Genomic DNA, 115,343 nt, shown 5'->3' on the forward strand with positions numbered 1-115,343 from the left:
AATGGATAACCTGATTGCTGAAAAGAAAGCCGTACCGATGATTGTTGTGATGGATCGTGGCTATGCATTGCCTCCCGGCGCGCCTACAGTCAGATTTGATAATCCTCAAACGAATGCTTTCCTTGCCGGTGCGGCCGCTCCAGCTCCAAATGCTGCTCAGAGACAAACTCCTCGTCCGGCTATGAATATGCAGCGCATGTTGGGCATGTTCCCCGAATTACTCGTCAAAGAGATTGTTCCGATGATTGATGCTTCGTTCCGCACCAAACCGACACGTGAAAACCGGGCTATGGCAGGGCTTTCTATGGGTGCTATGCACACATATATGGCTGTATTGAGCAATCAGGATAAGTTTGCCAGCCTAGGTGCTTTCAGTGGTGGCAGCGCAGGTCCGGTTGATCAGATTGATACGTTGTATGATGGTGTCTTTGCCAATCCCGAGAAATTCAATAAGCAGTTCAAACTGTATTTCATGAGTACCGGTTCGGAAGAAAACCCAGAAAGGGTAAAAGCTTTTGCCGACGCCATGAAAGCGAAGAATCTTAAGAACGTAGTTTATTACGAATCACCGGGAACTGCCCATGAATGGCTTACCTGGCGTCGTTCACTCCGTGAATTTGTACCGCTTCTTTTTAAATAATTTACTCCTAAAAATATCATGAAAAATAAATTAGCAAATGCTATTCTTATAGCTTTAATTGGCTTTCCGGTGATTGCTGCAGCGCAAGAGTCTTTCCCTGAAGGCAGTGTACCCAATGAACACAACATTGCCGGGGCGGAGTATCCGCGTATCGGTGCCGACAACCGTGTGCACTTTCGTATCCATGCTCCAAACGCCACTAAAGTGGAAATCAGTTTCCGTGGTGAGATGACCAAAGAAGCCGATGGTTGGTGGTCGCTCGTGTCTAAAGGACCCGAAGTGGTGGGGTTCCACTACTATCAAATCATAGTTGATGGAGTGAGTTCTGCCGACCCTAATGGTAAACCGTTCTTCGGAATGGGTAAATGGGTGAGTGGCATCGAAATACCTGAAAAGGGTGTCGATTACTACTCCATAAAGAATGTGCCTCATGGATTGGTTAGCCAGAGTCAGTATTACTCTGATATCCGTAAGGAATGGCGCAGATGTATCGTTTATACCCCTGCAGAATATGACAAGAGTCCTACCAAGAAGTATCCGGTACTCTACCTGCAACACGGTATGGGTGAGAACGAAACAAGCTGGGCAAATCAGGGTAAGATGAATTTTATTATGGATAACCTGATTGCTGAAGGCAAGGCCAAACCTATGATTGTGGTAATGGACAATGGTAATATCGAGTCACTCAGCCTCAAACCGGGTGAATCGCGTCAAGATGCCATGAAACGTTTTGGCGGTCAGTTTCCCGATATTTTAGTAAAAGAGATCATTCCTCATATTGAGAAGAATTTCCGTACACTGACCGAACGTGAAAATAGGGCTATGGCAGGTCTGTCGTGGGGTGGATTGCTAACATTTAATACGACGCTCAACAACCTCGACAAGTTCGCCTACATCGGTGGATTCAGTGGAGCGGGCAGTATTGACCTTCAGAATCTGGATACTGTTTATGGTGGTGTATTCAAAGATCGCAAGGCATTCAATGATAAGGTGCATGCCTTTTTCCTCGGCATTGGTTCCGAAGAACGTCCTGAAAGAACCAAAGGGTTGAGTGACGGACTAAACGCAGCGGGCATTAAAACTATCTATTACGAATCTCCGGGTACCGCCCACGAGTTCCTCACTTGGCGTCGTTGCCTCAAAGAGTTTGTTCCTCTGTTATTTGTTAAAAAGTAAAATATACGAATTTGTTTTTGTATAGAGTGCCTGTTTGCACAAAACAAACCGTTCGCTTACATATCTAAAAATAATAAATTTATGAGTATTTTCCATCACAAAAAATGGTTGATTTTAGGTCTATCCCTGCTTACCGGTATATATGCCGAAGCACAGCAGACCGGTGCGGTAACTAATCGCGCTCCAAATCCTACGCCGGGAATGATGCCTGGCCCGAGACAACCACAACCAATACAAACACCCACTTATTTGGCCGATTATTTCGTCCCGACTACCAAAGATGTTTCTGTACCAGACGAGAAGGGTTTTATCCGGCGCTGGATGTTACTGGAACCCATTAGTAAACCCAACCGCTCCAATGCAGTATTTACCGACAGCTACTTGAATCAGGCATTTGATACGCTGTATTTCAAGAACCAGTTCACGGTCTTTCCTAAAGACGGTGAGAAGGTTAAAGTAGGGAAACAGAAGCTGACTTGGCATGCACTGGACAGCAAGCTATACAACGTGAAGCTTTATCGTTTCGCAGCTGCTTTGAAAAAGCCGGTGTATGGCGTACTGTTTTGGGCGGTTACTATCATTGATTGTCCCGAAGACATAGAGAATGTTCGTCTGTCGGCGGGCTCCAACTCTGCCTCTAAGTGGTGGCTGAACGGCGAAGAAGTTCTTCTTCTTTCGGGCGACCGCCGCATGGTAGTCGACGACTGCCTATCACGTCGTCTGACCCTCAAGAAAGGCCGGAATATTCTGCGCGGAGTCGTTATCAATGGCCCGGGCATGAGTGATTTTTGCGTCCGTTTCTTGAATGAGAACGGAACACCTGTTAAGAACATGACAATCAGTAACCAATGACCATGAAAACAAGAGCTATACTACTGGGCGCAACAGCCCTGATGTCTGTATTGATATCCCAAAGAACGTTTGCACAAATCGGTACTCCTTATATTCACGATCCCTCTACCATTATGGAGTGTGAGGGGAAATATTATACTTTCGGTACTGGCGGAGGCGGATTGATTTCCGAAGACGGCTGGACTTGGAACGGTGGCGCAGAACGCCCCGGTGGAGGAGCAGCGCCGGATGCAGTGAAAATTGGCGATCGCTATCTGATCGCTTACAGTGCTACCGGTGGTGGATTAGGCGGCGGACATGCTGGTCGGGTGCTGACTATGTGGAACAATACGTTAGATCCCAAATCTCCCGATTTCAAGTTTACCGAACCGATCGAAGTGGCCCATTCACTTGATGATGAAGATTGCGATGCGATTGATGCCGGACTATTGCTCGACCCAACGGACGGACGGCTCTGGTTGTCCTACGGCACCTATTTCGGATTCATTCGCATTGTGGAACTTGATCCAAAGACCGGCAAGCGCGTAGAGGGCAATAAGGAAATCAACGTTGCCATCGACTGCGAAGCTACCACTTTGATGTATCGCGACGGCTGGTATTACCTGCTGGGCACACACGGCACTTGCTGTGATGGACCGAATTCTACTTATAATATTGTAGTCGGACGCTCGCGCAGTGTGACGGGTCCTTACATCGACAATGTGGGTAGAGACATGTTGGAAGGCGGTGGCAAGCTGGTGATTGCTGCTGGCGAACGCAAAACAGGCCCGGGGCACTTCGGACGCTTCGTGGTAGCCGATGGCGTGGAAAAAATGTCTTATCATTACGAGGCCGATTTTGATCAGGGTGGTCGTAGCGTGTTAGCCATACGTCCGCTCCTGTGGAAAAACGGATGGCCCGTGGCAGGAGAAGCATTCAAGGAAGGAACTTACGAGATTGAATCCGAACGCAGAGGTTATGCTCTCGAACTAGCTGTCGACTTTGTACGCATGCAAGGCAGTATGCATCGCTTCTGGGAGAAAGATGCTCAGCCTATGAAACCACTGAAATCACAAACGTTGGAAGATGTAATCGGTACGTGGCCGAAAGGGGATATCAACGTACGTATCGGTGACTACATGTTCCGTCCTCATCAGAAGTGGACCATTACCCCAGTGCCCGAAGCCGGTGGATACTTGGGCGGCCCTTATTACAAGATTGTGATTGAAGGTACTAATCGTGCATTAGCTGCCACTGCAGACGCAGAAGTGGTGGCAGTTCCTCAATTTACCGGGGCACCTGAACAGTTGTGGAGAATTGATCAACTGACGGACGGTACGTATCGTATTATGCCTAAAAAAGTGCCGGGAACTGACAAGGAGCTTGTCCTGGTATCAGCAGGCGATAGTACTCCTACGCTGGGTCTGTTCGATATGAATAGTGATAACTCTAAATGGAATTTCCATGACCGCTAAATATTTGTTATTAACCTTTACAATGCTGTCTATCGGCATTGTAAAGGCACAGAACCCTATTATTAAGGGACAGTTTACAGCCGATCCTACGGCGAGAGTCTTCAATGGAAAGATGTACCTCTATCCATCGCATGACATTCCGGCGCCTGCCGACAAACCCAATCTTCGTAAAGACTGGTTTTGCATGGCGGATTATCACGTGTTCTCGTCCGAGAACCTGACCAACTGGACAGACCATGGCGTTATCCTTACGCAGGAAAAGGTGCCCTGGCTGAATGCTGAGGCGTATGCTATGTGGGCACCCGACTGTGCATACAAGGATGGCATGTACTACTTTTACTATCCTGCAATAGTCAAACCCGATTCCATTACCAAACGATTCGGGATGATGGTAGGTGTAGCCGTATCCGATCGCCCCGATGGGGGATTTGTACCCATGACCGAACCCATCAAAGGTATCTATGGCATTGATCCTTGCACGTTAATCGACGATGACGGACAAGCTTATATTTATTGGTCGGGACGTGGCATGCAGGGTGCACGGCTTAAGCCAAACATGCTTCAACTCGACTCTGAGCCGGTGGCATTAGGGAATTTTCCCGATGGGATGAAAGAAGGACCTTTTGTCTTCAAACGTAATGGCAAGTATTATTTCACATTCCCGTGGGTACCCAAAGAGGGCGAAACAGAGAATCTGTCGTACGCTATGGGTGACAGTCCATTGGGACCATTCGAGTATAAAGGGTTGATTATGGATCAGTCACCTACCAAATGCTGGACAAACCATCATTCCATTGTAGAATACAAAGGTGAATGGTATCTGTTTTATCATCACAATGATTACTCGCCACAATTCGATAAAAATCGTTCCGTTCGTATTGATAAGATCTGCTTCAATGAAGACGGAACCATTCAAAAAGTGACACCGACATTGCGCGGGGTAGGCATTACGAATGCAACCGATGAAATTCAGCTTGATCGTTACTCGGAATTAAGTAAAATGGGTGCCGCTGTCAACTACGTAGATACGACCGATTATTTTGCCGGTTGGAAGACTGTCTTGAATGCAAGGAACGCATACGTGCAATATAACGATGTTGACTTTGGAACGACCGGACTAACATCGGTCTCGGCACAAGTCCTCAATGGAAAAGGCAAACTACTGGTGAAAGTGGATGATAAGATCATTGCCCGGATAGCTGTCAAAGAAGCCGGACTAATCACGGTTCCGGTTAAAGATATTCCGCAAGGCGTACACAATTTGTCAGTTGTATCAGCTGATAAAGGGAAGGTTGAGGTCGACTGGATACAGTTTAAATAATAGGAATAATGGTATTTGCTTTTATTTACTATAAAATAGAAAAGGGTTTATGAAAAAGCAATGGATCTCGTTGTTGTTGGTCTCTGTACTTGGGAGCATCCCGATGCAGGCTGCAGAGCCGGTAATCAAGAGCATAGGAGACTCAAAATATGTCATCGAAACCGGAAATCTTTCGATGATCATTGATGCCGCCGGAGGAGCTAAGATTCGTTCCTTTAAATACAAGGACGCTGAAGTTATTTCACAGTCACCCATGCGGGAAACATTTGGGAGCACCTTCTGGACAAGTCCTCAGAATGAATGGAACTGGCCACCGGTAGCCGAATACGACAAGTTGCCTTATACGGTTGAACAGACCCCTCAATCACTCATCATGACTGGTCAGGTTTCTCCGAAATACAAATATCGTATTCGTAAAGAATTTAAGGCCGATGCAGGAGATAATGCCATTGCAATAACCTATTTTATTATCAACGAGTCGGACGAAACCCGTCGCGTGGCCCCGTGGGAAATCACCCGTGTCCCCAATGAAGGAATAGTCTTCTTTGATGCTTCTTCGGGTACCATCACTCCTGCTGATCTCATACCCTTTACACAAGAATATGGTGTTTCATGGTATCATACGGATGCGCGGAACGGTAACCGTAAAATCAATGCCGATGGTAAGGGCTGGCTTGCATACACCAACAATAACTTGTTGCTTGTTAAGAGGTTCCCCGATCTGGAAAGCTCTCAGCCGGCACCCGCCGAGGCCGAAATACAGCTTTATGTGAATAGCGGTAAAACCTACCTGGAGCTCGAAAGCCAAGGCGCTTATACGGAATTGAAGCCGGGAGAATCACTTTCTTATACGGTGCGTTGGTATCTCATGCCCGTGAACAGTGAATCTATCACTTCTCAACAGTTGATTTCTAAAGCAAGGGCTCTTTTCAATTAGTCATCGTCTTAATCAATATAGGTATGACAATAGGTAGAAGATTGGGTGTTGCTTCAAGCGTGATAGGAGTAGCTTTATGTCTGCTTCTATCCGCTTGTTCAAACAAATCCGCAAGATCTGACTGGACACAATTGGTGCTGAATGACTCTAGTTACTTTGAGGCACCCGGATTGAATGTAATGGTGTTTAGTCACTCTTACGATGGCCTGTTTGATGACTCAAAAATGGCAGGTATCGAGATCGTGCATCACGGTTTGTGCATGGCCAGGAATGGTGATGTACGTCTAAACCCTGCACCCGGACAATGGGATTTGCATTCTATACTGATTGAAAAAAAGGTGGAACGGAAGAATAACCTCATTATTGCACAACTGAAATATGATAACCCACATTTTATTTATCAGATCCAGGCGCGACTGGGTGATGGGGGAATTTATGTCAGTGTGTGGACGGATCAACCAATCCCGGATGAGTTGAAAGGAATCGCAAGCTTAGACATTGAATTTGCCCCCATGCTCTACGTGGGGCATACTTATATCATGGATGGTAAGGTGCGGGAGATACCTTATTCTCCGCACGGCGAGATGATTATCCGGAAAACGGATGCTTCAAAGCCGCTCCCCATTGCCACAGGGAAGAAATTTGATATCAATCCCGATGATGCGGAAAGGCACATCACGGTGAGTAGTGCAGAACAAAACTTACTATTTTACGACGGTTGGAGCAAAGCTCAGAACGGATGGCTCGTATTGCGCAGCCTGCTTCCGGCGGGCAAGTCGGGGAAGATCCTGGAGTGGTTCATCTCGGGCGAAACAAAAAAGTCCTGAAGTATGAACCTCAGGACTTTGATGCGGTGCGTACGGGACTCGAACCCGTGACCCCATGCGTGACAGGCATGTATTCTAACCAACTGAACTAACGCACCATTATTTTTTATTCGTAATCTCTCTCGATTGCGGTTGCAAAGGTAGCTGTTTTTTTGAAACCTGCAATAGCTTGGCAAACTTTTTTTTAATGAAAAAACAGCTTTTTGACCTTCTCTCCTCAGTATGAGGATATTCCGTATTTGAAAAAAAAGAGTCTTGCTTTTCTATGTGTGAAGAACCCGCTTGTGAGAGTTTAGTGTTTTTGAGTGCAACAATCTTTCTATATGTTACTTTTTTATCTTTTGCAATAAACTTATTGTGTTTATTATTTATATATTGGCAATAATTCGTTATTTTTGCTGCCTCAATTTGATGATTAGTGACAGACAAAAATAAGAAAGTGAATATGACAACAGCAAAACTGTTATTGCATTGCCCTGATAAACCGGGCATTCTGGCGGAGGTAACAGACTTTATTACGGTAAACAAAGGGAATATCATTTATCTGGATCAGTACGTTGACCATGTGGAAAATATCTTTTTCATGCGTATTGAGTGGGAATTGCAAGAATTCCTTGTCCCGCAGGAGAAAATCGAAGATTATTTTGAAACGCTTTATGCACAAAAATACGGAATGAGTTTCCGCCTCTATTTCTCCGATGTAAAACCCCGTATGGCCATCTTTGTTTCAAAAATGTCGCATTGTCTGTTTGATATGCTGGCTCGTTATACTGCCGGCGAATGGAATGTGGAGATTCCTCTTATCATAAGCAATCATCCCGACCTGCAACACGTGGCCGAACGTTTCGGTATTCCTTTCTACCTGTTTCCTATCACCAAAGAAACCAAGGAGGAACAGGAACAAAAAGAGATGGAGTTGCTCAAAAAGTACAAAGTTGATTTTATTGTGCTGGCCAGATACATGCAGGTTATTTCCGAAAACATGATTAATGCATATCCCAATAAGATCATTAACATTCATCACTCTTTCTTGCCCGCTTTCGTAGGTGCCAAACCCTACCATGCAGCATTCGAAAGAGGAGTGAAGATTATTGGTGCAACCAGTCATTATGTCACTACGGAATTAGATGCCGGACCCATCATTGAACAAGATGTGGTGCGCATAACACACAAAGATGCGATTGAAGACCTGGTGAACAAAGGGAAAGACCTCGAAAAGATAGTACTTTCACGGGCGGTGCAAAAACACATTGAACGAAAAGTACTCGCATATAAGAATAAAACGGTTATTTTCAGTTAAGAGATAACCCGAATACATTGAAATAGAATGAACGTTGCAATAGTAAAATACAATGCGGGCAATATCCGTTCGGTAGATTATGCCATGAAGCGTCTGGGTGTGGAGGCTGTGATTACGGCCGACAAAGAGGTGCTTATGGCTGCCGATAAGGTTATATTTCCGGGAGTGGGAGAGGCTGAGACTACCATGAATCACCTCCGTGCCACCGGGCTCGATGAACTGATCAAGAACCTTAGGCAGCCTGTGCTGGGCATTTGCTTAGGCATGCAGCTCATGTGCCGGTACTCCGAAGAGGGCGATACAAACTGCTTGAACATCTTCGATACGGAAGTGAAACGTTTTGTTCCCGCGCGTCACGAAGATAAGGTTCCTCACATGGGATGGAATACGATTGGTGAAGTGAACAGTCGTTTGTTCAACGGGTTTACGGAGGAAGAGTTTGTTTACTTTGTACATAGCTTTTATGTACCGGTCAACGAATGTACAGCTGCGCAGACTCATTACATCCTTCCTTTCAGTGCGGCTCTTCACAAAGATAATTTTTATGCTACACAGTTTCACCCCGAAAAAAGTGGAACGGTTGGCGAACGAATTTTAAAAAACTTTCTGGATATATGATCGAACTGGTTCCTGCTATTGATATCATTGATGGAAAATGTGTGCGACTGTCGCAAGGTGATTACGACAGCAAGAAAATATACAATGAGAATCCGGTAGAGGTTGCCAAAGAGCTTGAAGCCAATGGCATCCGCCGCTTACACGTGGTCGACCTCGACGGGGCGGCCTCGCATCATGTGGTGAACTACCGCACACTGGAACAAATTGCCACACGTACTTCGCTGATCATTGATTTTGGCGGAGGGGTGAAAAGCGATGAGGACTTGATACTGGCTTTCGAAAATGGGGCTCAGATGGTTACCGGCGGAAGCATTGCCGTGAAGAATCCTGATCTGTTCACCCGTTGGCTCAATCAATACGGTAGCGAGAAAATCATTCTCGGAGCCGATGTGAAAGATAATAAGGTAGCCGTTAACGGATGGAAAGATGAAACGGAAACGGAATTAATGCCTTTCTTGCAAGAGTATGTGCACAAGGGCATTCAAAAAGTTATTTGTACGGATATCAGTTGTGACGGCATGTTGCAGGGACCTTCTTTGGAACTCTACCAAGAGATTCTGTCGCAGCAACCGGATTTGTTCCTCATTGCCAGCGGCGGGGTGAGCAGCATGGATGACATTCGTGCACTGCATGATGCCGGAGTACCTTCGGTTATCTTCGGGAAGGCTCTCTACGAAGGGCGCATCACCTTGAAGGAACTGTATGATTTTATGTAGACCCGGGCAAGGAACCCGCGTGTTTGAATGTGAAGTATAAGTCAATAAATAGTAAAGAGCGTGTTAGCAAAAAGAATAATTCCCTGTCTGGATATAAAAGACGGACAAACAGTGAAAGGCACCAACTTTGTCAATCTGCGTCAGGCGGGCGATCCCGTGGAACTGGGGCGTGCTTACAGTGAGCAGGGAGCCGATGAGCTGGTGTTTCTGGATATTACAGCCAGTCACGAAGGACGCAAAACGTTTACCGATTTGGTGAAAAGGGTGGCGGCCAACATCAGCATTCCGTTTACAGTGGGCGGCGGCATCAACGAATTGGGTGATGTGGAACGTCTGCTGAGCGCCGGAGCCGATAAGGTTTCCATCAACTCGTCTGCCATCAGGAATCCCAACCTGATTGATGAAATAGCCAAGAACTTCGGCTCGCAGGTATGCGTGGTGGCTGTGGATGCTAAGCTGGGCGACAACGGCCTGTGGAAATGTTTCCTCAATGGCGGACGCATCGAGACGGAGAAGGAATTGATGGCGTGGACGCTCGAAGCGCAAGAGAGGGGAGCCGGCGAAATTCTTTTCACCAGCATGAATCACGACGGGGTGAAAACCGGATACGCCAATGAGGCGTTGGCACAATTGGGCAACGGCCTGTCTATCCCTGTCATTGCATCGGGTGGTGCCGGTACGCCGGAGCATTTTCGGGATGCTTTTACGTTGGGAAAAGCCGATGCGGCTCTGGCTGCCAGCGTTTTTCACTTTGGTGAGATTAAAATTTCCGAATTAAAATCGTATCTTTGCGCACAAGGTATTACAATGAGAATTTAATAGGGTTTGAATATGAATATAGATTTCAATAAAATGAACGGTCTGGTACCGGCTATCATACAAGATAATATTACCCGCAAGGTGCTTATGCTGGGCTTTATGAATAAAGAGGCTTACGAAAAAACCATTGAAACAGGCAAGGTTACTTTCTTCAGCCGCACCAAAAACCGTTTGTGGACCAAAGGAGAAGAAAGTGGTAATTTTCTTCACGTTGTATCTGTAAAAGAAGATTGCGATCAGGATACGTTGCTCATTCTGGTCACTCCTGTTGGACCGGTATGCCATTTGGGTACGGACACCTGCTGGGGCGAGACCAATGAAAAAGAACCCGTTCTGTTCCTCAAAGATTTGCAGGATTTCATCGTGAAGCGATACGAAGAGATGCCCGAGAAATCCTATACCACCAGTCTGTTCCAGTCGGGTGTGAACCGCATGGCTCAGAAGGTAGGCGAGGAAGCTGTCGAAATGGTGATTGAAGCCACCAACGGCACGGACGAAAGAATGATTTATGAAGGCTCCGATTTACTGTATCACCTCATTGTTTTGCTTACCTCCAAAGGGTATCGCATTGAAGATTTGGCACGTGAATTAATGGAAAGGCATTCAGCATCATGGACGAAGCACTAATCACATACTCTCATGTAGAAGTACACCAGCAGGAGCTTTGCGTATTGAGCGAGGTGAATCTGGAACTAAATAAGGGCGATTTTGTTTATCTTATTGGTAAGGTAGGATCCGGGAAGACAAGCTTGCTCAAAACCTTTTATGCCGAACTGGGTATCGCCGAAGGCGAAGCCGTTGTATTGGGCAATGACATGCGCACCATCAAGCGCAAGCACATTCCTCAGTTAAGGCGTAAACTGGGTATTGTTTTTCAGGATTTCCAACTGTTAACAGATCGTTCGGTGTATGACAACCTCGAGTTTGTTCTCCGGGCAACCGGCTGGAAAAACAAACAGGAAATCAAAGACCGTATCGAGGAGGTTCTTCAGCAGGTGGGCATGAGCAACAAAGGCTACAAACTGCCTAATGAACTGTCGGGTGGTGAGCAACAGCGCATCGTTATCGCGCGGGCTGTACTTAACTCGCCCCAAATCATATTGGCAGACGAACCCACGGGGAATCTCGATGTGGAAACCGGAAAAGCCATTGTGGAATTGCTGCACAGCATCAGCAGGCAAGGGTCTTCGGTGGTGATGACCACACACAATTTACACTTGCTCAAAGAATATCCCGGAAAGGTGTACCGGTGTAAAGACCATCACCTGACCGATGTAACCGATGAATATGTAGTTAAAGAAAACATAGAGAATTAATTCATTCATAACATTTTAATACAGTAACGAAAATGAAAGTTTTAAAGTTTGGAGGAACTTCTGTAGGCTCTGCACAAAGAATGAAAGAAGTAGCCAAATTAATTACCGATGGTGAAAAAAAGATTGTTGTTCTTTCGGCTATGTCGGGCACAACAAACACATTGGTAGAGATTTCCGACTATCTGTACAAGAAGAATCCGGAAGGTGCTAATGAAATTATCAACAAGCTGGAGATTAAATATAAACAGCACATTGATGAATTGTATGCTACCGCCGAATATAAACAGAAAGGTATGGAGGTTGTCAAATCTCATTTTGACTACATTCGTTCCTATACCAAAGATCTTTTCACACTGTTTGAAGAGAAAGTAGTGCTGGCTCAGGGCGAGCTCATCTCTACGGCTATGGTGAACTTCTACTTGCAGGAATGCGGAGTGAAATCGGTGTTGCTTCCGGCTTTGGAATTCATGCGTACTGATAAAAATGCGGAACCCGATCCGGTTTACATCAAAGACAAACTGGCTGCTCAGCTGGAGCTGTATCCGGATGCTGAAATATACATCACACAAGGTTTCATCTGTCGCAATGCGTACGGTGAAATTGATAACCTTCAAAGAGGAGGTAGCGACTATACAGCCTCACTGATCGGAGCTGCGGTAGATGCTTCTGAAATCCAGATTTGGACTGACATTGACGGAATGCACAATAACGATCCGCGTATCGTTGACAAAACAGCACCCGTGCGTCAGTTGCACTTCGAAGAGGCAGCCGAGCTGGCTTATTTCGGTGCCAAGATTCTGCATCCTACCTGTGTGCAGCCGGCCAAGTATGCTAACATACCCGTGCGTTTGCTCAACACAATGGATCCCGAGGCTCCCGGAACCATGATCTCTAACGATACCGAAAAAGGTAAGATCAAGGCCGTGGCTGCTAAAGAGAATATCACCGCCATCAAAATCAAGTCAAGCCGCATGTTGCTGGCTCACGGTTTCCTGCGTAAGGTTTTCGAGATTTTCGAGAGCTACCAGACTTCCATCGACATGGTGTGTACTTCGGAGGTAGGTGTTTCTGTTTCCATTGACAACACCAAGCACCTGAACGAGATTCTCGATGACCTGAAGAAATACGGTACGGTTACTGTTGACAAGAACATGTGCATCATCTGCGTGGTGGGCGATTTGGAATGGGAAAACGTTGGTTTCGAAGCCAAAGCGCTCGATGCGATGCGAAACATTCCCGTGCGAATGATTTCGTTTGGCGGTAGCAACTACAACATTTCTTTCCTGGTTCGCGAAGAGGACAAGAAACTTGCTTTGCAGTCGCTCAGCAATGTATTGTTCAATAACGTTGATTAAGAAATACATCATACAATATGAGCGCTTTCAGGTAATACTTTAAGCGCTCTTTTTCTCTTCCACTTAATGAGTCAAATTTATGAAAGGTATATTCCCCATTGAAAAATTCAGAGAATTGCAAACACCTTTTTATTATTATGATACCAAGGTGCTTCGCGATACGCTGGCATGTATAAATAAGGAGTCACAACGTTACCCTAACTTCCACGTTCACTATGCGGTAAAGGCCAACGCCAATCCCAAAGTGCTCACTATCATTCGTGAAAGTGGCATGGGAGCCGATTGTGTGAGCGGCGGAGAAGTTCGTGCGGCAATCAAAGCCGGATTCCCTGCCGATAAAGTCGTGTTTGCCGGAGTGGGCAAGTCCGACTGGGAAATCAATCAGGCACTTGATTATGGAATCTTCTGCTTTAACGTGGAGTCTGTTCCCGAGCTGGAGGTTATCAACGAACTGGCTGCTGCCAAGGGCAAGGTGGCTCATGTGGCTTTCCGTATCAACCCCAACGTGGGTGCACATACGCACGCCAACATCACCACCGGACTAGCTGAAAACAAGTTCGGCATCAGCATGCAGGATATGGATCACGTCATCGACCTGGCACTCGAATTAAAGAATGTCAAGTTCATCGGTCTGCATTTCCACATCGGCTCGCAAATACTCGACATGAGCGACTTCGTGGCTCTCTGCAACCGCATTAACGAATTGCAGGAACGTTTGTATGCCCGCCGCATCATCGTGGAGCACATCAACGTGGGTGGCGGACTCGGCATTGATTATTCTCACCCCAATCGTCAGCCGATACCCGATTTTCGCCATTACTTCGAGACGTATGCTGAGCACCTCAAACTGCGTCCTTCACAAACGCTGCACTTCGAACTAGGACGTGCCGTAGTGGGACAGTGCGGCAGTCTCATCACCCGGGCACTTTATGTGAAGCAGGGTACCAACAAGAAATTTGCCATTCTCGATGCGGGAATGACCGATCTCATTCGTCCGGCACTCTACCAGGCCTTTCACAAGATAGAGAACATCACTTCCGATGAAGCGGTTGAGGCTTACGATGTAGTAGGACCCATCTGCGAATCGTCCGACGTGTTTGGCAAAGCCATTGATCTCAACCAAGTGAAACGAGGCGATTTGCTGGCACTTCGTTCCGCAGGAGCTTACGGAGAAATCATGGCTTCGGGCTACAATTGCCGCGAACTGCCCAAAGGTTATACTTCGGATGAACTGATTTGATGCTAAAAAACATCCCTGTTCATCGAACAATCCGCAGGCGGGCTTGTTGTTTTTAGTAAATCGTTAAACTAAGAAACAATAATTATGATCACGAAAAAATTACAAGACGCTATTAACGGACAGATTGCAGCCGAAATGTGGTCGGCTAATCTTTATCTCTCCATGTCATTCTACTTTGAAAAAGAAGGATTCAGCGGTTTCGCTTCATGGATGAAAAAACAGTCGCAGGAAGAAACAGCACATGCTTGTGCCATGGCCGATTACCTGATTAAAAGAGGTGGTGAAGCCAAAATAAATAAAATAGATGTGGTTCCTCAGGGTTGGGGCACTCCGCTCGAAGTATTCGAGGCAGCTTACAAGCACGAATGTCACATCTCTAAACTGATCGATGAATTGGTTAGCGTGGCTTCCTCGGAAAGAGACAATGCCACACAAGACTTCTTGTGGGGATTTGTTCGCGAGCAGGTTGAAGAAGAGGCTACCGCTCAGGGTATTGTCGATAAGCTCAAGAAAGCCGGTGATGCGGGTATCTTCTTTATCGATTCACAACTCGGACATCGATAATTTCAATCAAAAAACATAAAAAGAGCCGGTGAAGTTGCTACATTCACCGGCTCTTTTTTATTTCTCTTCCTTTCCTTCCATCTTGCCCAGATGCAACTCCAGGGCATGGGTGGATATTTGTATCTCACGCAGTGACACAGCCAGTGATCCTATCAGCAACATCAGGGCCAGTCCGAATACATAGGCCGAAAAAGTATACAGGTCAATGTAGATGAGGAACATACTTACCACACACATGAAAAGGCTCGCTATGCCCAGTTCCTGCATCGTACGCGTTAAGTACAACCTTTTGCGCAGGTTGGCAATTTGTGCCGCCGCAACAGCCGACGGGTTTTCTTCGTACTTGTCTTTCAGGATACGCACCAGCTGAGCGTATGACAAGAAACGGTTTGTATAGGCCAGCAAAATCAATGAGATGGCCGAAAACAAAAGGGCGGGAGTGGTCAGCGTAAATTCTTCCATATTACATCGCGTTTATAGTTTTAAGATAAAAGGTTATTTCAAAACATCCAGTTCTTTTCCTACTTTGATGAACGCCTCAATGCATTGGTCCAGGTGCGCTTTCTCGTGTCCGGCCGATAGTTGTACGCGGATGCGGGCTTCATCTTTGGGCACCACCGGATAATAAAATCCCGTCACGTAAATACCCTCTTCGAGCATGCGTGCGGCATAGGTCTGTGACAGTTTGGCGTCGTAAAGCATAACAGCACAGATGGCACTTTGAGTAGGCTTGATGTCGAAACCGGCAGCCAGCATCTTGTCGCGGAAATACGTCACGTTCTCCACCAGCTTGCTGTGCAGCTCGTTACTCTCTTTCAACATGCGAAACACCTCGATGCTGGCACCCACAACGGCGGGAGCCACTGAATTGGAGAACAAGTACGGACGGCTGCGCTGACGCAACAAATCGATAATCTCTTTTCGTCCGGTGGTGAAGCCTCCCATGGCTCCTCCGAAAGCCTTACCCAGCGTGCCGGTGTAGATGTCCACCCTTCCGTAGGTTTGGTACAATTCGCTCACGCCATGCCCCGTAGGTCCTACCACACCTGCCGAATGCGATTCGTCCACCATGACCAGCGCGTCATATTTCTCTGCCAGGTCACAAATCTGGTCCAGCGGAGCCACGTTTCCGTCCATCGAGAAAACCCCGTCGGTCACAATGACGCGGAACCGTTGTGCCTGCGCCACTTGCAGGCATTTCTCCAGCTCCTCCATGTCGGCATTGGCATAGCGGTAACGTTGCGCCTTGCACAAACGCACGCCGTCAATGATAGAAGCGTGGTTCAGCGAATCGGATATGATGGCGTCTTTTTCCGAAAATAAAGGCTCGAATACACCTCCGTTGGCGTCGAAACAGGCAGCATACAGAATGGTATCTTCGGTCCGGAAATAGTCGGATATGGCTGCTTCCAGCTCTTTGTGTGCATCTTGTGTACCACAAATGAAACGAACGGACGACATGCCGTAACCTCGTTTGTTCATCATTTTTCCGGCAGCCTCTATCAGTCTCGGGTGGTTAGATAACCCCAGGTAATTGTTGGCGCAAAAGTTCAGCACCTCTTTCCCTTTTACCGTAATAGCGGCTTGTTGTGCACTCTCTATGAGTCGTTCTTCCTTATAAAGTCCGGCTTCCTTGATTTCGGCAAGCGTCTGGCCGAGATATTCTTTCATTTTACCGTACATAGCAATTTGTTTTTGGTTTTCATGCAAAGGACACTATTTTTATTGGAATAAACAATATCTGTTTGTGCTTTAAGTGAAAAAAAAGTGTTTACTTTGTGCGCCGTTTAGCTTATAAAGGTTATAGTATAAAGAAATGAGAAATATCTTAGTTATTGGTGCTACCGGACAAATTGGTTCGGAGCTGACTATGGAATTACGAAAACGTTATGGCAATTTGCATGTGGTGGCCGGATACATTCCCGGGGCTGCTCCCGATGGAGACTTGAAAGAGTCGGGACCTGCGGAGATAGTCGATGTAACCGAAGTGCACACCATCGAATCAGTAGTAAAAAAGTACACAATAGACACTATCTACAACTTGGCTGCCTTGTTGTCGGTAGTAGCCGAATCGAAACCCGCACTGGCCTGGAAAATAGGGATAGACGGTTTGTGGAATGTGCTCGAAGTAGCACGTGCCTATCGTTGTGCTGTCTTTACGCCAAGTTCCATCGGCTCTTTCGGACCCGAAACACCGCATGTCATGACTCCGCAGGACACCATCCAGCGGCCGCGTACCATGTACGGTGTCACCAAGGTTACCACGGAGCTCCTGAGTGATTACTATTTTAACAAATACGGAGTCGATACGCGTTCGGTGCGTTTTCCGGGCATCATCTCCAGTGTCACTCCTCCCGGAGGCGGCACAACGGATTATGCGGTCGACATCTATTATTCGGCCGTGAAGGGCAGTCGTTTTGTGTGTCCCATCAGTGAAGGAACCTACATGGACATGATGTACATGCCCGATGCACTTCATGCAGCCATCTCGCTGATGGAGGCGGATCCGTCTAAGCTGGTGCACCGCAATTCGTTCAACATTGCTTCCATGAGCTTTGCTCCTGAAAACATATATGCAGCCATCTGCAAGCACATCCCCGATTTTCGCATGGTGTATGAGGTCGATCCGCTCAAGCAGTCCATTGCCGACAGCTGGCCCGATGCGATGGATGACTCCTGCGCACGCAAGGAGTGGAACTGGCAACCCGTGTACAACCTTGAGAGTATGACGGAGGACATGTTGCGCAACTTACAAAACAAACTATTGAAACAGTAACCGTCAGGTTCAGAGAAAATGAAGAAAATAATAGCAGGAGTCATGCTCCTTGCACTGTTCGTTTCGTGTAAAGATAAAAAGTCAAAGATCGACCCGTTTGCACCTATTACCAATCTGGTCGATTCGGCTTTACACCGTAAAGATACGGTAGCTGTCCCCGTGGAAACCGGACCGGTACGCACGGAGGCCGACGAGTCGTTCAACGACTTCATTTATGCCTATGCGTCCGATGATCAGTTTCAGCATCAGCGGACGGTATTTCCTTTGCCTTACTACAACGGTGAGGTACCCTCGAAGATTGAAGAGCGCTTTTGGAAACACGATGATTTGTTTACCAGGCAGCCCTATTATACGTTGCTTTTCGATAAGGAAGAAGACATGGAAATCTTAGGTGATACGTCGCTCAAGTCGGTTCAGGTGGAATGGATCTATATGAAGACCCTAATGGTTAAGAAGTACTACTTTCAACGCAAAAAAGGGTGCTGGATGCTTGAAGCCATCAACCTGCGCCCCATCAATAAGAGCGAAGACGAACATTTTGTTGAGTTCTTCGAGCGTTTTGCTACCGATAGTCTTTTCCAGTGCGAACGCATTCGTCAGCCGCTGGTATTCGTTACCAACGATCCCGACGATGATTTCTCTATTCTCGAAACCACGCTGGAACTCAACCAATGGTTTGCTTTCAAACCGGCGCTTCCGACTGACCGTTTGTCGAATATCAACTACGGACAAAGCAACCGCGATAACTCGGCTACGAAGATACTGGCGCTCAAGGGAATCGGTAACGGATTCTCCAACGTGCTCTATTTTCAGCGCAAGGGCGGACAGTGGGAGTTGTATAAATTTGAAGATACAGGTATATAATTATAAAGTATAGCACATGATAAACCGATACGAAAATTATCCGTTGCTGGCACACAACACGTTTGGCATGGAGGTGAGCACGGCTCGCTTCATCGAGTATGATACCACAGAAGATTTGCAAACCTTACTCACGTCGGGCGAGCTGGCGGAACCGTGGTTACACATCGGCGGAGGAAGCAACTTGCTTTTCCTGAGTAACTACCCGGGTACCCTCTTGCACTCGCTCATTCGTTTTGTGGAGGTCATTCACGAAGACGAAGCACAGGTGTGCGTACGCGTGGGTGCCGGTATGGTATGGGATGATTTTGTGGCTTATTGTGTGGAGCGCAACTGGTACGGTGCCGAGAACCTTTCACTCATTCCGGGTGAGGTAGGGGCTGCTGCCGTACAAAATATCGGGGCTTACGGGGTCGAGGTGAAGGATTTAATCCAGTCGGTCGAGGTCATGGATGCTTCGGGCAAAGAACTGCTCTATCCCGTTACCGAATGCCGTTATGCTTACCGCCATAGTTTGTTCAAAGAGCCTCGCATGAATCACCTCATTGTGACTTCCGTTACGTTTGTGCTGAGCAAAATACCGGCTTATAACCTTAGCTACGGCTCCATTCAGGAGGAACTCAACAAACGCGGTGAAGCACTTAGCCTGTCGGGTGTGCGCAACACCATCATTGACATCCGTTGCAGTAAACTGCCCGATCCTGCCGTGATGGGCAATGCCGGCAGTTTCTTCATGAATCCGGTGGTTGATCGTGCTCATTTCGAAAAGCTCAAAGAAGCTTATCCGGATATGCCGCATTACGAAGTCGACGCGCAGCGGGTGAAAATCCCTGCTGGGTGGATGATTGATCGCTGCGGCTGGAAAGGCAAATCGGTTGGCGCTGCCGGTGTGCATGAAAAACAAGCGCTGGTATTGGTTAACAAGGGAGGAGCCACGGGAACCGAAATAGCTCATCTGGCAGCCGAAATACAAGAGTCTGTCGCTGCCCGTTTCGGTATTCGCATTACTCCCGAAGTAAAATTTGTGTAGTATGTCTTTGGTTCGAGTATTAGGCAGCGGAACTTCCACCGGTGTACCCGAAGTGGGGTGCACCTGCGAAGTATGTTGTTCTGCCGACCCGCACGACCGCCGCTTGCGCGCCTCCGTGCTGGTGGAAACAGGTGAAACCCGCCTGCTGATCGACTGCGGTCCCGACTTCCGCGAACAAGTTATCCACTTGCCTTTCCGGCAGATCGACGGGGTATTGATTACCCATGAACATTACGATCATGTAGCGGGAATTGACGACTTGCGTCCTTTCTGCCGCTTTGGTGAAATCATGCTCTATGCCGAGAAGCACACGGCTCACGGACTGCGCACGCGCATGCCTTATTGCTTTGCCGAACACAAATATCCCGGTGTTCCCGAAATCGCTCTTCGTGAAATAGAGGCCGGACAAGCTTTCTCGGTAGGCCCTACGGAAATACTTCCGTTGCGCGTCATGCACGGCAAACTGCCCATCTTGGGCTACCGCATCGGCTCCATGGCTTACATCACAGACATGCTCACCATGCCCGAGGAGTCGTACGAGCAACTCCACGGTCTCAAACTACTCTTTGTCAATGCGCTCCGCATCAAGCCGCACCACACGCACCAAACACTGGAACAAGCGTTGCAGGCAGCCCAACGCATCGGAGCGGAGGAAACGTATTTCATTCACATGAGCCATCATTTCGGGTTGCACGAACCCATGAGCCAACAATTGCCGCCACATGTGCACCTGGCGTATGACGGACAAGAAATTCTTTTCTGATTTTGGCAGTCTTTCTTTAATAATTCCAAAAAAATGTATATGTTTGTGGTGACTGTATTATATTCAGTTTACCATGAAACCTCGTTTACTAATCAGAATAGCCGTTACGGCCTCCATAGTGCTGCTTTGTACAGGGTTTGCCTTGTACTCCTACTTCCGCCTCACTGCTATTGAAAAGGGTGGGGAGGTTGATCTGTATACGCTGGTGCCGGCCGATGCCACAGCCGTTTTCGAGACGGATGACATGACGGGCTTCATCGAAGGACTCAATGGCATGAGCAGTACCCGCAACGGTGTGCAACCCGGCGTGTCTCCTCTGTTCGCACTGGTGCGTGCCAACTATGCCTCGCTCGACGGTGAAACGGCTCACGGACTTAGTGAGGAGATGAACAAGGTCATCATTAGCTTTCACGGGGGCGAAAACAGAGGCGAGCAAGTACTCTATTGTCTGCTGAGTCAGGCCGACCGCAACCTGGTCAACCGCTTCGTGGGTAAGTATGTGTCGGGTCAGTACCCGCCGAAGACGACTTCCTACCGCGGGCATAAAATAAGGATTTATCCGCTTACCGACGGCAACTTTCTGGCCGTCTACCTCACCAGCCGCTTCTTGGTTATCAGCTACCAGAAACACCTCATCGAATCGGTCATCGACACCGAAATATCGGGGCACAACCTGCTCGATGAAAAGGGCTTTCGGGGGGTATACAACGGGAAGAGCAGCAATCGTCCGGCTAAACTTTACGTGCGCATGCTGCCCACTTCCATGGGGAATCTGGCCGACAGCCGCCGTCCTTCTGCCTTGCTGAGCGGATGGGTGGGGCTCGATTTTGCTTTCAATAGCGAGTCGCTCTTCTTGTCGGGCAATACTGCGGTGGCGGATACGGCTTTCACCTTCCTGCACGCCCTGCGCTCACAGCAGGCAGTCGACAGCTTTCCCGGTGCTTTCCTGCCGGCATCCACCTTCATGTTCAGTCGCCGCTCCATCTCGGACCTCCCTGCGTTGCATCGTTATTCGTCGGGGTGGGACTTCCGGGGCGACAGCTCCGTGTCCTACGTGCAGCAGCGTGACGATGAGCTGTTCGGCTACCTCAGTCAGTACGCCGGCAAAGCGCTCACCACAGCTCTTTTCCACGCTCCCGATACCTTGGCCGATCCGTGTGCGGTCATGGCCATACCCATCAATGACATGGCCCCTGCACAACAAAGCTTTCGCGAGTGGATTACCTCGTTGCCGGCAGATACACTCGGCCAGCTGCTACCAAGTCGGATGTACCTTCGTGTGCAACAACAAAATGTGGTATGCTGGCGCTTGCCGCGCACCACACTCTTTGCCCGGTTTACCGGCATCACCCGTCCCGGATTAAACCCCGTTGTCTGCTTCTATGACAACCGCATGTTCTGGGCACCCGATGTCAGGAGCCTTTCCGTCTACATCGAATTCATGCTCAGGAAAGAAGTGCTTCAGGGTAAAACGGCCTACGAAGAGGCAGTGTCGGGCATGGCACCTTCTTATCAGTACATGCTCATGGCCGATCTGGCCGATGTGTTCCGTCAGCCGGCTGCCTACGTGCGCACCCTGCCGTCGTTCTTTTTCAAGCATGCCGACTACTTCTCGCACTTCGTGCTCTCGGTTCAGTTTACTTGTGCCGACGGAGAAGTGGAACCACACCTTGCCTTACTCTACAAAGGCGGTTAGCAGAGCCGCCTCCTCCGGTACGTACCAAGCAAAAGAGCAGGGAATCTTGTGCTGAATCCCTGCTCTTTTGTTCAAATAAATAACCTCTGGCTTTTAGAAAGGAAGATCGTCCTTGGTGTCGCCTGAAATAAAGTCGGGCATAGCCGAAGGGGGAGGAGGAGGCAACGGAGAACCTACTTGCTGGGGTGCTCCGGCAGCAACACGTTCCACTTTCCATGCACGGATACTGTTAAACCATCTGTCCTGCCATTGACGGGCGTCAATGTCGAATGACACGGTCAGCTCTTCGCCTGACTGTATGGCAAACTGATCGATTTTTTCAGCTCCAAAAACCTCAAAACACATCTTCTTCGGATATTGATCATGGTTTTCAATCACATATTCCTGCGACTTCCATTCGTTTCCTACTTTAGAGACTCCACCTTTGGGCGCGAGTACGGCAATTATTTTTCCTGTAAAATCCATTGTAATTTTTTCTATTTTGCCGGCGAAGTTAATACTTTCTGTTTAACAAAACCAATGGTTGCTGTTTTTTCTCATAGTTTTTTTGTACTCCCGCAATCTTTTGCTAACTTTGTAGAATACAAGCCCCTCCCTGACGGAGGGGGCTTTGAAAGAGTAAAACTTTAAAAAGAAATATATGAAATTTATCGTTTCAAGTACTGCGTTATCCAGCCATTTACAGGCCATCAGCCGCGTGATAAATTCAAAAAACGCGCTGCCCATTCTTGATTGTTTTCTGTTCCGGCTTGAAGACGGAACATTGTCCGTTACCGTATCCGATGGCGAAACAACCATGGATACCACCATCGAGGTCATTGAAAGCGATGCGGACGGCTCTTTCGCCGTTACTGCGAAGACCTTGCTCGATGCGTTGAAGGAACTGCCCGAACAACCGCTTACGTTCCAGGTCAACACAGATACTTTCGAGATCCTGATTCAGTACACCAACGGTAAATATAGCCTCATGGGCCAAAATGCCGATGAATATCCGCGCACGGTGGCTCTGGCCGACAATGCCGTTCGGGTAGACATTGCCGCTTCGGTTATGCTGGGTGGTATCAACCGCACCCTGTTTGCCACGGCAGATGATGAACTCCGTCCCGTGATGAACGGTATCTACTTCGATATCACCACGGAAGACATCACCATGGTGGCGTCCGACGGGCACAAGCTGGTACGCTGCAAAACACTTGCTGCCAAAGGCAACGAGCGTGCCGCATTCATCCTGCCTAAAAAACCGGCCAACCTGCTCAAGAACCTGCTTCCCCGCGAGGCACAAAACGTAGTGATCGAGTTCGACGAGCGCAACGCTGTCTTCACACTGGAACACTACCGCATGGTATGCCGTCTCATCGAAGGCCGTTACCCCAACTACAACTCGGTGATTCCGCAGAACAACCCGCATAAAATTACGGTCGACCGTGCACAGCTGCTCGGCGCCCTTCGTCGTGTGTCCATCTTCTCTAACCAGGCCAGCAGCTTAATCAAGCTCCGCGTGCAAGAGAACCTCGTGGTTATCTCGGCACAAGACATCGACTTCTCAACCTCTGCGGAAGAGAGCCAGGTATGCCAGTATGCAGGCAGTCCCATGAGCATCGGTTTTAAATCAACGTTCCTCATCGACATCCTCAACAACATCTCGGCAAGCGAGGTGGTGGTTGAACTAGCCGATCCTTCGCGCGCCGGCGTTATCATTCCGGTAGAGCAGGCCGAGAACGAAGATTTGCTCATGCTGCTCATGCCCATGATGCTGAACGATTAAACAAACCCCTGCAAACAGCCGGCTCTTTTGTTGTCCTCGTATGACAAAGGCCGGTTTTGTTTTGCTGAAACACATCCTTCATGAAATTAAATTTAAAGAATCCCATTGTCTTTTTTGATCTGGAAACAACAGGAGTGAATATCAATACAGATCGCATCGTTGAAATCTGTTACCTCAAAGTACATCCCAACGGAAACGAAGAATCCAAAACCCTTCGCATCAATCCCGAAATGCACATCCCCGAAGAGTCGTCAGCCATTCACGGTATTTACGATGCCGATGTGGCCGACTGTCCCACGTTTCGCATGGTGGCCAAGAACATCGCCCGTGACATTGAAGGATGCGACCTGGCCGGATTCAACTCCAACCGTTTCGATATCCCTTTGTTGGCAGAAGAGTTCCTTCGTGCCGACGTCGATATCGACATGACCAAACGCAAGTTTGTCGACGTGCAGGTCATCTTCCACAAGATGGAACAGCGCACCCTTTCGGCAGCTTATAAGTTCTACTGCGGACGCACGCTCGAAGATGCGCACACCGCCGAAGCCGATACCCGTGCCACGTATGAAGTGCTTATGTCGCAGCTCGACCGGTATCCGGAACTGCAGAACGACATGGCTTTCCTGGCCGAAGTCTCCAGTTACAACCGCAACGTCGATTTCGCCGGTCGCATGGTTTATGATGACAAAGGGGTAGAGATTTTCAACTTCGGCAAGTACAAAGGCGAGTCTGTTTCCGAGGTTCTGAAAAGAGACCCGGGCTATTACAGCTGGATTCTCAACAGTGATTTTACGCTTAACACCAAGGCGGTGCTTACCAAGATCAGACTTCGTGAGCTTACCGCCAGATAGTAACCAAATACATCGAGATGAACTCTTTACAAGGGAAAAAAATAGTGCTGGGCATCACCGGCAGCATTGCAGCTTATAAAGCCTGCTACATTATCCGTGCACTGATCAAGCGCGGTGCCGAGGTGCAGGTCGTTATCACTCCGGCAGGAAAAGAATTTATCACACCCATCACCCTGTCGGCTCTCACTAGCAAACCGGTTATCAGTGAATTCTTTGCACAGCGAGACGGGACGTGGAACAGCCACGTTGACCTCGGCCTGTGGGCAGATGCCATGCTCATCGCACCGGCTACCGCCGCCACCATTGGTAAAATGGCGCACGGCATAGCCGATAACATGCTCATCACCACCTACCTGTCGGCCAAGGCACCCGTGTTCGTGGCACCCGCCATGGACCTCGACATGTTTGCCCATCCTTCCACGCAGCAAAACCTGAACATTCTCCGCTCGTATGGCAACCACATCATCGAACCGGGAACGGGCGAGCTGGCCAGCCACCTGGTGGGGAAGGGACGCATGGAAGAACCCGATAACATCGTGGCAGTGCTCGAGGCATACTTTGCCAACGGCACCGTGCCTGCTTCTTCGGCAGAGACTACCGGTGCAGCCAACGCTTCGCTGGCTAAAAAAAAAATAATGATCACGGCGGGACCCACGTATGAAAAGATTGACCCCGTGCGCTTTGTAGGCAACTACTCTTCCGGAAAGATGGGCTTCGCCCTGGCCGAGGAATGTGCCCGTCGCGGTGCGGAGGTCACACTCATCGCCGGACCGGTGCAACTGTCGCTCAACCACCCCGGTATTCGCCGCATCAATGTGGAGTCGGCCGAGGAGATGTGCCGTGAAGCACAAGCCGCTTTCCCCGCTTCGGATGCCGCCATTCTCTGTGCTGCCGTGGCCGATTTTACACCCGTCACCACCGCCACGCAGAAAATCAAGCGCGAGGGCGACGAGCTGTTGCTTCGCCTCAAGCCCACTACGGACATAGCCGCTTCGCTCGGCGAGGTGAAACAACCGCACCAGGTGCTGGTTGGCTTCGCACTCGAAACCCATGACGGCGAACAGCATGCCCAGAGCAAGCTGCAACGCAAGAACTTTGATTTCATCGTGCTCAACTCGCTCACCGATGAGGGAGCGGGCTTCCGTCACGACACCAATAAAATAACCCTGATCGACCGCACAGGCGGCACCGCCTATCCGCTCAAACAAAAGAGTGAGGTGGCAGCCGATATTGTCGACCGTCTGGCGGAGTGTATCTCAAACTCAACCAATGCCTAACCAACCATGTTACAATCGCTATTCATACAGAACTACGCATTGATTGAAAAGCTCGACATCCGTTTCATGTCAGGCTTTTCCGTGATTACCGGCGAAACCGGTGCCGGAAAATCCATCATACTCGGAGCCATCGGCTTGCTGCTCGGACAACGGGCGGATGTGAAGTCGCTCCGCACCGGGGCTTCCAAATGCATCATCGAGGCACGTTTCGACGTCTCGGCCTACGGCATGCAACCGTTCTTTGCTTACCATGAACTGGAGTATGAGCCCGAATGCATCCTGCGCCGTGAAGTCTACGCCTCGGGCAAGAGCCGTGCCTTCATCAATGATACGCCGGCCTCCCTGTCACAAATGAAAGAACTGGGCGAACAGCTCATCGACGTGCATTCGCAGCACCAGAACCTGCTGCTCAACCAGGAAGGCTTCCAGCTCAACTTCATCGACATCCTGGCACACAATGATCACTTGCTGTCGCAGTACCGCGAGTGTTACCAAGCCTGGAAACAACACACCCGTCGTTTGCAAGAGCTGATCGAACAGGCCGCACAAAGCAAGGCCGACGAGGAATTCGTGCGCTTCCAGCTGCAACAACTCGATGAAGCAGCCCTGCAAGCCGACGAACAGGAAGAGCTGGAACAGGAAGCCGAAACCCTTTCGCACGCCGAGGAAATCAAGGGAGCGCTCTACAAAGCCGAGCAACTCTTGCTGGGCGATGAAGGTGGACTGCTGCCCGCGCTCAAAGAAGGCTACACCTCGCTTCGCTCGGTGAGCCGTTACCACGCATCGTTGCAGGAGCTGGCGCAGCGTGCCGAGAGCAGTTACATCGAACTCAAAGACATTGCGCAGGAGTTGGCCCTGCAAAACGAGAAGATCGGGTTTAACCCCGTCCGGCTCGACGAGGTCAACACCCGGCTCAACCTCCTTTATACGCTGCAACAAAAACACCGCGTGTCAACCGTGGGCGAACTCATGGTGCTGGCAGATGAATTCCGCAACCGCCTCACCGGCATCACCTCGCTCGACGAGGAGATAGCCATGCTCACCGAAAGCTGCGAAACGCTTCGTCAGGAAGTGATCCGGTTCGCCGGAGAACTCACCGAAAGCCGCCGTCCGGTAGCCGCTGCGGCAGAGCAGGAGATGGCCTCCCGCCTGGCCCTGCTCGGCATGCCCAACGTCCGCTTCCGGGTGGAACTGGGTCAGCGCAAAGAAGTAGGTCCGTCGGGACAAGACACCGTCACCTTCCTCTTCTCGGCCAACAAGAACGGGCAACTTCAAAACATCACCTCCGTGGCATCGGGAGGTGAAATCGCGCGCGTCATGCTCTCCGTAAAGGCCATGATAGCCGGTGCCGTGCAACTGCCTACCATCGTGTTCGACGAGATAGATACCGGAGTTTCCGGCGAGATAGCCGACCGCATGGCCGACATCATGCACGAGATGGGCGCTGCCAACCGTCAGGTCATCAGCATCACCCACCTGCCGCAGATAGCCGCCCGCGGGGCTGCTCATTACAAGGTGTACAAAGAAGACAACGAAACCGAAACCAACAGCCACATCCGCCTGCTCACTGCCGAGGAGCGGGTAGAAGAACTGGCACACATGCTGAGCGGCGCCACCCTTACGGAGGCAGCGCTCAACAACGCACGAGCTTTGCTCCAACTGCAACCCACTAAAAACAAGAAAAAGAATGGATGATAAAAATGAAATGATATTCGGTGCCCGCGCCGTTATCGAAGCCATACAGGCAGGAAAAGAGATCGATAAGATCCTGGTAAAAAAAGACATACAGAGCGACCTTTCCAAGGAGCTTTTCGCAGCCCTCAAAGGCACGCTGATTCCCGTTCAGCGCGTACCGGTTGAACGCATCAACCGCGTCACCCGCAAGAACCACCAGGGCGTTATCGCCTTCGTTTCTTCGGTGACCTACCAGAAAACCGAACAGCTGGTTCCCTTCCTTTACGAAGAAGGCAAGAACCCGTTCTTCGTGATGCTCGACGGCATTACCGATGTGCGTAACTTCGGTGCCATTGCCCGTACGTGCGAGTGTGCCGGTGTAGATGCCGTCATCATCCCCGCCCGTGGCAGCGTAACGGTCAACGCCGATGCCGTGAAAACCTCCGCCGGAGCCCTTCACACCCTGCCGGTATGCCGGGAACAAAGCCTGCGCACCACCCTGCAGTACCTCAAAGACAGCGGCTTCCGCATTGTGGCAGCCACCGAGAAAGGTGATTACGAGTACTCCAAGGCCGATTACACCGGTCCGCTGTGCATCATCATGGGAGCCGAAGACACCGGCGTGTCTTACGACCACCTGGCCTTGTGCGACGAATGGGTGAAAATCCCCATGCTGGGCACCATCGAGTCGCTCAACGTATCCGTTGCCGCCGGCATCCTCATTTACGAGGCCATCAAGCAACGTCACACTCAGGAATAATTAACTAGCTATATTTCCGAAAAACATGAGAAAGAACATTCTACTATCACTCGTTTTCGTACTGCTGGCCCAATGGGCTGCGGCACAAACACCCAAATGGGCGGAGAAAGCCCGTAAGGCCGTCTTCTCCGTTATCACCTATGACCAGGAAGATAAGATACTTCGCACCGGCAACGGATTCTTCGTCAGCGAGTCGGGTACCGGCCTGTCGGACTATGCCTTGTTCAAAGGCGCCTACCGTGCCGTGGTGATCGATGCCGACGGCCGTCAGCTGCCGGTGGAGGCCATCCTCGGTGCCAATAGCATGTACGATGTGGTGAAATTCCGTGTGGCGCCTGCCAAGAAGATCGCTGCGCTGACCGTGGCTACTTCTGCACCGGCAGCTGCCGCACCGGTCTACCTCTTGCCTTACTCTACCCAGAAGAACGGTAGCGTGACGGCAGGGCAGGTCAAGGAAGTCACCACCATCGGCGGTAGCCACCACTACTACACACTCAGCCTGCCGCTGAAAGAAAAGATGGTAAGCTGTCCCGTTGTGAATGCCGACGGACAAGTCATCGGACTGGCACAAAAGTCGTCCGGACAAGACACCGTTTCCATCAGCTATGCCGTGGGTGCCGGTTTCGCACTGGCACAGAACGTCGGTCCGCTGTCGCTCAACGACCTGGCGCTGACCAGCATCCACATCCGCAAAGCCCTGCCCGAAGTCGAAGACCAGGCACTCGTTTACCTCTTCATGGCATCCAGCGTGTTGCCCCAGAGCGAATACGAAGCCCTGCTCAACGAATTTGTGGCACGCTATCCCTCCAATGCCGACGGCTACCTCCGTCGTGCCGGCTACTATGCCGCTCAGGGAGCGGAGAACCCCGCACAGTTCGACAAAGCAGCGGCCGATATGGAACAAGCCCTTCGCGTGAGCAATAAGAAAGACGACGTGCATTACAACATCGCCCGCCTTATCTACAGCTATCAGCTATCCAAGCCCAAAGAAACCTATCGCGACTGGACCTATGACCGTGCGTTGAAAGAAATAACCGCTGCACAGGCCATCGACAGCTTGCCTGCCTACATTCAGATGGAAGGCGACATCCTCTTTGCTGCTCAGCAGTACGCTGCCGCCTCACAGGCCTACCTGCGTGTTACCCGTACCGCCCTTGCTTCACCGGCTAGCTTCTACAGCGCTGCCAAAGCCAAAGAACTGGCAGGTGCCGATATCAAAGAAGTCGTTGCCCTGATGGACAGCTGCGTGGACCGTTGCGTGAAACCCTTCACTGCCGAGACTGCGCCCTATCTGCTGGAGCGTGCCCGCGTGTACATGGATGCTGAAATGTATCGTCCCGCGCTGACAGATTACGACACCTATTACGAAACACTGGCAGGTAGTGTCAACGACGTGTTCTATTACTACCGTGAGCAGGCCGCCTTCAAAGGCAAGCAGTTTCAGCGGGCGCTCAATGACATCGCCAAAGCCATTGAACTCAACCCCAAAGAAGTAAGCTACTACGCCGAGCAAACAGTGATCAACCTCCGCGTGGCACGTTTTGAAGACGCCATCAAGTCGGCTGATGCAGCCTTAGCTATTGATCCCAAATACGGTGAAGGCTACCGCCTCAAAGGCATCTGCCAGCTGCAACTCAAGCAAGACAAAGAAGCCTGTGTCAACTTTGCCAAAGCCAAAGAACTGGGCGACACCGCTGTCGATGCCTTGATTGAGAAACATTGCAAATAAACCGCGGTTTATACATAAACAAAAAAGGCTACCATTTTCAGGTAGCCTTTTTTGTTATATGACATGGCACTATTACCGTGCAGCAATACACTCAATCTCTACCAAAGCATCTTTGGGTAATGCCTTCACGGCGAACGCCGCACGAGCTGGGTAATCACCTTCAAAAAAAGTGGCATACACACTGTTCATGCTGCCAAATAGACTCATGTCCTGCAGGTAAACAGTTGTTTTCACAATGTGACTCATGGTAAGTCCGGCCGCCTCCAGAATGTGCTGAATGTTCAGAAGCGACTGGCGCGCCTGTGCTTCAATACCTTCGGGCATGTCACCCGTGGCAGCATCAATGGGAAGCTGTCCCGATACAAATACCAGTCCGGCCGCCTCGGTAGCCTGACTGTAAGGTCCGATAGCTGCAGGAGCCAGCGGACTGCTGATAACTTTCTTCATCCTATTCTATGTTTTTATATTACACCATCCTTATTTCTTCTCCCTGGCAGCCAGCCAATCAGCCACTACGAAGCTGCTTCCGCCTATGAACACCAGGTCGTCAGCGGCAGCCACATCCAGTGCCGCCTGTACGGCAGCAGGCACATCTGCATAGCAGCTACCCTGTAACCCTACCGACACACCCTGCGTCATCAACTCCTGAGCAGGCAACGCCCGCTTCACAGACGCCTGCGTAAAGTAATACACCGCATCAACGGGTAATAAGCGTAGAATACCCGGCACATCCTTGTCGGCACACATGCCCCATACCACATGCAACTTCCGGAAACGTTCGGTAGCCAGCTGCTCACACACCAGGCGCACCCCGTCGGCATTATGACCCGTGTCACACACCACCTTCGGTTCCGTGCCTGTCACCTGCCAGCGGCCCATGAGCCCCGTCATCTCGCACACGCGGGCAAAACCCTTCTTCACCGCATCCGCATTCACCTCCAGTCCGGCATTCTCCATCAGCGAGAGCGCAGCCAGAATCGTACGCGTGTTCTTCACCTGATACAATCCCTGCAACTCACCCAGCAGCAAGCCATAGTCTTTCGTGTGGTAGTTCCACACCCCGTCGGCACCCCTTGCGGCATCCTCCAGTAGCGGCAACTCCTCCGCAAAGAGGAGAGGAGCCTTCACCTCCGCCGCCTTCGCCTCGAAAACCGAGCGCGTTAGCGGCAGCACTTCACCCACCACCACAGGCACACCCGCCTTGATGATTCCCGCTTTCTCGGCGGCAATCTTCTCCAGCGTATCACCCAGATACTGCGTATGATCCATGCCGATGTTGGTAATCACACCCATGCAAGGCTTAATGATATTGGTACAGTCCAGTCGGCCGCCCATGCCCACCTCGATCACCGCCACGTCTACCCGCTCATCGGCAAAGTAACACAGCGCCATGGCCGTGGTCAGCTCAAAGAACGACGGATGCAACGGTTCAAAGAACCCCCGTTCCTCCTCCACGAACTTCACCACATACTCCTGAGGTACCGGTACCCCGTCCACCCGGATGCGTTCCCGAAAGTCCACCAGGTGCGGTGAGGTATACAAACCCACCCGGTAACCCGCCGCCTGCAAAATGGCCGCCAGCGTATGCGAGCAGGATCCCTTACCGTTGGTGCCCGCCACATGAATGGTCCGGAACTTCTTGTGCGGCTGCCCGAAGTGAGCATCCAGCTTCAACGAATTCTCCAAACCCTCCTTATACGCCTTTCCGCCCACCTGCTGAAACATAGGTGCCACGTTGTACAAATACTCCAATGTATCTTTATAATTCATCATATTTAATAAAAAAACAGGTCTTTAAACCGACCTTTCTGCCTTTTGTTTGTTATCTTAGTATAAACGAAATGCAAATATCAACATTTTAAATCGAAGAACTATGGGAATGAAAAAGAATTTTGTGCTCGATACCAATGTTATCCTTCACGACTACAACTGCCTTCGCAATTTTGAGGAAAACGACATCTACTTACCCATTGTGGTACTCGAAGAACTCGACAAGTTCAAGAAAGGCAACGAACAGATCAACTTCAACGCCCGCGAATTTGTACGCCAGATAGACGAACTCACTGACGACGACCTCTTTAAGCAAGGCGCCTCACTGGGGCAGGGCATGGGCCGTTTGTTTGTAATCACCGGTAGTGTGAAGTCCGACCGCGTGCGCGACTCCTTTCCGGAGCACAAGCCCGACCATGAAATACTCGCTGCGGTGGATTATGTAGAGAAGAAACAACCCGACGTAAAAACCACCCTCGTCACCAAAGACATCAACCTCCGCATGAAAGCCCGTTCCATCGGTATCCATTGCGAAGATTACATTACAGACAAAGTGGTGAATGCCGACATCTTCGAACACTCCAACGAAATGTTTGACGATACGGATCCCGCCTTCATCGATCGCATCTACTCCTCACACGAAGGCATCGACGTCGATGAGTTTCCCCACAAAGACCAGTTGCACCCCAACGAATGCTTTGTGCTCCGCAGTGCACGCAACAGCGTGCTGGCACGCTACAACCCCTTCACCCATACCATCAACCGCGTGCTCAAGGGCAAGAGCTACGGCATCGAACCCCGCAACGCCGAGCAAAGCTTCGCACTCGACGTGTTGAACGATCCCGCCGTGAAACTCGTGGCCCTCACCGGCAAGGCAGGCACCGGTAAAACCCTGCTCGCCCTGGCCGCCTCCCTGGCACAGATGAACGAATACAAGCAAATCCTGCTGGCACGTCCCATCGTGGCCCTGTCCAACAAAGACATCGGCTTCCTTCCCGGCGATGCCAAAGAAAAAGTGGCCCCCTACATGCAACCCCTGTTTGACAACCTCAACGTCATCAAACGCCAGTTTGCCGCCACCTCCGCCGAAGTGAAACGCCTCGAAGAGATGCAGAAGAGCGAACAACTCGTTATCGAAGCCCTCGCCTTCATCCGCGGGCGCAGCCTCTCCGAAACCTTCTGTATTGTGGACGAAGCCCAGAACCTCACCCCGCACGAAATCAAAACCATCATCACCCGTGCAGGCGAAGGCACCAAGATGGTCTTCACCGGAGACATCCAGCAGATTGACCAGCCTTACCTCGATAGCGAGTCCAACGGACTGGTTTACATGATTGACCGCATGAAAGACCAGAACCTCTTTGCCCATATCAACCTCATGAAAGGAGAGCGCAGCATGCTCAGCGAGCTGGCCAGCATCCTCATGTAATCCCTAAAAAAAACGATTGCACTTCTCACGAGGTGCAATCGCTAAAATAAAAAACTTTAATATTTAACAAAATTAATATACTGAATAGTTTGTTATTATAGTCTAGTCTTCGTTCTTGTATTCATTGAAATACTTCAGGAACTGCGTACGTTCAAACGTATTCACCCCCTTTACATCCTTTACACGCAGCAAGCCCTTAAACTGGCTTACCTTCTCGAAACCCTTGCGACCCATCCAGGCACTGGTAAACCGCAAGTATTCGTCAATATACCTGTTCGTGTTCATATAAATGGAACTGCACACCTCTACGGCAGCCGCTCCGCTCAATATCGCTTTCACCACATCCTCGGGTTGATGTACCCCGCCGGATACGGCATAATCTATCTTATCCACCTGAGACGAAGCGATGCCCACCCAGCGCAATGCACGAGATAACTCCTCGGGCGAGCTGAATACCTTTCCGCTCTTGTGCTCCATCTTCTCCACGTCAATGTCCGGCTGATACATGCGGTTGAACAACACCACTGCCGCCGCTCCGTTGGCATACAGCTGAGCGATCAGCGCCACCGGGTTGGTTAACTTCATGCCCAGCTTCATAATCACGGGCAAAGACGTATGCGCCTTCACGTTGCGCAGAATGTCAATGTGTCGTTGCTCAAATTCCCCGTACTGGTAATCCACATCACTCTGCAAAGCCAGGATGTTCACCTCAATGGCATCCGCACCCGCCTTTTCAATTTCGGCTGCAAAGTGCGCCCATTCGCTGGACGAGTAACAGTTGATGCTCGCAATGATGGGCACGTCGCACACCTTCTTGCTGTCGGCAATCAGTTGCAGGTACTCACCCAACTTGTGATGCTTCATCGACTCCCTCAGGTAATCGGTTCCTTCCGGGTAATACACCGAATCCTGCATACTATCCACCTCCATTAAAATCTGCTCCTCGAAGAGCGATTTCAGTACGATGGCACCTGCGCCCGCCTCACAAAGTTTGCGGTTCTTTTCCGCACTGTTAGTTAGTCCCGAACTGCTAATGATCACCGGATTACAAAGCTCCAATCCGGCAAAACGTGTTTTTAATGATATAGCCATAATTCAATTATATATACTTTCAGTCATTTGTTGTTGGTTTCCTACCGGTCAATACACCCGTTCTCCGAAGATGCGGCTTCCTACGCGTACCAGCGTGCTGCCTTCCGCTACCGCCAGGCGGTAATCGTGAGACATGCCCATGGACAACTCCCTGAACTCCGGACATTCCGCAAAGAACTCCGCCTTCACCTCGTTGAAGAACCCGTGCAGAGAACGAAACTCCCGGCTTATTTGTTCACCGTTGTCCGTGTTGCTCGCCATGCCCATCAGTCCGCACACCCGCACGTTCGTCAGGTTTCTCCATTCGCCTGCGGCGAGCATGCTGCGACACTCCTCCGGGCTGAATCCGAATTTCGTCTCCTCCTGCGCAATGTACAGTTGCAGCAGGCAGTTAATCACCCGTCCGGCACGGGCAGCCTGTTTGTTCACCTCCTCCAGCAACCGATACGAATCGATGCCGTGAATCAGGCTCACGAACGGCAACATATACTTAATCTTGTTGGTTTGCAGATGCCCTATGAAGTGCCATTCCACATCCGCAGGCATCACCTCCTGCTTGGCGCACATCTCCTGTACCCGGCTCTCACCGAACACCCGTTGCCCCGCAGCGTACGCCTCGTTGAGCGCCTCCACCGGGTGAAACTTCGATACCGCCACCAGCCTCACCCCTTCGGGCAAGTCCTGTTGCACCCCTTTCAGATTCTCTGCAATACTCATCCCTGAAACTCCGGTTCATCGTTAGGTTCCGCGCTGTACGGATAGATATCCATGATAGCCGTTTCCGCTACCGAAGCAATCTGGTAATCGGCCATGGTACCCTTCATTCCCTCGTCCAGCTTCTTCACCGCGTCGCGCAAGTCGGCTGCCTGCACCAATACGTTGGTAGCCGTTTTCTTCTCCGCTCCGCTCTTCTCGTCGAGCGTGATAAACAGCAGTTTGCATCGGAACCAGCGGTCGGCTGCATCCTCTTCGCTGGCAAACAGCTCGCTGTAGTTGGCGCGTTTAATGTCCGATACCGTAAACTCCCCCGTAATAAAAGGAGTCATCTCCTCAATGATGCGTGCTTCCGCTTCCGTAAAACTCAGGGCATCCACCAGGTACGGTTCCGTCACCTTTTTGTTCATGCCGTTTTCCATCATCTTCTCGTAGCGAATTTTGCATTCAAACCATGTATGTGTCATCTTTTTAACTTTTTAAGTAAATCTCTTCCATATAAAATCCACATCGAACTACCCGCTACTGCCAAGAATACAAAGCCGAAAAGTATAGTCATCTTGTTAGGCTTTATCGGTCTTAACGGAACCACGGCAGGTTGCACCACGGTGTACACCGGTGTAATCTCCTGCACCTTGGCTTTGGCCATCTGCAATTGCTGTGCCAGCTGGTTGTACACCCCGTAGGCTAGGGTCATTTCGTTCTGCAACCGTTCCTGCTCGCTGCGGTAACTTTGCAGAATCACATCCAGGTTACCGTCTACGTTACGGGCATAGCGTTGTTGTGCCGTGTAGTAATTCTCTTTGGCTTCCTTGTATAACTTTTCGGTAAAGGCCAGGTCGTGGCGTGCTTTGTTGGTGCGATAGTCCGTTATGTAATTCTGTAAGCGGTGCATTACCGTATCCGTTAGTGCCGCAGAAATCACCGGGTCCTGCATCTGTACGGATAAGGTAGTGACTCCTGTTTTCTTTTCAACAGATACCGAAATGCGGCTACTTAGTGCGTTTACAATTCCGGCCTGCTTGGGTGTCAATTTAAACGGATCTACTTTACTGCCTGCCGGTGCGTCTTTTTCCGTCTCACGAAACAGAGACATACCCCAACCCAATGCTTTAAAAGGAGCGGAGAGTACACTGCCCCACCAGGGCTTTCGCTGGTGTTCTTTCATGTATTCGTAGAGTGATGTTTTGACACTACCGTCTTGCGTGGTTACGTTTACATCAAACAGTCCTGTCAGGAAGGGGGTAGAGCTTACAATGTCCGGGTAGAGGTCTGGTGACAAAGCATCCTGCCCTGATGAGCTCCCCAAGTTGATGCCCGCCATTGCCGCCAGTGCCCCCATGCCTCCTCCCGGAGTTTTACCGGTGGTTTCGGGTGCCAGTTTCATGCTGGCTGTATATTCTTTGGGTATGCTGAATGCTACGACAACGCCTACCACGGCGGCTATAGCGCAAACCTTAATTACCAGTTTCCGCTCCGCCCATACTTTCTGGGCCAGTTCCAGTAAATCTATTTCCTGTTCTTGTTCCTGCTGTAGCGGGTTTTCTGCAGGTGTTATGTTGTTTTCCATCGTTTGTTCTATTTCAATAAGTAAATCAAAGAGGTAATTACGGATGCCAAGGAAGCGATAGAAGTTCCTATGGAAATGGTTTGCGCCAAGGTCATCTTCTTACCTTCCTCCTTGGTGGGTATCACTATTTCGCTTCCCGGTTCTATGTCGTTCGCGCTGTTTCCTTTCAACTGTGCCACCGTTCCGTTGAGGTGCACCACGTAGGCACTTCTTTTCTTGGCCTTCTCGCTGTAGCCTCCTGCCTGTTCCAAGTAATATTTCAATCCCTTGTCTTTTTGGTAGAGCACCGTGTTGGGGTACATCACCTCACCGCTGATTTTTACCGTATTGATGAATTCCGGTACAAACAGCACATCCCCTTCGCGCAGCACCAGGTCATCGCTGGAGTTCGGTCTGCCCAGCGCTTTTTGCAGGTCAATACCCACCACGTAGGTGTCGGGCGCTTCCAGCACATCGGCAGCAATGGAATCCTTACCACTTTTTTGTGCCAGCTTCAGTAAGTCTTCCTGACGCTTGTGTTCCTCTTCTGTCATTTTCCGTATCAATCGCGCCCCTTTTACGTACGCATCAGGCGTTACACCACCTGCTTTGCCAATGAGGTCACTGAGTCGTTCGTTCTTTTTGGAAAGGGCATACGTACCGGCAAACAACACCTCACCGTTTACGCTGACGTTCTGTTGCGTGCGGTAAGCCGGACTTCTGCGTACATACACCTCGTCAAAAGGTTTCAGTTGGAAGAAAGCACTGTCACCCACCAGGTACCCGTCTTTGAATTCAAACGAGAATGTTTTTCCAACCGTTTTATTGTATTGTGCATTTTTAGGATCCTTGATGCGTCGTGTTACGTCGATGCGTGCGGTAGATGCTGCTTCCAGCAACCCACCTGCCTGCAGAATCAGGTCTTCCACAGACATGTTATCCGCATACAGGTACGTGCCTGGTGCCCCTACCTCGCCGTGAATGGTCAGTGTGCCTTCCTCTTTCAGGTCGGTTAGCCCGGCAATGTACAACACGTCGTTGCGTTGCAGCGGAATATCCGGCAGGGTACCCTGCATCAGTGCCCGCAAGTTCACCTGCAGCACCTCGCGGCTCAGGTCCTCGTTTTCGCGGTAAATCACCGCCCGGTTCATAAACGCATCCCCGCGCAGCCCTTCCGCCTTTTGAATCAGGCGTTTCACCGTGTTCACATCTCCATCCACCTGGTACAGCCCCGGGCGGAACACCGCACCTTTGATCTCCACGCGGTTCTCGAAGCGTTCCAGTACCGAATCTACCATCACCTGGTCGCCATCGGCCAGCTTAAAGACCGAGTAATCCATTTCGTCAATGTTGAACACTTGGTGTTCCTGTCCGCTTTTGCGTATCAGGCGTACCGCTTTTTTATAGGCATCACCCGCAAATCCACCCGCATATTTCAATAAGGTACTGATGGACTCTGTGTTTTTCATTTCGTAAAACATCGGCCGTTTGGCTTTACCGGTAATCTTTACCAGGCAGTCATACGGGTTTACAATGATCACATCGCCCTCTTGCAGGCGCACATCATCCTTCATTTTTCCTTTCAGGATAAAGTCATACACATCCAGATCGGCCACCGTACGCCCTGAACGAACCACTTTGATGCTGCGCAGGCTACCGATGCGGTTCACTCCGCCGGCGCGATACAAGGCGTGAAACACCGATGAGAATGATGAGAGCGTGTAGGTGCCCGGTACCGTTACCTCCCCCATGATACTGATCTGAATGGAACGTATCTGCCCCAGGGTCAGTTTCACTTGCGAGCTGGGTCTTGCCCCTGCAATGCCCGAATAGATCTTGGCAAACTCCCGTTGCAGGTAGCTGTTGGCCTCTTTCACCGTCATACCGCTGAGGTACACCGGTCCGATGTTACTCACCAGAATGCTTCCTTCCGGAGAGATGGTTTGCCGGATGCTGTTTTCAGACACCCCCCATACGTCAATAATCACCTCATCACCCGGTCCCAGTTTGTAGTTGGTGGGCGTGGCCATGTTGACATTCGGCTCAAAGGTCAGGTTGGAATTCGTGAAAATGTTATGCCCGAAAATTTGATTTTCCGGCAATTCGGTATCCTTATTCTGTTCTGTCAATAACTCTTCCCCTTCTTCAGCGTCTGCTCCGGTAGTTGCTTTCCGTTTATCCTGGGTTGCAAGAGGCGTCTCAACGCCTTGCTTTCGCTGTCGCGAAGAGAATGAAAAATTGTTTTTTTTATCCTCTTGCTGTTGTTGGTTCTGGTATTTGCTTTTAATGCGTTCCACCTGTTCGGCAGTAACCCCTTTGGCAGCCAGTTCGGTGGTCATCTGTTTTTGTGTTTTCCCCTGTCTTTGCGCCTCTTTTACATACTGAATCACCTGATCATCAGATAGTTGCTGGGCTGAGATCAAAGAGCCGAAGGCGAATAAGAAAAGCAGTAGGGTGATAAATCGTTGCATAGATCTTTTCGTTTAAAATTAAAAATGTGCTGTTCGTTACCATTTAGCGAGGCAAAGGTAATATAATCTTTTAATAAATAAAGCGTTGGAGACGTAAAAAGAAAAAAAGCAAAAAAATGTTTTGTTTTATTTGGTTTCTGGCTTAAACTGTCTTATTTTTGCGGCATAATTATCAAAGAAAACTAATCTGCTACGTATGAAAAGATTCCGTATATTTGTTTTTTTGTCTTCCCTGAGCCTGTCAATCTTTGCTCAGTTTCCGTACGGAACCACCGGTTTGCTGCACATGCCTACGGCAGACATGCAGCGTGACAAAACCTTTATGCTGGGCGGCTCTTATTTACACGAACAGGCTACCCCTACCAAATGGGATTACCCTACTTATAATTATTATATTAACATCACCATGTTCCCGTTTTTGGAAGTGGGTTATACCTGTACCCTCTTTAAATTTGCCATGCCTGGTATGGGCTTGCCAGAAAAATATCGTAACCAGGATCGTCAATTCAGCGTACGCCTACGTGCTATCAAAGAGGGGCAATTCTGGCAACACATGCCGGCGGTAGTAGTAGGAAGTAATGATGTGTTAACTAGTGCTAGTTTTAAAGCCAATGAATATTTAGAAACTAGTAGCTTGGGAAATGGCTTTTGGAATCGCTGGTACTTAGCAGCTACAAAACATTTTAATTTCTATGGTGAACTAGGATTACATGCAGCTTACGTGTATAATAATCGTTCAGATTATCCGCTCAATGGGATGGCATTGGGAACCAATTGGTCGCCGCGTTTTCATGCACAGCTGAATATAATGGCGGAATATGATTCTCGTCGTCTGAACTGCGGGTTAAGTTATCGCATTTGGAAAGACCATATCAATATTGTAACAGAACTGACTGAATGTAAATATCCCTCGGTAGGTGTTTACTTCAAAGTACATCTCAAATAATACCGTATACACTTTACTTATGAATAAACGATCTGTTTTAAAAGTTTTATTAAACTTCAAGTACATCAACCGCTGGGTTGTTTTCTCGACTGACCTTATTATATCGGGTTTCAGTAGTTTCATTGCTTTGCTTTTTATTGTGTATGTCAGTCAAACGGACTTTACACTGAATCAATTCTTGCTGGGCATGGTTACAGCCCTGGGCGGTAGTGCACTTAGCTTTATCTTACTAGGTACCTACAAAGGGATTATCCGCCATTCCGGTTTAATGGAAGTGGGGCGGCTGGCTATCAGTGCCTTGCTGAAAATACTGTGTATGGCTCCTTTGGTGGGGTATATCTTGACTCAAGTCACCTCCCGCTTTTATTTTATCGGCTTGGTTATCGACTTTAGTTTGACCTTTTTCTTCTTAGTAGGTTTCCGTGTAACGTTAACCACTGCCTATCGTTTCATAATGAACCGCATATCGGGCAATCGAGATAAATTGCTGGTTTACATGGGTCCTCAGGATACCATGGCTTTGAACCATTCCTTGACTTCCAAACTGGGACGTTACGAGGTGGAGGGATACCTTTCACCGAATCGCACCAATAGCCTCCGTATTGGCGGGCAAATGGTTTATCCGGCTAAGAATTACGATGAATTCAAACAATTGGTGCTCGATCGCCAAATCAAATACGTTCTTTTTACCCGTCATGCCGATGTAGAGAAAGAGCAGGATCGCCTGATTCGTTATTGCACCCGGGCCAAGGTACGTATGCTGATGCTGCCTTCCATGGATGAATTGAAAGACGGTAAGGTGTGCAATCGCAGCATACCGGAACTTCGCATTGAAGACCTCTTGGGGCGTGATGAAATTGAAATCAACATGACCGAGGTGGAAACGGAGTTCAGTGGTAAAGTGGTGCTGGTTACCGGTGCGGCAGGCAGTATCGGCAGTGAGCTTTGCCGCCAGCTGGCAGGTATGCACGTCAAGCGGCTGTTGCTGTTTGATTCGGCAGAAACCCCGTTGCACAACCTCCGCTTGGAGATGGAGCGTTGCTACCCCGATTTAAAGTTTGAACCCATTATTGGCGATGTGCGCATTGAAAAACGTCTGCGCATGTTGTTTGAAAAATACCATCCGCAGGTGGTGTTCCATGCAGCAGCTTATAAACACGTGCCGTTGATGGAGGAAAACCCTTGCGAGGCCGTATTGGTTAACGTCATCGGGTCGCGTCAGGTGGCGGATCTGGCTTTGGAGTACGGTGCCGAGAAAATGATTATGGTTTCTACGGACAAGGCCGTAAACCCCACCAATGTAATGGGAGCCTCCAAGCGTTTGGCGGAAATCTATGTGCAAAGTTTGGGTACGGCCATCCGTGAGGACAAAGTAAAGGGTCATACCCAATTTATCACCACTCGTTTCGGCAATGTGTTGGGCAGCAATGGTTCGGTGATTCCTCGTTTCAAGGAGCAAATTGAAAACGGTGGCCCGGTAACGGTTACCCATCCGGATATCATCCGTTTCTTTATGACCATACCCGAAGCTTGTCGTTTGGTGCTCGAAGCGGGCACCATGGGAAAGGGCAATGAAATCTTTGTGTTTGAAATGGGTAAAGCTGTGAAGATTGTAGACTTAGCTACCCGCATGATTGAACTGGCGGGCTATATACCCTATGAGGATATTAAGATCGAATTCACGGGCTTGCGTCCGGGTGAAAAACTCTATGAAGAAGTTCTCAGCAACGAAGAAAATACACTCCCTACGCCGCATAAAAAAATTATGATTGCCAAGGTGCGCCGGTACGAATACAGTGACATCTTAGCTGATTATGAACGGTTCGATGCGCTTTCGCGTAACGTAGAGGTAATACCTACGGTAGCCCTGATGAAACAAATAGTACCGGAATTTATTTCGCGTAATTCACGTTTTGAAGAGTTAGATAAATAAACTATATATGTGTGGAATAGTAGGATATATTGGAACACGACAGGCCTTTCCTGTCTTGATTAAGGGTTTAAAAAGACTGGAATACAGGGGATACGACAGCACCGGAGTAGCACTTCTTTCGCAACTGGACACGCTCAATGTGTACAAGAAAGAAGGGAAAGTGGCTCATTTGGAAGAAACGTTAACCAGCAGTGACCTTTCGGGAACCTTGGGCATCGCGCATACGCGCTGGGCTACCCACGGCATTCCGTCGTCGGGCAATGCCCACCCGCATACTTCACAATCGGGTAAGTTGGCGTTGGTGCACAACGGCATCATCGAAAATTATTCGGTCATCAAAGAGCGGCTTTCCAAACTCGGATTTACTTTCAAAAGCGAAACCGATACCGAGGTATTGGTGCAGTTTATTGAATATGTAAAAGAAAAACAGGGTGTGGACACGGTATCAGCTGTGCGTCTGGCACTGAATCAGGTCATAGGTGCATACGCCATTGTATTGGTCGATAAAGACCACCCCGATCAGGTCATTGCGGCACGCAAAAGCAGTCCGCTGGTTATCGGTTTGGGTGAAGGCAACCAAGAGTTCTTTATAGCCTCGGATGCAACCCCTCTGGTTGAATACACCCAAAACGTGGTGTACCTCAACGACGAAGAGATCGTGGTGCTGAAACGTGGCGAGGAGATGCAGATCTGCAACTTGAAGAATGAATCGGTGGATCCCGATGTGCAATGCATTGAAATGAACATCGGTCTGCTCGAAAAAGGAGGCTATCCGCATTTCATGCTCAAAGAAATTTACGAGCAGGCGCAAGCCATGAAAGACTGCATGCGCGGCCGCTTGCTGGAACAAGAAAAACGGGTGGTGCTATCGGCAGTAACCCATCACCGCGAACGCCTGCTGAATGCCAAGCGCGTCATCATTGTCTCTTGCGGTACTTCCTGGCACGCAGGCTTGATAGGTAAGCAGATGATTGAAACCTTTGCCAAGGTGCCGGTGGAAGTGGAATACGCTTCGGAGTTTCGTTACCGGAATCCCGTCATTGATGCCCAAGATGTGGTAATAGCTATTTCCCAATCGGGCGAAACGGCAGATACCTTGGCCGCTATCAGCCTGGCCAAGGAAAGAGGAGCCTTTATCTTTGGTATCGTCAACGCGGTCGGTTCGTCCATTGCAAGAACTACAGATACGGGTACGTACATACATGTGGGTCCCGAAATCGGTGTAGCTTCTACCAAAGCCTTTACGGGACAGCTTACGGTGCTTACCATGCTGGCTCTGTGTCTGGGTAAAGAAAAGCAAACCATCTCAACAGCCGAATACGAAGAAACCGTAGCGGAGCTGGCTGTGATTCCCGATAAGATGGAGCGTATGTTGGTGTGTGATCAGATTATTGCCGAGTTGGCCAAATGTTACACCTATGCCCGTAACTTTATCTACCTGGGCCGTGGGTATAACTTCCCCGTGGCATTGGAAGGTGCTTTGAAATTAAAAGAAATCAGTTACATTCATGCCGAGGGCTATCCGGCTGCCGAGATGAAACACGGTCCCATCGCTTTGGTGGATGCGGAGATGCCGGTGGTGGTTATTGCCACGCATCACCAGCTTTACGAAAAGATGTTGAGTAACATTCAGGAAGTAAAGGCCCGCAAAGGTCGCATTCTGGCTATCGTAACGGAGGGTGACGAGGTGGTGAAAGGATTGGCTGATAATGTCATCGAAGTACCCGCTACACTGGCTTGCCTCTCTCCACTCTTAACCGTGATTCCTTTGCAGCTACTGGCTTACCATGTAGCGGTGATGAAAGGATTGGATGTGGACCAGCCTCGTAACCTCGCAAAGAGTGTGACGGTGGAATAGAAGATAAAAAGGAGTTCTCCAAATAAGCTTGTTTAAGATGATAGTTTTTAATTAAGGAGGATTCTGAGGGAGTTGATGAACGGTTTTTCCGGGAGTCAACTCCCATTTATTTAGATTAAGATTGAAAAGCCCAGCCACCGGAACACCAAGGTTGATGCTCCGGTAAACGGAGACTTGTTTATTGAGATGATAGTTTAAAATATGTAGATGCAATGCCCTTAGCAAACTACAACGCGCAAATATAGTGAATAAAAAAAAGCAGCCAACAATTTGGGCTGCTTTTTTAGATTTTTATAACGAAACGTCATAGCACGGGCATTCTTTCAATCTCTCCCAGGGATCAACCTTACCGTTTCCGTTGAGGTCGGGACTGAGGTCCCTATGGCCGCACACGCGGCTACCGGGGTGATCCATCAGGAGGGCTTTGATGAGTACCTTCAGGGAGTGCTTCTGCCACTCGGTACGGGTATCGGCAGGGTCACCGCGGGTGTTGAGTCCGCCTTCGTAGCAGATACCGATGCTACGGGTGTTGTAACCTTGGGCATGTGCACCCGGAAATTCTACCGGCCGGCAACTCTCAATGCGGCCGTCTCTGCGCACGTAGAAGTGGTAGCCGATGCCGCTGAAGCCGCGCGCACGATGGGCGGCTTCAAGGGCTTCACGGCTGAAAGGCCGGTCTTCGCGCGTGGCGGAGCAATGCACTACGATGAGATCGATGGTTCGCATATTCTCTTCTTGAAAAACGGAAGCAGCACGATAACGCACTCAACTAGCAACTGAATTACTTTTCTCATCTTCTTCATGTATTAAAGGGTGAATACTGGGATTAACCGTTGGGGTCGTCCACGTCTTCTCCACCGGGATTGGTGGGGTCAACGGGATCAACCGGCAGGGTAGGGTCTGTCTTCTGACCGGTTTCTTTCTGCGCCTGAATGGTGCGCACGCGGCTGTAGCTCAGTCCGTGTACCGCATTTCTCAAAGCACTGCCGGCACGGAAATTGATCTTCGCACTCTGAATCATACTTACGCTGAACTCTTTGGCGGTATCGGCTCCTTTGCTGCTCAGACCAATCTGGAAGTTACCGAGATTACCCAAGCGAACAATCTCGCCTTTCTGCAATCCTTCTACTATGGTATCTTCCAGTGCTGTTAATACCGCATTGACATCGGCGCGGGTTACGGTACACGACTTCTCAATACGACGAGCCATCTCGTCGGTATCTACATCGCCGTTGGATTGCGCCTGGGCGTAAAATTTTAACGGAGCATCCTTCTTGGAAGGGTTCTTGCGCTCCACTACAGAGTAATTGACTGAATTTGACATAATCTTAAATCTTTAAACGTGAATACTTATGTTTCTTTATGACTCTGTAAAGGTACGACAGGCGGCAACCCTCAATGACGGCGTTTGATGGCGTTTGATGGGAATTGATGAAGTTTGATGAAATAGATAGAAACGATATGCTGATTTTATGAAAAATATAGCTATATTTGCTTTCGCTATTTTATTATAAATATTCAATGTAATACAATGAAAAAAGAACTTATTTGGTTGATAAAGATCAGTGACTTAACATTAATGTACCCTAACGCACTTTTTATTCCCAATTTTGAAGTGAAGAACATTACCAAGATAGAACATGATGAAATTGTTCACGTAAAAAAGATAGGCCAGTATGAACTGATCATATTCGATACGGATGAGGAAAAAGTTGAGTTTCTGAATCAGAAAAAGATGATACTAGACGCCAGAGATCCCAAATAATAAAACGAATGAGATAGAAAAGACAATGCTTGAGGTTGACGGGAGTTGATGAACGGTTTTTTTCCGGGAATCAACTCCCACTTTTTTATTACTTTTTATTGATTAGACAAAAATATGTACTGTTGTGTCATTAGGTCTCTGATAGTAGATAAACTAATTATGCTCATTTACTTAAAAACATGTTAGTCTTTTAAATAAATGATTATATTTGCATAATAAACGTGTAATGCAACGTTTTAATAAACGTGTTATTCAACGGGTTTAATTACGTGTATTGATACAAATGAAATTATGGCAAACATAACCGAACTGCCTGGAGATACTACTGCATGGTATGCTTCTTTTTGGAATTTCATCTCAAGATATGCTAACGAAAGATATGGAAATGAGTGGTGCTCTCGGCAGAAATACCGGTAAAAATAGATAGGAACAATAGGTATAAGTTAAATCTTTATACACTTTCTGAGGCTATTATTGTAGCTGCACCGTCAATGTATGGCAATGATCCGCTTACGATGCGAACAGCATTGGCCATGATAACCGATCCCTCGGATATAATAAAAATCTTGATTGATACCGGACAGACGGTTCGGGCGGGGCGGGTCATAGGGGCATTCCGCAACATAGGAAGAAGTGATTTCGCCGATGAGATAAGGGAAACGATGATGCCTATCATTCTCTTTCTATTGAAGGGTACCGTGTAACAGATGAATTAATAAATAAAGTGAGAAGCGGTGAATGGAAGCCGGATAAGGATGATCTGGATGCGAAAAATGCACTGGCAGCACGTGGTTATTGGCAAGCTTTTCAAGCGGTAAAGAAGAGTGTTTCCGCTATTTTTCAGGGCGAAGATAGTGCTGAAATAGCAGAACGCGATTTGTTGATATGGCACAGTGAAATGTTTATGCCCTGTGTGACAGCCGGCATTATCAAACCTTCGGATGTTGTGGGTTATCGTTCACATCAGGTTTATATACGTAATTCTATGCACACACCTCTCAATCCCGATGCACTACGTGATGCAATGAGCACATTATTCTCACTATTGAAAGAAGAAGTGAATATATGGAGGCTCTCGAAAAAGCCAGTGTTAGCAGAGATATAGTGCCTTTTGTGAAATTCTTGTCAAGTATTTGACAATATACTTGCTTAAAACCCCTTATTTTATTATCTTTATGGAAGAATAATTGGTAATAAAATAAGTATGAAAGACGAAAAGAACGAAGAGGTGTTCTGCCTCAGATCGTATGCCAAGGTGGAACTTGCCATGCTCTATGCACCGGGTTTGTGTGCCACACCGGCCTTGCAACGACTGTACAGGTGGATACGCAAAAACCGGGAACTCACGGGAGAACTGCAACGCATTGGGTATGACAAACACCGGCATGTGTTTCTCAAAAGGGAGGTGGAACTCATAGCGCACTTCCTGGGGGAGCCTTAGACAGACTTTATAAAAACGCCTTTATGTTTTCCGAAAACATAAAGGCGTTTTTTGAAAACATAAAGACGTTTTCCAAACAATTCAATAAAGAGACAAAGCAGCTTTTGTGTTACTAAAATTTATTATTTTCCGGTCCTTTGAGAAAGGAGTTTCTCACCCGGACCGGAGGGGCTTTCGGGGTTCGCTGAGGTTCACTCAGGGTTCACTCTCTCTTAGCGTTTCTTTTTTTTCCTCCTTTCTCTATTTTGATATACCAAACCTCCTGTTTCTCGACGTATTCCAAGTTTATAGCCTTTTTTATAAGTCGTTTGCAAGTGCTGCGGTGTATACCCAGTGAAGCTCCTGCTACTATAAAATCTTTGTGGCTAAATGTTGCGGGTACAATCTTCATGATGTTCGAAATTTTATTAAAAGGAGTCAGCGGTTTCGCTTTCTTCCTGCTGGCATCCGGAAATGAACTGCTCAGCAGCAGGCTGTGTTCCAGCAAGGCAGTCATGATGCTCATGGCATTGTTAAAATCACGATCTTCACAAATACGCTCGGGCAGCAACAGGAATTCATCGTACTTGCGCAGGGTGGTGAACAGGGCTGCCATGCGGCACACCATCACACCGGCACGTTTCACAATGGCATCGATGTTATCGTTCTCTTGCTCGCGCACTTCTTTCAGCTTCTCACTGAAAAAGGCGTCGTGAATAGCCCACTGCTCGGCGGTAAAGTTCACGTGCGTAGGACTTTTATCCAGGATGAGATGAATTTCCAACAGCCTATCGGACAAGCGGGCGAAGTGTAGGTTGCTGTCTTCCACATTTTCCCGGGGAGCGGCCGACAACCATTCGTCGGTGTTACCCATGGTGATGAGCATGAAGCGACTGTACAATCCGTTTTCCAACGTTCCGATAAACCGCACGAACTGATCGGGTGTACCTGCCAGGCAATGCGCCATGCGGGGTTCTTCCACACAGATGGGTTCGTTGCTGATTTTGAAAGAGCTTACGTAGCGGTCGCCGTCAAAGCAGCAACGCAGCAGATCATCAAACTTACCGTACTCCTGACTACTGGAGGAGGAGAGGGTATCAATCTCGGCACAGTTCATCACGGCACCCAGCGGTCCGTTGTTGCAAAGGTGTTCCACGATGCGGCTTTTCGATGTGTTGGCTGCAATGTTGATGTAGATGCCCTTGGGAGGTTCGGGCTTGGGATTCAGCTCCTTAAAGTTGCCTTTGCGGACAGCTGCATCTCGATCGGCGTCCCATACCTGCATTTTGGTTTGGAACTCTTTCAACTCAATATGATAGATTTTCTCATAATGACGATGAACGCCATTGATGATGGCACTGACCTTGAACGCACACCCTTTACCTGCTCCGGCAGGAGCTATAACGGCAAAAAAGAGTTGCGTGCCATGCAGAGAGTTGGCGTAGCTGAGCTTCACATGAGGCAGACCAATGCTGAGGTTGCTAATGGCGGCCATCAGCATGATGTCTCGCTCGCGACGGGTACGCGGATGTTTCACTACTTCTTGCAGAAGGGGAGGAAGCTGCTCATAAACCTCGTCGGGAATGTAAGGTGCCTCGTTGCGTAATTGGTTCGTATTATCGAACAAATCATCTTCTTCGGAACCGTCCTCTCCAGCGGCAGGGTTCGCCCCGAGAGAAGTGAACCCTGGTGAACCCTCTGCGGAGTTGTTGCTTTCACTTTTCTTACGGCTAACATACTGATAACCAGATAGTAACGTGCGGCGTATTTCTTCCTCCGGAAAATCGGGTTGAGCCAACTTCTCACCGGCTAAGGAAATCATCTTCTCCACTTCCTCGTGTGAAAAATCCTTTACGCGTATGCGCTGTCCCAAGCGTAGCATGCACTCGTTTCGGTGTCCCCGCAAAAAGGGAATTTCGCGGAGTACCTCTTCGAGTACCGCCAGTGCGGTTCCTTTGCCGGGCAGAGCTGCTGCATCGGTTAGTACCGGTGTGGCAGGTGGCGGTTCGGGGAACTGTACCGGCAATTCACCTTCCAAGTTCAGGTGTTCCTGAAAGGTGATGGCATCGGGACGGTAATACACGGTGGGGTCGTGGCACACAAACTGCAACCGGCTAACGTCCGAGCACTGCATGTCACACGGAAACTGAATGTGGTTGCTGATGTGTGTGGTGATGAGCCGAAAGAGCGGGGTATACTGTGAGGCTTGGCTGATGCTGACCCGCGCGAGGCACTTCACTCCGTTGTTCGACGGACTGACTTGCGTGTACACCACGTAGGGAAGCCGGTGTAGCAGATCACGGATTTCTTCGAGCCGCTCGCTGCACTTGTCAATGTCGATATCGACCAGTCCGCTAAGCTGCACCAGGTTGGCAGCACTGTGTCCGCCCTCGAAAATACCCGCGGGTGCAATGGCCGGCAGGTTGCCCTTGAGCCGTGTGGCCCGCTGCTCGTTACCGTCGGCCAACGCCTGTCGGTATTCTTCGGTGATGCGTTGCCACGTACCGTTGCGGGTAAGCTCAATAAAATGTTTCAAACTAATGCTTTCGCATACTTTACTTCTCACATTGGTGAAATACGTTATTTTCATAGCGTTTTCTTCTTTTAAATAAGTGTGTTTCATGATTGATATCATTTAGTTTCGATGCAAATGTATAAAGAATATTTTTGGCAAAAACTGTTGTTTTTGTACACTTGTAAAATGTTAATTGCTTTATATTTAGATGGTTATAAAGTGGTTGGTGTACAAAAATCATAGTTTATCACTTTTTTGGTTATTTAACATGTTGATGATTTCCGTGAGTATTTTATGTATTTTTCGTAGTATACGAACATTTCGATTAGAAATCATTTCGGGATTTTTGTGGAAGTCTTTGATTATTGCCAACATGTTTTTTAATTGGTTGGTTATGCTACTGGCATTACGCGATTTATTTTTTTCGCTCATTATTTATTGTTTTTAGAATAGCTGCTTTGTCTCTTTTTTATTGTTTGGGGCGCAAAAGTAGTGAAAAAAGTGTTTCTAAACTACACGTTATCAGATGTGTACGTTCATTTAGGAACTTACATAAATTCACATAAAGTAATTATATGGAAAAAAAATGAAAAAAAAAGCATTGTTTTCTAAGAAAAAATAATTTATCTTTGCCGACGATAGATGTTCTAACAAGAGCAAAAATCAGTTTAGCCTTATTTTGATATGAAGTGGGGTATAAAGACAGAATAGGTTTTCTGCTGAAAACAGCCCAAATAGGGTCTAGGGAATTTCGGCAAGTTATATTTGAATACTGAAAACTATATCTAATTGATTATGAGCATTTTACGCACGACTTGAAAACAGCGTGTGGAATATATGGAATGTTTAATCGCTAAATACTGTGTTTAATATGCCCGATGAGAGTTACCCGATAGAGGAATCCTGGATTGTCATGACGTCTTCGGAACCTCAACAGATGCACGATGAACTTATAAAAATAAACGAAGCTTTGACTGAGGGGAGTGCTATTCAGTTTTTCGTACCCTACGTCACATTCAAAAACTATAATATAAGCGACAAAGAAATCCTTCAGAAGTATTCGTCGCTTCGCAAATTTCTATTTGTGAAGTTAGACAAAGGACAAATGGATTTGTTGAAGGAGCGAAATAAATGGTCTCTGGCCAAACTCTGGTATTACCTGAATCACGCCAAGCATCCCATTACGATCAGAGACAAAGAAATGCAGGCATTTATGGCCTTATGTGCCGATAGCCGCATTGATTGTGAGGTTTGGTCTACTGTAGATGATTTGGAGTTAAACGAGAAAGTAATACTCAAAACGACTGCTTTCAAAGGTTGGGAGGCTCGCATCCTAGAGCGCAAGCGTACCAAGAACGGCACCAGCTTCACCGTTGGTTTGGATGTAGTTGGTGGCACGATGCTGCTTCGCATCAAAGATTTGAAAGAGGAAGATATAGAAAGAACCTCTTCACCCGACAGAAAGAAGCAAGAATACAAATTTGTGGAATGGGTGAAAACCCACATCAAAACCGTTATTGATCACCACACCGATGCATCATATACTGATGTTCAAAGAGAGGAAGACAGAAAGATATTAAATAAAGTGTGGGAATATAGGTTCTCCACTGTTTCATCGCCCACCGGTCGCCGCCATTTCAGAGCCATGATGCTTATTTGTGCTCAACTACTCAAAGACAAGGAGGGTAGCAAGAAGATGCAGGCCCTGGTAGAGAAAGAGTTGGATGAGATAGCACAAGATCCTCCCAGTAAACGCGCTACTGATTCGTGGGCCTGCCTTCAGGTAGCTATGTATATAGCCACCAAGAATCCGGTTTATCGGGATGCAGCGAAGGAGTATGAGAAGAAGTATCAACCCAAATCGTTTTTTTTGCATTCGCTGATTCAGGTGGTGAGGCGGTTTGAATTGGATTAATCTTTATGTTTTATTATTAGGCATTTAATAATAATTTATAGGACGGGACCCAAGTAACGAGAACTCTTTCACACGCAATTCATAACTACGAAATTTGGAAATGTTCTAGATAATAATGGAAGTATTATTCCGACATTTAAGGATTAAATTTAAGAGAAGTGGAACTTTAACTGTAATTAATTAAAGATTGTATTTTATATTTTAGGCTAATTTCAGAGTTTTTTCCGTCTAGTTTTAGAGTGGGAATTAGAAAAAAAAGGTGACAAAATATTCGTATTTGATATAGGCAAGTCCGTTCATAAACTTTCATTCACTTTTGATGATATGCTTATTGTCAAAAATGAAGGAGATTGTACCTGAGCATGAGATTAGGCAATCAATGAAAGTGTAAATTCTAGATAAAACTAATGTATGAAAAGAAAATTATTAATTATAAGTCATAATATAATAGATAATTCTAATAACGTTGGCAAAACGGTTATCTCTTTGCTTAAACAGTGGCCACAAGAAGATATCTATTCTATCTACTTCCGAAATGAAATACGGTCTACAATGTTGTGTGACCATTCATATATGATTTCAGACAGAGATGTTTTGGGTGCCTTATCTCCTTTGAATAAAAATAAATGTGGTCGCACAGTTGATGCAGATCGAAATGCAAAAGATGTGGTATCGGATGCTTCGGCATATAGAATGGGAAATAAGCGCTATCCAATTATAAGCATGGTGAGAGATGTTCTTTGGCATACAAGAAAGTGGAAAACAAATGCGCTTAAGGAATGGGTTGAAAATATAAACCCTGATGTTATATTATTTATTCCTAATGATTACGTCCTAGCTTTTGAAATAGCGGATTACGTGTATTCTTTAGTGAATGCAAAAATGTATACTTTTTTTACAGATGATTCCTTTTATTATAAACAGAATACTGGACTAATAGATACACTAAGACGAAATTGGATTAAGAAAATTGGGAAAGATATCATAGACGAGAGTACTGGCATGATTACAGCCAGTCATTTGATGCAAAGTGAATATAAAGAACTTTTTGGTAAAGACTCAATCGTGTTAGGGAATTGTGTTGAGATTTCAAATATTAGCAATCAAATAAGGCAATCTTCAGATGGTGATTATATCTTTTCTTATATTGGGAATTTACATAGTAATAGATGGCGATGTTTGTTAGATATAGCAAAGGCAATAGAAAATATTTCTTCAAGTTTTCAAAAGAATATTATAATTAAAGTATATACAGCCTCTGATTTGCCGAAGTCAGTATTGCGACAACTTAAGTCTCAAAAGTGTATGCAATTTATGGGATGTATTCCTGCTTGCGAAGTTAAAAAGGCGCAAGAAGAATCTGATGCACTTATCCATATTGAAGCATTTGATTATAAGAGCAAAGTATCAACAAGATTGTCCATGTCAACAAAGATATTTGAATATATGTCAAGGAACGTACCTATTTTTGCGTATGGTCCGAATGATATTTCTTCAATGTCTTTTTTAGCTTTAGGGCCTTTTGCAAAAACATGCAGTGACCCTTCCGAATTGACATTAAAACTTAAAGAATTTTTAAGTTTTGATAAAGAAAGAACTCAAATTAGAGATAAAGCCTACTTATATGCAAAAGAAAATTTTATAGAAGAAAAAATATCACAATTGTTTTTTGATTTTTTGAATAAAACAGCATGATTAAAGAATCTAATACATTTCTCAGGATTTCTTTATTTTCTTATTTAGTCTACGTCTTTGCTCCAATAACAAGAATATTGCCAGATATGTTAAAGGCTGCTTTTATAGGAATAGCCTTGCTCTGTCTGATTCTTCATTTATTAAGTGAAAACAAATATCTTGTCTCATTCACATTTAAATATATTATCGGTTTTGTACTTATTGATTTCTTGATTTATCAAGGAGTATGGCGAACTAATGGCGCAATAACTATGGTTAATAAATCATTAATGTTATTTGTTTTCTGGATGCCGTTTCTCTATATAAAACCGCTAGAAGTAAGTTCTGAAAGTACAATTAGATTTATTCGTAATCTTTTAGAATTACTACTTATTATTGAAATTATAACTACATGTATTGGAAATATAATCTTTCCGATGGCCAGTCGCTTGTTAGCTTCCCCTCTTGAGGTTGAGCAAAATCGAATTTTTCAGATGGCAAATATCGGAGGTTATGGATTTATTTATGCTTTAGTAATAGTACTACCGATGTTTATTTATAGATATAAAGAAAAACGAAATCTGAAATATCTAATAATTATGATTGGAATTTCACTAACAATAGCGTTTGCTAATTATATGACTGCGGTAGTTTTGTCATTGACATTATTATATTTTAGTTTGAGTTTAACATCAAAAAAAGGTAGATTTTGGGGACTAGTCGTAATAGCTATAATTTATTGTTTAGGAGACACTATTCTTGAATCTATTTTGACTTTATCTGCTAATGCCTTGTCTTCAGACAATCATATTATGTCTGAGCGTTTGGCTAATATTCATGAGTATATTACTGAAGGGTCAACTTCTGGAGACATGGGGTATAGAGATGAATTGCGTAATAGTAGCTGGTTTGCATTTTTGTCTTCACCGATTTGGGGAAATTTAATTGGAAATTTCAGTACTTTAGGATTGCATTCCGAATTTATAGATTGGCTAGGTGGGACTGGATTATTCGGTTTTTCTTTTATTGTTTCAATTTTGTATAAACAAATCTGTCATTTGTTAAATTTCGCAAAAAGACATCCTATAAAACGATATTTGATTATTTCTTTATTTGGGATTTTTATGTTTGGTTTTATAAATGTAATAACAACGGCTCCCGAGATAAGCGCTTCCGTTGTTATAATAGCGATGACATTCAGAAATAGTAATGATTATAAACTTAGAAGAAAATCATTATGAAAATAGCATTAATCTGTGGCGGCGTTTCAAGTGGAGGGCTTTACTTTTTGCTTAGTGATATTTTTTGTTATGCACCAGATGGAGATACAGAAGTTACGCTATTTTGCAGTGAAGAATACATTAAGCCATACAAAAATATTAATCCCAAAATAAAAATTCAAATAACAGAAGAGTTAGCTGAATCTAAGTTATCATCTTTGTTGGTTAATAGGTATAGTTCGGCTTTTATAAATTTTATTGAGGATTATAATCCTTCTGCTGTTTTTTTTATCTCGGGATCTTGCAAAAAAGGATTAGAAAAATACAATACCTACATTGTTCTCCATAATCAACTTTACCTTAGTTACTCGAAAATTATTAAGCAACTTGACCTTAAAGTGGCATTATGCACTATGATAAATGCTTGGCATTTTAATTCAAATCTGAAGGGATTAAGGCATATTATCTATTCATCAAAATTTTCAAAGGAAGATGCTATAAAAAAACATAAAGGTATTGATTCTACTGTTATACCATTAGCTTTGAACTCCAAGTTCCATGAAAATCTTCCAGAAACAAAGAACGATTTTGAAAATGATATAGTTCATCTGCTCAACATCGGTTCTATAATACCCTACAAAAATCAACTAGTGCTTATTGAGGCATTAAATATTCTTAGAAAAAAAAGAATAAAGTTTAGAGCTACCTTTGTTGGTCGCATTATTTCTAAACCATATTATTATTTGTGTTTATATAAAATAAAAAAATATGGTTTATTTGATTCTATAAATTTTATACCATGGGTAGAGGCTTCAGATGTACCTAGTCTTATTGATTCTTGTGATATTTACATTAATACTAGTGAAACTGATACCTGTGGGACTTCTATTGAGGAGGGAATGGCTAGATGTAAACCGGTAATAGCTAGCAACACTCTTTTTAATTACGAAAAAATTTCAAACTGTGGCTTATACTATAATCTAGACAGTCCAGAAGAATTAGCAAGCGCCATTCTTCAATACTTGAATGATGAGAATCTGAGATGCAATAGAGCATTGGAAGGCCAGAAAAAAACAAAACAATGGACGCTTTTTGAAACAGCAAAAGCATATTACGAGTACATTATAAATACGACTACTAATGAAAATACTAGAATTTGATATTAAAATAAACGAAACTATAAAGAAAATTGAACAATTTAATAAAATGGATTTTTATGGTTTCGAAGGCTACAAAATTGGAAGTTTTTTTGTGGTAACCTATGATGAAATAATTCAAAAAAATGCAAGCGAATATAGTATAACACGACTTAGGTTAAAGAACATGGCGAGGTGTTTTATTGAGGATTATAACTATTTTTTTTCTAACAATTTAAAAGATCGTATAGTTTTGTTTTATTCACATGAGCATGGCAGGAGACTTGATTATGTAGATATTATGCAGAATGTGGGTGATATGATTGAAAATTCTATTTTACTATCTGGACAACAAATTAGTAAACACCTAAAAATAGACAAAGAGGCATTTGTTAATTTGAAATTGCTTCGTAAATGGAAGAAACAAATATGCACTGTAGAGCAGAATCCTTTGATTTCTGAATTGCTATTATCTAAATTATCATTGGCTTTTAGATGGAAAAATAACTTGGAGTCTAATAAAGAAATACTTTCAAAAATCAAAATTCTTGCTACAATATTTGACGCAAGGGAATATGAAAATATACTATCTCAATTTGTACGTAAATTAAATATTCCCACGGCTACTTTGCAACATGGACATTTTTCGCGTTTGAGTGAAAAAGAAAAATATTTGGCAATTCCATTCACTGGATTTGTAAGTGATAAATTCTGGGCATGGGGTGAATATGCCAAAGAAAATGCCATATATAGTGGATTGAGTGATGACGAAGTTGATGTTGTCGGTTATCCAAAGAGGGTTTGCGGTAAGATAAGAGATAATTCAAATGTTAAGAAACGGTTTGGAGTAATACTTGATACGGGAGTATTTACGGAAAAAACGAACCAAAAAATGATAATCCTTGCAGTAAGTTTAGCACGTAATCATAATTTGGAATTAGTGTTAAAACCGCATCCGTATGATACTACAGATTATTTAAGCATGGTTCAGAATTTCGAAAAAGTATTAATATCAAGGGATACTATGGAAGAATATGCTCTAAAAGTTGATTTTTCAATATGTTTTGCTTCTACGGCATATATTGACCTTATTGTTAATAGACATATTGTGTATAGATATAGTGATAATGACATACAATTGGATTATAGTCGTCTAATGGACAATGATAGTTTTGAAAATATTGAGGAGTTGGAGGATTTATATCTTCTTAGTAATAGCGATATTAATGATGGCAATAGAATTTTGCTATTAGGTGACGTGGAGAATATCAGAACGTGTTATAATGATGCTGCAAAAAAAATAACTCAAATATATCATGCTTAGTCAATTATTCACTTTTGTTCAGTTCTTTAAAGCTCTTTATTTCAGGTATAGAGTGAAACGTAAATGTGCAGTGTGTGGAAGCAACTTACATGTTAATGGAAAGTCAGTAGTATTTGGTGTCGTAAAATTGGGAGACAATGTAAATTTCAATGGAATGTCAATAAGAGGTACCGGAACCTGTGTTATTGGCAATAATTTTCACTCAGGAATAAATTGTTCCATATTAACTAGCAACCATAATTATCATGGCAGTAAGATTCCATATGATGAAAATATGATAAACAAGACCGTCACCATTGAAGATCAAGTATGGATTGGAGATAATGTTCTAATACTTGGAGGTGCAATATTACGCGAAGGCTGTATTATTCAAGCCGGTTCAGTTGTTGTGGGTGAAATACCTGCAATGAGTATTGCTGGTGGTAACCCAGCCAAAGTATTTAAGATGCGTAACATTGAGCATTATTGTGAATGTAAAAAAAAATGCAAGTTTATATAATACTATATTTTTAGAATTATGAAAGATTCTATTTTCAAAGGCAAAGTCCTCATGATTACAGGAGGCACTGGTAGTTTTGGTAATGCTGTGTTAAATCGTTTCCTCAAAACTGATATAGCAGAGATCCGCATCTTCTCACGTGATGAGAAGAAGCAAGACGATATGCGTCACGAGTATCAAACTAGAATGCCCAAAGTAGCCAACAAAATCAAGTTCTACATTGGTGATGTTCGTAATAAATCTACTCTCAAGAGTGCTGTGCGTGGAGTTGACTACATCTTCCATGCGGCTGCTCTTAAGCAAGTTCCATCGTGCGAATTCTTTCCAATGGAAGCAGTACAAACCAACGTGGTCGGTACTGATAACGTGCTTGATGCTGCTATTGACGCTCATGTCAAGTGTGTCATTTGTCTCTCAACAGATAAGGCAGCGTATCCAATTAATGCCATGGGTATTTCCAAAGCCCTAGAGGAGAAGATTGCTGTTGCAAAGTCACGGAATTCACTGGATACTAAAATCTGTTGCACTCGTTATGGCAATGTTATGTGCTCACGTGGTTCTGTAATTCCTTTGTGGATTGATCAAATTCGTAATGGTAATCCTATCACACTTACTGAACCTAAAATGACGCGCTTCATCATGTCTCTTGAAGAGGCTGTGAATCTTGTTCTCTTTGCTTTTGAGCATGGTCAAAATGGCGATATTCTAGTACAGAAGGCTCCTGCGTGTACTATTCAGACTCAGGCAGAAGCAGTTTGTGAACTTTTTGGTGGTAAGAAGGAGGAAATCAAGGTTATTGGTATTCGTCATGGTGAGAAACTTTATGAAACTCTCTTAACTAATGAAGAGTGCGCTAAAACCGTGGATATGGGTGATTTTTATCGCGTACCTGCAGACAATCGTTCTCTGAATTATGATAAATATTTCACAGAGGGCAATAAACAACGTAATATACTTACGGAATTCAATTCAGATAATACGGATAGACTCAACCTTGATCAGGTTAAATCTAAACTTTTGGAATTGGAGTATATTCAAAATGAATTAAACGGAGTTGAAAATATAGCTAAATAGTTTATGAAATTTTTAGTATTAGGTTGTAATGGAATGGCTGGTCATATCATATCATTGTACCTGCACGAAAAAGGGCATGAGGTCTTGGGCTTTGATAGGCAGAAGAGTCAATTTATACCGTCAATTGAAGGCAATGCTTTTGATACAAATACAATAAAGCAAATAATTGCTGAAGGTAAATTTGATTCCATAATAAACTGTATTGGAATACTAAATCAATTTGCCGAGAAGAATCATGCATTAGCTGCATATTTGAATTCCTATTTACCTCATTTTCTTGTAGAAAGAACAACTGGTACTAACACACAAGTTATACATATGTCAACTGATTGTGTGTTTTCTGGTAAGAGAGGCTCTTATACAGAAGATGACTTTCAGGATGGAGAATCTTTCTATGACCGTTCTAAAGCTCTCGGAGAGATTAATGATGAAAAGAACCTAACACTTAGAAATTCAATAGTAGGCCCAGATATTAACCCTGCTGGCATTGGACTCTTTAATTGGTTTATGCATCAGAGTGGTGAGATTAATGGATATACTAAAACAATGTGGACAGGGCAAACAACACTTCAATTAGCTAAAACAATGGAGGTTGCTGCAGTTGAGCGTGCTCACGGTTTGTATAATACAGTTCCGAATTACTCTATTAGTAAACATGACCTTTGTTCATTGTTTAACAAGTATTTACGCAACAATGCACTTACAATACATCCTGTTGATGGTGTAGTAGCAGATAAATCCCTTAAAAGAACTCGTTTTGAATTTTCTTATCTCATCCCAGATTATGAAACTATGGTTGCTGAGTTAGCTGATTGGATCATGAAACATAAAGGGATGTATCCACATTATAATTTGTAAGCAATGAATAAACTGAAACTTATGACAATTGTGGGCACCCGCCCAGAGATTATTAAGATGTCAGCTATCATTAAGAAGGCCGACAAATATTTTGATCAAATTCTTGTACATACTGGTCAGAACTACGACTATACACTCAATGAAGTGTTTTTTAAGGATTTAGAACTTCGAGAGCCTGACTATTACTTGGGTGTAGTAGGCAATAATGTTGGTGAAACTATGGGTAATGTCATTTCAAAGGCTTATAATCTTATGGTTGAAACTAAACCTGATGCCGTGATTGTACTTGGTGATACAAATTCTTGTCTTTCTATCATCGCTGCAAAACGTCTTAAGATACCAATCTTCCATATGGAAGCCGGAAATCGTTGCAAAGATGAGAATTTACCAGAAGAGGTAATCCGTCGTATCATAGACGTTACTTCTGACGTGAATATGTGTTATTCGGAGCATGCTCGCAGATACATCCTTCAGAGTGGTGTAAGACCAGAATATACTTATGTTGTAGGTTCACCTATGGCAGAAGTACTGAAGGGAGTTCTGCCTCAGATTGAGGCTAGTAAAATTCTTGAAGAACTAGGCTTGCAGAAAGGTAAGTACATCCTTCTGTCAGCACATCGTGAGGAGAATATTGACATTGAAGTTAATTTTTTGTCCCTCATGAACGCTGTCAATGAATTGGCAAGTACTTACGATATGCCAATACTCTACAGTTGCCACCCACGTTCACAGATGATGATTGAGAAGAAAGGCTTCAAGTTCGATGAACGAGTTATCCAGCACAAGCCACTTGGTTTCTTGGACTATAACAAACTCCAGCAGAACGCTTTCTGTGTGGTTTCTGATTCAGGTACAGTCCCTGAAGAAGGTGCATTCTTTCACTTCCCTGCAGTTTCTGTACGTACATCAACCGAACGTCCAGAAGCCATGGATAAGGCTGTATTCACAATTGGTTCCATCACATCAGATCAAGTGCTTCAAGCAGTGAATATGGCTGTAGAGATGCACGCTAATGGTGATGATTCTTGTGACGTACCTGCTTATGTGGATGGTAATGTTTCTACTAAAGTCGTTAAATTAATTCAAAGCTATACTGGCATCATCAATAAGATGGTATGGAGAAAGTAAAAAACTAAATTAAATTAATATAATGGAAAACTTAGCAATAAATGGCGGTACGCCTGTTAGAAATAATAAGATATTCTATGGTCGACAATGGATTGATGAGGACGACATTTTAGTGGTTTCTGAAACTCTAAGGAGCAATTATATAACATGTGGTCCCAAGGTAGAAGAATTCGAGAACAAATTGGCAAATTATGTAGGTGCAAAATATGCAGTTGCTGTTAGCAATGGAACAGCGGCATTACATTGTGCCTGCATTGCTGCGGGTGTAGGGCCTGGAGACGAAGTGATTACTGCACCAATCACTTTCGCTGCAAGTGCAAACTGTGTGCTTTATTGTGGTGCAAAACCTATATTTGCTGATATTGATCCAGAGACTTATAACATAGATCCTGCAAGCATTGAAAAACTTATCACACCTGCAACAAAAGCTATAGTAGCTGTAGATTTTACAGGACAGGCAGTTAAGGTAAAAGAGATTAGAGATATATGTAACAAACATAATCTGGTTTTTATTGAGGATGCAGCTCATTCCATCGCTACAAGTTATAATGGTAAAAAAGTAGGTAGTCTTGCGGATATTACCTGCTTTAGTTTCCATCCTGTTAAGACTATTACTGGTGGAGAAGGAGGGGCTTTAACAACCAATAACTTAGAGCTCTATAAAAGGATAGTATTGGCTCATACGCATGGTATTACCCATGAAGAAAAAATGATGGAAGAAGCCCCTCATGAAGGTATTTGGTATTACGAACAAATAAGTCTAGGATATAACTATCGTATGACTGATTTTCAGGCAGCTTTGATTACAAGTCAACTTAATAAACTAGATTATTTCGCTTCTCGAAGAAAGGAAATAGTATCTATGTATAACAAAGCTTTTAAAGATATTCCTGAAATTATAATCCAAAAGGAAATACCAGAGTCTGATACATGTCGTCATCTATACATAATACGTCTTAATTTAGATAAACTTACATGCACAAGAAGAGATTTTTTTGATGCAATGAGTCTAGAAAATATTCAATGTCAGATTCACTATGTTCCTGTATATTGGTTCCCTTATTATAAACATTTGGGATACAAACGGGGGATATGTCCAAATGCAGAGGAGGTTTATAAAGGTATCATGAGTATACCTCTTTATCCTATGCTTACAAATGCAGATGTTGAAGATGTGATTCATGCAGTTAAAAAAGTAGTTGAATATTATAAGAAATAAAATTAATTCAATTGATGTTTAGTTTATTATGGATCAATGTAAATTAATACTAGGTACTGTTCAGTTTGGCTGTCAGTACGGAATTAATTCTGCTGGACGTCCTTCAACAAAACAGGTCTCAGATATACTTTCTTCTGCAAAGGGAAGAGGAATACAGATACTTGATACCTCTTCTGCTTATGGTAATGCAGAGGAAGTTCTAGGATATGTTAATGCCTCTGATAATTTCAAGATCGTTTCTAAGTATCCTAAGTGTGATAAGTCTGTTGCTGAGACTTTTGATTATTCATTAAAGGTCTTGCGTACCAACTATCTTTATGGATACCTTTTACATCATTTTGAAGTTTACAAGGAAAACAAGGCTGTTTGGAATGAATTTATCGCATTGAAAGAATCTGGTAAGACAGAGCGTATCGGTTTTTCTTTGTATGAACCAACAGAGCTTGATCTGATTTTAAATGATGGTATTCCTTTCGATTTGATTCAGATACCTTATAATCTTTTTGATCGACAATTTGAACCATACTTCAAACAATTGAAAGAAAGGGGAGTCGAGATTCATGTTCGTAGTACTTTTCTTCAAGGACTTTTTTTTAAGAATCGTAACTTACTGCCGGAAAAGCTACAGCCTCTCATGAAATATCTGATTCAGCTTGATAATTTTGCCTCTGCAAATAGTATTACTGTTGGCGATGTGGCTTTGAATTATAATCTTCAAAATTCATTTATAGATGGTGTGTTGATTGGTGTAGATAACAACGAACAACTTAATCAGAATTTCAATTCAATTTCAGATATTGCCATCAATCTTGATATTAAAGTAAACGAACAAGAGTTACTTAAACCCGTAAATTGGAAATAAATATGAAAATTTTAGCAATAACACAGGCTAGATATGGATCAACACGTCTTCCTGCAAAAATTCTAAAGGAGGTGAATGGTAAGACTCTTCTTGAGATTCATTTGCGTAGGATTCTTCAGTCTAAAACAATTAATAAACTTAAAATTGCAACTACTGATGAAGAGGGCTCCAAATATATTATTGAGGTTGCTGACAAAGTTGGCGTTGAATATTTTAAGGGTTCTGTAAATGACGTTCTAACTAGATTCTATGGAACAGCTTTTCCTGAGAAACCTGATTATGTTATTCGATTAACATCTGACTGCCCTCTCATAGATCCGAATGTAATTGATGTAGTTGTTACTTTTGCTATTGAGCATCCTGAATATGATTATGTTCGTACAGATGCGAAAAGCTTTCCTGATGGGCTTGATGTAGAGGTAATGAAATTCTCTGCAATTGAAAAAGCATACAATGAGGCCAATTTGAAATCAGAGAGAGAACATGTTACTCCTTATATTTGGAAGAATGGAACTATTAATGGAGGCACTTTGTATAAGACCTATAACTATCCAAATCCTGCAGGCAACTTCAATGCGGATGATTATCGTATCACAATTGATGAGCCAGAAGATTTTCAGGTTTTGAAGATTTTGATAGACAATCTTGGGATTGAGAAGGATTGGAAAGTTTATATTGACTTTCTTCTAGAACACAAGGAAGTCTACGATATCAATAGTAAGTTTGGGAATAATGAAGGCTATGTAAAGTCTATAGCTAATGATTCAGTAATCAATAAGTAAATATTATTAACATGGGAAAAGGACAAGAGCTTTATAAGAAAGCTAAAACAATGATTCCTGGTGGTACAAGTTTGCTGTCAAAACGTCCAGAGCAATTACTGCCAGAGAATTGGCCAGTGTATTACAGCAAATCAAAGGGCTGTCATGTATGGGATCTCGATGGTCGTGAGTACATTGATTGTGGCTTGATGGGCGTTGGTACCAATACTCTTGGTTATGCTCGTGAAGAGGTTGATGAGGCTGTAATAAAAGTGGTTCATGATGGTAACCTTACTACTTTTAACTGCCCTGAAGAGGTTTATCTCGCAGAACGTCTACTTAATATGAATCCATGGGCAGGTGGTGTACGATATACTCGTGGCGGTGGTGAAGCCAACTCAATGTGTGTGCGTATTGCACGTGCTTATACAGGTAAGGATAAAATTGCTATATGTGGTTACCATGGATGGCACGATTGGTATGTTTCGGTGAATCTTGGGGATAGTGATGCACTTTCAGGGCACTTGCTTCCTGGAATTCCTACTAGTGGTGTACCTAAAGGCCTTCGAGGAACATCTATTCCATTCCATTATAATGATTACGAGGAACTCCTTGGCATCGTAAATGCAAATCCCGATCTTGCAGCTGTTAAGATGGAAGTTTGTCGAAACTTTGGTCCAGAGAATAACTTTCTCGAAAAGGTACGTGCCCTCTGTTCAGAAAGAGGCATTGTACTCATTTTTGATGAGTGTACAAGTGGTTTTCGTGAAACATTTGGTGGACTTCATATGAAGTATGGTGTATATCCAGATATGACTATTTACAGTAAGACCATGGGGAATGGGTATGTTATTGCAGCTGTACTAGGTAAAAAGGAAATCATGGAATCAGCGCAGGGATCTTGGATTAGTTCTACTTTTTGGACGGATCGTATTGGCCCTGCAGCGGCTCTCGCTGCACTTGACGTAATGGAAAAGACAAAGTCTTGGGAGTATATTACAGAGAAGGGACTTCAGAATAAGGCTCGTTGGCAAGCTCTTGCTGACAAATATGATTTGAAGATTAATCAGTGGGGTATTCCTGCACTTGCTGGTTATACATTTGATTCGCCAAATGCACTTGCTTATAAGACGTACATTACTCAGGAAATGCTTAAGAAAGGTTACCTTGCTGGAACATTGATGTACACATGTTTAGCACATACACAGGAGATTCTTGATGGGTACTTTGAGGCTCTTGATCCAATTTTTGCTGATATCCGAGATTTCGAAGATGGAAAGGATGTAATAAAGGCTCTCGAAGGGCCTGTTTGTCAGGCTGGTTTTAAACGTCTTAACTAAGACTAATGAACAAGCGTAAAATCTATTTCAGAGCAGATGCTAGTGCAACTATTGGGTACGGACATTTTGTTCGTACCCTTGCCCTAGCAGATATGCTAAAGGATGAATTTGATTGTGCTTTTTTTACACAAATACCTACTCCGTATCAGATTGCGGAGATGGAAAAAGTATGTCCCTTCGTCGTCCTTGACTCAGAAACGAAGTTTGATGACTTTCTTTCTTTTATTTCTGGTGATGAAATAGTTGTTCTTGATAATTACTTTTACACATCTGAATATCAAAAGAATATCAAAGAAAAAGGATGTAAACTTGTTTGTATTGACGATATTCATGACCGGCATTTTTATGCAGATGTAATCATTAACCATTGTATAAGCAGTTATAGTTGTTACGATGCAGAGGATACAACTAAATTTTTCCTTGGTGTAAAATGGGCTCTGCTTAGGACACCTTTTCTTAAAACTGTTAGTTCCCCTAAAGACAGTAATCAATGGGTGATTTCATTTGGAGGCTCAGATCCTTATAATTTAACATTTACTTACGTTAAATATTTAAAGGATCATTTACCTTCTTGCCAAATATCACTTTTATTAGGGGATGCATACTCTCATCTTAAAGAGGTAGAGGCAATAGAAGGTGTTTCTATTTATAGCAAGCAGTCTGCACAGCAAGTTGCAGATTTATTTCTTTCGGTAGAAAATGTTATATGTTCTGCTAGCACTGTTTGCTATGAAGCTCTTTCATGTGGCTGTAGGGTTTTTGCTGGATACTATGTTGATAACCAAATTGAGTTTTATAATAATCTTTCTTCCCAAAAATTAATATCTCCTTTAGGTAATTTATTGGAGGAAAACCCGTTCATTGATTTTGATTTTAAGGACGACGAAGAGAAGCCTTCTTTTTCTGATGTGGGTACAAGATACATAAGCATTTTCAACGCACTATCTTTAAAAGTCGTTGACTATCCGACTATGACTTCTAGTCAAAGTTTTAAGACATGGAAATGTCGAAACTTGCAACAAATTAGACAATGGATGACTAATCAAGCTCCATTTTCTTTTGATATGCATTCAAAATTTTTAAGTGGCCTTTCAGAGGATTCTTCTAAATTATACTATTCTTTTTTTGATGAGGAGATTTTTGTAGGATCTTATGATTTCGTTGATATTAAAGATGGAGAGTCTGCAGAAAGAGGACTATTCGTAAATCCAGAATATCAAGGCCAAAATGTGGCAACAATGATGGAACTCTTTTTAGATGGAGAAATTATTAAACGAGGAGTTAAAGTCCTTTTGGCAGAAGTTCTAAAAAATAATATTCGCTCATATAGATTTCATTTAAAGTTAGGATATATAGTTTATAAGGAGGACGATAATTACTTCTTTTTAAAAAGAAAAATATAATGGCAAAGACTTTTATTATTGCTGAATTATCGGCAAATCATGGACACAGTTTGGATACGGCATTAGCTTCTATTAGAGCTGCAAAAGTAGCAGGTGTAGATGCAATTAAGATTCAGACTTATACTGCAGATACAATTACCTTGAATAGTCGGAATAATGATTTTGTTGTAAGTGGCGGTACTTTATGGGACAATATGAGTCTTTATGATCTCTATAAAGAAGCGTATACACCCTGGGAATGGCATGAAGCGATTTTTGAAGAAGCAAAAAAAATGGATATTGTTTGCTTTTCTTCTCCATTTGATAACTCAGCTGTTGATTTACTCGAATCATTAGATAATCCTATCTATAAGATTGCCTCCTTTGAAATAACAGATGTAAACTTAATTCGGTATGCAGCTAGTAAGGGTAAGCCGATGGTTATTTCTACTGGTATTGCAACACTAGAAGATATCGAATTAGCAATTAAAACATGTCATGAGGTAGGAAATTATGATGTTGCTCTTCTTCGTTGTGTTTCTGCCTATCCAGCGCCTCTTGAGAGTGTTAACCTTAGAACTATGAATGACATGAAGGAGCGCTTTGGTGTAAAGGTTGGATTGTCGGATCATACTATGGGTTCTGATGTCGCTTTAGCTGCAGTTGCACTAGGAGCAGTAATGGTTGAAAAACATTTTATCATGGATAGATCTATCGGGGGGCCTGATGCTGCATTTTCGATGACAACAGAAGAGTTCAAAGAAATGGTGGTTTCTATCCGCAATGTAGAAAAGGCAATAGGCAATGTTGTGTATCCAACAGACCCATCCTCAATTAAAGGACGTCATTTTTCTCGTTCTTTGTATGTTGCTGAAGACATGAAAGCAGGAGATATCATCACTGAGAAGAATGTTCGTTCTGTTCGCCCTGGATTTGGGTTACATCCTAAATACTTGAACGATATATTAGGGAAGAAGGTAGTATGTAACTTAGCTTTGGGCACCCGTTTTTCATTAGATTATATATTATAAAGGCGTTAAATGTGGATTTATATTGATTTGACGTGATTTTATAATAGAAAAAATGAAAAAGAATCATATGAAATATTTCTTGTATAAATGTTGATTTATTCTTTTGTGTTTGTTCGCTTATTTGATTTTAAGACAATTGTATGGAGCATTATTGCAATACTACTAACTTGGAGTTTGTGTGTTCTTTTTGGATTGTATTGGAATAAAGCTTTTAATTCTTATATATTGAAACTAAAATGAATTTAGTAAATCTTTTTAGAAACAAGGTTGTTTTTTATTTATCTTCGAGATACATAACCTATTTAGTTCAGTTTGTAACTTCTCTTTTGATAGCTGATAAACTTGGTCCATACTATCTAGGCGTTTGGGGATTTGTTCTTTTATTGCTTAATTACTTTGGACAAATACATTTTGGTATATCTACATCTTTTAATATTTTGTACATACATAATAAGGATAATGAGTATAAAAAAAACTGTTATATTGCAAATTCGCTAACGCTTAATGGATACCTTGCTGTTGCTGTCATTTTAATTTATATAGTATACCTCTGTAGTGGTGGAACATGGTTTGAAAAGTATGAATGTGATAAGTATTTTTTGTTAGTATGCGTAATTGCTGTCTTGCAATATTTTCAACAATTTTTAACTTTTTTATTTCGCGTAAAGAATAAATTGGGATTAGTGGCATTGTGTCAATCCCTTATTGTGGTTTTAAATTTCGCTGCTGTTTTACTGTTTGCTGGTGAAAACTTGGTCTATGGTCTTACTTTTGGCTATTTTTTTGGATACTTGACAATATTAATTATTGCTTTTTTTACAAGAGATTATCCTTGCAAAGGAACATTTAAAATAAGCCTTACTTGTCAAAAAGAGATATTTACTAAAGGTTTGAGCCTCTTTTTATTTAATTCTTGCTTTTATTTTATTGTAATATCTGTAAGATCTCTTGTTAGTGCGAATTATTCGGTAGAAGAATTTGGAATATTTACATTTTCTTTTACGATGGCTCAGGCTGTCATGTTGTTAGTTGAGTCGCTAAACTTTATTATATTTCCTAAGGTCGTTCATAGACTATCATCACCAGACAATAAAGAGGTATTTGCTATGCTGGAATCATATAGGATTGCATATATTACATCTTCTCATTTTTTGATTTATATAGCACTTTTATTTTTTCCACTATTATTATTACTGTTACCGAAGTATTCTGATGGTTTAATATCTCTAAATTTGATCGCGCTTAGTGTACTTATGAATACTTGTAGTGCCGGTTATTCAACGCTTCTCATATCAAGGAATAAAGAGGTTATATCTGCATTTCTGTCTGCTGGAGCTTTAGTCTTAAATATTTTATTAGCTCTTTGCCTGATCAAACTCTTTGGTGTCACTTTTGACTATGTAATATTAGCGACTCTAGTTACTTATTTATTTTACGCTATTGCAGTAACATATTTCGGCTATAGAGAGTTGGGGGTAAATAAATTGGTGGTTACATTAAAAACCTTTTTTCCTTTCAGAATGATGGTTCCTTATTTATGTGCATTGCTTATATGCATTATGAAGATAGAATCATTAATATGGATACCGGTTTTAGTATTTGTATTTTTGAACACTAAGGATATAAAGTCTGTAATCTCAATGGGGAAAACAATTATACAAAGGCCGAATACTGTAGACTTTAAATAATAAATTATGGAATATATAGAATTAAAGAACTCCGATCTTAAGGTTTCACGTATCTGTATGGGAGGTTGTCCAATGGGAGGTTATGGTTGGGGAAATGCTCAGGAACAGGAACTCTTGGATGCAATCAATGCTGCTGTAGATAATGGCATTAATTTCTTTGATACGGCAGATACATACGGTTTAGGTCAATCAGAAAAAACTTTGGCAAAAGGACTTGGCTCAAAACGAAAAGACGTTGTAATAGAATCTAAGTTTGGCGTCCGTTTTAGTGGAGGAAAGACTGTTTATGATAATTCATCTGCTTATATTCGAGAAGCACTTGAAGGAACGCTTCAACGATTAAACACAAATTATCTGGATATTTACACTATCCATTATCGTGATAATACTCCAATAGAGGAAGTTATTGATACTCTTGTGAAACTCAGAGAGGAGGGTAAGGTTAGATACTTTGGTCTTTCAAACATACATGAGGAAGGTTTACTCGAATTGCTCCCTTATAAGGGCATGTTCGTAAATTGTCAGGATGAGTACTCCTTGGCATGCAGAAAGTTTGAAGGAGATCTTACTGAAATTGCTTCTTTAATGCAGCTGAATCCTTTGACTTGGGGTAGTCTTGGTCAAGGTATTCTGACAGGAAAGTATGACAGAAATGCAATGTTCGGTAATGATGATCGTAGAAGTCGTGACATATATGTTAACTTCCATGGTGAGAAGTTAACGAAGAATCTGGATATTGTTGATGCTATGCGTCCTATTGCTGTATCTCATGGAGTCTCTATCGCTGCCGTTGCTATACGCTTTATTCTTGACTACCTTAAAGATTCTGTTGTATTGGTTGGGGCTAAACGACCTGCACAGATACTTGGCAACTGTGAGGCTATTGGATGGGAGTTAACTCCTGAAGAAATTATAATACTTAATGAGATTTCAAAATAATGAAGAAGACAAGTGAACAATTGGCATGGCTGATCAGACGTCATGCTGTAGAAATGACTCATCTTTCGGGTGGTTCGCATATTGGTGCTATTATGTCGGTAGCAGATATTGTGGCTGTTCTTTATTCTGATGTAATTAACTATGAGCCTTCTAAACCCAAATGGGAGGGGCGTGATCGTTTCATCTTGAGCAAAGGGCATGCTGGCGCAAGTATCTATGCAGCATTAGCTGAGAGTGGTTTTTTTCCAGTTGAGGAATTGAAGACACATTATGCTAACGGTTCCCGTTTAAGTGGCCATGTATCTCATCATCTTCCTGGTGTGGATTTCTCTACAGGTTCCCTTGGTCATGGCCTTTCTGCTGGTGTAGGTATGGCTTATGCACTGAAAAAAAGTGGGCGTAAAGAGAATGTGTATGTTGTTCTTGGTGATGGAGAATGTAATGAAGGATCTGTTTGGGAAGCTGCCTTATTTGCTAACCATTTCCGTGTTAATAATATTGTAGCTATTGTTGACCATAATCATATGCAGAGTCTTGATTTCAATGAAAATACTCTAGGAATAGAGAATTTCTATGATAAGTGGAAAGCGTTTGGATGGAATGTTATTGAGATAGATGGCAACAATCACGATGATTTGAAACGTGCTTTTGAGTCTGCAAAGGGAATGGCGCAAGAATCGTCTCATAAGCCTACTATTATCATTGCGAATACTGTTAAAGGATATGGTGTTTCATTTATGCAGAATGATATTCTTTGGCATTACCGTTTTCCTCATAAAGGATGGGAGTATGATGGTGCTGTAGCCGAGCTTTATGCAACCAAGCCAGAAAATATTCAGGATCCTTATACACCTTATGGTATTGATAATCCAGTATTGCCAACTGATAAGGATGACATAGGCAATGATCACACTTTCAGCTATACTTGGGATACAAGTTATCCTGAGCAGATGCGTCGAGTAGAGGCAACTCCAGGTGCTGGAGGTCGTGAGCATTACATTAATAATGAAAAGTAAAGTAAACAATGAGAGATGCATTTGTAAAAATTCTTGTCGAAATTGCAAAAGAAAACAAGAATATTGAACTCATCACTGGGGATCTTGGTTTTGGAGTTTTAAAACCTTATTGGGAGCAATGTCCAGATCAATTTACCAACGCAGGGATTGCAGAACAGAATATGACTGGTATTGCAGCCGGTATGGCTCTTGAAGGTAAGACTGTGTTTACCTATTCTATTGGGAATTTTCCAACTCTTCGTTGCCTAGAGCAGATTCGTAACGATTGTGCTTACCACAAAGCTAATGTTAAGGTAGTTTGTGTTGGTGGTGGTTTTGTATATGGTTCTTTGGGTATGAGTCATCAAGCAACTGAGGACATTGCTATTCTTCGTGCTTTGCCAGATGTAGCAGTTGTGTGTCCCGGAGATATTGTCGAAGCAGAGGAAGCCACTAAGGCAATTGCTACATATCCAGGAACAGTTTATTTGCGTTTAGGTCGTGGAGGAGAGAATCGTATTCATGACCACATTGATAATTTTCAAATTGGTAAAGCTATAAAAATTCACGATGGAGAGAAAATTGCGATTTTCTCGACAGGTGCAATTTTTGAGGAAATTGAAAGTGCTGAAGAGGTTTTGAAATCACATGGCATTATTCCTGTTGTTTATACATTCCCTACCGTTAAGCCAATTGATCGAGAAGTCATCGAGAAGATTGCAGATGAAGTGGATTTAATTGCAACTTGTGAAGAGCATAATATTATAGGAGGTTTTGGTAGTGCTGTTGCAGAAGTTATGGCAGAAAAACGCCATAAATCGACACTTTTACGAATAGGTATTCATGATGCATATTCAATCAAAGTTGGAAATCAGAAATATTTACGTCAGCAATATGGTATTGATGGCCCAGCTATAGCAAAACAGATTCTTGAAACTTTGAATAAGTAATTTTCGATTTGATTAGCTGTCCGCATAGTTAGTGTATTCTCCAGTGTCGTAATACTAGCGGGCAGCTCTTTTTTTTACAGTGACCTTAATAGTACAGCCCATTTATAATATAAGTAATCTTATTATTTAGCCACATAGAACGGGTATAAGAAATGAATCAATTATAGTCGCTTGGATATTAGTAATCTTGAAAGAATAGTTGTTGTTTGTAAATAAGAAAAACAATATGAAAATCGAAAAATATGATGGTTCTTACAATCGAATCATCAAACCTATTATTGGCTTTATTCTTGCATTAATTCTACTTCTCCTTTTATGGCCAGTGTATGTGATTATTGCATTATTTATAGCGTTTGAAAGTGGTTTCCCTATAATCTACTCACCACTCAGAGGTGGTTACAAGAATAAACCTTTTCATATCTATAAATTTCGATCTATGGTTAAAAATGCTGATAAGATTGGTGGTGGAACGACGGCCCTCAATGATCCTCGTATTACTAAAGTTGGAAATTTCTTACGTAAGACAAAGTTGGATGAAATTCCTCAACTATTTAATATTTTGCGAGGCACGATGAGCTTTATCGGACCAAGACCTGAATTGTTGCAATATGTCAATATGTATGATGGCGAAGAGAAACTTATACTAGAAGTTCGTCCTGGAATTACGGATTTCAGTAGCATTGAATTTATTAACCTAGATGAAGTCGTAGGGGTAGGAAATGCTGATGATATGTATGAAAGAAATGTATTAAAAAGGAAGAATGAACTACGAGTTAAATACGCAAAACAGGTTTCATTTTCCACTGATTGTTATTTATTTTTTAATACGATTATGGGTGTTATTAACAAAATATACAATTTTATATTTCATAAGTAGATTTCACATTCTACGGATACAGTTTTTGCTGCGTTTCCGATTCTATTGTTATTTATATTGTATTTGCAATCCCACTGATAACAGGATATCTGCTAAATAGCTTGTAAATATTCAGAATCGATTTTTCTATGGAACTACCTTTAATCGCTTTTTAATAGCATACTTTAAGCAAACACATTCCTTGTAGTAAATCTGCCTGGTTTTGTATCAACCGATACAAAGCCAGGCAGATTTTTTTTGTCCCTACGCCAACAAATAAATCAATAAGTCAACTCACTATTTAATCCATTTCAATCAGCAATATAATTTGAACAACTAAACAGTTGATTTGTTACCCATTGTATGGGTTAACTCTTAAATATAAGTCATTATGAAAAGAATTTATTTTTTACTTTTTCTTGCAGGGATTGTTAGTGTTGCTAATCAAAGTGAAGCTTGTACCCGTGTGGTATATAAAGGTCCGCATAACACTGTGCTGACAGCTCGTTCTATGGATTGGAAAACTGAGATTGATGCCAATCTGTGGGTTTTTCCCAGAGGTATAAGTAGAGACGGACAGGTGGGGCCGCTTTCTGTAAAATGGACGTCGAGGTATGGCAGTGTCATTGCCAGTGCCTGGGATATTGCCACTGCCGATGGTATGAATGAAAAGGGGTTGGTAGCGAATGTGTTATGGTTGGCAGAATCGGAGTATCCTCGTTTCGATCCGCAAGGAGGAAAGCAGGGTTTGGCCATTTCACTCTGGGCGCAATATATGTTAGATAATTTTGCCACTGTGAAAGAGGCCGTCGGTTACATGAAGAATGAACCGTTCTTGGTAGTCAGTGATTATATTCCCGGAACAGATAAATTTACGACTTTGCATCTGTCTCTATCCGATGCGGATGGTGATAATGCCATCTTTGAATACATAAACGGTAAGCTGGTGATTCATCATGACCCAACTTACATTGTAATGACGAATTCTCCCATCTTTGAAAAGCAACTTGCATTAGATGAATATTGGAAAGGGATTCCGGGCACGGTGATGCTTCCGGGGACCAACCGTGCGGCTGATCGTTTTGTCAGGGCTTCTTATTACATACATGCGATTCCTCAAACAGACGATGTGCGTACTTCAATAGCCAGTGTTTTTAGTGTTATTCGCAATTGTTCCGTACCGTTTGGCATTTCTTCCGAGACAGAACCTAATATTTCATCAACACGATGGCGCTCGGTGGCCGATCATAAGAATCAAATCTATTTCTTTGAAACAGTGTTAACTCCCAGCACTTTCTGGGTAGATTTGAAGGGATTTGATCTAAGTGAGAAGAAAGGGAAAATAATGAAACTTGACTTGAGTAATTTTGCAACTTACAATGGGGTGGTTAATGCTTCTTTTAAACCGAGCAAGCCTTTTGTTTTTTTAGGTATCTAAACAAATAGGAGTTGAATAGGTGGGGTTGTTACAAGTGGAGACCTATCTGTTTACATAAGTGCCTTAAATGATGATCTATTCTTTCTGCCCAATAGGGGGGCACATGGTGTTTTAAAGCGTATTCGTGGAAATGGCTGACGGCAAGTACTACTTCAGAAATTATCTTTTGTTCGTTTTTGATACTGTTTTCTTTGGCGAATTGAGTAAGGTCATGAACAGTGATATTTCGACTCTTGCCAAGAATAGTCAACGAATGGCCATTCTCATAAGCTGCTCCATTCAAATGGGTAGTGAAGGTCAGGTCGTAGGCAGGAGTGATATGCCAAGCCGCTTTTTCATCCATCATGAATGAGAAGTTTTTAATATGGTCGTCAACATTGGCAGCTATCACATTAAACACCATGCGGCGGTATTGTTCTGAGATTTCTATGGCCGGTATGTTCAGTAGGCGGCAGGTGGTAAATAGTTCCTCGTAGCTGGTAGCATCGGGATAGTGCCATCTCATAATAAGCCATTTCTACATTGGTGAAAGGAAAATCATCACTCTCGGCAAATTTCAAGATATAATAGGTGTAGTCCGGAGGCAATGCTACTTGTCCGGAACGTATATCTCCTGTTTCACGGTTAATAGCAATGATGGCTTTAGGATGTTGACCACCTGCAGATGTACCTACTTCATACAAGCTTTGGAGATTGAGTGCTTCTCCTGAAAGCACGATAGCTTTTTCTCTTTCCTGAAACAGTTTTTTGGCTAGTTGATATAGGCTGTCAATTTGTACGGAGGAGGATGTTTCGAAACCAGCGGTAGCCGGTGCATACTCAAGCGCACCCATGCCTCTTTTTCCAATGAATGATAATTTATCAACAGGCGATAATTGTCTTAGGGGAATATGGTTCTGGGCTGCCCATTGCTCAAAGACTTTGTTACCCCATCTGTCAGGTAGGGAATCGGCTATAAAAGGGGGAAGTCCTTGATAAAGCTTGTCTTTATGACCTATGATTGGAAGACAATGTTATTTTGCATGTCTTACTCTCTTAGGCTTATTTTTGATAATTTGTTGCATAGCATATGGTGAAACAGGTATTTCCGGCAGAAGTTCTTCTACGTGATCCAGACAATCTACTGCCCGGAGCAACCCCAAAAAATTGTTCATGGTGATATTATACATTTTTCCGTTTTCGAATTGGCGTAATGTCACCACACTTATTCCGGCCTTGTTTGCTGCTTCTTGTTGAGTAAGCTGACAAGACAGGCGGTATTCTTTAAAACGCTTGCCCAATTGCATGACTATTTCCGCATTAGACAATGCTAATATGTTATTTTGATCATCCATATAGCAAAGATAAATAAATTTATGGTTATGTGGAAATAATAGAGATAAAAATAAATATATTTATGGTTAGGTGGGGCTTTATTCAAATTGTATCATATCTGAGATTTGCAGGAAATATTCATTTGACCAGATAGCCAGCTCTTGACGATTAATGACGAAATCTTCGACATCGGCTTTCACTTGATTCATGTTGGTTGTGGCAAGATGTTCCTTGAGAATTCCCATAAATTCCTCTTTCGACATCACTTTTCCATTGAATTGCAGAATACGTTCCTGTAAATGTGCAAAGTTCAGTTTGATACCGTTGCGCACGTACCATTCAAAATCATACCAATCACGACCTTTTACTCTATGTTTCCAGGAACGGAAAACTAATGCGTGCATTTTTCCTGCAAAAAGGTCAGATAATGTATAGCATCTTGTCATAAATGAGAATGGTTGAAGTAATAACTTCTGCTCAGTGGAAAAATGCAATGGAGGTTGGGTATCTACTTCAATCTTTATCTTGGTGCATTTCTCTGTTTGAAAGGATACGTCGTAAACATTAGTATTGTCCTTTAAGAATGCTGACTCTACTTTGCCGAAGTTTTGCTTGTCCTTTTTCTTGATTTCTACTATACGTCCGGCAGCCTCAAACTCTTTGATAATTGCGGGAAAATAGGATTCAAAATTGAAATTGGTATCGGGAGCTAGAAGAGAGAAGTCCATGTCTTCACTGAATCTGCCTAATCCATGAAATATTCTCAAGCAAGTACCGCCATAAAAGGCTGCACGTTGAAAGAAACCTCCGCGATAAAGTCCCGAAAGTGTAATCTGTTGCATCACTTCATAGGATGCATTTCGTTCATCTATAAGTGTGTTGCTCTTGTATCGAGCAAGCATCTGTTCGTATATATTCATTTTTTTTCTATCAATTTGGCGATGTTTAGCAATGATGTTTTCTTCCGGCCGATTTGAGCACATTCACGGAATATAGAGGAATTCATCTTCTTTAAGGCATCCATATCAAAGCGGATGTCTTCTTCAAGATATTGTTCCGTGGAAGTGAGAAACCGCAAATTAAGATTAGGCGTTGATATAACCAAATCACAAAGGGCTTTTTCGGGAGAGGCTATCATGTAGCTTACTCCTTCCTCGGTGTATATGGTAACACCTATACTGTAATATTTTGGTGGGCACTGCACGTACACAAATTCACCTAACGTGGTTTCTATTCGTCTTGAACGCTCGGTGGTCATAGACTTTATGGAGAAAACCCGTTCCGGAATTAAACCGTATTCACGAAGGGCGGTTTGCATGGATACGTATGAACGACCATAGAGATGATTGGCTATAAGCCCGGAAGATAGTTTTTTACCGGAGATTTTGGGCGCAACGACATAAATACCACGCTTGATGCGTATCAGATCACCTTGTCGCTCCATATTCATTAGTTTTTGAAGCGGGGCATTGTATCCTTTCAATAAAGATGTTATAACATCTGCATTTACGGGTACATTTCCGAACTGTTTGAGGTTTATTTCCATGGACATAAATAAACATTTTCGCAAATATAGTAATTATTTGCATACTTAATTAGATTTTTTCTAATTATCTATGCAAATTTTGTCGTTAATGGGCACTTCATGCGGATATCTTCTGCGGATAGGAAAAGAGTATAAATAATGTAACCAATCCTTAATCAGTCTGAAATTTCGTTTCTGTCTCTTTGCAAAATAAAAAAGCAAAGGATATGAGCAAGGTTTATTTATTAGTATCGGTGGCTTTATTTTTGGGTTATCTGTCTGTCAGTGCTCAAAATGATAAAGCCTTGGCCATCAACATGGAAAAAAGACCTGTTGTCAGGGTCAGTGAAGTGGGTAACAGCTGGGAATTTCTTTCCGGTTTTCGAGAATCATTCAGTGATGAGGATATGCGTAATACTGAACATTTTCTGGGCAATAAAGTGGGCTGCATGCTACAGTGCATGAAGGAGGCTTATTTCAGAAAAGAGGAGGTGGTGCCGGGTGATCCTCAGACGCGTACGGTGTTATTGAAGCCGGAAATTTACAAATCGGTTGTTGCCATTGAGAAGTACCTGAAGAAATGTGTGAAGGAAAAGACGCTGGAGAGAGCTCAGGCGGAGCAGGATTTTACGCACGTATTACAGGTGGCTCTGGCGGCTGTTGACACTGAACAAACGGAGTCTTTCGAAAACGAGTTGCAGAAAAATAAAAAAGACCAGTCTAATCTTATTTGTCTTTTCAAAAGGGTAAAGGTGAAAAGTATTTATTAAATTCGGAAAACATGAAATTGAAATTGTTTTTTTTAGTAAACGTTTTATTCCTGGGTTCTTCATTGCTTTCTGCTCAGATTTTAGTGAAGGGCACGGTGAAAGATAGGCAGGGAAGTGCCATTCCGGGGGTAACGGTAAAGGTATTGGATAAGGATGTAATGGTGGTTACGGGACTGGAGGGACAGTATGCCATTTCGGTTCCTCCGCGTGCTACGCTGGAGTTTTCTTTCGTAGGAATGAATAGTCAGAAGATTGAACTTGGAAACCGCACGTATGTGGATGTGGTGATGAGTGATTTGTTGACGGAGCTTGATGAGGTGGTGGTAACTGCCGTAGGTATTAAGCAGCAAAAAAAGAAACTGGGGTATACTACGCAGCAGCTTCAAGCGCAGACAATAGAAGAGTCGCACTCGCTTAACCTGGGAAATGCGTTGTCCGGGCAGATAGCGGGTTTGAATGTAACCAATCCGACGGGATTGTTTCAGGCTCCTTCTTTTTCGCTTCGTGGAAAAACACCGCTGATTGTGGTTGATGGTATTCCCATTGAATCTGATATGTTCGATATTCCGAATGAGGATGTTGAGAGTATCAATGTGTTGAAGGGTACTTCGGCATCGGCTTTGTATGGCTCGAGGGGTAAAAACGGGGCGATTTTGATCATGACCAAGAAGGCGAAGAAGGAGGGACTGGAAGTGGCTGTGTCTCTTTCGTCAATGGTATCTGCCGGTTTCACGGTTTTCCCTGAAACGCAAAATCAGTATGGTAGCGGATCGGAAGGGAAGTATGAGTTCTGGGATGGAGCCGACGGGGGGATATCTGACGGTGACATGACGTGGGGACCTAAGTTTGTGCCCGGTTTACTGGTTAAACAGTGGAATAGCCCGATCCGGAATAAGGCGACGGGGGAGACGATTGACTGGTGGGGTAATGTGAAGGGTTCTGTGTATGATGATCGTTCGCTTTACGAACGGGTGCCCATTGCGTTTGAGCAACACGATAACCTGAAGGAGTTTATGCGGACGGGGATTATTACGAAAGCCAATTTCTCCGTTGCGCACAAAGGGAAGTCGTCAAACACTTTTGTGTCGGGTAATTATGCGAATCAAAAGGGGCAGGTGCCCAACACCAGTGTGAATACGGGTGGCATTACTTTCAATCATGATTATGATTTGAGTAACAACCTGAAGTTTACTCTGAATTTGTCTTATAATAAGGTGTACTCGCCTAATTATCCGCGCTATGGATACGGACCCAAAAACCACATGTACACCATCATGTTATGGATGAGTGATGATGTGGATATCAGGGAGCTGAAGAAACACATGTACAGACCCGATAAGGAGGGGTATGTGCAGGCGAACTATAATTATGCATGGTACAACAATCCTTATTTCATGGCTTATGAATTTACGCAGGAGCACAACAGGGATGTACTGAACGGACAGGCTAAGGTGATATGGGATGTGACGCCTGAGTTTTCTATTCAGGGACGTACTTCGGCACGCTCGCAAACGTTGTTTGAGGATATGAATGTGCCCAAGTCGTATATGAATTATGGCGACTCACGCAATGGTGATTACAAGGATTGGAATACGAGGCAGCTGAATGTGGATGCCGATGTGCTTGCCACTTACTCGCATGCGTTTTCGCGTAATCTGGCTTTGACTGTGAACGGGGGGATTTCTTCTTTCTACAGGCGTTATCAATCGGAATATCAGTCGACCGACGGACTGATTGTGCCACGGGTTTATAACCTGAGCAACAGTCAGGGACCGGTAACAGCTACTAACAAGCTTCAGGAGAAGGCTATCAATAGTGTGTACGGAACGGCTAATCTGGATGTGTACAATGCGTTTTTCTTAACGGTGACGGGACGTAACGACTGGTCGTCAACATTGCCCAAGGGGAATAACTCGTATTTCTATCCGTCGGTAGCGGTAAGTACTCTTTTATCTGAATACATTAAACTGCCTAAATACATTGACTATTTGAAGGCGCATGCTTCATGGGCGGTGGTTTCGAGTGATCTGGATCCGTATAGCATTGTGTCAACGTATTCAAACAGTACGCTTTATGGTGCCACTCCGTCGGTCAGTTATCCTTCTGCCTTAAAGAATTCGGATATCAAACCGCAAAAAACGACGTCTTATGAGGCGGGTCTGGCGACTTCATTTGCCAACAATAGGGCCAGTCTGGAGCTGACTTATTATCATGTGGTTGATGAGAATCAAATTATTGACTTACCCATATCCGAGGCGTCGGGATATACTTCTCGTAAGGTAAACGGAAACGTGAGCAAAACAAATGGATTGGAGTTGGTGCTGGGTGTTGTGCCGATTAAAAGAAAAAAGTTTTCGTGGAGTTTGACGACTAACTGGACTACAAGCATCCGCAAGTTGACCGAGGTGTATGGCGATATGGCTAAATATGGTAATTTGAAGGTGGGCGACCGCATGGATGCCATTTATGCTACGGTGTGGCAGAAAAGTGCCGATGGAAAACTGATTCTGGGTGCCAACGGTATGCCGATAAAGGATAGTTATGTGGCCAAAGTAGGCAATGCGGACCCGGATGTTCGTTTTGGCTTTCAGAATGTATTTAAGATTGATAAATTCAGGGTGAACGTGGACTTTGACGGAGCGATAGGCGGAACGCTGATTTCAACTACGCACCAAAAAATGTGGTGGGCCGGTAAGCACCCCAATTCTGTTACGTGGCGTGATGCCGAATATGCAGCGGGTAAGCCGGTTTATGTGCCTCAAGGGGTAGTGGTGACCGGTGGAGAGCTGGTTCGTGATGTGAACGGTCATGTTACGTCGGACTCGCGCACGTATAAAGAGAATACGACGGCGGTGAGCTGGCAGACGTGGTGTCAGAATTATCCGTACCGGGCAGCGGTGACGGAAGAGGAGAGTGAGGAGTTTGCCAATACGTTTAAACGTAGTTTCCTGAAGCTGCGCAGAATTTCGGTATCGTATGACCTGACAAACGTGATTGGAAAGAAGCACTTCAAAGGACTTGACGTGACTTTGTTCGGCAATAATCTGTTCGTTTTGAAGAAAATGCCTTACCTGGATCCCGACTTCGGACCGACTGACGGTGACTTGCAGGACCCTTCTTCACGCTACATAGGCATCAGTGCTACAGCTAAATTTTAAACAATAACAAGGAATTCAAATGAAAAAAATATGCTATTTACTGGTATTCATCCTGGTGTCTGCATGCAGTAATTTCGGAGATATGAATACGGATCCTAATAATGTGGTTGAAACGCACCCGCAGCTGTTGCTGACTAATGTGTGCTGGAGTGCTTTTAGCGAGAATTCAACTTCGCCATTGTATGCTGCTAAATACTTGGTGCAGTCGGACGGTGAGAGTAGTGAGCAGTTTTATAAATGGACGCGCGGTTCTTTTTCTCATTATTCGAGTCTTAAAAATGTGAATAAGATGCAGGAGGAGGCCGAAAGTATTGATGCAAAGGGGTATGTGGCGTTGGCTCATTTCTTTCGTGCGTGGTATTTTTACAAGTTAACCTTGACTTTCGGCGATATTCCGTATTCGGAAGCGTTGAAGGGAGAGAGCGAGGGTGTGTATGCTCCGGCTTATGATGCCCAGAAGGATGTGTTCAATGGCATTCTGGCCGAGTTGCAGACGGCTGATGAGTTGTTGCAGGCGGAAAAGGATGCTTTGGAGGGAGATATTATTTTTGATGGTAACTTGATGAGCTGGCGGAAAACCATCAATGCGTTTCGTCTGAAGGTGTTATTGACGCTTTCGAAAAGAGCAGGTGATGCGGGGACTGACATTAAGCAGCGTTTTGCTTCGATTGCCACTGCTTCTCCGTTGATGACTTCGGCTGCCGATAATGCGCAGTTGGTGTACATTGATCAGGAAGGTAACCGTTATCCGCAATTTAACAGTAGCTCATTTGGATCGGGCATGTACATGGATTCTACTTTTATTGCTTTGTTGGCCGAAAAGAAAGACCCACGTTTGTTCACTTTCTGCACGCAAACCAAGAATGCGCAGGATAAGGGATTGGCTGTGGATGATTTCACGGCTTATGACGGGGGGGATCCGGCGGCTCCTTATGCTACGGTTAACCTGAAGGCTGTGGCCGGTAATATTTCGAAGCCGCACGCTCGCTTTTACAGCAGTGCAACCAATGAACCGCAGATTTTAATGGGGTATGGTGAACAGGAGCTGATCTTGGCGGAGGCTATGGTTCGCGGATGGATAACGGGCGATGCCGCCACTCATTACAATGAGGCGATTAAGGCTTCGTTTAAGTTTTATGAGACCTATGTGCCTGCGTATGCGGGTTACCTGACGGAGGCTGCTGCACTGAATTACATCGGGTCTGAAAAGGTGGCTTTGGCAGCGGCTCCGGATGCGGAACAGAAGATAAAGCGGATCGTTGAACAAAAGTATATCGCTTCTTTCTTTCAGGGGATGTGGACTCCTTTCTTTGAACACTTGAGAACGGGCTACCCGGCTTTCAGAAGGTTGCAGGGAGTGGAGGTACCCAAACGCTGGATGTATCCTTTGGCTGAATACAACAACAATGCGACTCATGTGCAGGAGGCTTTGCAGAGTCAGTTTGGCGGACAGGAAAAAATAACTGATGCAACGTGGTGGCTGAAATAATTCAAAAGGTTATGTTTGCAGTATATAAATAAATGGCGAAAATGAAGAAAGTGTTTTTTTTGTGTTTTCTTTTCTCCTCTCTGCTGCTGCATGCGGGCAGGCCTGTGCTGAAATTGCACAAGGGGAATTTTAAGATAGTTCAGTTTACGGATGTTCACTGGAGTGTGGGCGGCAAGTACGAGGTGAAAAACGATAGTACGCTGTTGGTTATGAATGCGGTGCTTGATGCTGAGAAGCCCGACTTGGTGGTGTTTACCGGTGATGTGGTGGTTTCAAAGGATGCGCTGGAAGGCTGGAAGCGTGTGCTGGCTCCTGTGGAGTTGCGCAAGATTCCTTTTGCGGTGACGTTTGGCAACCACGATACGGAAACGGATTTGCCTACAACGGATTTGTTGGCTTTCATAGCAAAGAGGCCGTATAACGTAACGACAAACGCCGGCGGCGGAGTAGAGGGGGTGGGCAACTGTGTGTTGCCCGTCAGAAACGAAAAGGAGGATGCTACGGCTTGGAATCTTTTTCTGTTTGACTCTCATGCGTATACCAACGACTCAACGCTGGGGTATTATGATTGGATAAAGAAAAGTCAGGTGGACTGGTTTGTGACGGAAAGCAACCGGAGTGCCGTGAAAAACAAACGGAACGTGCCGGCTCTGGCTTTCTTCCACATTCCTGTTCCGGAATATGAGTATGTGCGCTTGCAGAAGAATACAGTGGGAAATACATCGGAAAAGGTGTGTTCGCCGTTGCTGAACAGTGGGCTGTTTTTTGCTTTCATGCAGCAGCAGAATGTGAAGGCTACTTTTGTGGGGCATGATCACAACAATGATTTTGTAGGTTCCCTGGCGGGTATCAAGTTATGTTACGGGAGAAAAACAGGATTCCTCTCGTACGGCATACTGGAGAAGGGTGCGCGGGTGATTGAAATCAACGGGAATGGGGAGATGAGCACGCACATCAGAACGTTGCACGGAACGGAGTAGTTTCTTTGATTAGACAGTAGTATGTAACGTCACTAAAAGTATTTGTATCATGAATAAACGGATGATCCGGTTTTTATGGATACTTTTGGAGCTGTAAAATACTTATGTCTAATCAAAAAGAAGAATGAAAAAGTTATTTATCGCATGTTGCGCTCTGCTACTGAGCGTGGGGTCTTTTGCGCAAGATCCTAATTTTTACATTTACCTTTGTTTCGGTCAGTCGAACATGGAGGGCAATGCCCGTTATGAGGCGCAAGACACTGTTGTGAATCCGCGTTTCCAGGTTTTATCTGCTGTGGATAACAGTGAGGTGGGACGGTTGAAAGGAAAATGGTATCCGGCAAGGGCACCGCTATGCCGTAAGGGTACGGGACTGGGACCTGCCGATTATTTTGGCCGTACGATGGTGGAGAATCTGCCCGAGAATGTACGGGTGGGGGTGGTGCACGTAGCCATTGGTGGTTGCCGCATCGAGTTGTTTCAGAAGGATAAGTACAAGGAATACATAAAAACTGCACCCGAGTGGATGAAGGGGATGCTGAAGGCGTATGATGATGATCCGTATGCCCGACTGGTGGAGATGGCGAAGCTAGCTCAGAAGGACGGGGTGATCAAGGGGATTTTGATGCACCAGGGTGAGTCGAACACGGGTGAAAAGGAATGGCCGTTGAAGGTGAAGGATGTGTACGATAATTTATTGGCGGACTTGAATCTGCATGGGCAGGATGTGCCGTTGATTGCCGGTGAGGTGGTGAATGCGGATCATGGGGGGACGTGTGCTTCGATGAATCCGATCATTGCTACGCTGCCGGAGGTGATTCCGAACAGTTACGTGATTTCGTCGGCCGGACTAAGCTGTGCGTTCGATCATTTGCATTTTGATGCGGCTGGGTATCGTATATTCGGTCAACGGTATGCGGCACAGGCGCTGAAGTTGCTGGGTGTTGGCTTACCTACAGCAGAGGAGCTCATGGAGCGTACGGTGCCGGCGTCGACTAACATGCACGGTTGTGATTTCCCTCGTCTGGACCAGGATAACCGTGCTTACTTTCGTCTGTTTGCTCCCGATGTGAAGCGTTTGCAGGTGGATGTGTGCGGCAAGCGTTATGATATGCTGAAGGATGAAAAGGGCTGGTGGAGTGCTAAAACGGATAAGTTGGTGGTGGGGTTCCACTATTATTTCTTGCTGGTGGACGGTTTCTCTGTGATTGACCCGATGAGTAACACGTTCTTTGGCTGTAGCCGCATGGCAAGTGGCATCGAGGTACCCGAAGGCAAGGAGGGAGATTATTATCGGACGCAGAATGTGCCTCACGGACAGGTGCGTACGGTGACTTATTTCTCGGAAAGCCAGCAGAAGTTCCGCCGTTGTGTAGTGTATACACCGGCCGAATATGAAAAGAATACGAAGAAGCGTTATCCGGTGCTTTACTTACAACACGGTATGGGTGAGGATGAAACGGGATGGTCTACGCAGGGGTATATGTACAACATCTTGGATAACCAGATTGCCCAAGGTAAGTGTGTGCCGATGATTGTGGTGATGGAAAGCGGTGATGTGGAAGTGGGCTTCCGTCCGCGCCCCAACAAGGATGCCAATGCCGAACGTAATTTATACGGTGCTTCGTTTGCCACGCTGATGGTACAGGATTTGATTCCGATGATTGACAAAACGTTCCGTACGTATACGGATCGTGAAAACAGGGCCATGGCGGGTTTGTCATGGGGTGGCAAGCAGACGTTTGACATTACGCTGACGAACTTGGATAAGTTCTCGTACATCGGTGCTTTCAGCGGTGCTATCTTCGGACTGAATGTGAAGGATGCATTCAACGGTGTGTTTGCGGATGCCAAGGCGTTCAATAAGAAGGTGAACTATCTTTTCCTGGGTAGCGGCACGGAAGAAAACATGGGCACAGCGGCTTTGGTGAAGTCTCTGCGCGACATGAATATCAATCTGACTGAGTATGTGTCTCAGGGCACGGCACACGAATGGCTAACCTGGCGCAGGTGTTTGAATGAATTTATACCGCATCTGTTCAAGCGTTAATCGACTTTGATTTTATATTGAGGAATAATACGTACCCGATTGATCCGGCAAACTGAGCCTTTGGAGAAATCGGGTACGGCTTGTTTAGGTAGGTCCATCAAGAAGGGGGCCTTTTCTTTTAGGGGGCGGAAGTAGAAGCTCAGGTTTTCTTGCTTCAGCTGTTCGCGGTATCTTTTCAATCCGATGGTCCATGGCTCTCCGTAGTAAAAATGATCTTGTACGAGGAGGTTCTGCATAAATGCCATGGCTACATCGCCTGTATAATCAATTTCCAAGAAATATTCTTGTACTTGTGGGGAGGCCACACTGTCAGGGAAGTGTACGGTGAGGCGGCGGGCTCCTACTTTCTGATAGGTGTAGGCGGGGGTAACCGGTTGCACACGGGCGGTCTGTTTCTTCCAGCCTGCTCGGGAGGGGTAGAGTATGTAGTCGGCCTGGGGCTGCTCCATGCTAAGTAGGTGGATGTCTGTTTCCCCTGGTAGCACGGTGGCGTGGGTGATGAGGAGTTTGCCGTGTACCTTGCTGCTGTTGAGTGCTTGCTGGCGGGTGAGGGTGGTCACGAGTATGCTCTTGCCGTTGCGTCCGGTAACACGGAAGGTGCTGTTGAGCCCGGGTTGTGGGGTGAAGAGGTGTTTGCCACGGGTGGTTGCCGGGTTGAACAGGTATTGGGGAGACATGCCTTCGGGAGCAAAGAAGATGTAGTGTTCTGTTCCGCGGTCGTCAAACTTCATGAGCAGCTGGGCGGTAGCGTACTTCAACGTGAGTGCCCCCATGGGGAGGTTGAAGGGGAGTATCACGCTTTCGTCTTTCAGTAGCTGGATAGTGCCTTGGTCGGGTATGCGTAGGGTTTCTCCTTGCAGGTGGAGCTTCAGTGCAAGATTGCCTTGGGTGATGCGTGCGGTGTCATGGTCTTGGTAGTTGACCATAAAGAGGAAGCCGCTGTTGTCTTTGATGCGTGCGCAGTAGCGTAGGTCCTCGCGGTTGTCGGGGATGATTTGGCGGTAGTTATCGGGCAGTACGACTTCCATAGGGGCGAGTAGGTGCGAGAAGTCGGCCAGGAAGCTATGCAGCAGGCGTAGGTTGCGGAACATCTTGCCTTCCAGTCCGAATTCTCCGATAGGGGCTTGGAAGTCGTAAGATATTTTGGGCATGCCCATGGGTTCGTCTTGGAAGGAAGTGATGCCTCCTTTTTGTTTGGGGGTGGAGCCGCCGTGGTACATGTAGTAGCCGATGCCGTTGGCGCCGCTACCGAGGGTACGTACCATGAGGGCTTCGGCCGACTGTGCAGGTACTACGGGGCGGCGTTTGTAAATCATCTGAATGCCCACGCCCATCTCAGCACAGAACGACGGGAACTGATCTGTTTGGTAGCGCACGGGGGAGTAGTCGGGCTCGAGTTGTATGTTCTTGAAACGGCAGAAAGGTGACATGCCTGGCTTGGCCCAGAAGGGGTAGGTGTAGGCGGCAGTGACGGGTAGAGCTTCGTTGCCGATGACAGCTGCGTTGCCCCAGCCGGTAGCGGTGTAGAGGGGGGTGATGATACCGGCTTCTTCGGCCATTTTCTTCAGTGTGCGCATGTGTATGTTGCCCAGTTCAGCGCGGGTGATGGCTTTGTCTTGCACACTGACGCCTACCATGGTGATGCTGGCATCGTAGGTGGCGGTGGTGTGGTCGGGGTCTTCTCCGGGATAGGTAATGGCCCAGGGAGCAGCGGAATGTTGGTGTTCGTTTTCGATCTGGCAGCCGATGACGGGGCCGTTATCTTTGAAATAGAGTCCTTCGAGTTGGCGGGCGATCTGCTCGTAGAGGCGTTTGACGTATTTCAGGTAATTGACGTCGTTGGAGCGTACTTCGAGTGGTTTGGCAAAGAGCCAGTCGGGTAGTCCGCCGTTACGGATTTCACCGTGACAGAAGGGGCCGATGCGGACGATGACGGGCATGTGGTGTTTCTGGCAAAGCTGAACAAACCGGCGCAGGTTGCGGTTGCCTTCCCAGTTGAATACGCCTTCCTCTTCTTCGTGGAGGGCCCAGAAGATGTAGGTGGGAATGACGGTGATGCCACCGGCTTTCATCTTACAGATTTCTTCTTCCCACTGTGCTTCGGGGTAACGGCAGTAATGGAACTCTCCCATGACGGGAATGGTGGGCGTGCCGTTGATGCTCATGTAGTAGCTGTTCACGTCGATGTTATCGCCGGAGGGGTTACTGCCTCCCAGTTGGAGGTGTCCGCGGTGAATGACTTTCGGTGTGGAGGGAGCAGTGAGCTCGTATAGGTGTTGTGCTTGTGCGCTAAGGGTAGCGGTGGTGAGGGCAATGCTAAATAGGAGTGCTTTCATCTTTATTTCTTTTTTGCAGTAAAAGATTTCAGGAACGTTACTTTTGGAACATTTTCTTGAGGGTTTCGGCCAGGCAGAAGCGGGCGTGCATCCAGGTGTGGCTGCCTTCACGGATTACTTGTTGGTGCCGAATGTCTTTTGTCTTGAAGTAGTTGAGGTTGTCGATCACTCCTTGGTAGAGGAAGTCACTGGTTCCTACACCGAGCCACAACATCTTGAAGCTGTTGGCGTCTTTCACGAGGTTAGGGAAGTATTTGTCCATGCATTCGGGGGTGAGGTATGCGCTGTAGGAAGCTAACCAGGCAAACTTGTCCGGATGCTGCAGGGCGGTGAACATGGCTTGTCCGCCTCCACGTGAGAAACCGGCTATGGCGCGGTGGTCGCGATCGTTGATGGTTCGGTAGTTCTGTTCAACAAAGGGCATGACACACGCTGTAAGCTCTTGAGCGAAGGTGACATATTTCTCGGCTGCGGCCATGGTCGACGGTCCGGGTGTGACGCCGGTGTTCATGTAGCCGTAGGGCATGACGATGATCATGGGCTCTGCTTGCTGACGGGCAATGAGGTTGTCGAGTATGGTGTTGGCGCGTCCTACCTTGAACCAAGTTTCTTCGGTATCGGTGGTACCGCTGATGAGGTAGAACACGGGGTATTTCTTCGTTGGGTTTTGGTCGTACTCTGCAGGGGTGTAGACCAGTACGTTGCGGTATTGATTCAACACGTGCGATTGATAGATGCCATACTGCACTTTGCCGTGAGGCACGGGGTTGACGGTGTAGAGTGCGTTGGGATAGGGGATTTCGAGCAGACTGGCCTTGAAGGTTTCATTGGGGAAGATGTGGGGGTTACCGGGATCGGCTACTTCCACTCCGTCGATGATCAGGTTGTAGGGATAGATGTCGGCTGTGGGTGATGGAAGGGTAACGCTCCATATCCCATCGGTTCCTTTGATTAACGGTGCGGTGCCCGACATGAATTGGCCTCTCACTTCCACCCGTTGGGCAGCAGGTGCTTTGATGCGAAAGGTGATGGTGCCGTTCGGATTAATAACGGGAGAGGTTAATACACTCATATCCTGAGCATGGAGCATGCCGCATGCGAGGAGTAGACAAAATAATAACAGATGTTTTTTCATGATATCATAAATAATATTAGGTTGTATTTCTACAAAAATACATCTTTTTTTAATACGAAATGAACTTCTTTTTGTCAGTGGCCCGTTTTACCGTTTATTTACGCCTTAACGGAGCAAATCTGTATCTTCACCACAAAGATTTGTATCATGAGGTGGTAGCGGTTTGCGGGAAGATGAGTACATTTGAGGAATAAAATAACATGTTAACTAAAGAAGAATGAAAAACTTTATCCTGATTTTTGCGGCTCTTTTTATATGTGCCGGTTCTTTTGCGCAAACGCAATGGACGAATGTTAGTTATGCCGATGATGATTTAGAAGGACACAAACTGGACATTGTGCTGCCGACCACCAACCAGCCTGCTTACAAAGCGGTGGTGCTGATTTACGGTAGTGCGTGGTTTGCCAATAACATGAAGCAGATGGCTTTTCAGGCCATGGGGAAGCCGTTGCTTGAGAGTGGTTTTGCAGTGATAAGCATCAATCACCGGTCGAGTGGAGATGCCAAATTCCCGGCACAGATTAATGATGTGAAGGCGGCCATACGCTTCATACGTGCCAATGCGGAGAAATACAAAATTGATGCGTCGTTTATCGGTATCACCGGTTTCTCATCGGGCGGTCATCTGTCGGCACTGGCAGGGGCAACCAATGGGGTGAAAGCTTATACGGTGGGCCGTACTACGGTAGATATAGAGGGCAGTGTGGGAGCATACGGTTCTTTTAGCAGTGATGTAGATGCGGTGGTCGACTGGTTTGGCCCCATTGACATGACGCGCATGGAGAATTGCAACACCACGAAGGGTGCCGATTCACCCGAGGCTGCTCTGATAGGTGGTGCACCGGCCGATCATCCGGAGATGTTGGCGTTGCTTAATCCGATGACTTATCTGGATGTGAAGGATCCGAAGTTCTTGGTGATTCATGGAGATGCCGACACGGTAGTGCCTAATTGCCAGAGTATTTATTTCTCTGATGCATTGAAAGCAAAGGGCTTGTTGGAGGAGTTTATCTCTGTTCCCGGTGGTCAGCACGGTCCGGTGACTTTCAATGAGGCTACTTTCAAAAAGATGGCGGAGTTCTTTGTGAAGCAAAGCAAATAGGGGCATCATTACACTTTTTAGTCGGAGTTTCTGTTGGTTCTTTCATTTATGTTTTATATTTGTAAGCGTATGCTAATAATAACCATTTATCAGATGTAATTATGACACAGAGAATGCGCTTGCTTTTATTACTTTTTGTAGGTATCCAGTTTGTAACGTTGGCCCGTGCCGAAAATTATCCTTACCGGAGTGATGTGCTTTGGGTAACTGTGCCCGACAAGGCCGATTGGCTCTACCGAACAGGGGAGAAGGCTAAGGTGGAAATACAGTTTTACAAATATGGCATTCCGAGAGATGTGGAGGTGAGTTATGAGCTGGGATATGACATGCTGCCTGCTCATGACAAGGGAAAGTTGGTACTGAAAAATGGTAGAGGGGTCATTGCATTGGGTACGATGAAGGAGCCTGGATTTTTGGATTGCAGGCTGACTGCTGTGGCTGATGGCAAGACGTACAAACATCATGTGAAGGTGGGATTCTCACCCGAGAAGCTGAAACCGTATACTCAATTGCCGGCCGATTTTACGGAGTTCTGGAAAAGGGCTAAGGAGGAACTGGCTCAGTATCCGCTGACGTTTACCATGAAGAAAGTAGAAAAGTACAGTTCGGATGAGGTGAATTGTTACTTGGTAAAGCTGTATGTGAATAACAAGAAGCAGGCGGTATACGGTTATCTTACCATGCCGGTGAAGCCCGGTAAGTATCCGGTGGTAATTTGTCCGCCGGGTGCCGGAATCAAGACAATCAAAGAACCCATGAAACGTATTTATTATGCTCAGAATGGTTTAATACGCCTGGAGATGGAGATTCATGGTTTGAATCCTGAGATGAGTGAGGATGAGTTTGCTGAGGTGAGCCGCGCTTTCAACGGGGCGGAGAATGGGTATCTGACCAATAACTTGGACGATAAAGATAATTATTATATGAAGCGGGTGTATCTGGCTTGTGTGCGTGCGGTTGATTTCCTGACTTCGCTACCCGAATGGGATGGAAAGAATGTGATTGCTCAGGGTGGTAGTCAGGGAGGTGCACTGGCGCTTGTAACGGCGGGACTGGATGAGCGTGTAACGGCGTGTGTGGCCAATCATCCGGCTCTGAGTGACATGGCGGGCTACCTGTGGGGTACCGGAGGGTATCCGCATTTTAACCGCATGAGAAACATGCTGACTCCGGAAAAGGTGAAGACGCTGGCTTATTATGATGTGGTGAACTTTGCACGATTTGTTCGTTGCAACACGTATCTCACTTGGGGATTTAATGATGATGTGTGTCCGCCCACAACCAGTTATCGGGTGTACAACCTGATTCAGGCACCCAAGGAGGCATTGATTACTCCCATTAATGAACACTGGACATCTGATGATACGGAATATGGGCACATGCTTTGGATAAAAAAGCACATAAAATGATTGACTCTTTTATAGTTATAAGAAAGCTCCCCACACGGAAAACCGGTGGGGAGCTTTCTTATTATAGATGTATTTTTTATTTCTTATAGTATTTCATTGCTTCGGGAATGAGCTTCTGAATGTTGCTTACGCGGGTAGCATCTGAAGGGTGCGTACTCATAAACTCAGGTACTTTTTGTGTCCCTTGTGCAGACATGCGTTGCCAGAAGGATACGGCAGCTTGCGGGTTGTAACCGGCCATGGCAGTGAAGATCAGGCCTATTTGGTCGGCTTCGTTTTCGTTGGAGCGTGAGTAAGGGAGCATGACACCATATTGCGCCCCCAATCCGTACACTGATTGAGCTAATTGCCGTGTTTGTGTCGTTTTACCGCTCAGAATCACATCGAGTGCCTGTCCGCCATATTGCATGACCATTTGCTGGCTGAGTCTTTCTGCTGAATGTTTGGCTACGGCATGTGCCACTTCGTGTCCCAGAACCACTGCCAGCCCTTCTTCCGTTTGAGTAATGGGTAAGATGCCTTCGTTGACTACAATTTTACCTCCGGGCAAGCAAAATGCATTGGCTTCTGCATTTTTCACTAGTTTGAAAGTCCACGCAAACCCACTTATGTCAGCCTGGCGACCTTGTGATGTGAGATAGGTCTCTACTGCACTGGCTATTTTCTTACCTACACGTACTACCATTTCGGTATTTCTCTTGTCGGTAGAAAGGGTGGCTGTTTTCATGTAGTCGGTATAACTTTGTTCACTCAGGCTCATCACCTGCTCGTCAGATACCAGCATGAGTTGCTTACGTCCTGTAAGTGCAACGCTGCTACAACTGCTGAGGATGGCACAGCTTACTAGCAGGCACATCCATTGAATTCTGTCTTTTTTCATCGCTAAAGGTTGTTTTTTGCAAATATATATTTTTTAATAAAGATACAAAAAAAACGGAGCACTAATTAGTACTCCGTTTCTATTATGATAGAATAAAATGATTATTCAAGTATCACTACGCGGTTAAGTTCTTTCTTGTTATAGAACATGTTATCTGTTCCACCATTAGCGATGATTTCCATCTGGTTGGGGTTAACACCTTCTGCTACGAGAGCATCATAAACCACTTTGGCACGTTTTTCGCTTAACTTCTGGTTAATGCGAGCGCTTCCTGTTGCTTTGTCAGCATATCCTGCAATCTTATATTTCTTGTCAGGATTAGCCTTCATAACCTTAGCAGCTAACAACAAGTTAACTTTACCTTGGTCGTTAAGCTTGGTTTTACCAATTTGGAAGAAGATAGCACGAGGTCCGGGAACCTGAACTTCTTTAACCACCTCTTTGGTTACAGTTTCTACTCTGCCGGCAGCATTCTTAGCAGCAGCCAACTCTTGTTGAGTAGCAGCCAATTCATTTCTGTATCTGTTTACTTCATCATTGATTGATTTTGTATCAACGATAGAGTTGCATGATACGAAGTTTTTGCCACCAAATGTGTAAGTAACACCTGCTGTCAATGATACAGCTCCGTCAGTGTATGCACTGCTCTTGCGACCAAACATAGAAGGAGATACTTCACCACGTGCTTCGATGTTGATATCAAGGTATTTGTTCACATTGAACTGTCCCATCAAACCAACTGAACCGTTAATCAAAGCATTGATATCATCTTGTTCTCCGAATGTTTTAGACCAAGTAAGACCGGGACCTGCAAAGGCAGATACAGTGAACAAACGATCGGGGTTGTAACCTGCGATGGCGTTTGTGATGTTATACAATCCATCGATACGGGTTGTCAGATAGTGCTTGTTCTTGATCTCATTGTAAGTACCACTCGGCATTCCATATTTAGAATAGAGGGTAGACCACAATCCGGCTGCCTGGAAACGAACACCCCATGTTGGGTTGAACAGTTTACCTACTGACAGATGGATCTGGGGAGTTATGGCATGTCCAAAGCCATAATCAAAGTTGTCAGGATTAACATTCAACTGAGCTCCTGCACCAACGCTGATAAAGATATTGTCTTTGAACTTCTCAGAGAAGTATTTATCTTTGGCGCCGTTGCTTTGAGCCATCGCAGTTGATGCACCAGCCAACAGTAAGGATAATATTACTAATTTACTTTTCATCACTTTTACTATTTAATTTGGATAATTCATTCAATTCACTCGGTCTGAAGTTATTCAGCAGTACCTGCACCACCACCGGCGTTGCTTGAACCACCGTGACCATCGTGTGAATCGTGTGAATCATGTGAATCGTGTGAATCATGTGAATCAACTGTTGGAGCTACTTTCACATTAGTCATATAGCTAACTATTGCACCGTAGTTTATTCCGTCGATATTGAATATTAAATCATCCAAATTAATGGTATATGTCAATATGTAACCTGTAATACTTAAACCACCACCGGTTAAAGTAGTCGTTGCAGTTTTCTTAACCAAAGGATAAACTCTATTTAAGTAAGCAGATGCATTAGCAAGGAACTGTTGTTGGAAAGTAACGGCTCTTGTTGTAATGTCTGTAGCTAAATCAAATCCTTCATAATAAGAATAAGTAACATTAACAGGATCTACGCTTGCAGCTTTTAATGCAATAGGAGTAGTAATAGTCATTGTACCGTCATCGTTGATGAGTGTAGTTGAAGTACCTACTGTAGCTTCAGCACCTACTTCAGGAACAAAACTTTCAACAACAGCAGCTTGAACTGCTTGGATCTGAGCTTCAGTTGGAGTTTGAACGCCTGTAGGAGGAGTTACCTGAGAAGTTGCATCAAACAATCTGATGTCGGCAACAGCAGTGCTGGTTTGTCCTTCTGCTACTGCGATACAGTAAACTGTTCTGGTTACAGGATAGAATCCGTCAGCAGTGGCAGCAACTACATATCCTGCTTCCTTATAGTCAACTTTCTTAATGAAAGCACCGTTGGTAAGAGTTACGGCAGCACCGTCAACTGTTACGGTTGCATTCATTGATTGACCGTTACTTCCGTTAGAAACAGAACCGATTACGTAATAAGCCGCAGGTGCAATAGGATCTGCGTCAATCTCTTCTTTCTCATAGCAACTTGTAAAAAGGGCGCCACAAATTGCCATTAGGTAAAGCGCTGATTTTGCGCCAAAACCGAATAATTTACTTTTCATTTTCATCTCAATAAAAAAATTAAAATTGATAATTCTGATTTAATTAATAACGTTTACGTACAATAGTTTGCATTGTGTTTAAACATTTATAGCGCAAAAGTAGCTATTTTTTTAAGAACGCAAAGGAATTTTCATAAAAAAAATACTTTTTGACCTATAAATGTTATTTTAAATTTCAATTATAACTAAAAACCACTTATTTAATGTATTTCAGTAAAACACAATGTGATGCACTTTATTTTATGAAACACATATTGATGCAGTTTTGTTTCGATATAATCTCTTCACCGGCAGGACAACTCAGGAAAACACAAAGGAAATCTCTGAATTATTATGTATTATTAATTCTATATTATATTGTGGGCACATTATGTTCGTTTCAATAAATGTATGGCCTTGTAAACTATTTATTATCATTGTATGATGTGCCTGAATTTGTGTGCGGAATCATGTGCGCTTTTTCATGGTTAATTATCAATGCAAAATCAGCCTTTCAGGATGCTTTGATGCAACTGAAAGGCTGATGTTATTTCGAGCCCGGAAGAGTTCTTTCTTTTATCTTAATTTATCTGACAACGAGTTTTTGTCTACACCGAATTTCTCTTCATGGTGTGTCTTGCCTTTGGGTTCGATGTGCACAATGATATCATATACATCCACGGTTTCTTTGATGTTGTGTTCTACTTTGTTGCCTATTTCATGGGCTTCATTGAGAGAAAGAGTACCGTCAACCTCAATATCAAGCGAAATCATGTACAGATTGCCTAGTTGGCGTGAACGTACTCTGTGCGGATTAACAGCACCGGGTACGCGATCTACCGCGTCGAAAATTTTGCTGTACACAGAGGTGTCTTTAACGCCGTCCATCAGCACCACATTGGTCTCCATGAAAATGTCTATGGATGATTTAATAATATATAAACTGATGAGCAGGCCCGTAATTGAGTCAAGGATTGGCATTTTTAATATGAATGTAAAGAAGAGTCCGCATAGTACGCCGGTTGATATGATGACATCGTTTCGCATGTTTTTGGCGTTGGCAATAAGCATGACGCTTCCGGCTTTTTTCCCTTGGCGAAACTGGTAATAGGCTAACCCCAATTTACCGATGATAGATAACAGGGTGACGTAGATTGCAATGGTAGAGGGTAGTTCCCGGGGTACGGCAAAGATAATGCTTTTTCCCGTTGACAGTAGCATTTGCATACCTGCAAAGAAGATGACGAAAGAGAGTACTTTGGCGGCCAGACTGTCGGCTTTTTCATAACCGTATGCATAGTTCGAGTTGGGTGGGCGACTAACAATTCGTGCGGTGAACAGGGTTACGATGGAGATGACCACATCTGTGGCTGAGTCAATACCATCACCCAACACGGCCAAGCTGCCTGCAAATATGCCGACTCCCATCTTTAAGATGGAAAGAATTGCATTACCGATGATACTGATCCATGAGGCACGGATTAAAATCTGCTCTCTTTCTTTCATTGATTTTTGTGATTTTGTGAATGCCTGCAAATATAATGCTAAAAATTAAATGCAATGTCGCTTTGCTTAATTATTCCATAAAAAGCAAAGCGACATTTTTGTTGATCAGTATTTCTTGTATTTATTATTTATGGCAACACAAGCTTCATAACGAAACCTCCGCCGGGGGCCATGTGTATGTTTACCGGACTTATTGTTTCAAGCTCTTTCTTGGTATAATCGCGGGCTGAACGATGCGCATTGACTCCGTCTTTGAACATGACACCACGGAAAGATGCATTGTTCAGGAAGCTGAAGTCGACCGTTACATCTCGTTCGGTCCAGTTGGTGATGCCTCCTATGTACCACACATTGCCTTTGCGACGGGCGGTAACGATGTATTCACCCATTTGCCCATCCAGTACGCGGGTTTCATCCCATACGGTAGGAATTTGAGAAATAAATTCCAGCGACTCGGGTTCGCGCATGTAATTAGACGGATTGTCGCATAACATATTAAAAGGTGACTCGAGTATCGTGTAAAGAGCTAACTGATGACACCGCGTGCCTTGACTCATCGGTTCTGAATTGCAGGGGAAGTAACTGTTGCGGGTTGCGTTACGCATCGCTCCTTGCGTGTAATCCATCGGACCGGCTACTTGGCGGATAAAGGGAATTGTCACATCATATTTCATTTGGTCAACCGATGCGGGGCTCCATTTCATCTGTTCGAGTCCGTGTACACCCTCAAAGTTGAGTACATTGGGGTAGGTCCTGTTCATCCCGGCCGGTTTGTACATGCCGTGAAGATCAAGGATGAGTTTATAACGGGCACAAGTCTCTGCCGCACGTTGGTTGAAGGCTACTATTTCCTGGTCATCGCGGTCCATGAAGTCGACTTTAAATCCTTTTACTCCCAGAGCGGAGTAATGCTTGCAGATGTTTTCCATGTCGCGGTTAAATGCGTGAAAGCCGGCCCATAGAATGATGCTTACCTGACGCGCCTCGGCGTAATCGATGAGCTCTTTGATGTCGATATCTTTCACTACCTGCATTAAATCGGCTTCTCCGTTAACGGACCATCCCTCGTCTAATATCACGTACTCCATGTGGTGCTTAGACGCAAAGTCTATGTAATATTTATAGGTTGGGTTGTTGACTCCCGAAACGAAGTCAACTCCGTCTATGTTCCAGTCATTCCACCAGTCCCATGCTACTTTCCCCGGTTTGATCCATGAGATGTCTTTTAGTCGTGACGGACTTGCCAGCTTGTATGTCATGTCGCTTTCGGCCAACTGAGTGTCATTGCCAGTTATGATCATTGTTCTCCACGGAAATGTACGTGCTCCTTCAACGCGCGCAAGGTATGACTCGCGGGCGGTTACAAAGAATTGTAAGTTATTGTGCCCTCCCTGAACGGTTGTTTTAGGGTATGCGGGTTGCACGCCGCTCAAGGAATTGCCACCTTCTGCACTGCTGAGGTAAAGCCCCGGATAATTTTCTAAATCAGCTTCGGTAATACATACTTTTGTTCCACTTTTAGTCTGCACGACCAAAGGAAGAAACATCAGCCTTTTCTTGTTCAATTCAGAAAGAGGCAAGGTGGTGTAGGTATTTTCAAAGGAATTATGAAACTGAGATTCATAGTTACCGTCTTCACCGCGCGCTACGTAAGGTACGGTTGCCATCAGATCATCCGGGAAATTATAACGAACCGTTTCCTTTTCAATATGGAACGGTTTTTTTGAATGATTTACAAACCGATAGGCGACTCCATCGTCATAGGCTCTGAATTCGATGCTCCATTGTTTTCCCAGACTGAGCTTGAGTTCATTGTAGTGATCGTTTATTTCACTCTTCCGATAAAAAGGAGAGGGGATCGTTTGTTTTATTTGCTGAATTTTTCCTTTTACCGATTTTACTTGAGGCGCCTCTACGCTTCCTGCGGTTGGAGTTAATGCGATCGGAGAGGCTAGTAATATGTTTTCTTGTTTATAATCAACGGAGTAAGTTAATTCATTCCCCGTTTGTATCGTTGTAACCAAGTGCCCGTCGGGTGACGTTAGTTTAAAGCTCTTTTGGGCGTAGGCAGTGCTGCCGATGCCAACAAACACTATCCAGAGTAATTCTTTGATTCTGATTGTCATGATGTATATCGTTTTATCTGATTACCAATTGTCTGTACGGAAAGGGAATACAGGCTGTTCTCTGTGGTTGTGCAGATTGCCCGGTTGAAAGTTCTTGAATGCATATCTTACGGCTACCGGTTGGGGTACTTGATCACTGCTAACAATGATGTGCTTATTCCAGTCGACCACAGCCACAGCCGGATAAAACACTTTATCGGCTCCTGCTACTTCAAAGCCCTCAATGCCATTCATCCGGCTGAAACCTTCGGGTGCATTACTGAAACTAATGATGGCTTTACCGTCTTTTATCTCCATGGACTGGTAAATAGGCCCTTGATCAACAATGCCTTTCACACCATAGGTTCTGGTCAGTGCCAGGTAGCATAGGCGTTTGCCCACTGTTGTTTTGTTACGCGGATGTATGTTGCGAGCTTCGAAAGGTTCCACTAAATCATTGGTTGAAATCATGCCACTGGATGGGATAAGTTCTTGTGCTTTGAATTGGGCTTCACGCAAAAGGGCACCTAATATATTGTCTCTATATTCATAGGGGGCGATTTCTGCAAAATAGAATGGAAGTGCTCCCAATCCCCATTCTTCTCTCCATAGATTTACCATGGTGGCCAATCTTTGTGCATAGGTATTATGTTTTCCCAGATTTGATTCGCCCTGGTACCAAAGGAAGCCTTTGATGGTATAGTTTTGTAGCGGTTTTAGCATTCCGTTATACATAATCATCGGTTTCATGTATTCAGGTCCTTCGTTGCCAGATGCCTGTTTGATGTCAATGTCTGAATAATTGTTTAAGATTTCTTTGGGTAGCCACCCTTCAACGGTGGAGCCGCCCCAGCTGCAATTAATGATTCCCACCGGAATATTCAATGTCTGGAAGAGTGTTGTTGCAAAGTGAAAGGCTGTTGCACTAAACCATTGGGCGTTTTCTGGAGTAGATTCCATCCATTTTCCTTCGCAGGTTTCCTGAGGGGTGAGCGCAGCCTTTTTTGCGATGGTCGCAACGCGTATGCCTGCTTTGTACTTACTTGCCATAGCAATCGTTTCGTTGGCTCCTAGGATGGGACAGTTCGTGAATCCGTTTAATGGCATTTCCATGTTGGATTGTCCCGAACAAAACCAGACTTCACCGATGAGTATATTCGTTAATTCCATCACTTCGCCATCAGACAGTTTGATGGTTTGCGGAGTAAAGCTTGCTTTAGGAGTGGGAATCGAAATGATCCATTTACCGTCAGTTTCGACCTTGGTTGTATACGTTTCTGAATTCCAAGATGTTTTAACACTTAGGGTTGCATGGGCCTTGGCTTTTCCCCAGAGTTTAACTTTCGTGTTTTGCTGTAGTACCATGTTGTTGCCAACAATGTCAGGCAGTACGACTTTGGCCTGTCCACCTAAAATTCCCAGCAATAAAGTTGCTGCAAAAAAGAGTTTTCTTTTCATCATAATATTCGTTTAACAAATGGTTTAATTCTATCTGGTTACGAAAATAGGTATAAAAATTTAATTCAACCTCATTATGAAACTAAAGTATGACAATTAATTAAGAAAGTATTATTCTGAGCAGTTGTGAAAGTGAATTTTTTTTATTAAGTTTGCATTATTAATGAAAAACATTTATGAAAGCACGTATCATCCTCTCTTCATTATTCTTCCTCTTACTTACGAGTATATGGCCCTTGATGGCCCAAGACGGCTATATGTTCAAACACCTTGATACGAAGAATGGACTCTCTAACAGCCAGGTTAACTATATATTCAAAGATAGTAAAGGGTTTATGTGGTTTGGAACGGCTAGCGGATTAAACAGGTATGATGGATATAATTATAAAATATTCAGGCATAAAGAGAGTATCGGCCATTCTATTGCAGATAACTTTGTTGATTTGATTCAAGAGGATGCTAATGGCAATCTTTGGATACATACGGGGGCGGGATATGTTTTTTTTGACTCGAAAAAAGAGGTTTTTGTTAACAACTTGGCGGAAATCATGAAAGGATTCGGCATCAATCATATTCCCTCCGTAGTTTATATTGATGAGGATAAGAACTTCTGGTTTTATGTGATGAATTTGGGGGGATTTTCTTATCTGACCCAAACCAAAACGCTGCACTTCTATCCTCAGAATCAGAAGAATGGTTTGAGCAAAGGGCTGGTAACGTGTATTCGTACGTTAAAAGACAGGGGCGTTTTTCTTTTTGATAACGGTGCCGTAGATATTGTTGATAAAAATTCGTCGCGGATTGTGATGCAGAATCATTTCATGATGGTCTCAACTCAGTACTATTGGTCCGATAAGTATTCTCTTTTTATTGATTCTGACGGCGATTTCTGGATTTATTCTAAAGGGGCTTCCGGCGTATGGGTCTGGTACCGAAAGAGTAATCGTTGGGAGCATTACAGCAATGGAAAGCAGAGTAAACCATACCGATTGTCGAGCGATGTGGTACAAGATATCACTCAGGATGTTCATGGCAAGATCTGGCTGGCAACTGATCACGGAGGAGTGGACATCATTGATAAAAGAAAAGGTTCTCTGGCGAATTTGAAAAATAATTTGGCGGATGATAGGAGTTTATCGCACAACAGCATCAATTGCGTGTATTGTGATGATGTAGGAATTGTTTGGATCGGTACTTATAAAAAAGGTGTGTCATATTACAGTGAGAGTACTTTTAAATTTGGAGTTGAGCATTTTACATCTTTGCAAAATAGTGGTAATTTTGAGAGTGATATTACGTATATTGAGGAGGATGGAAAAGGTAATTTATGGGTTGGCACCAATGGAAGTGGACTTATTCAGATAAACAGACTGACTGGAGAAAAAACTATTTTTAAAAATAATCCGAGTGATGCTTCTTCTTTGTCGGCAGACGTGATAGTTGGGTTGTGCCAAGCTTCTGATGGGAAACTTTGGATTGCAACTTACCTGGGCGGACTGAACTGTTTTGACGGGAGAAAATTTATTCGATACAATCACAATCCGAAGAATCCTAATTCATTGGTTAATAATAATGTCTGGTCTGTTGTGGAAGACGAGAAGGGTATGATATGGATTGGCACCTTGGGAGGTGGGCTTCAGATGTTGAATCCGGCAACCGGAAAGTTTATTACTTATCAGGCCGATAAATATCTGACTTCTAATTATGTATCATCTCTCTTTCTGGTTAAAAATAGGAAAATGTTTATTGGTACTGCCATCGGACTTACGGTGTTCGACATGAACAAAGGGAGTTTTGAGCAACTTAACGGTAATCGTGCCGGTAATCAGCAGTTTTCCAGTTTGAATGTGAATCAGGTTTACGAGGATAGCCGCGGACTTTTATGGGTCGCCACTCGAGATGGCTTGAATATATTCAATTTTAAACAGGATCAAATCAGGGTTTTAAGAAAGGCTGACGGCTTGGCTGATGATATTATATGTGCTATCGTGGAGGATCAGCATAAAAATATGTGGATAACTACGGCCAATGGAGTATCTAATGTGGTGGTTTCTGAAGACCCTAAAACGAGAGACTACAAGTATTCGTTTAATAACTATGATTCGAAAGACGGATTACAAGGCAATGAGTTTAACATTCGTTCCATAGCAGGCACCCGGAATGGTGAAATTATTATGGGAGGCTTGCGAGGGTTAAATTATTTTTTCCCCGACAAGATAAAATATAATCAGATATTGCCCAAAGTGAGTTTCACGGGTATCACCCTTTTTAACGAAGAAGTACAAATTGACTCTGTGTATAGCGGACATAAAATATTAGTTGCTGCATTAAATAAAACGAATAAGGTAGAATTGAAGTATCGTCAGAATGTATTTTCGATCTCTTTTTCCGGAATGGATTACATTTTACCCGAAAAATGTCGTTTCGCTTATATGCTCGAAGGGTTTAATCCTGACTGGTTGTATGTTGATGGCAGTGTACATGAGGTTACTTATACTAATTTGGCTCCGGGAACCTACACGTTTAAAGTCAAAGCGGCTAATAGTGATGGGTATTGGAATGAAGAAGCTGCCACGTTGACTATTGTTATCCGTCCCCCGTTTTGGAGAACCTATTGGGCGTATGCGTTGTATGGTTTGTTATTGGTGGGGTTGTTGATTCTGGCTCGCAGAATGGTGTTGAGAGCTGAGCGAAATAAGTTCAGGATACGACAAATAGAGATGGAGGCTGAACGAAAGCATGAGCTTGACGACATGAAATTACGTTTCTTTACGAATGTAAGTCATGAATTGCGTACTCCGCTTACACTGATTATTTCACCCATAGACGGGCTGATTAAAAGCATGGAGAGCGAAGAGCACAAGCAGAAATTAATGGTGATGAAACGCAATGCATTCCGGTTGCTGAATTTGGTAAATGAAATCTTGGACTTCAGGAAAAGTGATGTACAGGGTAATGTGTTGAAGCCTGTCACTGCCGATGCAATGGCTTGCATACGCAATGCTTGTCTTTCATTTGCCGACTTGTCGGATAAGAAAAATGTTAAGCTTTCTCTGAAATCAGCTATCCATGCTCTTAACATGAATTTTGATGAGGATAAATTGAATAAAATACTGATGAATCTTTTGTCGAACGCGTTTAAATTTACGGATGCCGGCGGCAGGGTTGATGTGGTAGTTTGCCTGAGTCAGGAGGAAGGGAATGCTGATCTATCGCTTCAGGTCAGTGTGGCAGATACGGGTATTGGTATAAAAGATGAGGATAAGCAGCGCATATTCGACCGTTTTTATCAGGTGCAACACGGTGATGCTCACGACTTTGGAGGTAGTGGCATCGGTTTGCACATGGTGAAAGAATTTGTGAATTTACACGGCGGACAAATACAAATCACTGATAATGTGGGAGGGGGGAGTATTTTCACTTTCACTATCCCTGTCGTCAATGCTCAGGAATCATTTGATTGGATGGAAAAGGGCGCGATGACTGAAGAAGTTATTCTTGATGGAAAAGATACGACGAGCAATGCTTTTAAACAAAACACTCCTGAATTGTCAGGCAAAGATATTCCGTTGCTGCTGATTGTGGATGACAATGAAGATTTTCGCTCGTTTATGAAAGAGAGTTTGAGTGGTTATTACCGAATTAGGGAAGCACGGAACGGGCGTGAGGCATGGGAGATGATTCCTGATTTGCAGCCGGATCTCATCATCAGTGATGTAATGATGCCTGAGATGGATGGAACCGAGTTGTGCAGCATGGTTAAAAATGATGTGAGAACGTCTCACATTCCACTCATTTTACTGACCGCCCGTACTGCGGAGGAACATAAACTTGAAGGATTAGAGATTGGTGCTGATGATTATATAACCAAACCATTTAATTTTGAAATACTTTCTTTACGCATCAAAAAGATGCTTGAGTTTAGAGAGGTAAGAAGGTCTAAATTTACTAAACAGATTGATCCTGAACCTAGCGAGATAACGATTACTCCATTGGATGAGAAACTGATTAAAAAGGCAATTCTTTATGTTGAAAACAATATTTCACGTAGTGAACTGTCAGTTGAAGAACTGAGCCGTGAACTGGGTATGAGTCGTGTACATCTTTATAAAAAATTGATTCATATAACAGGAAAGTCGCCGGTAGAGTTTATTCGTACACTCAGATTAAAACGAGCGGCTCAGCTATTGCGCGAAAGTCAGATGAATATTTCTGAAATAGCTTATGAGGTAGGATTCAATAACCCAAAGTATTTCAGCAAATACTTCAAAGATGAATTCGGAATGCTGCCTTCGGCTTACATGGCAGAAATGAAAAAAGAGCCGGGAAATCATCTCGTTCTCTAGGATTTAACAATATATGCCCTGATGGGAAACAATTAAAATACCTCTTCTAAACAAAAGGCACCTGTCTATAATACAAAGTGAATGCTCCAGTTGAGTTGTTATTCGTATTTTTGTTACGCTAATAATTGTCCTATTATAATTTTTAAACTTTAAAATAATGAAGAACACGCACTGGTTGTTGATAGCAGGATTGTTTTTTGCTTCGTGTGCCTCACCGGGGTACGAAAGAACGGATGAGGGTGTATTGATCCGTCTGGATCAAAAAGAATCAACGGACTCCCGGCTGGTTAGATTGAATGTTGTAAATAGTAAGATCATTCATGTATCAGCTACTCCAAAGAAATCTTTCTCCAAAGAAAAAAGTCTGATCGTTGTTCCACAAGAAAAATTCAGTGATTTCTCTGTGGAAGAGAAGAATGATGAAGTAGTGGTGAGCACGGCCGACTTGAAGGCTGTAGTTAGCCTTAAGACTGGTGTAGTACAGTTCCTTGATGCTTCAGGGAAGATCCTTCTTCGCGAAAATGAGGGAGGAGGCAAACGTTTTGATCCGGTTACAGTGGAAGGCACAGATGGTTATGCCTTGAAACAATCGTTTGAATCTCCGGATGATGAGGCGTTTTACGGATTAGGACAACACCAGGCGGATGAATTCAACTATAAAGGTAAAAACGAATCTCTTTTTCAATACAATACCAAGGTTTCAGTTCCTTTTGTCTTATCAAATAAAAACTATGGGATATTATGGGATAATTATTCATTGAGCAGATTTGGTGATGAAAGAGATTATGCCCAGTTGGATGAAACCTTTACACTTTACAACAGCAAAGGCGTGAAAGGCGGTCTCACCGGCACATACGTGCCCGGCACGAATAGGAAGGCTCAACCTGTAGTTCGTACGGAAAAGAATATCTATTTTGAAGATATAAAAACAATCCTGAATTTGCCCAAGGATTTTCCATTTGACGGTTCAAAGGTGACGTACGAGGGAGAGATTGAGGCTAAAGAAGACGGTGCTTATCGTTTTCAACTTTATTATGCGGGTTATGTAACCGTATACTTAGACAACAAAGAAGTGGTGCCCGAACGTTGGCGTACGGCCTGGAATCCGAATAGCTATAAGTTCTCAGTGAATATGCAAGCCGGTAAACGCGTGCCGTTACGAATTCAATGGCGCCCCGATGGAGGTGTCTCTTATTGCGGATTACGTGCTCTTTCGCCGGTAACCGACAAAGAGCAGAATAAGCTGGCTTTGTATAGTGAGATGGGTGATGAAATTGATTATTACTTCGTGGCCGGTCATTCAATGGATGACGTGATTAGCGGTTACAGAAGGCTTACCGGAAAATCGCAGATCATGCCTAAGTGGGCCATGGGATATTGGCAAAGTAGAGAAAGGTATAAAACGCAGGACGAAATTCTGGGAGTGCTCAAAGAGTTTAGAAAAAGACAAATTCCTATTGATAATATTGTGCTTGACTGGAATTACTGGCCTGAAGATGCATGGGGTAGCCATGAATTTGACAAAGCGCGTTTCCCCGATCCTAAAGGAATGGTTGATTCCATTCACCAAATGAATGCGAAGATGATGATTTCTGTGTGGCCTAAGTTCTATGTTACCACTGAACATTATAAAGAGTTTGACAGAAAGGGATGGATGTATCAGCAAGCCGTGAAAGACAGTATACGAGATTGGGTAGGTCCGGGTTATGTGGGTTCATTTTATGACGCCTACAGTGCCGAGGCACGTAAGCTTTTCTGGAAGCAAATGGAAGATCATTTGTATCCGTTGGGGATTGATGCCTGGTGGATGGATGCGAGCGAACCGAATGTGCGCGACTGCACCGATATGGAATATAGAAAAGCCTTGTGTGGTCCTACGGCATTGGGTCCTTCAACTAAGTACTTCAATGCATACGGCCTGATGAATGCGGAAGCTATTTATGACGGACAGCGTGGTACTGATCCTGATAAACGTGTATTCTTGCTTACCCGTTCGGGCTTTGCGGGGCTTCAACGATATTCTACTGCTACCTGGAGTGGCGATATTGCTACTCGCTGGGAAGATATGAAAGCGCAGATTTCTGCCGGCTTAAACTTCTCAATGAGTGGCATCCCTTATTGGACGATGGATATTGGTGGCTTTTGTGTAGAAAAACGTTATGAGAAAGGACAATATGAATTTAACGCCACCGGAAAAGAGAATGCTGATTACAAAGAATGGAGAGAACTGAACACGCGTTGGTATCAGTTTGGAGCATTTTGTCCTCTGTTCCGTGCTCACGGACAGTTCCCCTATAGAGAGGTATGGAACATTGCTCCCGAAGGACACCCGGCTTATCAGTCTATTGTTTATTATACTCAATTGCGTTATCGTTTGATGCCTTATATTTACTCCTTGGCAGGAATGACTTATTTCAATGATTATACAATCATGAGGGCCTTGGTCATGGATTTTGGTAAAGATACCCAGGTGAATAATATTGGTGATCAATATATGTTTGGACCATCGGTGATGGCTTGTCCGGTATATGAATATGGTGCACGTAAAAGAACTGTCTATTTCTCTGCTACCACAGGCTGGTATGACTTTTACAGTGGTAAGCATTTGGCGGGTGGACAGCTTCTTTCAGTGGAAGCACCATACGAACGTATGCCACTGTATGTACGCGAAGGTGCCATTGTGCCTTTTGGTCCTGATATGCAGTACACCACGGAGAAACAACCAGTAAACATCAAGATTTATGTTTATGCAGGTAAAAATGGAAGCTTTACGTTGTATGAAGATGAAGGGGTGAACTATAATTATGAAAAAGGAAAGTATTCAACGATTCCTTTTATTTATAACGACGCGACACGTTCTCTCATAATTGGGACTCGTGAAGGCAGTTTTGATGGCATGTTGAACAAGCGGACATTCGAAGTGGTATTTGTCAATAAAACAAATGCGGTGGGCATTGAAAAAGAGGTGAAAGGCAAAACGGTTTCTTATGAAGGAAGTGAAATAATGATAAAGCTTTGATTCCGATGAAAAAAGGTAAAACATTACTCTTGTTTCTGAGTTTCTTGTTGTTCCCGCTGTCAATGGTCGGTGCACCCGGCGAGAATGTGCGTCAGCGTTTGCTGTTCAACCAAGATTGGAGCTTTCATTTAGGAGATATAAAAGGAGCGGAATCAAGGACGTATGATGATAGCTCTTGGCGCAAATTGTCGTTACCTCATGATTGGGCCATCGAGGGTGAATTCAGTGAGGACCATCCTGCAGGTAGTGGAGGTGGGGCTTTACCGGGTGGAATAGGGTGGTACCGAAAAACATTTGTTGCCACTGCTTCCATGAAGGGTAAACGGATATATATCGATTTCGACGGGGTGTATATGAATGCGGAGGTATTTATTAACGGTGTGTCATTAGGCATTCGTCCCTATGGATACATTTCGTTCCGTCATGACCTGACTCCTTATATCATACAGGGAAAAGAAAATGTGCTTGCGGTACGGGTTGACAATGCTGAACAACCCAACTCCAGGTGGTATAGCGGAGCCGGTATTTATCGGAATGTATGGCTTTCTATTACCAACTCTCTCCATGTTGATTTATGGGGGACGTATGTTACGACTCCCGTTGCCAATGCACAGAAGGCAAGCGTAAAAGCTGATGTTACGCTGAAAAATACCACGACATCGGTCTTGAAGGCTGAGGTTGTTTCGTATTTATTGGATGCCACTCAGAAAGTGGTATCTCAAGCTAGTGCACAAAACGTATCTGTTACTCCTCAGGGAGTGGCCGTTTGCAGTCAGCTGCTTCATTTGGACAGGCCGAAGCTTTGGACTTTGGAAACTCCGTATCTTTATAGCTTGCGCACGGAGGTCAAGGTAGGCAGTAAAACGGTAGATGTGTATGACACACCTGTGGGTATTCGTTCTTTCTCCTTTGATTCATCTCAAGGATTTATCTTGAACGGAGAGCGAATAAAAATAAAGGGAGTTTGCATGCACCATGATTTGGGCTGTCTGGGGGCTGCCATCAACGTGAGGGCTATGGAGAGGCAATTAGAGATCTTAAAAGAGATGGGATGTAACGGCATTCGTTGCAGCCACAATCCGCCTGCGCCCGAATTGCTCGATTTGTGTGATCGGATGGGCTTTGTGGTAATGGATGAAACATTTGATATGTGGCGAAAGCGTAAAACAACGTATGATTATTCCTTGTACTTCAATGAATGGCACGAACGTGATTTAAGTGACCATATATTACGTGACAGGAATCACCCTTCCATTTTTATGTGGAGTATTGGAAATGAAGTTCTTGAACAATGGACACATGCCGATGCTGATACGCTTGATATCAAAGAGGCCAATCTGCTGCTGAATATGAAACGTGATAAAAATTCATTGGCTGCGGATGGCAAGGAACTGAGTGTGAATTCTCTTCTCACCAAGAAACTGGTGGATATGGTGAAGGCTCTTGACCCCACACGTCCCGTAACAGCAGGAAACAATGAACCCGATCCGAGTAATCACCTGTTTCGCTCGGGAGCACTGGATCTCATCGGATTTAATTATCACGAAACCTATTTCAAAGATGTACCACGTAACTTTCCGGGCAAACCGTTTATTGTGACCGAATCAACTTCCGCACTAATGACACGCGGATATTATCGGATGCCCAGCGACTCCATGTATATTTGGCCTACTCGTTGGGATATTCCTTTTCACGATGATTCGTACTCTTGCTCTTCTTATGATAATTGCCATGCTCCTTGGGGAACTACTCATGAAGAATCTTGGAAACAGGTGAAGAATAATGATTTTATCAGTGGCATGTATTTGTGGACGGGATTTGATTACTTGGGTGAGCCAACTCCCTACTGGTGGCCTGCCCGAAGTTCTTATTTTGGAGTGATTGACTTGGCCGGATTTCCTAAAGATGTGTACTATATGTATCAGAGTGAGTGGACTGACAAAACTGTGTTGCATGTTTTTCCGCATTGGAACTGGCAAAAAGGTGAAACGGTTGATCTATGGGCTTATTATAGCAATGCAGATGAGGTGGAGCTTTTTGTTAATGGCAAATCTTATGGTATTAAGAAAAAAGAGAAGGACGTTTATCATGTGAGCTGGCGAGTTACATTTGAGCCGGGCACTGTTCGTGTTGTGTCGCGAAAGAATGGCAAGGAGGTGCTTAGCCGTGAATTGCACACAGCAGGTGAGCCGGCCAGGGTCAGACTTTCAGCCGACAGGAATTCAATAAAGGCTGATGGAGTTGACTTGAGTTTTGTGACGGTGGATATTCTGGACCGTGATGGAAATCTTTGCCCTCATGCAGACAACTTGGTGAAGTTTGAGGTTGATGGTGCTGCTTTTGTGAGTGGGGTTGATAATGGCAGTCCCATATCTTCGGAGAGTTTCAAAAAACCGGAACGTAAGGCTTTCTATGGCAAATGCCTGGTTGTACTTCAAAATAATACAGCCCAAGGTGAGATTACATTGAAAGCTACTTCTGCCGGTTTGCAAGAGGGAACATTGACATTAGAAGCACGTTAGCAGAATAATAATTTGGATATAATACTATTGAAATGAAAAAACAATTTATTGCAGTCTTTATCTTGGCTGCTAGCCTTGGATTACCGGCTTTGTCGCAGACACCCGTTTATCTGGACGAAACCAAACCTTTGGAAGAGCGTGTAAAAGACGCACTTAGCAGAATGACGCTTGAGGAAAAGGTGAAAATGTGTCACGCACAAAGCAAATTTAGTAGTCCGGGTGTTCCTCGTTTAGGGATACCTGAAATATGGATGAGTGACGGACCTCATGGAGTTAGAGAGGAAATTCAATGGAACTCATGGAATGTGGCCTCCTGGACTAATGATTCGTGCACTGCTTTCCCAGCACTGACTTGCTTGGCTGCCACGTGGAATCCTGAAGTGTCAGCACTTTACGGAAAAGCAATTGGCGAGGAAGCACGTTATCGGGAAAAGGATGTATTGCTGGGACCTGGTGTGAATATCTATCGCACACCGCTCAACGGTCGTAACTTTGAATACATGGGTGAGGATCCTTATCTGGCTTCTGTTATGGTAGTACCTTATATTCAGGGCGTACAGAAAAATGGCGTTGCTGCTTGTGTGAAACATTACGCGCTCAACAATCAAGAATTGTGGCGCGGGCACATCAATGTGGAACTTAGCGATCGTGCTTTGCAGGAAATCTATCTTCCCGCTTTTAAGGCTGCCGTCATGCAAGGTCATGTATGGAGCATCATGGGTTCCTATAATAAAATCAGGGGTCAGCATGCTTGTCACAACGAATTGTTGCTACAGCAAATTTTAAAGAAAGACTGGAAGTTCGATGGTGTAGTGATTACCGATTGGGGTGGGGCACATGACACACGTGAGGCAGCTTTGAATGGTTTAGATATTGAAATGGGATCATATACTAACGGACTCACTTCCGAATCGGCATTTACTTATGATGATTATTATCTGGCTAAACCTTACCTGAAGATGCTAAAAGAAGGCAGCGTGCCGATGTCTACTATTGACGATAAAGCAAGCCGCATTTTGAAATTGATCTTTCGCACTGCGATGAACAGCCAAAAACCATGGGGATCGTTTACCTCGGAAGAACACTATTCGGTTGCCCGCAAGGTTGCTGAAGAAGGAATTGTATTGTTGCAAAACAAAGCTCTCTCCCAAAAAGAAAAGGCTTTGCTTCCTCTTGATGCAACGAAATATAGTAAAATATTGGTTGTTGGAGAAAATGCAACGAGGTGTCTTACCGAAGGCGGAGGCTCTTCTGTTTTGAAAGTGAAGCAAGAGATTTCTCCTTTGGATGGATTAAGAGCTAAGTTGGGTGATAAGATTGTTTATACTCAAGGCTATGAATCAGGACGTGCGATGTACGATCATGTGGATGTTATATCAGCATCTGTAACCGATTCACTTCGCGCTGAAGCTATTAAACAAGCAGCAGATGCTGATCTTGTTATTTACGTAGGAGGTTTGAATAAAAACCACCTGCAGGATTGTGAAGCCGGTGACCGATTGAGTTATGAACTTCCTTTCGGGCAGAATGATTTGATAAAGGGGCTTCTACATGTGAACAAGAAGATGGTTATGGTGCTATTAAGTGGCAACGCCGTTGAGATGCCTTGGGTAAAAGATGTACCTTCTATTATACAAGGTTGGTACCTGGGATCTGAAACAGGTAACGCTATCGCTAATATATTAACCGGCGAGGTGAACCCCAGTGGTAAGCTGCCTTTCTCTTTTCCTGTGAAGTTGGCTGATAATGGAGCGCATGCTTTCGGAGAAATCTCTTACCCGGGCGACAGTATTAATCAAGAATACAAAGAAGACATTCTGGTGGGATACCGTTGGCATGATACTAAAAAGATTCCTGCACTGTTTCCATTTGGTCACGGTCTGAGCTATACTACTTTTGCTTACGATAAGGCAACTTTCTCTTCGAAACAGATGCCTGCCGAAGGCTCTTTAGCTATCTCTCTAAAGGTGAAAAACAATGGAACGTTAGCCGGAAAAGAGGTGGTTCAGTTGTATGTAGGAGATGAGAAGTGTTCTGTTGTAAGACCATTGAAGGAATTGAAAAAATTCGCTAAGGTTGCTTTGAATCCGGGTGAAGAGAAACTAATTACCTTTACTTTAACACCCGATGATTTGAAGTTTTATGACGAAGCAAGTGGTGAATGGAAAGCAGAGCCCGGAAAATTTAAAGTGTACATAGGAACTTCATCAACTGATATACGGTCTGTCACTGATTTCGTATATTGAGGATGATTCAAAAAAATAACAAAAAAGAAGAGGTTGTGAGACTTCTTCTTTTTTTTGTTTGAACCAATTGCTTGGTCCGTTGTTTATATGTTATAAAATGATTTTAAACAAAGAATACTAATAAAGTAGAATTATGACAACAACAAATTTTAAAGGTCAACCTGTAAAAATTAAAGGTGAATTTATTAAAGTAGGAGCAACAGCCCCCGATTTCAACCTCACCAAATCAGACTTATCTTCTGTTTCACTGAGTGAATTCAAAGGAAAGAATGTGATTTTAAATATATTTCCAAGTTTGGATACAAGTGTTTGTGCCACTTCGGTACGACAATTTAATAAATTGGCATCCTCATTGCCGGATACAGTTGTTTTGGCTATATCCAAGGACCTGCCCTTTGCACATGGACGTTTCTGTAGTACAGAAGGTATTACCAACGTGGTAGCTCTTTCAGATTTCCGTCCTTCTCCTTTTGCTGACAACTATGGCTTGCTAATGGAAGATGGTCCTTTGTATGGATTGCTTGCTCGCTCTGTTGTTGTGGTTGATAAAGACGGGAAAGTAGTATACACTGAAATGGTGCCTGAAATTACGCAGGAACCCGATTACGAAAAAGCGCTTACTGCAGCACTTGGTAAGTGATTAATTATGTAGATTCTCAAAAGAAAAAGACTGGCCAAAACAAGTTGACCAGTCGTTCTTTTATTTGTATAGTCCGAAAACATAAAGAGCTTTTTAAAAAACATAACCAGCTTTTTTAAAAACATAATGAGCTTTTTGAAAAAGGAAATCCCCTATACAAGCACACCACCATTTATCAAAAGAACTATTATTTATTATTGGATTTATAACCTTTATATACCAGGTATCCTACAATAAATATTGCTATTGCAATAAAAAGATAACCCAATTCATGGCTGTATTCCGTAACTTTAGCTATCAGTTGTTCTTCAGTTTCAATGCCCGGTACACTGGCTAGGTAATATCCGATTGCAGCAAGAATAGCATTCCATATTCCGGCTCCTAATGTTGTATACAGTAAAAACGTACTCAGTTTCATGCGTGCCAATCCGGCCGGAATTGATATCAGTTGTCTTACCGCAGGTATCAGTCGGCCAATAAAAGTTGAAAGCGCTCCATTTCTGTCGAAATAGGCTTCAGCATGTTCAACTTTAGCCTGATCAATGAGGCACATGTGTCCAAACCTACTATTAGCAAACTTATACACAAGCGGTCGGCCCAACCACATGGCCAGATAATAATTAATCAACGCTCCAATATTGGCACCAATGGTGGCAAATAAAACAACAAGATATATGTTCAATTCATGCCCCACTGCTGCTTTGTACGCAGCAGGTGGAATAACTACTTCTGAAGGAAAAGGAATAAACGAACTTTCAATGGCCATTAACAAGGTGATGGTCCAATAATTGAGGTGATCCAAACACCATTGTATAAAAGCTACAGATTCCATGACGTTTTTATTTATTTGGTTACTTGTTATTTATTTATTTTCCCCCAAGTATCTTTTAATCCTACTGTGCGGTTGAATATTAGTTTGTCAGGAGTCGATTCCTTGTCTATATTGAAATATCCTATGCGTTGGAATTGTAGGTACGACAATGGTTTGAGCTCTGCCAAGTATTTTTCAACGTAGCAGTTGGTTAGCACCTTCAGAGAATCAGGATTCAATAACTCACGGAAATCAGCTTCCGTTTCAGTTCCCGGATTTTCCACTTTAAATAAGCGGTCATACAAGCGTACTTCAGCCGGTAAGCAATGAGCGCAGCTTAGCCAATGTAACGTACCCTTTACCTTACGGTTGCTATCCGGCATTCCGCTACGAGTATTGGGATCGTACTCGCAATAAACCTCCGTAATTTCTCCATTTTCATCTTTCTTGCATCCGGTACATTTTACAATATAAGCGTTCTTCAAACGAACTTCTTGTCCGGGTGTCATTCGGAAATACTTCTTGGGAGCATCCTCCATAAAGTCTTCGCGTTCCATCCATAATTCACGGCTAAATTCTATCATGTGCGAGCCTGCTTCCGGATCCTCCGGATTGTTGGTCGCTTCCATTTGTTCTACCGTATTTTCAGGATAGTTGGTGATAATAAGCTTCACGGGATTCAGTACGGCCGATACGCGGGTTGCTCTGGTGTTCAAATCTTCTCTAACGGCTGCCTCTAAGAGAGAAACATCATTTAGTGCTTCGTATTTAGTGTAGCCAATCATGTCAATGAATTTACGTATTGATTCAGGCGAGTACCCTCTGCGGCGATAACCACAGATAGTAGGCATACGAGGGTCATCCCATCCGTTAACCAATCCTTCTTTCACTAAAGCAAGAAGTTTACGCTTACTCATTACCGTATAGGTAAGATTCAAACGATTGAATTCCATTTGTCGCGGACGATATCCGGCTTCAGTAGCAAGCGGCGTTTCAATTAGTTCGTCAACAAAGTAATCGTAAAGCGGGCGGTGTACTTCAAATTCTAATGTGCAGATGGAGTGCGTAACACCTTCAAAATAATCACTTTGTCCGTGGGCGAAGTCATACATGGGATATGCTTTCCATGTAGTTCCTGTGCGGTGGTGCGGATGCTTGATAACACGATATATAATAGGATCACGAAAATGCATGTTTGAGTGTGCCATATCAATTTTGGCACGCAACACCATAGCACCCTCTTCAATCTCACCGGTATTCATCTGATGGAAGAGAGTGAGACTTTCTTCTATCGGTCTGTCGCGATACGGACTATTTACGCCCGGTTGAGTAGGAGTGCCTTTTTGTTTGGCTATTTCTTCAGCACTTTGTTCATCGATGTATGCTTTGCCCTCTTTAATCAGTTCAACGGCAAAGTCCCATAAATGCTGAAAGTAGTCAGATGCATAATATATGTTTTTCCATTGGAAACCCAACCATTGAATATCTTCCATGATAGAATCCACGTATTCAGTGTCTTCTTTTACCGGGTTCGTATCATCAAAGCGCAGATTACACACGCCGCCATATTTCTGTGCCACACCAAAATCCATACAAATGGCTTTTGCATGTCCTATATGAAGATAACCGTTAGGCTCAGGCGGGAAACGAGTTTGAAGTCTGCTTCCGTTTTTGCCTTCTTTTAAATCATTTTCAATAGCCTGTTCAATGAAGTTGAGGCTTTTTTTCTCACCTGCATCTTCTTTTATAATATCTGTCATAGTTGTGAATATAAACTTGTAATAAGGGCACAAAAATATGATATTTTTTTCTGATTACCTAGTGTACAGGGATATATCCGCTCTTTTTTATGATTTCCTGTCCTTCGTCAGAGAGGATGTATTGAATGAAAGTATCTACCAATTGTTTTTTCTGCTTGTTATAATAATAAAATAAGGGGCGTACGATGGGATATAGCTTTTTAGTCGCATTTTCAACAGATGGCATTGCATAGTGTGTACCGTCGTAAGAAACAGCTATTGCTTTTACTCTGTGAGAAAGATAAGCCAGCCCCACATATCCGATAGCCCCTTTGGTTTGGCTTACCGACTGAATAATGGCTCCGGTAGCCGGCATAGACAAACTATGGCTCATGTAATTCTTGTTTTTTAATACGCTCTCTTTGAAGAATTCGTATGTACCCGAAGACGTTTCACGCGAGTAAACTACAATTTTACGGTCGTCACCTCCCACTTGTTTCCAGTTGGT

The 115,343-nt window shown here is 44.4% G+C and carries 99 protein-coding genes, 1 tRNA gene and 2 pseudogenes (2 of these 102 running past the window's edge); 69 read left to right on the forward strand and 33 right to left on the reverse strand.

The annotated features are described in order from the left end of the window. The 7 genes from ACKPCE_RS09010 to ACKPCE_RS09040 all read left to right on the forward strand — a co-directional run. A protein-coding gene (locus ACKPCE_RS09010) for an alpha/beta hydrolase (RefSeq protein WP_319504913.1) crosses the window boundary here: on the forward strand, positions 1-640 show its 3' portion. It extends 590 nt beyond the left edge of the window; the window shows 640 of its 1,230 coding nt (coding positions 591-1,230); its start codon lies off the left edge, out of view; the stop codon is at positions 638-640. An 18-nt stretch (positions 641-658) separates the two neighbouring features. Then, entirely contained in the window at positions 659-1,816 is a 1,158-nt protein-coding gene (locus ACKPCE_RS09015) for an alpha/beta hydrolase (protein ID WP_319504914.1), read from the forward strand. 201 nt (positions 1,817-2,017) lie between these two features. Continuing rightward, a complete protein-coding gene (locus tag ACKPCE_RS09020) occupies positions 2,018-2,668 on the forward strand; it encodes an acetylxylan esterase (RefSeq protein WP_276993048.1) in 651 nt (216 codons plus the stop codon). A 2-nt stretch (positions 2,669-2,670) separates the two neighbouring features. After that, the gene (locus ACKPCE_RS09025) at positions 2,671-4,122 is read left to right on the forward strand and encodes a family 43 glycosylhydrolase (RefSeq protein ID WP_319504915.1); all 1,452 of its coding nucleotides are present in this window, start codon (positions 2,671-2,673) and stop codon (positions 4,120-4,122) included. Further along, positions 4,112-5,443 (forward strand): family 43 glycosylhydrolase, encoded by a 1,332-nt coding sequence (locus ACKPCE_RS09030; RefSeq protein WP_276993000.1) that lies wholly within the window; start codon positions 4,112-4,114, stop codon positions 5,441-5,443. The genes ACKPCE_RS09025 and ACKPCE_RS09030 overlap by 11 nt, the downstream gene beginning before the upstream one ends. Positions 5,444-5,492: 49 nt before the next feature. After that, positions 5,493-6,380, forward strand: coding sequence for a hypothetical protein (locus ACKPCE_RS09035; RefSeq protein WP_319504916.1), 888 nt, complete (start codon positions 5,493-5,495; stop codon positions 6,378-6,380). A gap of 23 nt (positions 6,381-6,403) precedes the next feature. Further along, on the forward strand, positions 6,404-7,207 hold the full coding sequence (locus ACKPCE_RS09040) for a hypothetical protein (RefSeq protein WP_319504917.1): 804 nt from the start codon (positions 6,404-6,406) through the stop codon (positions 7,205-7,207). A gap of 24 nt (positions 7,208-7,231) precedes the next feature. Here the strand turns inward: ACKPCE_RS09040 and ACKPCE_RS09045 are convergent. Beyond that, a tRNA-Asp gene (locus tag ACKPCE_RS09045) sits at positions 7,232-7,305 on the reverse strand. Position 7,306: 1 nt separating this feature from the next. Further along, entirely contained in the window at positions 7,307-7,636 is a 330-nt protein-coding gene (locus ACKPCE_RS09050) for a hypothetical protein (protein ID WP_319504918.1), read from the reverse strand. A 16-nt stretch (positions 7,637-7,652) separates the two neighbouring features. Between ACKPCE_RS09050 and purU the strand changes: the two genes are divergently transcribed. The 9 genes from purU (at position 7,653) to ACKPCE_RS09095 (ending at position 15,135) form a co-directional block, all read left to right on the forward strand. After that, the gene (gene purU / locus ACKPCE_RS09055) at positions 7,653-8,507 is read left to right on the forward strand and encodes a formyltetrahydrofolate deformylase (protein ID WP_319504919.1); all 855 of its coding nucleotides are present in this window, start codon (positions 7,653-7,655) and stop codon (positions 8,505-8,507) included. 27 nt (positions 8,508-8,534) lie between these two features. After that, on the forward strand, positions 8,535-9,125 hold the full coding sequence (gene hisH / locus ACKPCE_RS09060) for an imidazole glycerol phosphate synthase subunit HisH (RefSeq protein ID WP_319504920.1): 591 nt from the start codon (positions 8,535-8,537) through the stop codon (positions 9,123-9,125). Beyond that, positions 9,122-9,841, forward strand: coding sequence for a 1-(5-phosphoribosyl)-5-[(5-phosphoribosylamino)methylideneamino]imidazole-4-carboxamide isomerase (gene hisA, locus ACKPCE_RS09065; RefSeq protein WP_319504921.1), 720 nt, complete (start codon positions 9,122-9,124; stop codon positions 9,839-9,841). Before hisH ends, hisA begins: the two co-directional genes overlap by 4 nt. A gap of 60 nt (positions 9,842-9,901) precedes the next feature. Continuing rightward, a complete protein-coding gene (gene hisF / locus ACKPCE_RS09070) occupies positions 9,902-10,660 on the forward strand; it encodes an imidazole glycerol phosphate synthase subunit HisF (protein WP_319504922.1) in 759 nt (252 codons plus the stop codon). Between the two features lie 12 nt (positions 10,661-10,672). Further along, the gene (hisIE, locus tag ACKPCE_RS09075; protein ID WP_024996124.1) at positions 10,673-11,287 is read left to right on the forward strand and encodes a bifunctional phosphoribosyl-AMP cyclohydrolase/phosphoribosyl-ATP diphosphatase HisIE; all 615 of its coding nucleotides are present in this window, start codon (positions 10,673-10,675) and stop codon (positions 11,285-11,287) included. Then, the gene (locus ACKPCE_RS09080) at positions 11,272-11,976 is read left to right on the forward strand and encodes a cell division ATP-binding protein FtsE (protein WP_034781770.1); all 705 of its coding nucleotides are present in this window, start codon (positions 11,272-11,274) and stop codon (positions 11,974-11,976) included. Before hisIE ends, ACKPCE_RS09080 begins: the two co-directional genes overlap by 16 nt. Before the next feature lie 32 nt (positions 11,977-12,008). Then, positions 12,009-13,331, forward strand: coding sequence for an aspartate kinase (locus ACKPCE_RS09085; RefSeq protein WP_319504923.1), 1,323 nt, complete (start codon positions 12,009-12,011; stop codon positions 13,329-13,331). A 79-nt stretch (positions 13,332-13,410) separates the two neighbouring features. Beyond that, on the forward strand, positions 13,411-14,571 hold the full coding sequence (gene lysA / locus ACKPCE_RS09090) for a diaminopimelate decarboxylase (protein WP_319504924.1): 1,161 nt from the start codon (positions 13,411-13,413) through the stop codon (positions 14,569-14,571). 84 nt (positions 14,572-14,655) lie between these two features. After that, positions 14,656-15,135: a ferritin gene (locus ACKPCE_RS09095; protein WP_319504925.1), complete on the forward strand. Its 480-nt coding sequence runs from the start codon at positions 14,656-14,658 to the stop codon at positions 15,133-15,135. Positions 15,136-15,192: 57 nt separating this feature from the next. Here ACKPCE_RS09095 and ACKPCE_RS09100 read toward each other — a convergent pair whose 3' ends face one another. Next, positions 15,193-15,597 carry a DUF2721 domain-containing protein gene (locus ACKPCE_RS09100; protein ID WP_027317934.1) on the reverse strand — a complete coding sequence of 135 codons (405 nt, stop codon included), beginning with the start codon at positions 15,595-15,597 and terminating at the stop codon, positions 15,193-15,195. Between the two features lie 33 nt (positions 15,598-15,630). Next, positions 15,631-16,818: a glycine C-acetyltransferase gene (kbl, locus tag ACKPCE_RS09105; RefSeq protein ID WP_319504926.1), complete on the reverse strand. Its 1,188-nt coding sequence runs from the start codon at positions 16,816-16,818 to the stop codon at positions 15,631-15,633. A gap of 133 nt (positions 16,819-16,951) precedes the next feature. Here kbl and ACKPCE_RS09110 point away from each other — a divergent pair, with 133 nt between their 5' ends. The 5 genes from ACKPCE_RS09110 (at position 16,952) to ACKPCE_RS09130 (ending at position 22,261) form a co-directional block, all read left to right on the forward strand. Then, positions 16,952-17,911 carry an NAD-dependent epimerase/dehydratase family protein gene (locus ACKPCE_RS09110; protein ID WP_024996119.1) on the forward strand — a complete coding sequence of 320 codons (960 nt, stop codon included), beginning with the start codon at positions 16,952-16,954 and terminating at the stop codon, positions 17,909-17,911. Between the two features lie 18 nt (positions 17,912-17,929). Further along, positions 17,930-18,775: a DUF4348 domain-containing protein gene (locus ACKPCE_RS09115; RefSeq protein ID WP_319504927.1), complete on the forward strand. Its 846-nt coding sequence runs from the start codon at positions 17,930-17,932 to the stop codon at positions 18,773-18,775. Positions 18,776-18,791: 16 nt separating this feature from the next. Beyond that, the gene (murB, locus tag ACKPCE_RS09120) at positions 18,792-19,802 is read left to right on the forward strand and encodes a UDP-N-acetylmuramate dehydrogenase (protein WP_319504928.1); all 1,011 of its coding nucleotides are present in this window, start codon (positions 18,792-18,794) and stop codon (positions 19,800-19,802) included. Between the two features lies 1 nt (position 19,803). After that, positions 19,804-20,565 (forward strand): MBL fold metallo-hydrolase, encoded by a 762-nt coding sequence (locus ACKPCE_RS09125; RefSeq protein WP_319504929.1) that lies wholly within the window; start codon positions 19,804-19,806, stop codon positions 20,563-20,565. 73 nt (positions 20,566-20,638) lie between these two features. Continuing rightward, positions 20,639-22,261: a DUF3352 domain-containing protein gene (locus ACKPCE_RS09130; RefSeq protein ID WP_319504930.1), complete on the forward strand. Its 1,623-nt coding sequence runs from the start codon at positions 20,639-20,641 to the stop codon at positions 22,259-22,261. 93 nt (positions 22,262-22,354) lie between these two features. Here the strand turns inward: ACKPCE_RS09130 and ACKPCE_RS09135 are convergent, their stop codons facing one another. After that, positions 22,355-22,726 (reverse strand): DUF3127 domain-containing protein, encoded by a 372-nt coding sequence (locus ACKPCE_RS09135; protein ID WP_277639868.1) that lies wholly within the window; start codon positions 22,724-22,726, stop codon positions 22,355-22,357. Between the two features lie 175 nt (positions 22,727-22,901). On the opposite strand from ACKPCE_RS09135, the gene dnaN reads away from it, so the two are divergent. The 6 genes from dnaN to ACKPCE_RS09165 all read left to right on the forward strand — a co-directional run bounded on the left by dnaN (position 22,902) and on the right by ACKPCE_RS09165 (position 30,317). Next, on the forward strand, positions 22,902-24,026 hold the full coding sequence (gene dnaN / locus ACKPCE_RS09140) for a DNA polymerase III subunit beta (RefSeq protein WP_319504931.1): 1,125 nt from the start codon (positions 22,902-22,904) through the stop codon (positions 24,024-24,026). Between the two features lie 80 nt (positions 24,027-24,106). Further along, positions 24,107-24,877 (forward strand): exonuclease domain-containing protein, encoded by a 771-nt coding sequence (locus ACKPCE_RS09145; RefSeq protein ID WP_319504932.1) that lies wholly within the window; start codon positions 24,107-24,109, stop codon positions 24,875-24,877. Between the two features lie 17 nt (positions 24,878-24,894). Then, positions 24,895-26,154, forward strand: coding sequence for a bifunctional phosphopantothenoylcysteine decarboxylase/phosphopantothenate--cysteine ligase CoaBC (gene coaBC / locus ACKPCE_RS09150; protein WP_319504933.1), 1,260 nt, complete (start codon positions 24,895-24,897; stop codon positions 26,152-26,154). 6 nt (positions 26,155-26,160) lie between these two features. Then, positions 26,161-27,849: a DNA repair protein RecN gene (gene recN / locus ACKPCE_RS09155; protein WP_319504934.1), complete on the forward strand. Its 1,689-nt coding sequence runs from the start codon at positions 26,161-26,163 to the stop codon at positions 27,847-27,849. Further along, on the forward strand, positions 27,842-28,588 hold the full coding sequence (gene rlmB / locus ACKPCE_RS09160; RefSeq protein ID WP_319504935.1) for a 23S rRNA (guanosine(2251)-2'-O)-methyltransferase RlmB: 747 nt from the start codon (positions 27,842-27,844) through the stop codon (positions 28,586-28,588). Before recN ends, rlmB begins: the two co-directional genes overlap by 8 nt. A 25-nt stretch (positions 28,589-28,613) precedes the next feature. After that, positions 28,614-30,317: a tetratricopeptide repeat protein gene (locus ACKPCE_RS09165; RefSeq protein ID WP_319504936.1), complete on the forward strand. Its 1,704-nt coding sequence runs from the start codon at positions 28,614-28,616 to the stop codon at positions 30,315-30,317. A 72-nt stretch (positions 30,318-30,389) separates the two neighbouring features. Here the strand turns inward: ACKPCE_RS09165 and ACKPCE_RS09170 are convergent, their stop codons facing one another. Both ACKPCE_RS09170 and ACKPCE_RS09175 read right to left on the reverse strand, forming a co-directional pair. Next, entirely contained in the window at positions 30,390-30,764 is a 375-nt protein-coding gene (locus ACKPCE_RS09170) for a RidA family protein (protein ID WP_319504937.1), read from the reverse strand. Positions 30,765-30,794: 30 nt separating this feature from the next. Next, complete coding sequence (locus ACKPCE_RS09175) at positions 30,795-32,087, reverse strand: bifunctional folylpolyglutamate synthase/dihydrofolate synthase (protein ID WP_319505945.1); 1,293 nt, start codon at positions 32,085-32,087, stop codon at positions 30,795-30,797. Positions 32,088-32,190: 103 nt separating this feature from the next. Here ACKPCE_RS09175 and ACKPCE_RS09180 point away from each other — a divergent pair, with 103 nt between their 5' ends. Continuing rightward, positions 32,191-33,516: a PhoH family protein gene (locus ACKPCE_RS09180; protein ID WP_319504938.1), complete on the forward strand. Its 1,326-nt coding sequence runs from the start codon at positions 32,191-32,193 to the stop codon at positions 33,514-33,516. Between the two features lie 102 nt (positions 33,517-33,618). Here ACKPCE_RS09180 and ACKPCE_RS09185 read toward each other — a convergent pair whose 3' ends face one another. Genes ACKPCE_RS09185 through ACKPCE_RS09205 form a run of 5 tightly spaced genes read right to left on the reverse strand, consistent with a single transcriptional unit; the run spans position 33,619 to position 39,342 of the window. Continuing rightward, on the reverse strand, positions 33,619-34,608 hold the full coding sequence (locus ACKPCE_RS09185) for a dihydroorotate dehydrogenase-like protein (RefSeq protein WP_319504939.1): 990 nt from the start codon (positions 34,606-34,608) through the stop codon (positions 33,619-33,621). A gap of 48 nt (positions 34,609-34,656) precedes the next feature. Continuing rightward, entirely contained in the window at positions 34,657-35,325 is a 669-nt protein-coding gene (locus ACKPCE_RS09190) for a YggS family pyridoxal phosphate-dependent enzyme (RefSeq protein WP_319504940.1), read from the reverse strand. Continuing rightward, entirely contained in the window at positions 35,322-35,789 is a 468-nt protein-coding gene (locus ACKPCE_RS09195) for a DUF4494 domain-containing protein (protein ID WP_319504941.1), read from the reverse strand. Before ACKPCE_RS09195 ends, ACKPCE_RS09190 begins: the two co-directional genes overlap by 4 nt. Next, entirely contained in the window at positions 35,786-36,892 is a 1,107-nt protein-coding gene (locus ACKPCE_RS09200; RefSeq protein ID WP_319504942.1) for a Wzz/FepE/Etk N-terminal domain-containing protein, read from the reverse strand. The genes ACKPCE_RS09195 and ACKPCE_RS09200 overlap by 4 nt, the downstream gene beginning before the upstream one ends. An 8-nt stretch (positions 36,893-36,900) precedes the next feature. Then, positions 36,901-39,342, reverse strand: coding sequence for a polysaccharide biosynthesis/export family protein (locus ACKPCE_RS09205; RefSeq protein WP_319504943.1), 2,442 nt, complete (start codon positions 39,340-39,342; stop codon positions 36,901-36,903). Positions 39,343-39,538: 196 nt separating this feature from the next. On the opposite strand from ACKPCE_RS09205, the gene ACKPCE_RS09210 reads away from it, so the two are divergent. Genes ACKPCE_RS09210 through glmS form a run of 3 tightly spaced genes read left to right on the forward strand, consistent with a single transcriptional unit; the run spans position 39,539 to position 44,079 of the window. Continuing rightward, on the forward strand, positions 39,539-40,288 hold the full coding sequence (locus ACKPCE_RS09210) for a YjbH domain-containing protein (RefSeq protein WP_319504944.1): 750 nt from the start codon (positions 39,539-39,541) through the stop codon (positions 40,286-40,288). A gap of 19 nt (positions 40,289-40,307) precedes the next feature. Continuing rightward, the gene (locus ACKPCE_RS09215; protein WP_319504945.1) at positions 40,308-42,221 is read left to right on the forward strand and encodes a UDP-N-acetylglucosamine 4,6-dehydratase family protein; all 1,914 of its coding nucleotides are present in this window, start codon (positions 40,308-40,310) and stop codon (positions 42,219-42,221) included. A gap of 7 nt (positions 42,222-42,228) precedes the next feature. Beyond that, positions 42,229-44,079 (forward strand): glutamine--fructose-6-phosphate transaminase (isomerizing), encoded by a 1,851-nt coding sequence (gene glmS, locus ACKPCE_RS09220; protein ID WP_319504946.1) that lies wholly within the window; start codon positions 42,229-42,231, stop codon positions 44,077-44,079. Between the two features lie 291 nt (positions 44,080-44,370). Here the strand turns inward: glmS and ACKPCE_RS09225 are convergent, their stop codons facing one another. Both ACKPCE_RS09225 and ACKPCE_RS09230 read right to left on the reverse strand, forming a co-directional pair. Continuing rightward, entirely contained in the window at positions 44,371-44,805 is a 435-nt protein-coding gene (locus ACKPCE_RS09225; protein WP_319504947.1) for an N-acetylmuramoyl-L-alanine amidase, read from the reverse strand. 100 nt (positions 44,806-44,905) lie between these two features. After that, complete coding sequence (locus ACKPCE_RS09230) at positions 44,906-45,403, reverse strand: HU family DNA-binding protein (protein ID WP_319504948.1); 498 nt, start codon at positions 45,401-45,403, stop codon at positions 44,906-44,908. A 207-nt stretch (positions 45,404-45,610) separates the two neighbouring features. Here ACKPCE_RS09230 and ACKPCE_RS09235 point away from each other — a divergent pair, with 207 nt between their 5' ends. The 4 genes from ACKPCE_RS09235 (at position 45,611) to ACKPCE_RS09250 (ending at position 47,285) form a co-directional block, all read left to right on the forward strand. Next, positions 45,611-45,844 (forward strand): hypothetical protein, encoded by a 234-nt coding sequence (locus ACKPCE_RS09235; RefSeq protein WP_319504949.1) that lies wholly within the window; start codon positions 45,611-45,613, stop codon positions 45,842-45,844. Between the two features lie 515 nt (positions 45,845-46,359). Beyond that, positions 46,360-46,548 carry a hypothetical protein gene (locus ACKPCE_RS09240; RefSeq protein ID WP_319504950.1) on the forward strand — a complete coding sequence of 63 codons (189 nt, stop codon included), beginning with the start codon at positions 46,360-46,362 and terminating at the stop codon, positions 46,546-46,548. A 20-nt stretch (positions 46,549-46,568) separates the two neighbouring features. Further along, a complete protein-coding gene (locus ACKPCE_RS09245; RefSeq protein ID WP_319504951.1) occupies positions 46,569-46,949 on the forward strand; it encodes a hypothetical protein in 381 nt (126 codons plus the stop codon). A gap of 99 nt (positions 46,950-47,048) precedes the next feature. Then, on the forward strand, positions 47,049-47,285 hold the full coding sequence (locus ACKPCE_RS09250) for a DUF4248 domain-containing protein (protein WP_024996092.1): 237 nt from the start codon (positions 47,049-47,051) through the stop codon (positions 47,283-47,285). A 202-nt stretch (positions 47,286-47,487) separates the two neighbouring features. Here the strand turns inward: ACKPCE_RS09250 and ACKPCE_RS09255 are convergent, their stop codons facing one another. Next, positions 47,488-49,887: a DUF3987 domain-containing protein gene (locus ACKPCE_RS09255; protein ID WP_319504952.1), complete on the reverse strand. Its 2,400-nt coding sequence runs from the start codon at positions 49,885-49,887 to the stop codon at positions 47,488-47,490. A 129-nt stretch (positions 49,888-50,016) separates the two neighbouring features. Then, complete coding sequence (locus ACKPCE_RS09260) at positions 50,017-50,211, reverse strand: hypothetical protein (protein WP_319504953.1); 195 nt, start codon at positions 50,209-50,211, stop codon at positions 50,017-50,019. A gap of 439 nt (positions 50,212-50,650) precedes the next feature. On the opposite strand from ACKPCE_RS09260, the gene ACKPCE_RS09265 reads away from it, so the two are divergent. From ACKPCE_RS09265 to ACKPCE_RS09370, 22 genes and pseudogenes are all read left to right on the forward strand, one after another. Then, entirely contained in the window at positions 50,651-51,694 is a 1,044-nt protein-coding gene (locus tag ACKPCE_RS09265; protein WP_319504954.1) for a hypothetical protein, read from the forward strand. A 78-nt stretch (positions 51,695-51,772) separates the two neighbouring features. Then, positions 51,773-51,841: pseudogene (locus tag ACKPCE_RS09270) on the forward strand (polysaccharide biosynthesis protein); the annotation flags it as partial. A gap of 264 nt (positions 51,842-52,105) precedes the next feature. Continuing rightward, on the forward strand, positions 52,106-53,389 hold the full coding sequence (locus tag ACKPCE_RS09275) for a glycosyltransferase family protein (protein ID WP_319504955.1): 1,284 nt from the start codon (positions 52,106-52,108) through the stop codon (positions 53,387-53,389). Next, positions 53,386-54,609: an O-antigen ligase family protein gene (locus ACKPCE_RS09280; protein ID WP_319504956.1), complete on the forward strand. Its 1,224-nt coding sequence runs from the start codon at positions 53,386-53,388 to the stop codon at positions 54,607-54,609. The genes ACKPCE_RS09275 and ACKPCE_RS09280 overlap by 4 nt, the downstream gene beginning before the upstream one ends. Next, positions 54,606-55,748 (forward strand): glycosyltransferase, encoded by a 1,143-nt coding sequence (locus ACKPCE_RS09285; protein ID WP_319504957.1) that lies wholly within the window; start codon positions 54,606-54,608, stop codon positions 55,746-55,748. The genes ACKPCE_RS09280 and ACKPCE_RS09285 overlap by 4 nt, the downstream gene beginning before the upstream one ends. Beyond that, positions 55,729-57,048, forward strand: coding sequence for a hypothetical protein (locus ACKPCE_RS09290; RefSeq protein WP_319504958.1), 1,320 nt, complete (start codon positions 55,729-55,731; stop codon positions 57,046-57,048). The genes ACKPCE_RS09285 and ACKPCE_RS09290 overlap by 20 nt, the downstream gene beginning before the upstream one ends. Further along, positions 57,041-57,547, forward strand: coding sequence for an acyltransferase (locus ACKPCE_RS09295; protein WP_319504959.1), 507 nt, complete (start codon positions 57,041-57,043; stop codon positions 57,545-57,547). The genes ACKPCE_RS09290 and ACKPCE_RS09295 overlap by 8 nt, the downstream gene beginning before the upstream one ends. Before the next feature lie 51 nt (positions 57,548-57,598). Next, positions 57,599-58,621 (forward strand): polysaccharide biosynthesis protein, encoded by a 1,023-nt coding sequence (locus tag ACKPCE_RS09300; protein ID WP_319504960.1) that lies wholly within the window; start codon positions 57,599-57,601, stop codon positions 58,619-58,621. A 3-nt stretch (positions 58,622-58,624) separates the two neighbouring features. Beyond that, a complete protein-coding gene (locus ACKPCE_RS09305) occupies positions 58,625-59,479 on the forward strand; it encodes a sugar nucleotide-binding protein (RefSeq protein WP_319504961.1) in 855 nt (284 codons plus the stop codon). 3 nt (positions 59,480-59,482) lie between these two features. Then, a complete protein-coding gene (gene wecB, locus ACKPCE_RS09310; RefSeq protein WP_319504962.1) occupies positions 59,483-60,607 on the forward strand; it encodes a non-hydrolyzing UDP-N-acetylglucosamine 2-epimerase in 1,125 nt (374 codons plus the stop codon). Between the two features lie 22 nt (positions 60,608-60,629). Beyond that, a complete protein-coding gene (gene pseC, locus ACKPCE_RS09315) occupies positions 60,630-61,826 on the forward strand; it encodes a UDP-4-amino-4,6-dideoxy-N-acetyl-beta-L-altrosamine transaminase (protein WP_319504963.1) in 1,197 nt (398 codons plus the stop codon). Between the two features lie 28 nt (positions 61,827-61,854). After that, entirely contained in the window at positions 61,855-62,688 is an 834-nt protein-coding gene (locus ACKPCE_RS09320; protein WP_319504964.1) for an aldo/keto reductase, read from the forward strand. 2 nt (positions 62,689-62,690) lie between these two features. Beyond that, positions 62,691-63,470, forward strand: a complete 780-nt coding sequence (locus tag ACKPCE_RS09325; protein ID WP_319504965.1) for a cytidylyltransferase domain-containing protein — start codon at positions 62,691-62,693, stop codon at positions 63,468-63,470. Between the two features lie 11 nt (positions 63,471-63,481). Next, on the forward strand, positions 63,482-64,789 hold the full coding sequence (locus tag ACKPCE_RS09330; RefSeq protein ID WP_319504966.1) for an aminotransferase class III-fold pyridoxal phosphate-dependent enzyme: 1,308 nt from the start codon (positions 63,482-63,484) through the stop codon (positions 64,787-64,789). 5 nt (positions 64,790-64,794) lie between these two features. Further along, entirely contained in the window at positions 64,795-66,192 is a 1,398-nt protein-coding gene (gene pseG, locus ACKPCE_RS09335; RefSeq protein WP_319504967.1) for a UDP-2,4-diacetamido-2,4,6-trideoxy-beta-L-altropyranose hydrolase, read from the forward strand. Next, entirely contained in the window at positions 66,192-67,202 is a 1,011-nt protein-coding gene (gene pseI, locus ACKPCE_RS09340) for a pseudaminic acid synthase (protein WP_319504968.1), read from the forward strand. The genes pseG and pseI overlap by 1 nt, the downstream gene beginning before the upstream one ends. A 236-nt stretch (positions 67,203-67,438) precedes the next feature. Next, positions 67,439-68,890, forward strand: coding sequence for a lipopolysaccharide biosynthesis protein (locus tag ACKPCE_RS09345; protein ID WP_319504969.1), 1,452 nt, complete (start codon positions 67,439-67,441; stop codon positions 68,888-68,890). 6 nt (positions 68,891-68,896) lie between these two features. After that, a complete protein-coding gene (locus tag ACKPCE_RS09350; RefSeq protein ID WP_319504970.1) occupies positions 68,897-69,829 on the forward strand; it encodes an aldo/keto reductase in 933 nt (310 codons plus the stop codon). Beyond that, positions 69,829-70,845, forward strand: a complete 1,017-nt coding sequence (locus ACKPCE_RS09355; RefSeq protein WP_319504971.1) for a transketolase — start codon at positions 69,829-69,831, stop codon at positions 70,843-70,845. The genes ACKPCE_RS09350 and ACKPCE_RS09355 overlap by 1 nt, the downstream gene beginning before the upstream one ends. Positions 70,846-70,853: 8 nt before the next feature. Further along, positions 70,854-71,774 carry a transketolase family protein gene (locus ACKPCE_RS09360; protein ID WP_319504972.1) on the forward strand — a complete coding sequence of 307 codons (921 nt, stop codon included), beginning with the start codon at positions 70,854-70,856 and terminating at the stop codon, positions 71,772-71,774. A 226-nt stretch (positions 71,775-72,000) separates the two neighbouring features. Next, entirely contained in the window at positions 72,001-72,651 is a 651-nt protein-coding gene (locus tag ACKPCE_RS09365) for a sugar transferase (protein ID WP_319504973.1), read from the forward strand. Between the two features lie 370 nt (positions 72,652-73,021). Continuing rightward, a complete protein-coding gene (locus ACKPCE_RS09370) occupies positions 73,022-74,068 on the forward strand; it encodes a linear amide C-N hydrolase (RefSeq protein WP_319504974.1) in 1,047 nt (348 codons plus the stop codon). A 28-nt stretch (positions 74,069-74,096) separates the two neighbouring features. On the opposite strand, the gene ACKPCE_RS09375 is transcribed toward ACKPCE_RS09370, so the two are convergent. From ACKPCE_RS09375 to ACKPCE_RS09400, 6 genes and pseudogenes are all read right to left on the reverse strand, one after another. Beyond that, positions 74,097-74,573: a HipA domain-containing protein gene (locus ACKPCE_RS09375; RefSeq protein WP_319504975.1), complete on the reverse strand. Its 477-nt coding sequence runs from the start codon at positions 74,571-74,573 to the stop codon at positions 74,097-74,099. Beyond that, the gene (locus ACKPCE_RS09380) at positions 74,461-74,901 is read right to left on the reverse strand and encodes a hypothetical protein (RefSeq protein WP_319504976.1); all 441 of its coding nucleotides are present in this window, start codon (positions 74,899-74,901) and stop codon (positions 74,461-74,463) included. Before ACKPCE_RS09380 ends, ACKPCE_RS09375 begins: the two co-directional genes overlap by 113 nt. Before the next feature lie 42 nt (positions 74,902-74,943). After that, a pseudogene (locus ACKPCE_RS09385) lies at positions 74,944-75,069 on the reverse strand (hypothetical protein); the annotation flags it as partial. Between the two features lie 12 nt (positions 75,070-75,081). Continuing rightward, complete coding sequence (locus ACKPCE_RS09390) at positions 75,082-75,402, reverse strand: helix-turn-helix domain-containing protein (protein WP_319504977.1); 321 nt, start codon at positions 75,400-75,402, stop codon at positions 75,082-75,084. A gap of 78 nt (positions 75,403-75,480) precedes the next feature. Next, on the reverse strand, positions 75,481-76,302 hold the full coding sequence (locus tag ACKPCE_RS09395) for a nucleotidyl transferase AbiEii/AbiGii toxin family protein (RefSeq protein ID WP_319504978.1): 822 nt from the start codon (positions 76,300-76,302) through the stop codon (positions 75,481-75,483). After that, on the reverse strand, positions 76,299-76,934 hold the full coding sequence (locus ACKPCE_RS09400) for a type IV toxin-antitoxin system AbiEi family antitoxin domain-containing protein (protein ID WP_276962628.1): 636 nt from the start codon (positions 76,932-76,934) through the stop codon (positions 76,299-76,301). The genes ACKPCE_RS09395 and ACKPCE_RS09400 overlap by 4 nt, the downstream gene beginning before the upstream one ends. Positions 76,935-77,134: 200 nt before the next feature. On the opposite strand from ACKPCE_RS09400, the gene ACKPCE_RS09405 reads away from it, so the two are divergent. The 5 genes from ACKPCE_RS09405 (at position 77,135) to ACKPCE_RS09425 (ending at position 85,354) form a co-directional block, all read left to right on the forward strand. Continuing rightward, on the forward strand, positions 77,135-77,677 hold the full coding sequence (locus tag ACKPCE_RS09405; protein WP_277639629.1) for a hypothetical protein: 543 nt from the start codon (positions 77,135-77,137) through the stop codon (positions 77,675-77,677). A gap of 11 nt (positions 77,678-77,688) precedes the next feature. Beyond that, positions 77,689-80,835 (forward strand): SusC/RagA family TonB-linked outer membrane protein, encoded by a 3,147-nt coding sequence (locus ACKPCE_RS09410; protein ID WP_319504979.1) that lies wholly within the window; start codon positions 77,689-77,691, stop codon positions 80,833-80,835. Positions 80,836-80,854: 19 nt separating this feature from the next. Beyond that, positions 80,855-82,324, forward strand: coding sequence for a SusD/RagB family nutrient-binding outer membrane lipoprotein (locus ACKPCE_RS09415; RefSeq protein ID WP_319504980.1), 1,470 nt, complete (start codon positions 80,855-80,857; stop codon positions 82,322-82,324). Positions 82,325-82,365: 41 nt separating this feature from the next. After that, positions 82,366-83,304 carry a metallophosphoesterase family protein gene (locus ACKPCE_RS09420; protein ID WP_319504981.1) on the forward strand — a complete coding sequence of 313 codons (939 nt, stop codon included), beginning with the start codon at positions 82,366-82,368 and terminating at the stop codon, positions 83,302-83,304. Between the two features lie 124 nt (positions 83,305-83,428). Then, the gene (locus tag ACKPCE_RS09425) at positions 83,429-85,354 is read left to right on the forward strand and encodes a sialate O-acetylesterase (protein ID WP_319504982.1); all 1,926 of its coding nucleotides are present in this window, start codon (positions 83,429-83,431) and stop codon (positions 85,352-85,354) included. Here the strand turns inward: ACKPCE_RS09425 and ACKPCE_RS09430 are convergent. After that, a complete protein-coding gene (locus tag ACKPCE_RS09430; RefSeq protein WP_319504983.1) occupies positions 85,351-87,690 on the reverse strand; it encodes a beta-galactosidase in 2,340 nt (779 codons plus the stop codon). The two genes, ACKPCE_RS09425 and ACKPCE_RS09430, sit on opposite strands and share 4 nt — an antisense overlap. A 37-nt stretch (positions 87,691-87,727) precedes the next feature. Further along, positions 87,728-88,825, reverse strand: coding sequence for an esterase (locus ACKPCE_RS09435; RefSeq protein ID WP_319504984.1), 1,098 nt, complete (start codon positions 88,823-88,825; stop codon positions 87,728-87,730). 217 nt (positions 88,826-89,042) lie between these two features. Between ACKPCE_RS09435 and ACKPCE_RS09440 the strand changes: the two genes are divergently transcribed. Together ACKPCE_RS09440 and ACKPCE_RS09445 are read left to right on the forward strand one after the other, a co-directional pair. Next, entirely contained in the window at positions 89,043-89,927 is an 885-nt protein-coding gene (locus ACKPCE_RS09440; RefSeq protein WP_319504985.1) for a prolyl oligopeptidase family serine peptidase, read from the forward strand. A 101-nt stretch (positions 89,928-90,028) separates the two neighbouring features. Then, positions 90,029-91,336 carry an acetylxylan esterase gene (locus tag ACKPCE_RS09445; protein WP_407654962.1) on the forward strand — a complete coding sequence of 436 codons (1,308 nt, stop codon included), beginning with the start codon at positions 90,029-90,031 and terminating at the stop codon, positions 91,334-91,336. A gap of 76 nt (positions 91,337-91,412) precedes the next feature. Here the strand turns inward: ACKPCE_RS09445 and ACKPCE_RS09450 are convergent, their stop codons facing one another. The 6 genes from ACKPCE_RS09450 to ACKPCE_RS09475 form a co-directional block, all read right to left on the reverse strand. After that, complete coding sequence (locus ACKPCE_RS09450) at positions 91,413-92,216, reverse strand: M48 family metallopeptidase (protein ID WP_319504986.1); 804 nt, start codon at positions 92,214-92,216, stop codon at positions 91,413-91,415. 101 nt (positions 92,217-92,317) lie between these two features. Continuing rightward, on the reverse strand, positions 92,318-93,448 hold the full coding sequence (locus ACKPCE_RS09455) for an OmpA family protein (RefSeq protein WP_276962633.1): 1,131 nt from the start codon (positions 93,446-93,448) through the stop codon (positions 92,318-92,320). Positions 93,449-93,498: 50 nt separating this feature from the next. Next, positions 93,499-94,464: a DUF3869 domain-containing protein gene (locus ACKPCE_RS09460; protein WP_319504987.1), complete on the reverse strand. Its 966-nt coding sequence runs from the start codon at positions 94,462-94,464 to the stop codon at positions 93,499-93,501. A 555-nt stretch (positions 94,465-95,019) separates the two neighbouring features. Further along, a complete protein-coding gene (locus ACKPCE_RS09465) occupies positions 95,020-95,949 on the reverse strand; it encodes a cation diffusion facilitator family transporter (protein ID WP_319504988.1) in 930 nt (309 codons plus the stop codon). Between the two features lie 128 nt (positions 95,950-96,077). Continuing rightward, the gene (locus ACKPCE_RS09470) at positions 96,078-98,075 is read right to left on the reverse strand and encodes a retaining alpha-galactosidase (protein WP_319504989.1); all 1,998 of its coding nucleotides are present in this window, start codon (positions 98,073-98,075) and stop codon (positions 96,078-96,080) included. Positions 98,076-98,096: 21 nt separating this feature from the next. Next, a complete protein-coding gene (locus ACKPCE_RS09475) occupies positions 98,097-99,512 on the reverse strand; it encodes a sialate O-acetylesterase (protein WP_319505946.1) in 1,416 nt (471 codons plus the stop codon). Between the two features lie 176 nt (positions 99,513-99,688). On the opposite strand from ACKPCE_RS09475, the gene ACKPCE_RS09480 reads away from it, so the two are divergent. From ACKPCE_RS09480 to tpx, 5 genes are all read left to right on the forward strand, one after another. Continuing rightward, positions 99,689-103,858 carry a hybrid sensor histidine kinase/response regulator transcription factor gene (locus ACKPCE_RS09480; protein WP_319504990.1) on the forward strand — a complete coding sequence of 1,390 codons (4,170 nt, stop codon included), beginning with the start codon at positions 99,689-99,691 and terminating at the stop codon, positions 103,856-103,858. A gap of 157 nt (positions 103,859-104,015) precedes the next feature. Further along, positions 104,016-106,877, forward strand: a complete 2,862-nt coding sequence (locus ACKPCE_RS09485) for a TIM-barrel domain-containing protein (RefSeq protein WP_319504991.1) — start codon at positions 104,016-104,018, stop codon at positions 106,875-106,877. 5 nt (positions 106,878-106,882) lie between these two features. Further along, positions 106,883-109,399, forward strand: a complete 2,517-nt coding sequence (locus ACKPCE_RS09490; protein ID WP_319504992.1) for a glycoside hydrolase family 2 TIM barrel-domain containing protein — start codon at positions 106,883-106,885, stop codon at positions 109,397-109,399. A gap of 32 nt (positions 109,400-109,431) precedes the next feature. Beyond that, positions 109,432-111,645 carry a glycoside hydrolase family 3 C-terminal domain-containing protein gene (locus ACKPCE_RS09495; protein WP_319504993.1) on the forward strand — a complete coding sequence of 738 codons (2,214 nt, stop codon included), beginning with the start codon at positions 109,432-109,434 and terminating at the stop codon, positions 111,643-111,645. A gap of 133 nt (positions 111,646-111,778) precedes the next feature. Then, entirely contained in the window at positions 111,779-112,285 is a 507-nt protein-coding gene (gene tpx / locus ACKPCE_RS09500; RefSeq protein WP_024996555.1) for a thiol peroxidase, read from the forward strand. A 187-nt stretch (positions 112,286-112,472) separates the two neighbouring features. Here the strand turns inward: tpx and ACKPCE_RS09505 are convergent, their stop codons facing one another. The 3 genes in view from ACKPCE_RS09505 to ACKPCE_RS09515 are tightly spaced (at most 58 nt apart) and all read right to left on the reverse strand, a layout consistent with a single transcriptional unit that may run on beyond the window. Next, entirely contained in the window at positions 112,473-113,117 is a 645-nt protein-coding gene (locus ACKPCE_RS09505; protein ID WP_276962639.1) for a DedA family protein, read from the reverse strand. Between the two features lie 26 nt (positions 113,118-113,143). After that, positions 113,144-114,856, reverse strand: a complete 1,713-nt coding sequence (locus ACKPCE_RS09510; protein ID WP_319504994.1) for a glutamine--tRNA ligase/YqeY domain fusion protein — start codon at positions 114,854-114,856, stop codon at positions 113,144-113,146. 58 nt (positions 114,857-114,914) lie between these two features. After that, on the reverse strand, positions 114,915-115,343 hold the 3' portion of the coding sequence (locus tag ACKPCE_RS09515) for a PstS family phosphate ABC transporter substrate-binding protein (RefSeq protein WP_319504995.1). 387 nt of this gene lie beyond the right edge of the window; only the last 429 of its 816 coding nucleotides appear in the window; the start codon falls outside the window, past its right edge; its stop codon occupies positions 114,915-114,917.

Source organism: Bacteroides graminisolvens (genome assembly GCF_963666085.1).
Lineage (GTDB): Bacteria > Bacteroidota > Bacteroidia > Bacteroidales > Bacteroidaceae > Bacteroides > Bacteroides graminisolvens.

What these genes read in the sequence shown, in the direction of transcription:
- ACKPCE_RS09015 (WP_319504914.1), top strand. Translation starts at nt 659, where the DNA reads ATGAAAAATAAATTAGCAAATGCTATTCTTATAGCTTTAATTGGCTTT.
- ACKPCE_RS09020 (WP_276993048.1), top strand. Translation starts at nt 2,018, where the DNA reads ATGATGCCTGGCCCGAGACAACCACAACCAATACAAACACCCACTTAT.
- ACKPCE_RS09025 (WP_319504915.1), top strand. Translation starts at nt 2,671, where the DNA reads ATGAAAACAAGAGCTATACTACTGGGCGCAACAGCCCTGATGTCTGTA.
- ACKPCE_RS09030 (WP_276993000.1), top strand. Translation starts at nt 4,112, where the DNA reads ATGACCGCTAAATATTTGTTATTAACCTTTACAATGCTGTCTATCGGC.
- ACKPCE_RS09035 (WP_319504916.1), top strand. Translation starts at nt 5,493, where the DNA reads ATGAAAAAGCAATGGATCTCGTTGTTGTTGGTCTCTGTACTTGGGAGC.
- ACKPCE_RS09040 (WP_319504917.1), top strand. Translation starts at nt 6,404, where the DNA reads ATGACAATAGGTAGAAGATTGGGTGTTGCTTCAAGCGTGATAGGAGTA.
- purU (WP_319504919.1), top strand. Translation starts at nt 7,653, where the DNA reads ATGACAACAGCAAAACTGTTATTGCATTGCCCTGATAAACCGGGCATT.
- hisH (WP_319504920.1), top strand. Translation starts at nt 8,535, where the DNA reads ATGAACGTTGCAATAGTAAAATACAATGCGGGCAATATCCGTTCGGTA.
- hisA (WP_319504921.1), top strand. Translation starts at nt 9,122, where the DNA reads ATGATCGAACTGGTTCCTGCTATTGATATCATTGATGGAAAATGTGTG.
- hisIE (WP_024996124.1), top strand. Translation starts at nt 10,673, where the DNA reads ATGAATATAGATTTCAATAAAATGAACGGTCTGGTACCGGCTATCATA.
- ACKPCE_RS09080 (WP_034781770.1), top strand. Translation starts at nt 11,272, where the DNA reads ATGGACGAAGCACTAATCACATACTCTCATGTAGAAGTACACCAGCAG.
- ACKPCE_RS09085 (WP_319504923.1), top strand. Translation starts at nt 12,009, where the DNA reads ATGAAAGTTTTAAAGTTTGGAGGAACTTCTGTAGGCTCTGCACAAAGA.
- lysA (WP_319504924.1), top strand. Translation starts at nt 13,411, where the DNA reads ATGAAAGGTATATTCCCCATTGAAAAATTCAGAGAATTGCAAACACCT.
- ACKPCE_RS09095 (WP_319504925.1), top strand. Translation starts at nt 14,656, where the DNA reads ATGATCACGAAAAAATTACAAGACGCTATTAACGGACAGATTGCAGCC.
- ACKPCE_RS09100 (WP_027317934.1), bottom strand. Translation starts at nt 15,597, where the DNA reads ATGGAAGAATTTACGCTGACCACTCCCGCCCTTTTGTTTTCGGCCATC.
- kbl (WP_319504926.1), bottom strand. Translation starts at nt 16,818, where the DNA reads ATGTACGGTAAAATGAAAGAATATCTCGGCCAGACGCTTGCCGAAATC.
- ACKPCE_RS09110 (WP_024996119.1), top strand. Translation starts at nt 16,952, where the DNA reads ATGAGAAATATCTTAGTTATTGGTGCTACCGGACAAATTGGTTCGGAG.
- ACKPCE_RS09115 (WP_319504927.1), top strand. Translation starts at nt 17,930, where the DNA reads ATGAAGAAAATAATAGCAGGAGTCATGCTCCTTGCACTGTTCGTTTCG.
- murB (WP_319504928.1), top strand. Translation starts at nt 18,792, where the DNA reads ATGATAAACCGATACGAAAATTATCCGTTGCTGGCACACAACACGTTT.
- ACKPCE_RS09125 (WP_319504929.1), top strand. Translation starts at nt 19,804, where the DNA reads ATGTCTTTGGTTCGAGTATTAGGCAGCGGAACTTCCACCGGTGTACCC.
- ACKPCE_RS09130 (WP_319504930.1), top strand. Translation starts at nt 20,639, where the DNA reads ATGAAACCTCGTTTACTAATCAGAATAGCCGTTACGGCCTCCATAGTG.
- ACKPCE_RS09135 (WP_277639868.1), bottom strand. Translation starts at nt 22,726, where the DNA reads ATGGATTTTACAGGAAAAATAATTGCCGTACTCGCGCCCAAAGGTGGA.
- dnaN (WP_319504931.1), top strand. Translation starts at nt 22,902, where the DNA reads ATGAAATTTATCGTTTCAAGTACTGCGTTATCCAGCCATTTACAGGCC.
- ACKPCE_RS09145 (WP_319504932.1), top strand. Translation starts at nt 24,107, where the DNA reads ATGAAATTAAATTTAAAGAATCCCATTGTCTTTTTTGATCTGGAAACA.
- coaBC (WP_319504933.1), top strand. Translation starts at nt 24,895, where the DNA reads ATGAACTCTTTACAAGGGAAAAAAATAGTGCTGGGCATCACCGGCAGC.
- recN (WP_319504934.1), top strand. Translation starts at nt 26,161, where the DNA reads ATGTTACAATCGCTATTCATACAGAACTACGCATTGATTGAAAAGCTC.
- rlmB (WP_319504935.1), top strand. Translation starts at nt 27,842, where the DNA reads ATGGATGATAAAAATGAAATGATATTCGGTGCCCGCGCCGTTATCGAA.
- ACKPCE_RS09165 (WP_319504936.1), top strand. Translation starts at nt 28,614, where the DNA reads ATGAGAAAGAACATTCTACTATCACTCGTTTTCGTACTGCTGGCCCAA.
- ACKPCE_RS09170 (WP_319504937.1), bottom strand. Translation starts at nt 30,764, where the DNA reads ATGAAGAAAGTTATCAGCAGTCCGCTGGCTCCTGCAGCTATCGGACCT.
- ACKPCE_RS09175 (WP_319505945.1), bottom strand. Translation starts at nt 32,087, where the DNA reads ATGAATTATAAAGATACATTGGAGTATTTGTACAACGTGGCACCTATG.
- ACKPCE_RS09180 (WP_319504938.1), top strand. Translation starts at nt 32,191, where the DNA reads ATGGGAATGAAAAAGAATTTTGTGCTCGATACCAATGTTATCCTTCAC.
- ACKPCE_RS09185 (WP_319504939.1), bottom strand. Translation starts at nt 34,608, where the DNA reads ATGGCTATATCATTAAAAACACGTTTTGCCGGATTGGAGCTTTGTAAT.
- ACKPCE_RS09190 (WP_319504940.1), bottom strand. Translation starts at nt 35,325, where the DNA reads ATGAGTATTGCAGAGAATCTGAAAGGGGTGCAACAGGACTTGCCCGAA.
- ACKPCE_RS09195 (WP_319504941.1), bottom strand. Translation starts at nt 35,789, where the DNA reads ATGACACATACATGGTTTGAATGCAAAATTCGCTACGAGAAGATGATG.
- ACKPCE_RS09200 (WP_319504942.1), bottom strand. Translation starts at nt 36,892, where the DNA reads ATGGAAAACAACATAACACCTGCAGAAAACCCGCTACAGCAGGAACAA.
- ACKPCE_RS09205 (WP_319504943.1), bottom strand. Translation starts at nt 39,342, where the DNA reads ATGCAACGATTTATCACCCTACTGCTTTTCTTATTCGCCTTCGGCTCT.
- ACKPCE_RS09210 (WP_319504944.1), top strand. Translation starts at nt 39,539, where the DNA reads ATGAAAAGATTCCGTATATTTGTTTTTTTGTCTTCCCTGAGCCTGTCA.
- ACKPCE_RS09215 (WP_319504945.1), top strand. Translation starts at nt 40,308, where the DNA reads ATGAATAAACGATCTGTTTTAAAAGTTTTATTAAACTTCAAGTACATC.
- glmS (WP_319504946.1), top strand. Translation starts at nt 42,229, where the DNA reads ATGTGTGGAATAGTAGGATATATTGGAACACGACAGGCCTTTCCTGTC.
- ACKPCE_RS09225 (WP_319504947.1), bottom strand. Translation starts at nt 44,805, where the DNA reads ATGCGAACCATCGATCTCATCGTAGTGCATTGCTCCGCCACGCGCGAA.
- ACKPCE_RS09230 (WP_319504948.1), bottom strand. Translation starts at nt 45,403, where the DNA reads ATGTCAAATTCAGTCAATTACTCTGTAGTGGAGCGCAAGAACCCTTCC.
- ACKPCE_RS09235 (WP_319504949.1), top strand. Translation starts at nt 45,611, where the DNA reads ATGAAAAAAGAACTTATTTGGTTGATAAAGATCAGTGACTTAACATTA.
- ACKPCE_RS09240 (WP_319504950.1), top strand. Translation starts at nt 46,360, where the DNA reads ATGCGAACAGCATTGGCCATGATAACCGATCCCTCGGATATAATAAAA.
- ACKPCE_RS09250 (WP_024996092.1), top strand. Translation starts at nt 47,049, where the DNA reads ATGAAAGACGAAAAGAACGAAGAGGTGTTCTGCCTCAGATCGTATGCC.
- ACKPCE_RS09255 (WP_319504952.1), bottom strand. Translation starts at nt 49,887, where the DNA reads ATGAAACACACTTATTTAAAAGAAGAAAACGCTATGAAAATAACGTAT.
- ACKPCE_RS09260 (WP_319504953.1), bottom strand. Translation starts at nt 50,211, where the DNA reads ATGAGCGAAAAAAATAAATCGCGTAATGCCAGTAGCATAACCAACCAA.
- ACKPCE_RS09265 (WP_319504954.1), top strand. Translation starts at nt 50,651, where the DNA reads ATGCCCGATGAGAGTTACCCGATAGAGGAATCCTGGATTGTCATGACG.
- ACKPCE_RS09275 (WP_319504955.1), top strand. Translation starts at nt 52,106, where the DNA reads ATGAAAAGAAAATTATTAATTATAAGTCATAATATAATAGATAATTCT.
- ACKPCE_RS09280 (WP_319504956.1), top strand. Translation starts at nt 53,386, where the DNA reads ATGATTAAAGAATCTAATACATTTCTCAGGATTTCTTTATTTTCTTAT.
- ACKPCE_RS09285 (WP_319504957.1), top strand. Translation starts at nt 54,606, where the DNA reads ATGAAAATAGCATTAATCTGTGGCGGCGTTTCAAGTGGAGGGCTTTAC.
- ACKPCE_RS09290 (WP_319504958.1), top strand. Translation starts at nt 55,729, where the DNA reads ATGAAAATACTAGAATTTGATATTAAAATAAACGAAACTATAAAGAAA.
- ACKPCE_RS09295 (WP_319504959.1), top strand. Translation starts at nt 57,041, where the DNA reads ATGCTTAGTCAATTATTCACTTTTGTTCAGTTCTTTAAAGCTCTTTAT.
- ACKPCE_RS09300 (WP_319504960.1), top strand. Translation starts at nt 57,599, where the DNA reads ATGATTACAGGAGGCACTGGTAGTTTTGGTAATGCTGTGTTAAATCGT.
- ACKPCE_RS09305 (WP_319504961.1), top strand. Translation starts at nt 58,625, where the DNA reads ATGAAATTTTTAGTATTAGGTTGTAATGGAATGGCTGGTCATATCATA.
- wecB (WP_319504962.1), top strand. Translation starts at nt 59,483, where the DNA reads ATGAATAAACTGAAACTTATGACAATTGTGGGCACCCGCCCAGAGATT.
- pseC (WP_319504963.1), top strand. Translation starts at nt 60,630, where the DNA reads ATGGAAAACTTAGCAATAAATGGCGGTACGCCTGTTAGAAATAATAAG.
- ACKPCE_RS09320 (WP_319504964.1), top strand. Translation starts at nt 61,855, where the DNA reads ATGGATCAATGTAAATTAATACTAGGTACTGTTCAGTTTGGCTGTCAG.
- ACKPCE_RS09325 (WP_319504965.1), top strand. Translation starts at nt 62,691, where the DNA reads ATGAAAATTTTAGCAATAACACAGGCTAGATATGGATCAACACGTCTT.
- ACKPCE_RS09330 (WP_319504966.1), top strand. Translation starts at nt 63,482, where the DNA reads ATGGGAAAAGGACAAGAGCTTTATAAGAAAGCTAAAACAATGATTCCT.
- pseG (WP_319504967.1), top strand. Translation starts at nt 64,795, where the DNA reads ATGAACAAGCGTAAAATCTATTTCAGAGCAGATGCTAGTGCAACTATT.
- pseI (WP_319504968.1), top strand. Translation starts at nt 66,192, where the DNA reads ATGGCAAAGACTTTTATTATTGCTGAATTATCGGCAAATCATGGACAC.
- ACKPCE_RS09345 (WP_319504969.1), top strand. Translation starts at nt 67,439, where the DNA reads ATGAATTTAGTAAATCTTTTTAGAAACAAGGTTGTTTTTTATTTATCT.
- ACKPCE_RS09350 (WP_319504970.1), top strand. Translation starts at nt 68,897, where the DNA reads ATGGAATATATAGAATTAAAGAACTCCGATCTTAAGGTTTCACGTATC.
- ACKPCE_RS09355 (WP_319504971.1), top strand. Translation starts at nt 69,829, where the DNA reads ATGAAGAAGACAAGTGAACAATTGGCATGGCTGATCAGACGTCATGCT.
- ACKPCE_RS09360 (WP_319504972.1), top strand. Translation starts at nt 70,854, where the DNA reads ATGAGAGATGCATTTGTAAAAATTCTTGTCGAAATTGCAAAAGAAAAC.
- ACKPCE_RS09365 (WP_319504973.1), top strand. Translation starts at nt 72,001, where the DNA reads ATGAAAATCGAAAAATATGATGGTTCTTACAATCGAATCATCAAACCT.
- ACKPCE_RS09370 (WP_319504974.1), top strand. Translation starts at nt 73,022, where the DNA reads ATGAAAAGAATTTATTTTTTACTTTTTCTTGCAGGGATTGTTAGTGTT.
- ACKPCE_RS09375 (WP_319504975.1), bottom strand. Translation starts at nt 74,573, where the DNA reads ATGAGATGGCACTATCCCGATGCTACCAGCTACGAGGAACTATTTACC.
- ACKPCE_RS09380 (WP_319504976.1), bottom strand. Translation starts at nt 74,901, where the DNA reads ATGGGTGCGCTTGAGTATGCACCGGCTACCGCTGGTTTCGAAACATCC.
- ACKPCE_RS09390 (WP_319504977.1), bottom strand. Translation starts at nt 75,402, where the DNA reads ATGGATGATCAAAATAACATATTAGCATTGTCTAATGCGGAAATAGTC.
- ACKPCE_RS09395 (WP_319504978.1), bottom strand. Translation starts at nt 76,302, where the DNA reads ATGAATATATACGAACAGATGCTTGCTCGATACAAGAGCAACACACTT.
- ACKPCE_RS09400 (WP_276962628.1), bottom strand. Translation starts at nt 76,934, where the DNA reads ATGTCCATGGAAATAAACCTCAAACAGTTCGGAAATGTACCCGTAAAT.
- ACKPCE_RS09405 (WP_277639629.1), top strand. Translation starts at nt 77,135, where the DNA reads ATGAGCAAGGTTTATTTATTAGTATCGGTGGCTTTATTTTTGGGTTAT.
- ACKPCE_RS09410 (WP_319504979.1), top strand. Translation starts at nt 77,689, where the DNA reads ATGAAATTGAAATTGTTTTTTTTAGTAAACGTTTTATTCCTGGGTTCT.
- ACKPCE_RS09415 (WP_319504980.1), top strand. Translation starts at nt 80,855, where the DNA reads ATGAAAAAAATATGCTATTTACTGGTATTCATCCTGGTGTCTGCATGC.
- ACKPCE_RS09420 (WP_319504981.1), top strand. Translation starts at nt 82,366, where the DNA reads ATGAAGAAAGTGTTTTTTTTGTGTTTTCTTTTCTCCTCTCTGCTGCTG.
- ACKPCE_RS09425 (WP_319504982.1), top strand. Translation starts at nt 83,429, where the DNA reads ATGAAAAAGTTATTTATCGCATGTTGCGCTCTGCTACTGAGCGTGGGG.
- ACKPCE_RS09430 (WP_319504983.1), bottom strand. Translation starts at nt 87,690, where the DNA reads ATGAAAGCACTCCTATTTAGCATTGCCCTCACCACCGCTACCCTTAGC.
- ACKPCE_RS09435 (WP_319504984.1), bottom strand. Translation starts at nt 88,825, where the DNA reads ATGAAAAAACATCTGTTATTATTTTGTCTACTCCTCGCATGCGGCATG.
- ACKPCE_RS09440 (WP_319504985.1), top strand. Translation starts at nt 89,043, where the DNA reads ATGAAAAACTTTATCCTGATTTTTGCGGCTCTTTTTATATGTGCCGGT.
- ACKPCE_RS09445 (WP_407654962.1), top strand. Translation starts at nt 90,029, where the DNA reads ATGACACAGAGAATGCGCTTGCTTTTATTACTTTTTGTAGGTATCCAG.
- ACKPCE_RS09450 (WP_319504986.1), bottom strand. Translation starts at nt 92,216, where the DNA reads ATGAAAAAAGACAGAATTCAATGGATGTGCCTGCTAGTAAGCTGTGCC.
- ACKPCE_RS09455 (WP_276962633.1), bottom strand. Translation starts at nt 93,448, where the DNA reads ATGAAAAGTAAATTAGTAATATTATCCTTACTGTTGGCTGGTGCATCA.
- ACKPCE_RS09460 (WP_319504987.1), bottom strand. Translation starts at nt 94,464, where the DNA reads ATGAAAAGTAAATTATTCGGTTTTGGCGCAAAATCAGCGCTTTACCTA.
- ACKPCE_RS09465 (WP_319504988.1), bottom strand. Translation starts at nt 95,949, where the DNA reads ATGAAAGAAAGAGAGCAGATTTTAATCCGTGCCTCATGGATCAGTATC.
- ACKPCE_RS09470 (WP_319504989.1), bottom strand. Translation starts at nt 98,075, where the DNA reads ATGACAATCAGAATCAAAGAATTACTCTGGATAGTGTTTGTTGGCATC.
- ACKPCE_RS09475 (WP_319505946.1), bottom strand. Translation starts at nt 99,512, where the DNA reads ATGAAAAGAAAACTCTTTTTTGCAGCAACTTTATTGCTGGGAATTTTA.
- ACKPCE_RS09480 (WP_319504990.1), top strand. Translation starts at nt 99,689, where the DNA reads ATGAAAGCACGTATCATCCTCTCTTCATTATTCTTCCTCTTACTTACG.
- ACKPCE_RS09485 (WP_319504991.1), top strand. Translation starts at nt 104,016, where the DNA reads ATGAAGAACACGCACTGGTTGTTGATAGCAGGATTGTTTTTTGCTTCG.
- ACKPCE_RS09490 (WP_319504992.1), top strand. Translation starts at nt 106,883, where the DNA reads ATGAAAAAAGGTAAAACATTACTCTTGTTTCTGAGTTTCTTGTTGTTC.
- ACKPCE_RS09495 (WP_319504993.1), top strand. Translation starts at nt 109,432, where the DNA reads ATGAAAAAACAATTTATTGCAGTCTTTATCTTGGCTGCTAGCCTTGGA.
- tpx (WP_024996555.1), top strand. Translation starts at nt 111,779, where the DNA reads ATGACAACAACAAATTTTAAAGGTCAACCTGTAAAAATTAAAGGTGAA.
- ACKPCE_RS09505 (WP_276962639.1), bottom strand. Translation starts at nt 113,117, where the DNA reads ATGGAATCTGTAGCTTTTATACAATGGTGTTTGGATCACCTCAATTAT.
- ACKPCE_RS09510 (WP_319504994.1), bottom strand. Translation starts at nt 114,856, where the DNA reads ATGACAGATATTATAAAAGAAGATGCAGGTGAGAAAAAAAGCCTCAAC.